This window comes from Cellvibrio sp. ATLC23 (genome assembly GCF_057196725.1).
This window is the reverse complement of sequence record NZ_JBXUOS010000008.1, coordinates 1-115,343: the sequence shown is the minus strand read 5'-3', so window position 1 is coordinate 115,343 and position 115,343 is coordinate 1. Positions and strand designations below refer to the sequence as shown.

General features: G+C 48.7%; 95 protein-coding genes (1 of these 95 running past the window's edge). 43 read left to right on the top strand and 52 right to left on the bottom strand.

Annotated features, from left to right (window positions below; genetic code table 11):
- A protein-coding gene (locus AC2CG4_RS13810; protein WP_484486819.1) for an alpha-amylase family protein crosses the window boundary here: on the bottom strand, positions 1-1,139 show its 5' portion. It extends 280 nt beyond the left edge of the window; only the first 1,139 of its 1,419 coding nucleotides appear in the window; the start codon lies at positions 1,137-1,139; its stop codon lies off the left edge, out of view.
- Positions 1,140-1,570: 431 nt separating this feature from the next.
- Here AC2CG4_RS13810 and AC2CG4_RS13805 point away from each other — a divergent pair, with 431 nt between their 5' ends.
- The 6 genes from AC2CG4_RS13805 to AC2CG4_RS13780 all read left to right on the top strand — a co-directional run bounded on the left by AC2CG4_RS13805 (position 1,571) and on the right by AC2CG4_RS13780 (position 7,969).
- Positions 1,571-2,251 carry a YkgJ family cysteine cluster protein gene (locus tag AC2CG4_RS13805; protein WP_484486818.1) on the top strand — a complete coding sequence of 227 codons (681 nt, stop codon included), beginning with the start codon at positions 1,571-1,573 and terminating at the stop codon, positions 2,249-2,251.
- 193 nt (positions 2,252-2,444) lie between these two features.
- Positions 2,445-2,936, top strand: a complete 492-nt coding sequence (locus tag AC2CG4_RS13800; RefSeq protein WP_484486817.1) for a hypothetical protein — start codon at positions 2,445-2,447, stop codon at positions 2,934-2,936.
- Between the two features lie 294 nt (positions 2,937-3,230).
- Entirely contained in the window at positions 3,231-4,631 is a 1,401-nt protein-coding gene (locus tag AC2CG4_RS13795; protein WP_484486816.1) for an MBOAT family O-acyltransferase, read from the top strand.
- Between the two features lie 21 nt (positions 4,632-4,652).
- Positions 4,653-5,975, top strand: a complete 1,323-nt coding sequence (locus AC2CG4_RS13790) for an SGNH/GDSL hydrolase family protein (protein ID WP_484486815.1) — start codon at positions 4,653-4,655, stop codon at positions 5,973-5,975.
- Positions 5,972-7,198: a GDSL-type esterase/lipase family protein gene (locus tag AC2CG4_RS13785; RefSeq protein ID WP_484486814.1), complete on the top strand. Its 1,227-nt coding sequence runs from the start codon at positions 5,972-5,974 to the stop codon at positions 7,196-7,198. Before AC2CG4_RS13790 ends, AC2CG4_RS13785 begins: the two co-directional genes overlap by 4 nt.
- A 24-nt stretch (positions 7,199-7,222) precedes the next feature.
- On the top strand, positions 7,223-7,969 hold the full coding sequence (locus tag AC2CG4_RS13780) for a glucose 1-dehydrogenase (RefSeq protein ID WP_484486813.1): 747 nt from the start codon (positions 7,223-7,225) through the stop codon (positions 7,967-7,969).
- Positions 7,970-8,038: 69 nt separating this feature from the next.
- On the opposite strand, the gene AC2CG4_RS13775 is transcribed toward AC2CG4_RS13780, so the two are convergent.
- Positions 8,039-10,447, bottom strand: coding sequence for a carbohydrate-binding protein (locus AC2CG4_RS13775; RefSeq protein ID WP_484486812.1), 2,409 nt, complete (start codon positions 10,445-10,447; stop codon positions 8,039-8,041).
- Positions 10,448-10,906: 459 nt separating this feature from the next.
- Between AC2CG4_RS13775 and AC2CG4_RS13770 the strand changes: the two genes are divergently transcribed.
- The gene (locus AC2CG4_RS13770) at positions 10,907-13,498 is read left to right on the top strand and encodes a glycoside hydrolase family 3 protein (protein WP_484486811.1); all 2,592 of its coding nucleotides are present in this window, start codon (positions 10,907-10,909) and stop codon (positions 13,496-13,498) included.
- A gap of 75 nt (positions 13,499-13,573) precedes the next feature.
- On the opposite strand, the gene AC2CG4_RS13765 is transcribed toward AC2CG4_RS13770, so the two are convergent.
- From AC2CG4_RS13765 to prlC, 7 genes are all read right to left on the bottom strand, one after another.
- Positions 13,574-15,061: a tryptophan halogenase family protein gene (locus AC2CG4_RS13765; protein ID WP_484486810.1), complete on the bottom strand. Its 1,488-nt coding sequence runs from the start codon at positions 15,059-15,061 to the stop codon at positions 13,574-13,576.
- A gap of 177 nt (positions 15,062-15,238) precedes the next feature.
- A complete protein-coding gene (locus AC2CG4_RS13760; protein WP_484486809.1) occupies positions 15,239-16,720 on the bottom strand; it encodes a tryptophan halogenase family protein in 1,482 nt (493 codons plus the stop codon).
- A gap of 11 nt (positions 16,721-16,731) precedes the next feature.
- The gene (locus tag AC2CG4_RS13755; RefSeq protein WP_484486808.1) at positions 16,732-17,760 is read right to left on the bottom strand and encodes a cupin-like domain-containing protein; all 1,029 of its coding nucleotides are present in this window, start codon (positions 17,758-17,760) and stop codon (positions 16,732-16,734) included.
- A 6-nt stretch (positions 17,761-17,766) separates the two neighbouring features.
- Positions 17,767-18,522: a SapC family protein gene (locus AC2CG4_RS13750; protein WP_484486807.1), complete on the bottom strand. Its 756-nt coding sequence runs from the start codon at positions 18,520-18,522 to the stop codon at positions 17,767-17,769.
- Between the two features lie 98 nt (positions 18,523-18,620).
- Entirely contained in the window at positions 18,621-21,665 is a 3,045-nt protein-coding gene (locus AC2CG4_RS13745) for a TonB-dependent receptor (RefSeq protein ID WP_484486806.1), read from the bottom strand.
- Between the two features lie 532 nt (positions 21,666-22,197).
- Entirely contained in the window at positions 22,198-22,449 is a 252-nt protein-coding gene (locus AC2CG4_RS13740) for a YheV family putative zinc ribbon protein (RefSeq protein WP_484486805.1), read from the bottom strand.
- A complete protein-coding gene (prlC, locus tag AC2CG4_RS13735; protein ID WP_484486804.1) occupies positions 22,449-24,521 on the bottom strand; it encodes an oligopeptidase A in 2,073 nt (690 codons plus the stop codon). The genes AC2CG4_RS13740 and prlC overlap by 1 nt, the downstream gene beginning before the upstream one ends.
- 83 nt (positions 24,522-24,604) lie before the next feature.
- On the opposite strand from prlC, the gene AC2CG4_RS13730 reads away from it, so the two are divergent.
- Together AC2CG4_RS13730 and AC2CG4_RS13725 are read left to right on the top strand one after the other, a co-directional pair.
- Positions 24,605-25,144: a gamma carbonic anhydrase family protein gene (locus AC2CG4_RS13730; protein ID WP_484486803.1), complete on the top strand. Its 540-nt coding sequence runs from the start codon at positions 24,605-24,607 to the stop codon at positions 25,142-25,144.
- 17 nt (positions 25,145-25,161) lie between these two features.
- On the top strand, positions 25,162-25,827 hold the full coding sequence (locus tag AC2CG4_RS13725; RefSeq protein WP_484486802.1) for a fumarylacetoacetate hydrolase family protein: 666 nt from the start codon (positions 25,162-25,164) through the stop codon (positions 25,825-25,827).
- 39 nt (positions 25,828-25,866) lie between these two features.
- On the opposite strand, the gene AC2CG4_RS13720 is transcribed toward AC2CG4_RS13725, so the two are convergent.
- Positions 25,867-26,298, bottom strand: a complete 432-nt coding sequence (locus AC2CG4_RS13720; RefSeq protein ID WP_484486801.1) for a hypothetical protein — start codon at positions 26,296-26,298, stop codon at positions 25,867-25,869.
- Here AC2CG4_RS13720 and AC2CG4_RS13715 point away from each other — a divergent pair.
- Positions 26,270-28,729, top strand: coding sequence for an NPCBM/NEW2 domain-containing protein (locus tag AC2CG4_RS13715; RefSeq protein ID WP_484486800.1), 2,460 nt, complete (start codon positions 26,270-26,272; stop codon positions 28,727-28,729). The genes AC2CG4_RS13720 and AC2CG4_RS13715 overlap by 29 nt on opposite strands.
- 69 nt (positions 28,730-28,798) lie before the next feature.
- On the opposite strand, the gene AC2CG4_RS13710 is transcribed toward AC2CG4_RS13715, so the two are convergent.
- Complete coding sequence (locus tag AC2CG4_RS13710; RefSeq protein WP_484486799.1) at positions 28,799-29,491, bottom strand: pirin family protein; 693 nt, start codon at positions 29,489-29,491, stop codon at positions 28,799-28,801.
- A gap of 74 nt (positions 29,492-29,565) precedes the next feature.
- Complete coding sequence (locus AC2CG4_RS13705) at positions 29,566-30,003, bottom strand: DoxX family protein (protein ID WP_484486798.1); 438 nt, start codon at positions 30,001-30,003, stop codon at positions 29,566-29,568.
- Between the two features lie 163 nt (positions 30,004-30,166).
- Between AC2CG4_RS13705 and AC2CG4_RS13700 the strand changes: the two genes are divergently transcribed.
- Positions 30,167-31,063: a LysR family transcriptional regulator gene (locus tag AC2CG4_RS13700; protein ID WP_484486797.1), complete on the top strand. Its 897-nt coding sequence runs from the start codon at positions 30,167-30,169 to the stop codon at positions 31,061-31,063.
- Positions 31,064-31,104: 41 nt separating this feature from the next.
- Here AC2CG4_RS13700 and AC2CG4_RS13695 read toward each other — a convergent pair whose 3' ends face one another.
- The 8 genes from AC2CG4_RS13695 to AC2CG4_RS13660 form a co-directional block, all read right to left on the bottom strand.
- Entirely contained in the window at positions 31,105-31,602 is a 498-nt protein-coding gene (locus tag AC2CG4_RS13695) for a hypothetical protein (RefSeq protein ID WP_484486796.1), read from the bottom strand.
- Between the two features lie 137 nt (positions 31,603-31,739).
- Positions 31,740-32,426, bottom strand: a complete 687-nt coding sequence (locus AC2CG4_RS13690; protein WP_484486795.1) for a hypothetical protein — start codon at positions 32,424-32,426, stop codon at positions 31,740-31,742.
- A 172-nt stretch (positions 32,427-32,598) separates the two neighbouring features.
- The gene (locus AC2CG4_RS13685) at positions 32,599-33,027 is read right to left on the bottom strand and encodes a YqaA family protein (RefSeq protein ID WP_484486794.1); all 429 of its coding nucleotides are present in this window, start codon (positions 33,025-33,027) and stop codon (positions 32,599-32,601) included.
- A gap of 66 nt (positions 33,028-33,093) precedes the next feature.
- Positions 33,094-33,924: a shikimate dehydrogenase gene (gene aroE, locus AC2CG4_RS13680; RefSeq protein ID WP_484486793.1), complete on the bottom strand. Its 831-nt coding sequence runs from the start codon at positions 33,922-33,924 to the stop codon at positions 33,094-33,096.
- A gap of 52 nt (positions 33,925-33,976) precedes the next feature.
- Positions 33,977-34,897 (bottom strand): oxygen-dependent coproporphyrinogen oxidase, encoded by a 921-nt coding sequence (hemF, locus tag AC2CG4_RS13675; protein ID WP_484486792.1) that lies wholly within the window; start codon positions 34,895-34,897, stop codon positions 33,977-33,979.
- A 139-nt stretch (positions 34,898-35,036) separates the two neighbouring features.
- Positions 35,037-35,558 (bottom strand): L-threonylcarbamoyladenylate synthase type 1 TsaC, encoded by a 522-nt coding sequence (gene tsaC / locus AC2CG4_RS13670; RefSeq protein WP_238582313.1) that lies wholly within the window; start codon positions 35,556-35,558, stop codon positions 35,037-35,039.
- A gap of 122 nt (positions 35,559-35,680) precedes the next feature.
- Positions 35,681-36,838, bottom strand: a complete 1,158-nt coding sequence (gene dprA / locus AC2CG4_RS13665) for a DNA-processing protein DprA (RefSeq protein WP_484486791.1) — start codon at positions 36,836-36,838, stop codon at positions 35,681-35,683.
- Between the two features lie 54 nt (positions 36,839-36,892).
- Entirely contained in the window at positions 36,893-37,945 is a 1,053-nt protein-coding gene (locus AC2CG4_RS13660; protein ID WP_484486790.1) for a LysM peptidoglycan-binding domain-containing protein, read from the bottom strand.
- Between the two features lie 155 nt (positions 37,946-38,100).
- Between AC2CG4_RS13660 and def the strand changes: the two genes are divergently transcribed.
- From def to lpdA, 5 genes are all read left to right on the top strand, one after another.
- On the top strand, positions 38,101-38,610 hold the full coding sequence (gene def / locus AC2CG4_RS13655; RefSeq protein WP_484486789.1) for a peptide deformylase: 510 nt from the start codon (positions 38,101-38,103) through the stop codon (positions 38,608-38,610).
- A gap of 88 nt (positions 38,611-38,698) precedes the next feature.
- Positions 38,699-39,670, top strand: a complete 972-nt coding sequence (fmt, locus tag AC2CG4_RS13650; RefSeq protein ID WP_484486788.1) for a methionyl-tRNA formyltransferase — start codon at positions 38,699-38,701, stop codon at positions 39,668-39,670.
- Entirely contained in the window at positions 39,664-40,962 is a 1,299-nt protein-coding gene (rsmB, locus tag AC2CG4_RS13645; RefSeq protein ID WP_484486787.1) for a 16S rRNA (cytosine(967)-C(5))-methyltransferase RsmB, read from the top strand. Before fmt ends, rsmB begins: the two co-directional genes overlap by 7 nt.
- A 96-nt stretch (positions 40,963-41,058) precedes the next feature.
- A complete protein-coding gene (gene trkA, locus AC2CG4_RS13640; RefSeq protein WP_062060136.1) occupies positions 41,059-42,444 on the top strand; it encodes a Trk system potassium transporter TrkA in 1,386 nt (461 codons plus the stop codon).
- An 88-nt stretch (positions 42,445-42,532) separates the two neighbouring features.
- Entirely contained in the window at positions 42,533-43,954 is a 1,422-nt protein-coding gene (gene lpdA / locus AC2CG4_RS13635; RefSeq protein ID WP_484486786.1) for a dihydrolipoyl dehydrogenase, read from the top strand.
- A gap of 437 nt (positions 43,955-44,391) precedes the next feature.
- Here lpdA and AC2CG4_RS13630 read toward each other — a convergent pair whose 3' ends face one another.
- Positions 44,392-44,652: an STAS domain-containing protein gene (locus AC2CG4_RS13630; RefSeq protein WP_484486785.1), complete on the bottom strand. Its 261-nt coding sequence runs from the start codon at positions 44,650-44,652 to the stop codon at positions 44,392-44,394.
- Positions 44,653-44,740: 88 nt separating this feature from the next.
- On the opposite strand from AC2CG4_RS13630, the gene AC2CG4_RS13625 reads away from it, so the two are divergent.
- Positions 44,741-45,883, top strand: coding sequence for a helix-turn-helix domain-containing protein (locus AC2CG4_RS13625; RefSeq protein ID WP_484486784.1), 1,143 nt, complete (start codon positions 44,741-44,743; stop codon positions 45,881-45,883).
- Positions 45,884-45,925: 42 nt separating this feature from the next.
- Here the strand turns inward: AC2CG4_RS13625 and AC2CG4_RS13620 are convergent, their stop codons facing one another.
- From AC2CG4_RS13620 to AC2CG4_RS13610, 3 genes are all read right to left on the bottom strand, one after another.
- Complete coding sequence (locus tag AC2CG4_RS13620; protein ID WP_484486783.1) at positions 45,926-46,933, bottom strand: glycoside hydrolase family 16 protein; 1,008 nt, start codon at positions 46,931-46,933, stop codon at positions 45,926-45,928.
- A 103-nt stretch (positions 46,934-47,036) separates the two neighbouring features.
- Entirely contained in the window at positions 47,037-48,227 is a 1,191-nt protein-coding gene (locus tag AC2CG4_RS13615) for a family 16 glycosylhydrolase (RefSeq protein ID WP_484486782.1), read from the bottom strand.
- 92 nt (positions 48,228-48,319) lie between these two features.
- Entirely contained in the window at positions 48,320-48,469 is a 150-nt protein-coding gene (locus AC2CG4_RS13610) for a hypothetical protein (protein ID WP_484486781.1), read from the bottom strand.
- A 127-nt stretch (positions 48,470-48,596) separates the two neighbouring features.
- Here AC2CG4_RS13610 and AC2CG4_RS13605 point away from each other — a divergent pair, with 127 nt between their 5' ends.
- From AC2CG4_RS13605 to AC2CG4_RS13595, 3 genes are all read left to right on the top strand, one after another.
- Positions 48,597-49,745, top strand: a complete 1,149-nt coding sequence (locus AC2CG4_RS13605) for a PA0069 family radical SAM protein (protein ID WP_484486780.1) — start codon at positions 48,597-48,599, stop codon at positions 49,743-49,745.
- Positions 49,746-49,826: 81 nt separating this feature from the next.
- Positions 49,827-50,786: an NAD(P)-dependent alcohol dehydrogenase gene (locus tag AC2CG4_RS13600; RefSeq protein ID WP_484486779.1), complete on the top strand. Its 960-nt coding sequence runs from the start codon at positions 49,827-49,829 to the stop codon at positions 50,784-50,786.
- A gap of 432 nt (positions 50,787-51,218) precedes the next feature.
- Positions 51,219-52,718, top strand: a complete 1,500-nt coding sequence (locus tag AC2CG4_RS13595; RefSeq protein WP_484486778.1) for a pectate lyase family protein — start codon at positions 51,219-51,221, stop codon at positions 52,716-52,718.
- Between the two features lie 61 nt (positions 52,719-52,779).
- On the opposite strand, the gene AC2CG4_RS13590 is transcribed toward AC2CG4_RS13595, so the two are convergent.
- Genes AC2CG4_RS13590 through AC2CG4_RS13580 form a run of 3 tightly spaced genes read right to left on the bottom strand, consistent with a single transcriptional unit; the run spans position 52,780 to position 56,689 of the window.
- Positions 52,780-53,481 carry a pseudouridine synthase gene (locus AC2CG4_RS13590; protein ID WP_484486777.1) on the bottom strand — a complete coding sequence of 234 codons (702 nt, stop codon included), beginning with the start codon at positions 53,479-53,481 and terminating at the stop codon, positions 52,780-52,782.
- 7 nt (positions 53,482-53,488) lie between these two features.
- Positions 53,489-54,568 (bottom strand): PepSY-associated TM helix domain-containing protein, encoded by a 1,080-nt coding sequence (locus tag AC2CG4_RS13585; RefSeq protein WP_484486776.1) that lies wholly within the window; start codon positions 54,566-54,568, stop codon positions 53,489-53,491.
- 18 nt (positions 54,569-54,586) lie between these two features.
- Positions 54,587-56,689, bottom strand: coding sequence for a TonB-dependent receptor (locus AC2CG4_RS13580; RefSeq protein ID WP_484486775.1), 2,103 nt, complete (start codon positions 56,687-56,689; stop codon positions 54,587-54,589).
- 313 nt (positions 56,690-57,002) lie between these two features.
- Between AC2CG4_RS13580 and AC2CG4_RS13575 the strand changes: the two genes are divergently transcribed.
- Positions 57,003-58,382: an OmpP1/FadL family transporter gene (locus AC2CG4_RS13575; protein ID WP_484486774.1), complete on the top strand. Its 1,380-nt coding sequence runs from the start codon at positions 57,003-57,005 to the stop codon at positions 58,380-58,382.
- Positions 58,383-58,463: 81 nt separating this feature from the next.
- Here the strand turns inward: AC2CG4_RS13575 and AC2CG4_RS13570 are convergent, their stop codons facing one another.
- From AC2CG4_RS13570 to AC2CG4_RS13550, 5 genes are all read right to left on the bottom strand, one after another.
- A complete protein-coding gene (locus AC2CG4_RS13570; RefSeq protein ID WP_484486773.1) occupies positions 58,464-59,141 on the bottom strand; it encodes an AbiU2 domain-containing protein in 678 nt (225 codons plus the stop codon).
- Positions 59,142-59,241: 100 nt separating this feature from the next.
- On the bottom strand, positions 59,242-64,932 hold the full coding sequence (locus AC2CG4_RS13565; RefSeq protein WP_484486772.1) for an alpha-2-macroglobulin family protein: 5,691 nt from the start codon (positions 64,930-64,932) through the stop codon (positions 59,242-59,244).
- Between the two features lie 114 nt (positions 64,933-65,046).
- Complete coding sequence (locus tag AC2CG4_RS13560; RefSeq protein WP_484486771.1) at positions 65,047-66,087, bottom strand: PDDEXK nuclease domain-containing protein; 1,041 nt, start codon at positions 66,085-66,087, stop codon at positions 65,047-65,049.
- Between the two features lie 170 nt (positions 66,088-66,257).
- The gene (locus AC2CG4_RS13555) at positions 66,258-68,510 is read right to left on the bottom strand and encodes an Orn/Lys/Arg family decarboxylase (RefSeq protein WP_484486770.1); all 2,253 of its coding nucleotides are present in this window, start codon (positions 68,508-68,510) and stop codon (positions 66,258-66,260) included.
- 309 nt (positions 68,511-68,819) lie between these two features.
- Entirely contained in the window at positions 68,820-69,284 is a 465-nt protein-coding gene (locus AC2CG4_RS13550) for a helicase (RefSeq protein ID WP_484486769.1), read from the bottom strand.
- Positions 69,285-69,489: 205 nt separating this feature from the next.
- Between AC2CG4_RS13550 and ubiE the strand changes: the two genes are divergently transcribed.
- The 5 genes from ubiE to AC2CG4_RS13525 all read left to right on the top strand — a co-directional run bounded on the left by ubiE (position 69,490) and on the right by AC2CG4_RS13525 (position 77,285).
- Positions 69,490-70,239 carry a bifunctional demethylmenaquinone methyltransferase/2-methoxy-6-polyprenyl-1,4-benzoquinol methylase UbiE gene (gene ubiE, locus AC2CG4_RS13545; RefSeq protein ID WP_484486768.1) on the top strand — a complete coding sequence of 250 codons (750 nt, stop codon included), beginning with the start codon at positions 69,490-69,492 and terminating at the stop codon, positions 70,237-70,239.
- Positions 70,239-70,862: a ubiquinone biosynthesis accessory factor UbiJ gene (locus tag AC2CG4_RS13540; RefSeq protein ID WP_484486767.1), complete on the top strand. Its 624-nt coding sequence runs from the start codon at positions 70,239-70,241 to the stop codon at positions 70,860-70,862. Before ubiE ends, AC2CG4_RS13540 begins: the two co-directional genes overlap by 1 nt.
- A 5-nt stretch (positions 70,863-70,867) precedes the next feature.
- A complete protein-coding gene (gene ubiB / locus AC2CG4_RS13535; RefSeq protein ID WP_484486766.1) occupies positions 70,868-72,526 on the top strand; it encodes a ubiquinone biosynthesis regulatory protein kinase UbiB in 1,659 nt (552 codons plus the stop codon).
- Positions 72,527-72,695: 169 nt separating this feature from the next.
- The gene (locus AC2CG4_RS13530) at positions 72,696-74,513 is read left to right on the top strand and encodes a putative bifunctional diguanylate cyclase/phosphodiesterase (RefSeq protein ID WP_484486765.1); all 1,818 of its coding nucleotides are present in this window, start codon (positions 72,696-72,698) and stop codon (positions 74,511-74,513) included.
- Positions 74,514-74,534: 21 nt separating this feature from the next.
- A complete protein-coding gene (locus AC2CG4_RS13525) occupies positions 74,535-77,285 on the top strand; it encodes a hybrid sensor histidine kinase/response regulator (protein ID WP_484486764.1) in 2,751 nt (916 codons plus the stop codon).
- On the opposite strand, the gene AC2CG4_RS13520 is transcribed toward AC2CG4_RS13525, so the two are convergent.
- The 4 genes from AC2CG4_RS13520 to pip form a co-directional block, all read right to left on the bottom strand.
- Positions 77,282-77,740, bottom strand: a complete 459-nt coding sequence (locus tag AC2CG4_RS13520) for an FxLYD domain-containing protein (RefSeq protein ID WP_484486763.1) — start codon at positions 77,738-77,740, stop codon at positions 77,282-77,284. The two genes, AC2CG4_RS13525 and AC2CG4_RS13520, sit on opposite strands and share 4 nt — an antisense overlap.
- Positions 77,741-77,783: 43 nt before the next feature.
- The gene (gene dtd / locus AC2CG4_RS13515) at positions 77,784-78,224 is read right to left on the bottom strand and encodes a D-aminoacyl-tRNA deacylase (protein WP_484486762.1); all 441 of its coding nucleotides are present in this window, start codon (positions 78,222-78,224) and stop codon (positions 77,784-77,786) included.
- Positions 78,225-78,245: 21 nt separating this feature from the next.
- Positions 78,246-79,439: a helix-turn-helix domain-containing protein gene (locus tag AC2CG4_RS13510; protein ID WP_484486761.1), complete on the bottom strand. Its 1,194-nt coding sequence runs from the start codon at positions 79,437-79,439 to the stop codon at positions 78,246-78,248.
- Positions 79,440-79,635: 196 nt separating this feature from the next.
- Positions 79,636-80,610, bottom strand: a complete 975-nt coding sequence (gene pip, locus AC2CG4_RS13505; RefSeq protein WP_484486760.1) for a prolyl aminopeptidase — start codon at positions 80,608-80,610, stop codon at positions 79,636-79,638.
- 263 nt (positions 80,611-80,873) lie between these two features.
- Here pip and AC2CG4_RS13500 point away from each other — a divergent pair, with 263 nt between their 5' ends.
- The 3 genes from AC2CG4_RS13500 to AC2CG4_RS13490 all read left to right on the top strand — a co-directional run bounded on the left by AC2CG4_RS13500 (position 80,874) and on the right by AC2CG4_RS13490 (position 83,227).
- Positions 80,874-81,590 carry a helix-turn-helix transcriptional regulator gene (locus AC2CG4_RS13500; RefSeq protein WP_484486759.1) on the top strand — a complete coding sequence of 239 codons (717 nt, stop codon included), beginning with the start codon at positions 80,874-80,876 and terminating at the stop codon, positions 81,588-81,590.
- Positions 81,591-81,672: 82 nt separating this feature from the next.
- Positions 81,673-82,797 (top strand): PQQ-dependent sugar dehydrogenase, encoded by a 1,125-nt coding sequence (locus tag AC2CG4_RS13495; protein WP_484486758.1) that lies wholly within the window; start codon positions 81,673-81,675, stop codon positions 82,795-82,797.
- Between the two features lie 40 nt (positions 82,798-82,837).
- Positions 82,838-83,227 (top strand): gamma-glutamylcyclotransferase family protein, encoded by a 390-nt coding sequence (locus tag AC2CG4_RS13490; protein ID WP_484486757.1) that lies wholly within the window; start codon positions 82,838-82,840, stop codon positions 83,225-83,227.
- Between the two features lie 6 nt (positions 83,228-83,233).
- Here the strand turns inward: AC2CG4_RS13490 and AC2CG4_RS13485 are convergent, their stop codons facing one another.
- Together AC2CG4_RS13485 and AC2CG4_RS13480 are read right to left on the bottom strand one after the other, a co-directional pair.
- On the bottom strand, positions 83,234-83,518 hold the full coding sequence (locus tag AC2CG4_RS13485; protein WP_484486756.1) for a DUF6482 family protein: 285 nt from the start codon (positions 83,516-83,518) through the stop codon (positions 83,234-83,236).
- Positions 83,518-83,895 (bottom strand): thiol-disulfide oxidoreductase DCC family protein, encoded by a 378-nt coding sequence (locus AC2CG4_RS13480; RefSeq protein ID WP_484486755.1) that lies wholly within the window; start codon positions 83,893-83,895, stop codon positions 83,518-83,520. Before AC2CG4_RS13480 ends, AC2CG4_RS13485 begins: the two co-directional genes overlap by 1 nt.
- A 155-nt stretch (positions 83,896-84,050) precedes the next feature.
- Between AC2CG4_RS13480 and hemH the strand changes: the two genes are divergently transcribed.
- A complete protein-coding gene (gene hemH / locus AC2CG4_RS13475; protein ID WP_484486754.1) occupies positions 84,051-85,091 on the top strand; it encodes a ferrochelatase in 1,041 nt (346 codons plus the stop codon).
- Between the two features lie 12 nt (positions 85,092-85,103).
- Here hemH and AC2CG4_RS13470 read toward each other — a convergent pair whose 3' ends face one another.
- The 3 genes from AC2CG4_RS13470 to typA all read right to left on the bottom strand — a co-directional run bounded on the left by AC2CG4_RS13470 (position 85,104) and on the right by typA (position 88,627).
- Positions 85,104-85,763: a hypothetical protein gene (locus AC2CG4_RS13470; RefSeq protein ID WP_484486753.1), complete on the bottom strand. Its 660-nt coding sequence runs from the start codon at positions 85,761-85,763 to the stop codon at positions 85,104-85,106.
- Positions 85,764-85,777: 14 nt separating this feature from the next.
- Positions 85,778-86,647: a sulfite exporter TauE/SafE family protein gene (locus tag AC2CG4_RS13465; RefSeq protein WP_484486752.1), complete on the bottom strand. Its 870-nt coding sequence runs from the start codon at positions 86,645-86,647 to the stop codon at positions 85,778-85,780.
- Positions 86,648-86,800: 153 nt separating this feature from the next.
- Entirely contained in the window at positions 86,801-88,627 is a 1,827-nt protein-coding gene (typA, locus tag AC2CG4_RS13460) for a translational GTPase TypA (protein ID WP_484486751.1), read from the bottom strand.
- Positions 88,628-88,811: 184 nt separating this feature from the next.
- On the opposite strand from typA, the gene AC2CG4_RS13455 reads away from it, so the two are divergent.
- Complete coding sequence (locus AC2CG4_RS13455) at positions 88,812-89,042, top strand: antitoxin (protein WP_484486750.1); 231 nt, start codon at positions 88,812-88,814, stop codon at positions 89,040-89,042.
- Between the two features lie 11 nt (positions 89,043-89,053).
- Positions 89,054-89,458 carry a type II toxin-antitoxin system tRNA(fMet)-specific endonuclease VapC gene (gene vapC / locus AC2CG4_RS13450; RefSeq protein WP_484486749.1) on the top strand — a complete coding sequence of 135 codons (405 nt, stop codon included), beginning with the start codon at positions 89,054-89,056 and terminating at the stop codon, positions 89,456-89,458.
- A gap of 4 nt (positions 89,459-89,462) precedes the next feature.
- Here vapC and AC2CG4_RS13445 read toward each other — a convergent pair whose 3' ends face one another.
- Together AC2CG4_RS13445 and thiI are read right to left on the bottom strand one after the other, a co-directional pair.
- Positions 89,463-90,524, bottom strand: coding sequence for an acyltransferase family protein (locus tag AC2CG4_RS13445; RefSeq protein ID WP_484486748.1), 1,062 nt, complete (start codon positions 90,522-90,524; stop codon positions 89,463-89,465).
- Positions 90,524-91,999 (bottom strand): tRNA uracil 4-sulfurtransferase ThiI, encoded by a 1,476-nt coding sequence (gene thiI / locus AC2CG4_RS13440; protein WP_484486747.1) that lies wholly within the window; start codon positions 91,997-91,999, stop codon positions 90,524-90,526. The genes AC2CG4_RS13445 and thiI overlap by 1 nt, the downstream gene beginning before the upstream one ends.
- Before the next feature lie 264 nt (positions 92,000-92,263).
- Between thiI and AC2CG4_RS13435 the strand changes: the two genes are divergently transcribed.
- Complete coding sequence (locus tag AC2CG4_RS13435; RefSeq protein WP_484486746.1) at positions 92,264-93,883, top strand: methyl-accepting chemotaxis protein; 1,620 nt, start codon at positions 92,264-92,266, stop codon at positions 93,881-93,883.
- A 76-nt stretch (positions 93,884-93,959) separates the two neighbouring features.
- Here AC2CG4_RS13435 and AC2CG4_RS13430 read toward each other — a convergent pair whose 3' ends face one another.
- On the bottom strand, positions 93,960-95,162 hold the full coding sequence (locus tag AC2CG4_RS13430; RefSeq protein ID WP_484486745.1) for a cation:proton antiporter: 1,203 nt from the start codon (positions 95,160-95,162) through the stop codon (positions 93,960-93,962).
- Between the two features lie 588 nt (positions 95,163-95,750).
- On the opposite strand from AC2CG4_RS13430, the gene glnA reads away from it, so the two are divergent.
- From glnA to AC2CG4_RS13405, 5 genes are all read left to right on the top strand, one after another.
- A complete protein-coding gene (glnA, locus tag AC2CG4_RS13425; RefSeq protein WP_484486744.1) occupies positions 95,751-97,151 on the top strand; it encodes a type I glutamate--ammonia ligase in 1,401 nt (466 codons plus the stop codon).
- A gap of 130 nt (positions 97,152-97,281) precedes the next feature.
- A complete protein-coding gene (locus AC2CG4_RS13420; RefSeq protein WP_484486743.1) occupies positions 97,282-97,821 on the top strand; it encodes a DUF4124 domain-containing protein in 540 nt (179 codons plus the stop codon).
- 153 nt (positions 97,822-97,974) lie between these two features.
- Entirely contained in the window at positions 97,975-99,048 is a 1,074-nt protein-coding gene (gene glnL, locus AC2CG4_RS13415) for a nitrogen regulation protein NR(II) (RefSeq protein ID WP_484486742.1), read from the top strand.
- Positions 99,035-100,465: a nitrogen regulation protein NR(I) gene (glnG, locus tag AC2CG4_RS13410; RefSeq protein WP_484486741.1), complete on the top strand. Its 1,431-nt coding sequence runs from the start codon at positions 99,035-99,037 to the stop codon at positions 100,463-100,465. Before glnL ends, glnG begins: the two co-directional genes overlap by 14 nt.
- A 332-nt stretch (positions 100,466-100,797) precedes the next feature.
- On the top strand, positions 100,798-102,288 hold the full coding sequence (locus AC2CG4_RS13405; RefSeq protein ID WP_484486740.1) for a methyl-accepting chemotaxis protein: 1,491 nt from the start codon (positions 100,798-100,800) through the stop codon (positions 102,286-102,288).
- A gap of 50 nt (positions 102,289-102,338) precedes the next feature.
- Here AC2CG4_RS13405 and AC2CG4_RS13400 read toward each other — a convergent pair whose 3' ends face one another.
- Entirely contained in the window at positions 102,339-103,499 is a 1,161-nt protein-coding gene (locus AC2CG4_RS13400; RefSeq protein WP_484486739.1) for a GNAT family N-acetyltransferase, read from the bottom strand.
- A gap of 381 nt (positions 103,500-103,880) precedes the next feature.
- On the opposite strand from AC2CG4_RS13400, the gene AC2CG4_RS13395 reads away from it, so the two are divergent.
- From AC2CG4_RS13395 to AC2CG4_RS13385, 3 genes are all read left to right on the top strand, one after another.
- On the top strand, positions 103,881-105,446 hold the full coding sequence (locus AC2CG4_RS13395) for a TerC family protein (protein WP_484486915.1): 1,566 nt from the start codon (positions 103,881-103,883) through the stop codon (positions 105,444-105,446).
- Between the two features lie 317 nt (positions 105,447-105,763).
- Positions 105,764-106,339: a hypothetical protein gene (locus tag AC2CG4_RS13390; RefSeq protein ID WP_484486738.1), complete on the top strand. Its 576-nt coding sequence runs from the start codon at positions 105,764-105,766 to the stop codon at positions 106,337-106,339.
- Positions 106,340-106,525: 186 nt separating this feature from the next.
- The gene (locus AC2CG4_RS13385; RefSeq protein WP_484486737.1) at positions 106,526-106,729 is read left to right on the top strand and encodes a twin-arginine translocase TatA/TatE family subunit; all 204 of its coding nucleotides are present in this window, start codon (positions 106,526-106,528) and stop codon (positions 106,727-106,729) included.
- 86 nt (positions 106,730-106,815) lie between these two features.
- On the opposite strand, the gene AC2CG4_RS13380 is transcribed toward AC2CG4_RS13385, so the two are convergent.
- The 5 genes from AC2CG4_RS13380 to AC2CG4_RS13360 form a co-directional block, all read right to left on the bottom strand.
- On the bottom strand, positions 106,816-107,382 hold the full coding sequence (locus tag AC2CG4_RS13380) for a PEP-CTERM sorting domain-containing protein (protein ID WP_484486736.1): 567 nt from the start codon (positions 107,380-107,382) through the stop codon (positions 106,816-106,818).
- 25 nt (positions 107,383-107,407) lie between these two features.
- The gene (locus AC2CG4_RS13375) at positions 107,408-108,805 is read right to left on the bottom strand and encodes an alkaline phosphatase PhoX (protein WP_484486735.1); all 1,398 of its coding nucleotides are present in this window, start codon (positions 108,803-108,805) and stop codon (positions 107,408-107,410) included.
- A 237-nt stretch (positions 108,806-109,042) separates the two neighbouring features.
- A complete protein-coding gene (gene tatC, locus AC2CG4_RS13370) occupies positions 109,043-109,834 on the bottom strand; it encodes a twin-arginine translocase subunit TatC (protein WP_484486734.1) in 792 nt (263 codons plus the stop codon).
- On the bottom strand, positions 109,831-110,232 hold the full coding sequence (locus AC2CG4_RS13365) for a Sec-independent protein translocase subunit TatA/TatB (protein WP_484486733.1): 402 nt from the start codon (positions 110,230-110,232) through the stop codon (positions 109,831-109,833). Before AC2CG4_RS13365 ends, tatC begins: the two co-directional genes overlap by 4 nt.
- 135 nt (positions 110,233-110,367) lie before the next feature.
- Entirely contained in the window at positions 110,368-112,290 is a 1,923-nt protein-coding gene (locus AC2CG4_RS13360; RefSeq protein WP_484486732.1) for an ATP-binding cassette domain-containing protein, read from the bottom strand.
- Positions 112,291-112,337: 47 nt separating this feature from the next.
- On the opposite strand from AC2CG4_RS13360, the gene AC2CG4_RS13355 reads away from it, so the two are divergent.
- Positions 112,338-112,847 carry a TIGR02444 family protein gene (locus AC2CG4_RS13355; protein ID WP_484486731.1) on the top strand — a complete coding sequence of 170 codons (510 nt, stop codon included), beginning with the start codon at positions 112,338-112,340 and terminating at the stop codon, positions 112,845-112,847.
- Here AC2CG4_RS13355 and AC2CG4_RS13350 read toward each other — a convergent pair.
- Both AC2CG4_RS13350 and AC2CG4_RS13345 read right to left on the bottom strand, forming a co-directional pair.
- Positions 112,836-113,066, bottom strand: a complete 231-nt coding sequence (locus AC2CG4_RS13350) for a DUF2789 domain-containing protein (RefSeq protein WP_484486730.1) — start codon at positions 113,064-113,066, stop codon at positions 112,836-112,838. The two genes, AC2CG4_RS13355 and AC2CG4_RS13350, sit on opposite strands and share 12 nt — an antisense overlap.
- Positions 113,067-113,207: 141 nt before the next feature.
- A complete protein-coding gene (locus tag AC2CG4_RS13345; protein ID WP_484486729.1) occupies positions 113,208-113,987 on the bottom strand; it encodes a hypothetical protein in 780 nt (259 codons plus the stop codon).
- 458 nt (positions 113,988-114,445) lie between these two features.
- Here AC2CG4_RS13345 and bamJ point away from each other — a divergent pair, with 458 nt between their 5' ends.
- A complete protein-coding gene (gene bamJ / locus AC2CG4_RS13340; RefSeq protein ID WP_484486728.1) occupies positions 114,446-115,186 on the top strand; it encodes a BamJ family beta-barrel-assembly machinery protein in 741 nt (246 codons plus the stop codon).
- Positions 115,187-115,343 lie beyond the last annotated feature (157 nt).

The window sequence follows — 115,343 nt, the reverse complement described above, 5'->3', positions numbered from 1 at the left end:
ATATGGGATGCTTTGTAAGCATTAACCCAACGATTGCTATCAGTGCCTGTCGTATCACTAAAAATCAATGGTTTACCACCGTCGCGCCCCATGATGTAAGCATAGGCTAATCGCTCATCGGTTGCATCCAATATCCAGCTGCGGAAACCCGCATTGAGTGGAATATCGTGGTTAACCGTAAAGGTCACTGCGCGAAATTTATCAATCGCCTGACCAACCGCTTGTGGGTCGACCAGTGAACTCATACTGCCGCCCATGCTGAACGCATTGCGAATACTTTGGAACAACGGAAAGTCATAGGCTTTGTGGTCGGTATCGCGTAAGTATGGGCTGAGAAAGCGATCGTTGTCTGTATTTCCCGCTCCACCACCAGTAATAATTTCGCCAAACACATACATGTTAGTTTTAATGGTGGACGTAAAAATTTGATTGATATGATAGGCGGTCATATGTTTGGCGGCATCGACGCGAAAACCTTTCACACCCATGCTTTTTAACGCGCTTAAATAATTGCGTTGCTGTGTTACCACCCAGGAATTAGGATTCAAATCTGGCAAGCCGGTATCGCCACTGCCACCACACAAGCGCCAATTTTGCACCTGCCAAACATCGTTGTAATCGCCAATGCAATTGGCCGGATTAAAATCGGAGCCGCCAAATAAGCCCTGGGTTAAATCGCCAAATAATTTCTGATTGTTCCAGTAAGTTGTGTTGGAAGCATAAGTGCTCAAGGCCGCAGCACCGGGAAAATCGGTCGCGCCATTGCGCTCATTGGCCATGTGATTCAATACAATATCGGCATATACTTCTACGCCCTGCGCGTTTAACGCATTGACCATAGTTTGAAAACTTTGTTTATTGCCGCGAGCATGGTCGATAACACGAATATCCTGCGGTTGATATCGCTGCCACCACTGGGCATTGGTGGCGTTGGATTTTAACGGCGGTGCAACCAATACCGCTTTGTAACCGAGATTTTTTATCTCCGTCGCTTTGGCCGAAACATCGCTATAGTTCCAATCAAACGCGTGTAAAATAGCGTCGGCACTGGCCTGTTGCACACTGACAATACTGGCGAAGGCCAATGTCAGTGTGAGTGTTGTTTTGGAAAAAAATTGTGATAATGCATTGGTTTTCATTCAGGATTCCCTCGCAAAAGCTCGCCGCTGCAATCGGAGTATTTTGCAGCACAAACCTCGGCTGATAGTGGTAAATTATGCTTATTGTGTTTTGGCAGGCAGCAAGGTGCCCTCGAGCCTTAGCCCGAAAAAATAGCGTTGGAAACGGATACATTTATCCCGACATGTCGGACTGCGCGGCGTGGATCGCACACCTGGCCAGTTGACAAAAATGGTTGTGAACCTAGCTCTATCCAGAGTTATTGTTATTTCATTAACAGAGTGCAGTAAAAGCACCACTAATGTGGCGCAATTCCAGCTAGCTATAGTTAAATCCATTTATTGCAATTTAACCAGCCTGCTGCATACGTATTCAATAATCACATTTATAACTGGCTGTGATGCTAAGAAAACATTATCGCCATCAACTACTTTTATTTTGCGATGCCCCCATGACAAACGATTTCCAACAAGCTGCGCTCAACGAATTTCAAAAATCTGCCAGCCAACTTGCAAAAGCAAAAGATGCAAACGCAGCATTAACCAAATCTTACGAGCGCTACGATAATTTAATCGCTAAAACGATTGATGTATCTTCAATCAAACCGGCTTGCAAAGCAGGCTGTGCATTTTGTTGTCATTACAAAGTAGAAGTGCGCGCCCATGAGATGCTGTTGATTAAAGATTATATGAGCAAAACATGTAGCGTGGAAAAAATCGCAGCGGTATTAGCAGAGGCAAAAAGCAATGCAGCAATCATTCGCACCCTCACCCCCGAACAACATTTAACGACCAATATTAAATGCCCAATGCTGCAGGACAACCAATGCAGCATTTACCCAGCGCGCCCGTTTCGCTGCCGCAACTTTCATTCAACCGATGCAAACGCCTGCGAACAATCCCACGGCGACCCCAGCAATATGGAAATCGCCACCGGCATGATTGAAGATGTCGCCATGTTTGCCGATGCACATACACAGGGCTTTGAAGCAGCTGCAGAACAAATAGGAAAAGATGCGCGGGTTTATGACTTTACGACGGCATTATTGGAAGTCTTTGCTGATGCAAGTGTATTAAAGCGTTATCAACGGGGAAAAAAAACCTTTCAGCAAGCGATAGAAATTAGCACCTAACCAGCGGTGTAATAATGCGTAATTTATGCTCGCGCCAAATGCGACTATGTTCTTTCATTAAATTTTATTTTTGCTGCTTGCCAAGGTATTGCTGCATCTAGTAATTTTTAAAGGGTAGGGTTAATCTGCCTGTAAAGATACGGCCTTGGCTGTTGAATAGGCTATTACACTCCAAATCAGGAAACATGCATAAATGAAAAAATTAGCCTTATTATTAATTTTCTTTTTAATTTCATGCGCTTCTTCTACAGGAAGGCAAGTAGACTCAATTATTTATACTCATAGTACGGATAGCCAGATTAAGGCTAAAAATAAAATAGACGTAACCGCCTATAGAAAAGGTACGAGTAAAGAAGGGCTTTATTTGGTAGTTAATCCAGGTGACGTTAAATATAAAGGAACAGTATATCTTTCAAGTCTTTCTGTCTGGCCCGAACAAATCAATGAGTTTATAAAAATTCTGAATAGCACACTGGACGAAACTATCGAAACAAAAGGTATTCGGTTTGTAGCCAACTTAGGAGAAAATAAATCGTTCATATACACCCAAATAATAAATTCAGAGGTGTATGTTACCATTGATTCAGCTGCTGGAATATTGAACTTTGGACGAGATGATGTTGTTGATTTAATTAGAATATTAAATAGTATCAAATCAGAAAACGAAAAAAGTATGCAAATGTAACAAGCGACGGTGGTAGAAACTCCCCCTTAATTGACACCTGAAGTTTTATTATGAAGGTCGGGGATTTCTTACTTAAACTTCCTCTCGCGGCCGAGACCAGCACCCACCAAATTGATCTGCAGAGCCATAGGCTGACTCCCGAATAAGACTTCTCCACCAATAAAATACGCGATGCTGCAAGATAACCAATGCAGTATTTACCCTGTGCGCGGATTTATGATTTTACGCGCAGGTTTGTTTATTATGGCTGCCTATTCAACCTATTCTTGTTTAACGTTTATATGGATGTTGTAGATGCATTACCTCTCACCGGAATTCGGACTCGTTTTTGTTGGTTTTTTGTGGTTTTACTGGTGGTTGGGTTCGGCGCGTGGGGTTGGGGCGCAGAACCTGTTGCTGTTGGTGGCGAGTTACCTTTTTTATTGCAGTTTTGATTGGCGTTTTGCGCTGTTGCTGCTGAATTTTTCGCTGGTGATTTTAGCGCTGGCGCAGGCGGTGCATGGGCACAATGGTGTGCGGCGGCGCTGGCCGATGATGCTTGGGGTGGTATTGGCGCTCGCTAACCTCGGCATATTTAAGTACTACAATTTTTTCCGCGAAGAATCTTTGGCGCTGTTGTCGCCATTATTTAACGGCGCGAGCTTGCCGGTGCTGGAGTTTGTGCTGCCGGTGGGGATTTCGTTTTACACCTTTCAAGGCTTGGCCTATTTGATCAGCGTGGGGCGCGGTGAATGTAAACCGGCGAAGTTGTTGGATGGTTTGTTGCACCTCTCGTTTTTCCCGACCTTATTAGCGGGGCCGATTTGTCGGCCAAATGAATTGCTTGTGCAAATCCAAGCACCGGACGAGCGTAAAATCGTCGCGCCGGAATTGGCGATTTTATTGATTATCTCCGCGTTGATAAAAAAGGTATGGCTCTCGGCTTGGCTGGCAGAGGCTTGGGTGAATCCGGTGTTTGCCGACCCGGAGAGCTACCACGCGCTGGAATTGGCCTGCGGTTTAATGGCCTATGCCTGGCAATTATTTTTCGATTTTTCCGGCTATACCGATGTGGTCACAGCGCTCGCGCTGTTGCTCGGTTTTAGTTTGCCGGTGAATTTCCGCCAGCCTTATCTCGCCACTAGCTTGAGCGATTTTTGGCGGCGCTGGCATATCACCCTGTCGCGCTGGATTCGCGATTATGTGTACATCAGCCTCGGCGGCAACCGCGCGAGTTGGGCGCGCACGCAAGTGAATTTATTGATCGCCATGGTGCTCTCGGGCTTTTGGCACGGCGCCAGCGCCACTTTTGTGGTCTGGGGTTTGTGGCATGGGCTGGGGTTGATTGCGCAAAATAGCTGGCAAAAAATCACATCATTAAAGCTACCCGATGCCATCACCCAATGGCTGACCTTTGCCTTTGTGTGTTTTGGCTGGCTGTTATTTCGCGCGGAGGACTGGCACGCGGTGACAACTTATACCGCCGGTTTTAGCCGTTGGGATAGCTTGCCCAGCCTGAACTGGATTGGTTTACTGGCCGCTATGGTAGTGTTCTTTATGCTCGCGCGCCGCGCTGAACCTATGATGGAAAAATCGGCCGCTGCCTTGCGCCTTTTGCCTTGGTGGGGCCAGGGTTTAACCCTAGTCGCGATCGCTTTGTTGATTATGGAATTGGCACCGGCGGGTATGCCGGGTTTTATCTATTTTGGTTTTTAACGTTGCCAGGATTAAGACGTTATGAGTGCAGTACAGGATACGGAATCGCAACACCTTAAAGCTTTACTCGGCATCACCTTCGCCAGCCTGTTGCTGGTGGCGGTGAAGGGCAGCGCTTTGCTGCAATATTGGCAACAGACCCACCATATATTGCTGGAGTTTGGCAGCCTGCCTAAAACTAGCAGCTACTTGCCCGACACTCCCTTGATCAATGAGTGGAAGCGGCAGTGGCAGAATACCAGCGATTATTGGGCTGGGGTTATGGCGCAAAGCGAGAGCCGTATGCTGCTCGCTGGCCAACTGTTATTGGTTGGCGATAAGGCAATCCCCGCGCCGATATTGCCGGTGGTAGCCGCGCCAGTTTGCCCGAAACAGGAAGTCATCACCCAAGCCTGCCCTGAACCAAAACCTATCGCGCAACAGACAGAGGTAAAACCGGCGGTTAACGAGAACCCGGTGGTGTACGCAACACCTGCTGCGGCGATGACCGCTAGTGTGACGATTAACAGCCCAACCGATACTGCCGCGCCCGAGCATCGGGATGAGCCAGATGCCCTTCAACCGGATTCCCTAGAACCAACGCTTCTTGAGCCACTGCCCGAGGCCACACCCGAAGCCATCGCCGCCGCGCAGCGGCCGATCACACTCACGGCCAATGACCGCATTTTGCTGGTGGGCGATTCATTGATGCAGGGCTTGGCGCCACACCTTATTACCGGCCTCAAGCGCAAGTACAAAGTCGAAACCATGGACTTGAGTAAACACAGCACCGGCCTGACTTACCCAGCATTTTTCGATTGGCCTGCAACCGTGGAAGATGCGTTTGAGCTGGAAGATTACTCGGTGGTAATCGTGTTTCTCGGCGCCAATGACCCTTGGGATATGACCATTCACGGGCGCTATATTCGCTTTGGCTCCGAGCCTTGGGCGGAGGTTTATCGCGAGCGGGTGGCGCGAATTATCAACACCGCAGCGGCTCATCGCGCGCGCTTGATCTGGCTCGGTGTACCACCGCTGGGGCGTGAAGATCTGGTTGGTAAAGCGCCGATACTCAATGCGATTTACGCCGAAGAAGCCAGCAAGATGCCGCTATTTGCCCGCTTTGTCGCCACCGACCCCAGCCTCACTACCGATGGCAGCAGCTTTACCAAGTTTATCGAACTGCCCGATCGTGGCAGTGTTATGGTGCGCACCGACGATGGCGTGCACTTCACCACCCAAGGCCATCGCCTGCTGGCGAGCCTGACGCTCACTCAATTTGGCGCCGCTAGCACAAACGAAGCTCCCGCTGATTCCACCAATGCTGCTAATACAGCAACCGATAACAAGATCACCCAACGATGAAGTATGCAATTCTCGGCCTGTGGCTACTGGCGTTCAGCAGCGCAATTCCGGCGCTGGCGACCAATAAAACCACGCCCCTGCTGGATTACGGCGACCGCAAAGCACCTGCACTCTGGCAAAACCTGCGCGCGCTGGACAACAACCAACGACAGGAACCAATTCGAATCATGCAATTGGGCGATTCCCACACCGCGGGCGATTACTTCAGCGGTCAACTGCGCCTGCGCCTGCAGAACCAATTCGGCAATGCCGGTATCGGCTGGTTAACACCGGGTTACATCAGCAACCAGCGCTCCCAACAAGCCTTGTTGCGCAATATCGGCAACTGGAAACTGAGCGATGCCAAACAGCGCAAACACTCCGGCGCCTTTCCGGTCGGTGGGTTTATCAACACCTCGGCGGGCAATTCGATCCTCGAAATCAAAATCAAAGAAGCGCCAGCCGCTGGCCCATGGCGTCTGAGCATTTGGCAACACTCTGGCCAAACACCCTGGAGCCTCGCTCTGCCCGGCGGCAAGCTACACAAATTGCCCGGTCAAGGTGACGCCAAAGCGCCTTGGCGCTTGAGCACCCAAGAGTTGGACGCCAACACAATAAGCGGGCTGAAACTGCTTGCACCCTCTGGCGGCAAATTGGGCGGAGTTATTCTCGACCGCATGGCGCCGGGCATTACGCTGGATGCACTGGGCAACAACGGTTCAGTCGCCAATGTGATCAACCGCTGGGATTCATCCACGCTGCGCAGCCAACTGCAATGGCGCAACCCGCAATTAATCATCCTCGCCTACGGCACCAACGAAGCTTTTGGCCCGGATTTGGTGCCGGAAACCTACGAAGCCGAACTGCGCCAAGCGATTCGCTCACTGCGCGGTGCCGCGCCAGAAGCGGCGATTCTATTAATCGGCGCGCCCAGCTCGGCCAAATCCCGCCCGCCCCATATCAATGGTGGCTGCCGCGTGCCGCTACCGCCCAGTTTGATCAAAGTACAAAACAGCCAGCGGCGCATCGCCCGCCAAGAGCGCACTCTGTATTGGGATTGGAGTGCAATGATGGGCGGCAATTGCGGCGCGCAATTTTGGCTCAAACAAAAAACACCCTTTATGCGCCCGGATTTGGTTCACATGAGCCCGGAAGGGTATGTCGCCAGTGCCGATGCCCTGTATATCGCCATTTTGGATGAAATGGCTATAGCGGAAAAACGGCAGGCTGCAACTAAACGTTAATTGTTTTTTGCCAAAGGAGTAGACATGTCTAATCCCGTTATGCTCATCACCGGCGCCAGCAGTGGCATTGGCGCCGCCACCGCACTACTCGCCGCTGAACGCGGTTATGATCTGGTTATCACCTATTTAAACAATCGCGCGCAAGCTGAAACGGTTGCACAAAAAATTATTGCCCTTGGACGCAACGCATTGTGTGTACAAGCGGATGTAAGTATCGAAAGTGATGTCATTAATCTTTTCGCACAGCTCGATAAAACCTTTGGCCGCTTGGATGTACTGGTCAACAACGCTGCAATTTTGCGCCAGAAATTGTTTCGCGAAACACAGGTTGCCGAGCTGGAAAAAACTTTCGCAGTTAATGTGATCGGCAGTTTTATCTGCGCGCGCGAAGCAATTAAACGCATGAGTAAAATTGAGGGCGAAAACGGAGGTGCGATTGTAAATGTCTCGTCTATCGCATCGCGTTTTGGCGCCCCTTTTGAATATATCGACTATGCCGCAAGCAAAGGTGCAATTGACACCTTTACCATGGGGCTTGCCAAAGAATTAGTTGCCGATGGCATTCGTGTCAATTGTGTGCGCCCCGGTATTATCAATACAGATTTGCATGCAAAAGGCGGCGAACCTGAGCGCATTGAACGTATCGCACCAACAATCCCGATGCAGCGCGCGGGCGAGGCCGATGAAATTGCCAACGCAATTTTATGGCTCGCATCAGATGAAGCCTCTTATGTCACTGGCACATTGCTGGATGTGAGCGGCGGGCGTTAAGCACTAAAAATCTAATTCAAAAAAAACGGCAGACGATTAAGTCTGCCGTTTTTGTTTCAGCCTATTTGTTTACTGCCGCAAAATATCGACAAACGGGCTGTAAACGCCGTTTTTATCGAATGCTGCAATTTGAAAAATATAGTCTCCTTCCAACCAGGGAAAGTTGTAACTGTTAGTCCATGCGTCATTAATGCTGATGTAAGTGAATTTAGCGTCACTTGTTTTTTTATAGCGAATTTCATAACCACCTAAATCAGTGACATCAAGATAATCGCCATTTTCTCGCTTGTTGGGCGCCGTCCAGCTAATGCCAACAGAACCAGCAACATGTTGAGTGTTAGATGCGGATGATGACGACGACCAACTCGATGAACTCACCGCAGGTTTTGATGAACTGGAAGAGCTGATTGCCGCAGTGGAAGATGAACTTGATGAACTAGTGGTAGCAGGCGGCACAACAACATTATTCGCCTGATCAACCGGTTCGAATTTAATCCAATTTACATTAAACCCGCCCAATAGAGCTTTCACACCAAAATAATGCTTTCCAGCAGGCAAGGTCACTATGCGTTCAACACTGGTCCATTTTTGCCAACCGCCGGTTACAGGAACAGGCACCGTATCAAAAACTGCTGAGCCACCCGCTTCATGCAAGGTGAAACTTCCTCCTGCACTCAAGCTGGCGAGGCGGTAAGTAATTTTATAATTGGCAGTTGCAGGAATAAACACTTCAACATTTTTGTAGTCCATCCAATCACCAGTGTTGATATTGCCAGTGTTTTTCCCGCCCCCTACATCCTGTGTTGGTTCATTCCAAACACCACTCATTGCCGAATAATCTTCAGCTTGAATGGTGAGCGGCATAGGTGTTCCTATAGGCTCAATCCTAAACCAGTTAACGTTAAAGCCACCAACCTTGCCGAAGATGATGAAATAATGGTCGCCTTCAGTCATATCTACTATCGCCGACACATCCACCCAATTTTGCCAGCCTCCGGTTTTGGGCACACTGACCGTATGGTGTGTGGCATTAGTGCCCACTTCATTCAGAGCCAAACTCCCGCCGCCATTTAAACTCGCAACCCGGTAAGTAATTTTGTATTTTCCGGTATAAGGTAATTTAACTTTGGTATTGGAGTAATTCATCCAATCACCAGTGTTGATATTGCCAGTGTTCTGGCCGCCACCGACATCCGTCGTCGGCTCATTCCAAACACCACTCATGGTTGCATAATTTTCTGCCTGAATTACCACGGCACCCGGCGCGAGCGAATTCGCCGCACTGCTTGCAGCAGAGGATGAAACGGAAGACACAACGGAAGAGGCACTGGACGATGAAACAGTCGTGCTAAGGTTTTCGATTTTAAACCAGTTGACATTAAATCCACCGGCGGTAGCCAACAAAGTCAAGTTAGTACTACCCGCAGGCAAAGTGACCGTGCGTTCAACGTCTACCCATTTTTGCCAGCCACCAGTGACAGGTACGGATACAGTATCGATCACCGCACCAGTTCCAGATTTAAGCTGAAAGGTTCCACCTGAACTAAGGCTCGCGACACGATAAGTAATTTTATAAGTACCAGACACTGGCATCACAATACCGTTATAGGTCATCCAATCACCGGTATTGATGTTGCCAGTATTTTGCCCACCGCCGACATCTTGTGTCGGCTCGTTCCAAACACCACTCATCGTTGAGTAATTTTCCGCTTCCACAACAATGGCGGGATGCGAAGCTGCACTAGATGTAATACTAGAAGCTGCGCTTGATGATGAAGCAGCAACACTCAAATTTTCAATTCTGAACCAGTTGACGTTAAATCCGCCTGCTGTAGCCAACAAGGTCAGGTTATTACTGCCTGCTGACAAAGTAACCGTGCGTTCAACGTCTACCCATTTTTGCCAGCCACCAGTTACAGGTACGGATACAGTATCGATCACCGCACCAGTTCCAGATTTAAGCTGGAAGGTTCCGCCCGCGCTAAGGCTCGCAACCCGATAAATAATTTTATACGTGCCGGTTACTGGTATTTGGATGTTGTTATAGGTCATCCAATCGCCCGTATTGATGTTGCCAGTGTTTTGTCCACCACCAACATCTTGGGTTGGCTCGTTCCAAACACCACTCATAGCCGAATAATTTTCGGCCTCCACTGTAATAGGCGCTGGGCGAACAACGTTCGCTGCCGCACTGGGGCTAAAAATCATAAACGGAGCGCAAAGCGCCATAGCGATAGAAGCATTGCGCAAGCGCTGCTGCCAATTTAAGCCGCGCTTTAATTGCAGCTCATCGATGAAACCCAGCTCAATTAATATTTCACCAATGGGAGTAACAACGGCGGAAGGGTCAGATGGGTCGAGTAATCGCTTGCGGCGCGACTGCTCTTTTATAGCGTGTTCAAGCTGTATCTTTGTGATCAGTCCCTTACTGACGAGAATGTCACCTAAGCGCGTGAGTTCTTTTTTTTTGAAAAACATAACCCCTCCAAAACTACAACAGCATGATTCTGTCGAGCCGTTTGATAAAAAATCCTGAAAAATAACCTGAGACTGAACCCGCTTTTTTAGTGTAGAAGATGAACCAGAATTTGTGATCTATTACGCAGGAAGTTCATTGCAATCTTTTCGCATATGAGTGAGTGCGGATATACACATTTAAAAATGTATACATCTTTTATGGATAAAAAACCTTGCTGATTATTCAGTTTTTTGACCGTTTTTCGGCGCAAAACAAGGGATATTCATCATAAAAGGTAAAGTTTGTTCGCAGTATGCTGGCGAACTGCTACCTTTCATAAGCGAATGTTTACGCAGGTATCATTGTGACTACTGCATAAATCAATATCGATTACATCTGCGCCCCTCTAAAGGCGGTTGCGTTAATTGATGCAAATGATTGAATTGTCATCTCTTTGTTTAAATAACAGGTCATCCACTATGAACAATAAAACACAGCTTCGGTCGCTGGTGTCCGGCGCCGTTTTACTCTCACTGCTTGCGGGGTGTGACGCGCAAAAAACTGAACGGCCGCCAGCCGTCACTGCGTCACCCGAGACAACGAGCAGCGCCACCCAAGTGGAGTGGCCTGCCATTAGCAGTGCTGTCAAAAAAGATCCGGCGGTTGAAGCGCGGATCGATACACTCATAGCCCAAATGACACTGGAAGAAAAAATCGGCCAGCTAATCCAACCAGAGATAAAGGATCTAACCCCGGAAGATGTTAAGCAATATCACGTCGGCTCTGTATTAAATGGCGGCGGCAGCACTCCCGGCGGCAATAAATACGCACCACTGCAAGATTGGATAACCATGGCGGACAGTTTTTATAACGCCTCAGTAGACAAATCCAATGGCCGTATTGGCATCCCGATTATGTGGGGAACAGACGCGGTACACGGATTGGGCAATGTGGTTGGAGCCACCCTTTTTCCCCATAACATTGCGCTGGGCGCAACCAATAACCCAGAGCTCCTGAAAGAAATCGGCCGAGTCACTGCCGTTGAGATTGCTGTTACCGGTCTGGATTGGGATTTCTCCCCCACCGTTGCGGTTGCGCGCGATGACCGTTGGGGCCGCGCTTATGAAAGCTGGTCAGAAGATCCACAAATCGTCGGCGCTTTCGCCGGAGAGATGGTAGAAGGCCTGCAAGGTAAGGGTGGTTCAGAAGCCTTTTTATCCAACGATCATGTGATCGCCACTGCCAAGCATTTTATTGGCGATGGCGGCACGCTCAATGGTGTCGATCGCGGCCCTACTCAGGGCGATGAAAAACATCTGCGCGATATCCACGGCGCTGGTTATTTCAGTGCTTTGGAATCCGGCGTGCAGGCGGTGATGGCCTCTTTCACCAGCTGGGACGGCACCCGCATGCACGGCCACAAATATTTACTTACCGATGTGCTTAAAGGCCAAATGGGCTTTGATGGTCTAGTCGTCGGCGACTGGAGCGGTCACAGCTTTATTCCCGGCTGCACTGCGGTGGACTGCCCGGAATCGCTCATGGCCGGTTTGGACATTTACATGGTGCCCGAATCCAACTGGAAAGACCTGTACAACAATTTGTTAGCGCAGGCTAAATCCGGTGAAGTTACTGCTGAGCGTTTGGATGATGCCGTGCGCAGAATCCTGCGCGTAAAAATTCGTGCAGGCTTATTTGAAAAAGGCGCACCCTCGACTCGCCCACTCGCGGGCAAAAAAGAATTGTTGGGCGCACCTGAGCATCGCGCAGTCGCACGCCAGGCAGTGCGTGAATCGCTGGTATTGCTGAAAAATAAAAACAATTTACTGCCGCTGGCGCGCAACCAAAAAGTTCTGGTGGCAGGCGATGGCGCCGACAATATTGGTAAACAAGCCGGCGGCTGGTCAGTCACTTGGCAGGGCACTGGCAATGTGAATTCCGATTTCCCCGGCGGAACCTCCATTTATGCAGGCATCAATGAAGTAGTAAGCGCAGCCGGTGGTAAAGCGACACTCAGCGTTGATGGTTCATTCACTGAAAAGCCCGATGTCGCCATAGTTGTTTTCGGTGAAGATCCCTACGCGGAAATGCAAGGCGATGTCGGCATGCTCGCCTACAAACCTCGCAACCCAAGCGATTTGGAATTGCTGAAAAAATTGCGCGCGCAAAATATTCCGGTGGTGGCTTTATTTATCACTGGTCGCCCACTTTGGGTGAATCGCGAACTCAATGCGTCTGATGCGTTTGTCGCCATTTGGCAACCGGGCACTGAAGGTGGTGGTGTAGCCGATGTGATTTTCAAAAATGCGGCAGGTGAAATTAATTACGATATGAAAGGCCGCTTGAGTTTCTCTTGGCCGAAACATCCTGACCAAACGCCACTGAATCGCGGCGACAAAAATTACGACCCACTCTTTGCCTATGGCTTCGGTTTGAGTTACGCCGATAAAGATACGCTCGTCGACAATTTACCGGAAGACGGATTAAAAGCCGCTGAAGCATTAGACGTATTGGAAATTTTCAACCGCCGCCCAATCGATCCATGGCAATTGGAAATTATCGGTTACCAAAACGATATAGTGCCGATGAACAGCAAAATGGTGAAAGCCTCATCGCTAATGATTCAAGCTGTTGACCGCGAAGTGCAAGAAGATGCTCGCCGCGTGCAATGGAATGGTTCAGGCAGCGGGCAAGTTGCCATGTCCATCGCCAACCGTCAGGATTTTACCAATTACTACACCAGCGACTCGGCACTGGTATTTGATATCAAAGTCGATGCGGCCCCAAGTGCTGTTGCCTACCTGCGTTTAGGCTGCGGCTCTTACTGCGCATCGGATATCGACATGAGTGAAAAACTGAAAAGCTTCGTTGGTCAAGGTTGGCAAACCGTTACCGTGCCTTTTAGCTGCTATCCAAATTCCGGCGCTAACTTCGGCATCAACCAACCACCAGAAGAGTACTGGACACAAATCCTGCAACCTTTCTCGCTAATCACCAGCGGCACTTTGGATATTACTTTCGCCAAAGTGAGTGTGATCAAAGGAGCAGGTAAAGACGTGGCTTGTCCGTAAGAAAATAATTGTTGCGGTAAAATAAAAATCCCCGTCAGTGAAAGCTGCCGGGGATTTTTTATTGCATTAACAAACCTACACAGACGCTTTGCAATACTGTTGCACAAAGTCCTCATGCAGGGGTAACTTCTCTGCTTCACTGCGAATAACGGTTTTCATTTTAGTGAAAAATTGTCGCAGCTCGTTTTCACTCATCAGGTGAGCAATGTGATGATATTGCTCAGGCATAATGCGCTGGCCAAGCATCACTTGAGTCCAGGAATCGATACGGAATAGTTCACCCGGCGCCTGATATGCGTGGCCGGTTTTTTTGAATAACTCAATGCGATGCGCCAAGGTTTCCGGCACTTCCATATTTTTACAATAGCGCCAAAAAGCGCTGTCATCCCGCTCTGTTGCTTTGTAATGCAGAATCACGAAATCGCGGATAGGTTCAATTTCAGCGTGTGTCTCGCGGTTATATTCATTGACCAGTGCAGGCTCGACTCCGCGAAAGGGAAAGAGGCGCATCAGGCGTGTAATCGCCATAATAAATAAATGAATACTGGTTGATTCCAGTGGCTCAATAAATCCGCTTGCCAAACCCAAAGCCACACAATTTTTATTCCAACTTTTATGTCTGCGCCCAGCGCGGAATTTAATCGGACGCGGTTCAGTGACAGTGTTGCCTTCTACACTTTGCAAGAGAGTGGTGCGCGCTTCGTCATCGCTCATAAAACCGTTGCAATAAACTAACCCATTGCCAACCCTGTGTTGCAAGGGAATTTGCCAACGCCACCCCGCGTGATGTGCAACAGAGCGAGTGTAGGGCACTGCGGGGCGCACCGATTCAGTTTGCACCGCGAGTGCAGAATCGCATGGCAGCCAATGTGTCCAATCTTCATAACCGGTACGCAGTGTTTGTTCAATTAACAAACCGCGAAAGCCGGAGCAATCGATAAAAAAATCACCTTCAATTGTTTCTCCGGATGCGAGAGTCAAGCCGGTAATAAAACCAGTGTCGTGATCTTGTTTTACTTCAACAATTTTTCCTTCTACACGCTTACCGCCATTTTTTTCGTAGAGTTCACGCAAAAATTTTGCGTAACGAGTGGCGTCCAGATGATAGGCGTAATTAATATCGGCATTGGGGCCGGTATAAAATTTGTTAGTGAGCGATGCCTGAACTTCCAAACAGAAATCGCCAAACTCAAAGTCCATTCCCAACTCGCGACTGCGCAGCCAAAAATGATGAAAATCTCCGAGCCAGGTTTCTTTGCCGGTTTTACCAAAGGAGTGGATATATCTATCGCCCTTCTGCCCCCAATTCTCAAACGAGATACCTACCTTAAAGGTAGCCAGCGTCGCTCGCATAAATTCCTGTTCATCAATACCCAGCAATTTATGAAATACGCGGATTGGAGGAATCGTCGCTTCACCCACCCCAACAGTGCCAATGTCGTCAGATTCTATAAGCGTTATATCCAGCAACTCGCCGAATTTTCTGGAAATAGCTGCCGCCGCCATCCAGCCAGCGGTGCCGCCACCGGCGATGACTAATTTTTTTACAGGTGATAACTGCACAGGAAACCCCGTTTTGCTCTTTTATTGTGTATTTATGACCGGTGATCAAACCAGTAGTGGTGAGCGAATATTCGCTATTCAGGCGCAGTATCGCAAGCTTGGGAGGACTTATATTTTCTATAACCTCTTGATACCCGCTATTGAACAACAGATTCTGTATTTTCTACACAGCAAGAATCAAGATCTTCCGCAAAACATATGAATAAAATCCTGATGTGAAGGAAGCCGCTCAATTTGCCTGTTAACATCAGCAGCAACGCTGCTGAGGAAGTGACGCAACTGCTGCTCTGGCATTAAATTGACAATCGGATGATAAGACTCAGGGGTGATACCTTGGCCAAGCATCACTTGTGTCCAAGAATCCAGACGAAAAAGTTCGCCCTCAACCTGATTCGCCTTGCCGTTTTCTTCAAATAGTTTAATTCGATGCTGCAGATCTTCGGGTACTGTCATAGATTTACAGTAACGCCAAAAGGCACTATCTTCTCGCTCGGTGGCCTTGTAGTGCAAGATAATAAAATCCCTAATTCGTGAAAATTCACTCTCTGCCTGAGCGTTGTATTCATCGACGCTGGACTGATTGATTTCTCCATGTGGAAAAAGCTGTAGTAAGCGAGTTACCGCAGTCATGATCATATGTATGCTAGTCGACTCAAGCGGCTCTAAAAAGCCCGCAGAAAGCCCTATTGCAACACAATTTTTATTCCAAGCTTTTTTACGTCTACCAGTGTTAAATTTTATAATTTTGGGTTCAGTGAGCACCTTGCCCTCTACACTATTTAGAAGCATATGAGTTGCTTCATCATCTGACAGGTAGGGACTGGAAAAAACAATGCCATTGCCAACACGATGCTGCAGCGGTATTTTCCACCGCCAACCAGCGTGATGCGCTATAGAGCGAGTATAGGGAGGCGCAGCAACCGTAGACTCAGTTTGAACAGCTATGGCGCTGTCGCAAGGTAACCAATGCCGCCATTCTTCGTAGCCGGTCTGCAGCGATTGCTCAATCAATAGAGCGCGCATACCAGTGCAATCGATAAATAAATCACCTGGTATGTGCTGCTGTGAGTCCATAATAATAGTGCTGATAAAGCCAGTATCGGGGTGTGTTTTCACTTCGGCGATTTTTCCCTCCACGCGCTTTACTCCGCCAGCCTCTGCACGTACACGTAGAAAACTAGCGTACCTGCCCGCATCCAAATGAAAAGCATAATTCATTTTAATCTGATCGCTTATTGCAAACCGATTCTCTAATGCCGCTTTATATTCAAGACAGTAATTACCAAATGGCTCCGCAACACCCAAGCGCAGGCCCCTGAGCCAGAAATGTATAAAATCAGTGATGAGCGTTTGCTTTCCAGTAACACCAAAAGAATGGAAATAGCTTTCCCCGATTTGTTTCCAGTTTTCAAATTGAATGCCGAGCTTGAATGTGGCATTGGTAGCCCGCATAAAGTCTTGCTCGTTAATACCGATTAACCGATGAAATGTGCGCATAGGTGGAATAGTGGCTTCGCCAACACCGATGGTGCCTATTTCCTCTGACTCAATCAGGGTGATGTCCAGTAATTCCCCCATTTGATGAGCAAGAGCCGCTGCAGTTATCCAGCCCGCAGTGCCACCACCAGCAATAACTAGCTTCATTTTTTTTTCTGACATTTTTATTCTCATCAACGATTCAATTTATTAATCAGTAGGGCTCTTAATTTTCTAGCGTCAATGCGCTCAAGTGGTTGTAAAAAGCCTCGCGCCTCTTTAGGAATATAGTTATTCGCCGCCTCTGCACCGTTAAAGATGTAATGATTAAAAATATGTTTCCAGCCCTCTCGCTCATGATCTGACTTATCCCTAATACCCAACATAGCTGCATACAACGCATTCATACCGGACATCAAAAAAGCGGGTGAGTTATCCCACCAGTAATTCACCAAAATATTGTAGGGCGCAAGACTTTCCACATGATGCCACCACATGTTGGGTATATATAAGGCGTCCCCTGGTTCTAGTTCAGCGACTTGCGCATTTGCCAAAGCGGCTTGAAATCCTGGAAATTTTTCAAAGTCCGGATTCTTAAAATCTACCAAGCTAATTACTTGCCCTCCTGGGGTTGGCTCCAGCGGTCCCGGATAAAGATTACTGATTTGATCTGGAGGGAAGACGATAAAGCGACGCTTACCTGCTACACAGCAGGCGATGTTATCCAGTGCATCAAAATGACAAGTAGCTGTGGTGGCTGCACCAATCCAGATACTTACACGTTCTGCCATTGCTTCTGGATGCATGGCGCGCGGGATAGTCAGTTGATTAGCTTCCCGGAGGCCAGGCAAATGGGTGTCAATAACGTTCGAGGCAATATAAAGAACTGGTTCACCCGCTTTTCCAGCGCTGACTAGAATTGTTTCAAGCGTCTCATCAATACGCCCCTTGAAGCTTTCGTAATCAAGAGTAGTGCAGTTATCGCTGTAAAACATTCTGCCATTATTTTCCGAAGGAATTTTACAAACAATGGAGGTGTTGCCATTATAGAAATGTTTTAAATAGTCTACCGATGCTCGATCAGAAATTCGCCCTGCCATAACGAGAGGCCAATCACTCACCAATTGCTTCAGAATCACCGGTTCTGCAGCAGCAATAACATCAGCAGGTATATTGTCGGGTGTAATACCCTGCAATATTTTTATTGTTTTATAAGTATTCAATTTTTCTCAGCCGTGTAAAATCTTGGTATTTTTCCAATCAATAAGCTTTCTGAAATTAGACAGTGAAGCTGCTATAAAATATGCGGCCTGAAGAAAGCCATTTCGATTTAAATCCTCTAATTCGGCGCCATTTAAATTCCCTAGTTTTTTTAGATTAATGGTCTCATAACCAGTAATTTTTAATTTTTCTTGATTCTGAAATTCTATATCCAGAGCGACCGGCTCTAGCAAATCATATTTGATGAAAAAATCGAACATTAACTTTGTTAAAGGAATCCCATCATTAATAATCTCCAACATCCTGGAAATATGGCTTAGGCAAGGGGCATTTCCGCCATTCTCCAAAAATAACTTTTGCCCGGTTCCGCAAGTTACTTTTGGGTGGCTCAAGTCCACTTGTACCAAGGGGTTTTGTGTTTCAACGCCATTAACCATTTCACGCTTTATGCCAATTGAAAATGGACCCCTCGCCATAACGGCCGGTACGTACTCAGCATTCCAACCTGAATTCTTCTGCCTTTCCAGATCTTTATCCACTAAAAATAAGTTCTCGTTCTTCTCGAAACCAAAAAATACAGTAGCTTGGTATTCTCCGGTCTCTGGATTCTTGCGACACAAAATTGGATATTCTTTTTGTACATCGGCAATCTCGGTGACATAAGTGGATGTTCCAGTTATGTTGTCGCCCAACTCCGCTGAAAAATCCAGACTCACTCTTAATTCTTCATGCGTAACATTATTCAATACTTCAGCTTTTTGCATATTGATCACCATCAACCTCTTTTTTATATTGACTTCAGTAAAACAAAAAAGAGCCGCCTAAGCGACTCTTTTCTTGTCACACACTTTTTAGATACGACTTAGAAGCTGTAACGGGCTCCCAGTTGATAACGGGCTCCCAAATCATCGTAACCCCACAACATGTTTTTGTTGCGAGCATGTTCACGGCGATCTTCACCAGTCAGATTAATAGCCTCAAGCGATACCGCCAAATTCTCAGTCACGTGGTAAGTCACGTTCGCATCAATTTGTGAGTAAGCTTCAATATAACCTGGGTTGTTAGCACCAGCACCAGTTCTTCTAAGGAAAGTATCACGCCAGTTGTAAGCAACGCGCGCTTCAATATCATGGTTGTCATAGATCAATACCAAGTTTGCAGTATCACTAAGACCTAGCAACGCAAATTGGGTGGTTGACATATCCAAGTTATCGAATTTCACATCACCGCGAACAATGGTGTAGTTAGCCTGCAAGCCGAAACCAGTATCACCAAAGAAGTATTGACCAGCAAACTCAGCACCATGAACCTTTGCTTCACGATTGTTCACTGGTGCTCTGTACTGATACACCATCAGGGGGTCATCGGAGTTAGGAGTGATGAACGGGTAACCAGCCTGATCGTTGTAGTCATCCGCCAGTGCCACGGTGTACTCTGCTGCACCATTGGGGTGAGCTGATGGATTTGCCAAAATTTGCATCATGGCGTAAAGGCTGGCGTTATCAACGTTTACTCCTATACCCTGAAGCGCTGCTCTCGCCGCTCTTGCTCGTGGACCAGCAGTCTGATCCTGAACATCAAAGCTGCGCGAGGTAACTTCGGTACCTATGAAGTTGCTAACGCGCTTCTCGAAGACCCCAGCGGAGACATAACTGGCATCATCGAAATACCATTCCACTGAGATGTCGAAGTTAGTAGATTCAAATGGCTTCAATTGTGGGTTTTGTCCATCTGCTTGAACACTGGTACCGGCATTCAGAGTTGAGCCATTCGGATTTCTGTAGTTTACCGCTGAGCCCAAACTTCCCAGAGGAGGGCGGGTTATACTTTTGCTAAATGAGAATCTGGTGATGATGTCGTCGGTTACGTTAACTGACACATCCAGATTTGGCAAAAGCGCGTCATAACTATTTTTAGCGATAGACTTGGCTCCTGCAGGCTTACTTACTGGCGTGAAATCGTTATCTGAAGACCAGATATAAAAATCAACCGGTGGAGTATCAGACGATGATATCTGCTTGGTTGTTTCGTAACGTAAGCCAGCCAGTACGTTAACTTCTAAGCCAGACAGAGCACCGGTAGTGGCGACCTGGAAGTAGACAGCATCGGTCTCTTCTTGAACATCGTTGTTGCTCTTACTGTTACGAACCTGACCAGGAATCTGGGTATCCTCAACACCGATGTAGGCCTTTTCAGCGCCGTTATACTTGCTCACCAAGAACTCGGCCAGCTGAATGGCATCGGCACGGAAGCCTATGCCAGGTGAATTGCCGGTATCCACGTCATCGAACTCGCCTGCAACGTTGAAAGGCGTGAACAAGCCCGCAGGGAATTCACCAGGTGCAGATGCACCCCAACCACCCAATACTTGATTATTATTACCATTGTAGCTAATTGTGTTGGAACCCAACTCACTGCGCTCAATACCGAAGTCAAAACGACCATCATCAAACTTCCATTCTGCGTCGAGTTTTACTTGAGTTACATCAGATAGTTGTTCAACAGAAAATACACGCATGACTGAAGAGCTGATGTCGCTTTCACGCAGAATTCCGTCTCCGGCAATACTGTTAGTAAAGGTTGGCACTTTCACACCGCTAAACTGCCAACTTGCAGCAGTCTTGACCGGCGCTCCAAGTCCAACGTCCAACTCACCCGAATGACCAGGACCTGTTGGCAAACTTTCGGAAGTAGAGTCGTGTGCGTCTAATTTAATGGTCAACTGATCGTCGATATCCCACGCCAAATTAACGCCAAAAGACTCTAAAGTATCTTCTTGAGAACGGTATTGCTGGGCAAGGCCAATATCTCTGTTGCTTGAGTAACTTTCTACAACAAACTTAGGTGTTTTGATTGCAGAGTTATCGAATTCAACTTCGGTTAAGGTGCCACCGTTTTGCATCCACGTAGTCACTTCACCACGACGTTCAGTTTGGTCGTTTTGCGCGAAGGTATAATCCACAGTGGCGGTCAGGTTTTCAATCGGGCGATATTGGAATGTAAGCTGAGCATTGGTCCGCTCACGTTGACGATCAGAGAAGGTGTAGCGAATATCGTTGGGGCGAGAATAAAGCTGACCAATCTCCGGTGCATTTTTGAAAATGCTACTGTTGGCTGGATTATCATAAATGGTTTGCGTGCCACCACCACCCCACTCAGCAACACTCCAATCATTGACAGTTGCACCAGTGAAACCCGAGTCACGCTCTTGGTAACTTGCGCTTAACGAAACCCCAAATACACCAGAGTCATCTGCCCAACCCACCAAACCGGACAACTCCGGTGTTACATCATCACCAGTGCGGTTAGTCGTATCTGCTACTGCTTTGGCACCAACAGTAGCCTTGAAACCATCGTATTCCAATGGGCGAGCGGTCTTGATATTCACGGTAGCACCGATACCACCCCCAGTAATATTTGCCTTACTCGTCTTGTAAACTTCTACCCCTGAAACTGACTCAGAAGCCAGATTAGCAAAATCGAAGGCGCGGGAGTTACCACCACGGGTAGATGCATCAGCACCTGAACTACCACCATAGGCACTGCCGCCAGGCAAGGTTCTTCCGTTGAGGGTTACCATATTGTAATCAGGCCCAAAACCACGAACAGTGATTTGCGAACCCTCACCATTGCTACGATCAATGGACACACCGGTTATACGCTGCAGAGACTCAGCCAAGTTAGTATCAGGGAACTTACCGATATCTTCTGAGCTGATGGCATCAACCACACCCGATGCGTTGCGCTTGGTGTCCATCGCACGCTCTAAAGAAGCGCGGATACCTGTTACAACCACTTCTTCAACGCCTTGATCTTGCGCTACTGCATAACCGCTCATCCCGGTTACAGCTGAAGATGCAATAACTGTTGCTATTAGTTTCTTCTTGAATTGTGCTCTTGTGTTCATGGAGCTCTCCTAGTTGGATTAATTATGGTCACGATTTTTATCGGTACTGCACATCAGGATTGATCACACACATGGGAGCAATCCATCCTGACTCATCTTGTAGCAAGATGATCTGGTCACACCGAGCGCTGTAGCTCGTCTCCGCTTTTACCATTGCCGTGTTGTATTTATGGGTTGAGATTAGTGCACTAAAGAAATTACACTATTTGAGATATCAGCATGGTTGGATACAAGTATCATATGTTCATATTGACTACAAGATATTGAAACGAAGAAGGTTATAAAAAGTTAAGGACTGTTACGTCAGACCACACATTGGCGCGACGCTCCACATATCGGTAGCACTTTAAAAATTATTTTTAATTAGTAAAAATTTGATCTGCGTAGAGAACAGTCCAAAGCCTAGACAGTAAACGCCAAAGAATCGATGGGATTGTCATAATTTTTGCTAATAAAAATAGCTTCATTAGCAACTTTTCAGCAATTCAAAAGTAATCGAGCATGGAGGCGATAAATATAGAAGAGACCCGATCTACTGATCGGGCTTTTCAAAAGGCAGGATATTGATGACCTGAATAGCATCTTTTTTATCTTCTTCGGTCTGATTAACGCGGGTCTCTAACTCCCGTGCGACCGGTTTAAAGTGCATCTCCTCTTTGTAACCGCAGGCGACACACTCGCGATAATCTTTCCCTTCGTCATTATATACAACGAGTTTGTCCATTTCTGAACAGCGTGGGCAGACGGCACCCGCGACAAACCGGCGTGTGGTGCTGTAGGCCATTAGGCTGCCTCCCCTGAAGTATCGATAAGAGTAATTCCTGAATGACGCAATAGCGCGTCGATATTCGGTTCGCGGCCACGGAAATTCTTAAACAATTCCATGGGCGCCTGACTGCCACCCTGTTGCAAAATTTCGGTTAAGAAACTGTCGCCAGTTTGCTGATTAAAAATGCCTTCCTCTTCAAAACGCGAATAGGCATCGGCCGATAATACTTCCGCCCATTTGTAACTGTAATAACCCGCCGCGTAACCGCCAGCAAAAATATGACTAAAGCTATTTTCAAAACGATTGAAGGCCGGTGGTTTGATTACCGCAACCTGGTCGCGCACTTGATTCAATACTTCCTGGGCAGTTTTCGGCGCGGCCGGATCGTATTCGGCGTGCAGGCGGAAATCGAACAATGAAAATTCGATCTGGCGAATCATTTGCAAACCGGATTGGAAATTTTTTGCGGCGAGCATTTTATCCAACAAGTTTTGCGGCAGCGGTTCACCGGTTTGGTTGTGGCCGGAAATTAATGGAATCGCCTCTGGCTCCCAGCACCAGTTCTCCATAAATTGGCTGGGTAATTCCACTGCATCCCACGCCACGCCATTAATACCACTCACTGCTGCTACATCAATTTGAGTGAGCATGTGGTGCAGGCCGTGACCAAATTCGTGAAACAGGGTGGTAACTTCATCGTGGGTGAGCAGCGAAGGAGTAGCGCCAACCGGTGGAGTGAAATTACAGGTTAAAAAGGCGACGGGTAATTGCACACCGGTTGCCGTTTTACGGCGCACGCGGCAGTCAGCCATCCAGGCGCCGCCTTTCTTTTTATCGCGCGCAAACATATCCAGATAAAAACTCGCGACCTGCGCACCATTTTTTTCGATGTGATAAAAACGCACGTCGGGGTGATAGGTATCAAAATCGGTGATTTGTTTTACCTGAATGCCAAACAAGCGCTGCACTACCTCAAACATACCGGCGATAACTTTTTCTGCGGGAAAATAAGGGCGCAACTCTTCTTGCGAAACAGAATATTTTTCTACGCGCAATTTTTCGCTGTAGTAGGTTGAATCCCAGGCTTGTAAATCGGCGCAGCCATTGCGCGCGGCAAACTCACGCAGCTCAGCGTAATCGCGCTCGGCGTAGGGTTTGGATTTTTGTGCCAGCTCGGTTAAAAATTGCAGCACTTGCTCGGTGGATTCCGCCATCTTGCTCGCCAGTGAACGCTCTGCATAATTGGCAAAACCTAACAGTTGTGCCAGTTCATGACGCAGCGTCAATGTCTCTGCAATTAACGCGCTGTTATCAAATTCTGCTGCCGAACTACCGTCGGCCTTTTTACCCAACGCCGAAGCACGAGTGACGTAGGCGGTGTAAATTTCTTCGCGCAGGGCGCGATTGTCGGCATACATAATGACCGCGTAGTAGGACGGGAAATCGAGAGTAATCACATAACCGGATAACTCTTTTTGCGCGGCTGCTTGTGCGGCTTGCGCCAATGCCGATTCGGGCAAACCAGCCAAGGCGTCAGCGCTATCAAATTGTTTGTACCAGGCTTGGGTTGCATCTAATACATTATTGGAGAATTGGGTGGAGAGTTCGGACAAGCGTTTTTGAATAGCACCAAACCGTTGTTTGTCTTGCGCATTTAACGCAACACCGCCTAAACGAAAATCGCGCAACGCGTTATTAATCGTCTGCTGTTGCGCTTGTGTTAACTGCGTAAATTCATTGCTGTCGGCGAGCTGTTGGTAGGCTTTGTAGAGCGCTTCGTTTTGGCTGAACTCGGTTGAATAATCGGTTAGCAGCGCAACACTTTCGGTGTAGGCTTTGCGCATCTCATCGCTATTGGCGACGGAATTTAAATGGCTCACCGGCGCCCAGGCTTGGTCCAATTTATCGCCCTGTGCTTCCAGGGGCATAACAAGTGTTTCCCAACTGGGGTTGGGTAAATCGGCGAGTATTTGTGCAAGTTGCGCGCGCCCCTGCTCGATCAGTTCGCTAATCGCAGGGGTTACCTGGGCGGCGGTGATAGCAGAAAAAGGCGGCAAAGTGTGGCTGGCTAACAGCGGGTTGCTCATGCAGTGGCTCCGTGTGGCGAAAATCGGGCGGGGTTTGGCGTATCATACACCCACAATTAGATTTGGATTTGAGGAGTATATCTATGGGCGCAATTCGAAATTACCAAGGCCACTGCCCACAATTAGGCGCGCGGGTGCTTGTCGATGAATCAGCGGTGGTGATTGGCGATGTAGTCTTGGGTGATGACGCGTCCGTCTGGCCCTGTGTAGTCATTCGCGGCGATATGCACCGCATTCGCATAGGCGCGCGCACCAGCGTGCAAGATGGCTCGGTACTGCACATCACCCACGCCAGCGATTACAACCCCGCCGGCCACCCGCTCATCATTGGCGACGATGTAACTGTGGGTCACTCAGTGTGTTTACACGGCTGCACCATTGGCAACCGCGTATTGGTGGGAATTGGTTCTACTATTCTCGATGGCGCCATAGTAGAAGATGAAGTAGTAATTGGTGCAGGTTCGCTGGTGCCACCGGGCAAGCGGCTTGAGTCGGGTTTTATGTATATGGGCACGCCGGTAAAACAAATCCGCCCGCTCAAAGAATCTGAGCGCAGCTTCTTTCTTTACTCGGCCAATAATTACGTCAAACTTAAAGATACTTACATCAAAGAAAATCAATAAATTATTCGGAAACAGCCATGAATTATTCACTGCCTATTGTTAACACTGGCGATCGTTTTTCGGTTAACAAAATTATTTGTATTGGCCGCAACTACGCCGAACACGCACGCGAAATGGGCCACGACCCTGAACGCGAGCCGCCGTTTTTCTTTTTTAAACCGCAAAGTGCACTGGCGCAAAATGGCGACGATTTTATTTACCCGCATTTTTCGCAACAAGTTGAATATGAAATTGAATTGGTAATTGCAATTGGCAAATCCGGCGCGCAGATTCCCGCCGCACAGGCTGCCGAATATGTATGTGGTTATGCCGTCGGTTTGGATATGACCTGCCGCGATATCCAAAAAGAAGCGAAAAAAGCCGGTCGCCCTTGGGAGCTAGCAAAGGGATTTGACGGTTCTGCACCTTGCACCGCCATTCAACGCGGCACGCTTGATGACTTACAACAATTCGGCGATTTGGTGTTAACGCGCAATGGCGAAGAAGTGCAACGCGGCAACTGGCGCGATATGGTCTGGGCAATTCCCGATTTAATCGCCGAAGTATCGCGCTATATAAAATTGGAAGCGGGCGATTTGATTTTTACGGGCACACCGGCCGGTGTCGGGCCAGTACAGCGGGGCGATGAATTGGTGGGGAACTTGGAAAGCTGGCCACTAAGTTTGTCAATTAAAATCGCTTAGAGAATTTAAATCATAACTTTTACCAATGGACCACTTGCGTCACTTAGGAAGCGACATGGAAAATTTATTTATCAGCAGCAAAAAACTTATTTGCTCAACAAAAGCTTTAATGTGTACCAGTATTTTACTTGGACTTACCGCATGTGGAGGAGGTGGTTCAACTACATCACCAAATCCCAGCCCATCTTCTTCCCCACTTAGCAATACGATATCCAGTACGGCACTGTCTAGTACAGATGCGTCCAATGCCGCCAGTTCCTTATCATTAGCTACAAGCTCTGATTTTTCATCATCAACACATTCATTCGAACCCAGTTCGCGTTCATCCTCCAACGAAGACTCCGTCAGTGCAGCTAAATCTTCCACTGTCGAGTCCTCATCGAGCAATATATCCAGCTCTTCGCACAGTAGCTCTTCGTCCGCTGTAGTAAGCTCCTTAGCAATGAGCAGTTTTAATGGAACATTGACCATTACCGGTGCGGCACAACATGCTTTTATCAATGAACCCGTTTATTTGTGGGCAAGCATAAGTGAAGGGTCCGATTGGAAGTATCAGTGGCGCCTAATTGAAGACGGTAATTATCAACGTCGAGATGCGTTCGGGTTTATCTGGGATTCGTCCACTATCAGCGCGGAATGCCATCCATCATTTTTTGGCTCACGATTGAGCGGAAAAATTTATCCCCCGCGCAGCGGCTTATACCGTTTCTTGGTTGCCGCCGATACCAGTCACGAATTCTATTTAAATAAAAACGGGGTGAATGAAAAACTCACGCATTCAAATAACAAAGTGGATAAAGCCGGATATTTCAACGTTCCACAACAACAAAGTGAATGGATTGAATTGCAAGCAGGGCAAGCTTATCCGATTGAGTTTTTTTATATCAAATCCAACTCGCAAGGCCATTACAGTTTACTCTGGCAACAGCCAGGTAGCAGTAGCTGGGAAGAAATTCCCGATACGGTATATTCGAAGCCCGACGAGCTAACAGCATCTGGTAGGTTACAGCGGGAAACCATTAATGGGTCATGGAATAATCTTGATCAAGTACGCGAACAACTTGCGCAGGTAAATAACCCCAGCGAAAACAGTTATCGTATTTACCAAAGTGCAAATATAGGTGTTGCTGCCAACAGTTACGCACGCCATACCCTGGAAGTGACCGCTACATCGGGCAATTTAATCGCACGCAAGCAAATTTCATTTGTTCCGCGCGACAGATTTGTTAGCGAAGATAATTCGGGGGCAACCAACCACTGGTTAAAAAAAACGGATGGCAACGCTCAACTCACGCTGACCACTGTAGATGATGACAGTGCCCAAGGCTTAGTGTTGCAAATTGAAACCAGCAGCAGCGCGCGCTTTGCTGAGTGGTATACCAATATTCATCTTATTCCTTACAAAGCCTATGAAGTTCGCGCGCGTGTTCGACTGCTAAATCCACCCAATAACCTGCCTATGGCATCGGGAAAGGGGGATAGTAGATCCTGGAAATTGCCACGACTACGAGTTGGTGTGCATGGCGATGCTTCTGAGCAGGGAATTGATCCACGCGACCCAACGCAATGGCGCGAGGTAGCGGTAGATTTTATTGTTCCATTTCACGGTATTGTCGATATCCATGCGCACATGGGTGAATACACAGGTAAATTCCAAATCGACAATTTACGTTTGATAGAGCTCAATGACCACACAGTTACACAGTTTGAATTCCCCAATCTGAGCGCAAATATTTACAACGATGTTGTAGAGCGCACAGGTGGTTATGCAGCAACTCATCAATATTTTTCGCGTGTTGCACAAGCTGCTGCTGACATGCGCGTGCTTTCAGGGAAGTACGCCTACGCAGAATGCCAAAAAGAAAATATTTTTATCCCTCGCAATTGGAGTGTGTTTGCGATGGGCACCAACTATAACGGTATGATTTTAAAAACACCTGATTTATTGACCACCGATTTTTTAAAGAGTGTGTGGGCGTCAAATAATATCGTCGGCGGAGTAATGGTGCATGAGCTGGAACACAGTTTCGATTTCCCCGGCTCCAGTTTTGATGCGCATTTACCTGTGTTGCTACAAGCCTATGCAATGGATAAGCGCAATTTATTACGTACTGCAGACTCAAATTTTGTCACAGTTGACCAATGGATGGAAAATGAACGCAACCGTTTCCGTGGGTGCTTTTCAGATCCTGGCGCACTAGTGCCAAAATTATTTGAATTCCAAAAATTATTGCCCGCCGATCAAAAATGGGCGCCTTTTAAACAAATAATGCATGACCGGTGGTCGCCCTACAAAAATGAAATTGAAGGTAGAAGCTGGCCAACTAACTGGGGAAGTGAATACGAACAGTATCGCGCTTGGTGGCGGGAATTAAAATCCTATACCGGTTTGGATGGCTGGGAGCTGCTGCACACCTACACAGAACGCCAGCAGATAGAATCCATGTTTCAACGCAGAAGTACAATGTTCACTTTCAAAGACCCCTCTGGCATGCCAGCTACAAAATCTGAACTATTTCTTTGGGAGGCGACACGCAAAAGTGCCAGCGTAGGTTGGGGAGAGTTGGATACCAATATTGTGAAAATCGAAAATACCTGTAATGACAAAAGCATTTATGCACATGCGCCATCCAAAATCACTTATCAGCTCAATAAAAAATGGCAGGCCTTCAATACTAATGCGTTTATTAAAGACGATAGCCAGTGGGGATTAGTAGCCGCTCGCATTATGGGAGATGGTATTGAATTGTATCGATCTGCTGCATTCGGTGCACGCGATGGCCTACAGAAATTACCATCCATCAATGTGTCGAATGTTGACCAGCTGACATTGGAGTTTCTTGATATGGGTAGCACTAACAGTGATTGGAGTGTTTGGGTAGAACCCAGATTATCGCGCTAACCATAATTTTCTCACTAAATGTTAAAAAAGGTCATCATCAAATGATGGCCCTTTTAACAACTCATTATTTTATGGCAAATCACAAACCAGTGCTTTTACTGCTTTTCTCTGTGCAACCATCACCAAACTATTAACGTTTTCGATTTTTGCACCATCACCTGGTCTTACAATTTCTCCGTCAATTTCTAACTCGCCGTTAATCACATGTACGTAATAATTACGTTTTGTGGATACCGGTAGTTCTGCGCTGGTATTTGCATCGAGTAGTAACTGATACAACCGTGCATCCTGCTTGATTACCAAACTACCCGCTTCACCATCGGGACTTATGGCCAGCGTTAAGCCTTTTTTACTGCCAAAATCTTTTTGCTGATAACCGGGAGTTTGACCGTACACATTCGGTTGAATCCAAATCTGCAAAAAGTGTAATGCTTTTGTCGGCGATGGATTAAATTCGCTGTGACGAATACCGCTGCCTGCCGACATTAATTGGAATTCACCAGGTGGCAAAGTCGCTACATTACCTGCGCTATCTTTATGGGCAATTTCTCCCTCAAGTACATAGCTGATAATTTCCATATCACGATGACCGTGAGTATCAAATCCGGAATCCGCGGCAACATGGTCATCGTTAATCACCCGCAGTGCCGAAAATCCCATTTGCTGTTCATCGTAATAACTACCGAATGAAAAGGTATGCTTGCTATTGAGCCAGCCGAAGTTGGCACTGCCACGCTGGTTGCTGCGTCTGATACTGATCATAGGTCACCTCATTTTTTGCGGCGCTTTTATTAAAGCGCCATGTGTCAGTTTGTTAGCTTGCATTCAATTCCGGTTTAAATTTTATTTGCGATCAAATTGTCGGCACTTGCACGACCACCACCAGAGATGAATAGCGACACTGCACCGGCCAACAACGCCAAACCAAATTCATAGCCGTTGTTGCTCATAAATAGGCCGTTATTGATATGCACCGAAAAGATAGCCACTACCATGGTCACGGCTAATACCAATGCGCTTGGGCGAGTCAGCAATCCGAGAATCAGAAATAATCCACCAAAAAATTCCGCCGAACCTGACAGCGCCGCCAGTAATACACCCGGCTCAAGGCCGATTGATGCCATCCATTGACCTGTACCTTCCAAACCATAACCGCCGAACCAACCAAACAATTTTTGTGCGCCGTGGGCCGCAAAGATAATGCCTAACGGTAAACGCAGAGCTAAGGCTGAGAAACTGTTGTTGGTAGTGATGATATTTTTGATTGCGCTCATGATGTACTCCAGAAAAATTGATGTTGGGTTAGTTGGTTAGGCGCCGCGCTAATTGCGTGTTCGCCTCACTTGTTGCTAGATTAGGCTTGTACTCAGCAACAAAAAAGCGGAAGATTTTGAGTTGTTAGTTCAAATTTTTTGAACATCGATTGGAGACAGATAAATGCATCACGCCATCACTTTGGAAGCCTTGCGAGTCCTCGATGCCATCGACCGCAAAGGCAGTTTTGGCGCGGCGGCAGAAGCACTATTCAAAGTACCGTCAGCCTTATCTTATACAGTGCAGAAGCTGGAATCCGACCTAGGCATCAATCTTTTTGATCGCAGTAAACAGCGCGCGCAACTGACTACCGCAGGGCGCTTGTTGCTAGAACAGGGGCGCCAATTACTGCAGGCGGCCAGCGCGATAGAAGAGGCAGTGCAACAGTTGGAATCAGGCTGGGAGACACAATTGCGTATCGCGATGGACGCGATATTGCCTCTGGCGCCACTGCTACAACAGATCAAGGTGTTCAATCAACTCGATAAACGTGTCGCCATCACCATCAGCGAAGAAGTGTTGGGCGGAACTTGGGATGCATTAATTGCAGGGCGCTGTGATTTGGCGCTGGGCGCCAGCGGGGATATACCCAAGGGGATTTTTGAGCATCAGCTAATGGGTGAGGTAGAGTTTGTCTTTGCTGTTGCACGCGAACATCCACTACTTCTACATGCAGGTGCGGTTGATGCCGCTGCCATCAGCGCCTTTCCTACAATCGTTATGGCCGATTCATCGCTCAGCTCACCCGCCCGCTCTTCGGGTTTACTGGAGAGCCGACAAATCATTCGCGTCGCCAATGCCGCTGCAAAAATTCAAGCGCAAGTGATGGGTGTCGGAGTGGGATTTTTGCCCGCTCATCTTATTCAAAACGAAATCCAGCAGGGCGATTTAGTGGTGCTGGACTGTACTGTACCGCGCCCGAATATTCCGCTGTATATGGCGTGGAGGAAAAACAACTCAGGCAAAGCGTTGGAATGGTTTATCGATACATGCCAAAAAACAAACTGGCTACATACATAATATTGAACCCGTTATCGCAATGCGATAACGGGTTTTTAGATTTACTTGCAATAGGCTTTTAAGAAAGGGCTTTCTCTGTAGCACCCGTTTATAGCGCCTAAATTTTGGTATGTTACGCAGCTAGCAGCGCCACAAAGTCGAACAACTTCTGCACCAAATCCAGCACTGGAAGTCATAGAGTTAGCGCAACCTGAGGCGATATAGGTGCCAGAGTTTTTGCAGGGACTGACAATGATTTCCTTACGATACAAGCTCTCATTTTGACAAGTGCCAGAATTGAACACATCGGAAGCCAAAGAGATAGTGCATTGAGTTACTTGCCATGATGGAGCTGAATAAGTCAGCCTACGAGTAGCTGCCACATTGCCATTCGATTCTTTGCACTGAAAAGTAATGGTTGCTGCTGATTGCCCAGCTTGAGAACCAGTTTGCACCCAATTACAAGACACAGGTACATTTTGTGTCTGTGCGCTTACATTAAAGGTTACTAACGCCATGCAGCTCAACAGAACCACATCTAACATTTTTATTACTCTCATAACGTCTCCAAATTTTATTTATTAAATAACTATCCTTTTGCAATTCATTCAAGCGCCCTATTCAGTTTGCTTTTACGAATCACAGATGAAATCTGATTTTTCAACCAGATACTTGAGCTAACTGAAAAATATTTCCATCAATTAAACTCAAATCCTTTCTCGCTACGTGAAACGTACAAAATGGATTCGCCCTGCTGCACTTGGCTATCGATAACAATTTGTGAGAAGTTTTCACTGTTTAATACCTTGGTGATTGTCATGGCCGTTTCATTGGCATGATCTTGATCCATCACGCTAATAGTGATTTGGCATTGGGTAGACTTACAGGTGGTAGATTTAAGGGCGATGCCCGCTAAAGCTGGCTCTTGCGTGAAGAGCAATAGCAGGCTGCTCTCTTCAGCACTTGCCCAGTTATAGTCACGATCCTCGGCTTCAAAGCGCCCACGCATCTCCATACCGAGATCAAACCAGGCTTTCTCTTTTTGATTTTTAATCAGCCAATCTGTGAACTTTTCTGAACGCTGCTTAAGTTCGTAGTCCGCTTTAATTGCGTCAATTTTTTGCTGCGCGGATTGATTTATGGCTTCCGGAGATGAGGAGTTAGATGACTTTTGAATATCAACTGAGGCATCGACATCAGCCTGGTGAAAATTGTTTTCAGGTTTTGTGAGTGCGTCTTTCGCAATAATTGGAGTTTTTGTTTGGTCATACTCAACCAAAATCGGTACAGATGAATTAATGCCAACAGAATTGTTGTTTTTGCCGACAAAAAAACCTATGCCTGCTGAAATAGTAATCGACAATGTAAATATTATTTTATTCATACTGAAATTGCCCCCTTGCAAACAAGGAATAAAGAATAACAGCATGAAAATAATTTACAGCAGACTTATGCGACAAAAATGTTTTTGATAGGTTTAGAGCGGTGAGCCAGTGCGCTTAACAATAAGAAATATTAAGGTGAAGTATTTAATTGGATATTTAAGCGACAGACTTTTAAGCATTGAAAAGATTAAGCGCAAGCAAAATTACAATGGCGTAACGAAGTGATTTGCCCAATGCCACCAATAGAATAAATACCCAAAATGGAATGCGCATAACCCCCGCTACGAATGTCAACGGATCGCCAACTACCGGCACCCAGGCAAACAATAACGACCATAAGCCATAGCGCTGAAATTGTTTTTGAGCGCGTACTAATTGTGTGGGCTGCACTGGAAACCATTTTTTATCCTGCCAGCGCAGACACTCTTTGCCCAAATACCAGTTAATACAGGAACCCAAGGTATTGCCGCTGGTAGCAACCAGCCACAGCAATATTGGAGAATATTGTTGATAGAGAAGTGCGGCGAGCAGTGCTTCGGACGAAAGTGGGAAAAGTGTGGCGGCAATCAGTGCAGTAAAAAACAGCGAAAGATAAACCATAGCGCCACAACTAAAGAGGTGTTAACAGAAGGTTGCTCCCACTACAAAATGGGAGCTGTGATGAAGTTATTTTTTATCGGCGATTTGACGACGCATTGCGCTAATAACCGGCACTACTTCCGGGCGAATTTGTCGCCACAAGTAGAATGCTTCCGCAGCTTGGCCGATTAACATGCCCAAACCATCGGCAACTTGGACAGCGCCGTGCTCTTGCGCCCAGCGCAAAAAAATCGTTGGCTCGGCACCGTACATCATGTCGTAACAATTGGCGTTAGCGGACAACAGGTTATCTGGCAGCGGTGGCAACTCACCTTGCATACTTGCTGAAGTGCCATTGATTACCAAATCAAAAGTTTCGCCGGCCAATTGTTCAAACGTTTTTGCTTGTACATCACCCATATCATGGAAATTTTTGGCGAGCTCTTCGGCTTTGCTGAAGGTGCGGTTAGCAATCACAATTTGTGCCGGACTTGCTTCTAGCAGCGGCTGCAAAATACCGCGCACAGCACCACCTGCGCCCAAAATCAATACACGTTTGCCTTCCAATTCCCAACCGAGATTGTGCATGTCGTGAATCATACCAATGCCATCCGTATTATCGCCAAGGATGCTGCCATCACTTAACACCGCAAGCGTGTTCACGGCACCGGCACGCTCTGCACGCGCAGTGCGTTTTTGCGCAAATTCAAATGCGTTTAATTTAAATGGCACGGTGATATTTAATCCTTTGCCACCTTGATCAAAAAAATCCTGTGCTGCCTGTTCAAACTCCCCGATAGCCACTAGTTGTTTGGTGTAATGCATATCCTGCCCGGTTTGCTCGGCAAATTGGCGATGAATATGGGGCGATTTGCTTTGAACAATCGGGTTGCCGAACAAGGCGTATAAATCAGTCATGGGTTATCCAACAAATAAAACGAAAAACAATAATGAAATACTAACTACCTATTTATTTCAGCCAGTCGCGGTGCGGCAAAAACTTTTCGTACAGCTGTGCTTCAGCGGTGCCGGCGTCTGGTTGCCAGTTATATTCCCAGCGCACTAATGGCGGCAACGACATTAGGATCGATTCAGTGCGGCCACCGGTTTGCAAACCAAATAAAGTGCCGCGGTCATAAACCAAATTAAATTCCACATAGCGGCCGCGGCGATAGAGTTGGAAATCGCGCTCGCGTTCCGTAAATGCCATGCCTTTACGCGCGTTGACAATCGGCTGATAGGCGGGCACATAGCTATCGCCTACGGCGCGCATCAGAGCAAAACTGTGGTCAAAACTTTCGGCGTTGTAGTCATCAAAAAATAATCCGCCCACACCGCGCGCTTCATCGCGATGTTTTAAATAAAAATACTCGTCGCACCATTTTTTAAATCTGGGATAGAGGTGCTCGCCAAGTGGATCGCAGGCATTTTTTGCGGTCTGATGCCAGTGCACCACATCGGCTTCATTGCCGTAATAGGGCGTTAAATCGTAACCGCCGCCGAACCACCAGACCGGCGCTGCACCTTTTTTCTCGGCGATAAAAAAACGCACATTGGCATGACTGGTAGGCACATAAGGATTGTGCGGATGAATCACCAGCGACACCCCCATGGCTTCAAACGCGCGCCCTGCTAACTCGGGGCGATGCGCAGTCGCCGAAGCGGGCATTTGAGTGCCGTACACATGGGAAAAATTAACGCCGCCTTTTTCGATCACCGCGCCGTTAGTTAATACCCGCGAACGACCACCGCCACCTTCGGCGCGCGTCCAGGAGTCTTCCATAAACTCGGCACCGCCATCTTCAGCGGCCAGTGCTTGGCAGATGCGATCTTGTAAGTCGAGCAGGTAAGCTTTGACGGCGGCCTTATCGGGCCCATGTGAAGCAGTCATAAAAGTTCCTCAAAGTGCGGCATCCGCGTGTTGCAGCAATAGATGAGTGAAGGATGAAATCAGAAAGGCCGCCATTCTACGCGGCCAGAAGTGAAAGGGGAAAACTAGTTCACAGGATTTGACCTGGGTTAAGTACCAATCAACCGGGGCGAATGATCTCACCGGTGAGCAGATCGCGGATTTCAGAGGGGGCGGTGCGCTTGCCGACTTGGCCGGAGGTGATCGCATCCAATTCTCCGCTAAAATAGCGGCGCACCTGATGGATACTGGTGGCGGGCGCTAAACCCTGAGGATTGCAAGAGGTGGAGACCAAAGGCCCGCCAAATGCGCGCGATAGCCCCGCTGCCACCGGGTGATCAGTTACCCGCAGCGCGACACTGCTAAAACTGCCGCTAATCCAATAGGGCACTAAACCATTGTTGGGCACCAGCCAGGTATGGGGGCCGGGCCAGGAGTTTTTTAATCGCTGGCGCTGCAAATCATCCAACTCATCAAGAAAGGGGGCAAACATCTTGATATCGGCGGCGATCAGAATAAGGCCTTTTTCTATTGGGCGGCTCTTCAAGGCCAACAGCTCCAATACCGCCCCTTCGTCAAAGGGGTTACAGCCTAAACCCCACACTGCCTCGGTGGGGTAGGCAATCACTCCGCCTAGTTTCATTTGTCTTGCTGCGAATTGTATGCGGGGATTACGCGACCAATCGATCATGAGCCATACCTATTATCAAGTTACAGCCAATCTACCCCAGCAATAGCACAAGCTCAAGAATTCATCCGCCTTCACTACACCCGCTGATAGCAGGCGCCAACCTGTTGAATCAAACCTTTGATTTCCAAGCCGATGAGCTGCGCCGATAAATTGCCCACATCCAAGCCGGTGCGCTCCGCCAGTAAATCCACCGGCAGCGGATCGTAACCCAGCGCTTGTAATAATTTCTGTTCGTCAGCGCCGAGTTCAGGCTCCTCTGCGACATCAGCCACAGACTTATCAAACAATTCCGGCTGCACTGTTTTGGCGGATCTCACCTCTTGACGTTTATAGCTGAGCAATCCGGCCAGTTGGTCGACTATATCCTGCGCAGTTTCCACCAAAGTCGCGCCTTGGCGAATCAATTGGTGACAACCCCGCGCCAGCGGATTGTGGATAGAACCGGGAATCGCAAACACTTCGCGGTCATGCTGCAGCGCGTAGGAAGCGGTGATTAATGAGCCACTTTGTACCGCCGCCTCCACCACCAAGGTACCACCGCTCAAACCGCTAATAATACGATTGCGCTGGGGGAAGTTGCTGGCCTGTGAACTTGTTCCCAACGGAAACTCACTAACTAGAGCGCCGCCACTGGCAATAATTTCCTGCGCCAACGGGCGATGGCGGGATGGGTAGATCAAATCGATACCCGTGCCCATCACCGCGATGGTTTTCCCACCCGCCCGCAGCGCACCGCGATGCGCCGCCGCGTCTATCCCCAGCGCCAAACCACTGGTGATAGCAAAACCGCGCTCGGCAAGATAGTGCGCAAAACGCTCCGCATTTTCACTGCCACCGCCGCTAGGGTTGCGGCTGCCGACAATTGCCAACTGCGGAAAACTGAGGCAGGCAGGTTCACCGCGCACAAACAGCAGCGGTGGCGGGCGCGGAATTTCACGCAGCAACCGTGGGTAGAGAGGGTCATCATAGGTGAGGCAATGCAGGTCAGGCTGGGATTCGATGTAGGCCAAATCGGCGGTCAACTTGCGGCCTATTTCACTGGTTTCGGGATCTGCACGAAACTGGCTGAGCATATCAGCGGCAGCCGGGTTAAGCATGGAGCGCAAAGACTGCGTGGGCTGGGCGAGAAATTGCAGCGGGCTTTCAAATAACTCAAGCAGCTGCCAATAGCCAGCAACACCAATTGCCGGAAGACGTAACACTAATAGAGTAGCAGCGAGGGGGGAGAGCATAACAATCATCCTTGAATCGGACTGCCCGCATAGGGGCAGCCACTAAAATAACACTTAAGGGTTGCGCAGCTTATCGTTGACCGCCAGCGCACGATCCGTTTCAAGTACCAATGCAAAACTCATTTTTTCAAAGGTACGGAAAATCATCAACAAACCTGCACGCTCATCCGGCAATACAACTTTGCCACCTCTAACACGGTCGGTAACCACTTCACCGGCCTTATAAATCGCCAGTACATTGCCGATTTGCAGGCCTTCACGCTCACCGCGATTGAGCATAACCACGTTGAACTTGCCAACTTGCGTCACACCACCTTCCACGGCGATGATCTGCGCTTCTATGTCGACATCAGGCGCACTAGGGAAAAACACCGAATCCACCGAACGATCTTCACTTGGCAACAAGTTATCGCCAGGGCGAACTTCTTCGTAGGTACGGATAATATCGACGGTTGCAATATCATCAGTCTTTTTGGTAATCGCGACAGTACCTATGCCTTGCGCATAAACACCCAACAGCTCTTTGGTAAGCGGATCTTTAAATGCTTGGCCTTTGCGATAAACGCCGTAGTTGGAATACTGGTCGTCAAAATTACCGCGCGCATAAGCGCGATCACCTGCACCAACAATCAAATGTTGCTGTTGGCCAGCAAGCATATACGGGCTTGCCTCCAACTCTCCTGGATTGACAATTCGGCTGCGCGATAAAAACGCCTCGATTTTATCCAGCGGAATGGCGCTGATTGCATCTTCAGTGTGTTGCACCCGAATACTAGGGCTCAATTTTGTTGCCCCATTGATGCCGCCCGCGCCCGGCACCATCTTCAGGGTGCGCTCAAGTGTGAGGCGAGGCTGCCCATCTAGATATACCAGCTTGATTAAATCGCCCGGGAAAATCAGGTGTGGGTTTTCGATTTGAGGGTTAACATGCCAAATCTCTGGCCAAAGCCAAGGACTATTCAAAAAGGTACCGGAGATATCCCAGAGGGTATCGCCCTTTTTGACGGTGTATTCATCGGGGTGACCCGTTTTAAGAAGTGCATCATCAGCCCAAGAAAAGAAGCTAATGAGTGACGCAGCCGCAACGGCCAGTAATATTTTTTTCATAGAAACCGATCCTGTTTTATTCGGTCCTGAGGCAGATAGACGTATAATAGTTAATTAAAAGCCCATGCTGTTTCCGTTTGCACCGCATAAATCCTGTGCGATCATCATGTTAGCAGCGGTTATTACCTTTTTACTAGAAGTTTGTCACAAACACTATGGCCTTATTACCTATCCTTGAATTTCCAGACCCACGGCTACGCACTGTCGCCAAACCCGTCACAGAAGTGGACAATAAAATCCGCCAGCTGATAGACGACATGTTCGATACTATGTACGACGCTCCTGGCATTGGCCTTGCAGCATCGCAAGTGAATGTGCACAAGCGCGTAGTAGTTATAGACGTGAGTGAAGATAAATCCCAGGCGCTGGTGTTTATTAATCCCGAAATAGAGGTGCTCGACACCGAAGTTAGCGAATATGACGAGGGCTGCCTGTCAGTGCCCGGCTTTTATGAGACGGTGGTGCGCCCGGAGCATATCAGGGTAAAAGCGCTGGATCGCGATGGAAAACCGTTTGAAATTGAACCCCAAGGATTGCTGGCGGTGTGCATCCAGCATGAGCTGGACCATTTAAACGGCAAATTGTTTGTGGATCATATCTCGCCCTTTAAGCGCACCCGCATTCGCGCCAAACTAGAGAAAAAACACAAGGCTGAAGCGCGCTAGAGGTGCGCAGCAGATAAAGGCGCTACTGGCGCCTTTTTTATTTTCTATCGCCAACGATTTAAACACTTTGCAATTCGACAGGTCATTCATGAGCCAAGGTTTACGCATTATTTTTGCCGGTACCCCCGATTTTGCTGCGGAGCATCTAAAAGCGCTGCTTACTAGCCGCCATCAAGTGATTGCCGTTTATTCCCAGCCTGATCGCCCAGCCGGACGCGGCAAAAAGCTCACCGCCAGCCCAGTGAAAGAGGTTGCGCTCGCACACAATATTCCGGTTTACCAGCCGCTCAATTTTAAAGCGCCCGAAGCAGTGGCCGAATTGGCCGCGCTTAATGCGGATTTGATGGTCGTAGTCGCCTATGGCTTAATTCTTCCGAAAGTGGTGCTCGATGCCCCGCGTCTTGGCTGCATCAACGTGCACGCTTCCATCCTGCCGCGCTGGCGCGGTGCGGCGCCCATCCAGCGCGCGATAGAAGCAGGCGACAGCGAAACCGGCGTGACGATTATGCAAATGGATGTAGGTCTGGATACCGGCGACATGCTACTCAAGGTATTTTGCTCGATATTAGCCGAAGATACCGGCGGAAGCCTGCACGATAAGCTCATCAGTATCGGCACACCCGCACTTATCGCGGCGCTCGATTTGATTCAAGCGGGCACCATCAAACCGGAAAAACAGGATGACACTCTAAGCAACTACGCACCCAAACTCAGCAAAGAAGAAGCGGCGCTCAACTGGCAATTGCCCGCAGTGGAGCTGGAGCGCAAAGTGCGTGCATTCAACCCGTTTCCGGTCGCACACACCAAACCTGCAGGCGCGGGCGACGACCAACGCATCCGCATCTGGGCGGCTAAAACGGTCGACAACACAACCAATGCCGCACCCGGCAGCATCACCCAAATTGACCACCAAGGCCTATGGATCGCCTGTAAACAGGGGCAACTTATCCTCGAACAGCTGCAATTATCCGGCAAAAAACCGATGAACATCGGCGATATACTGCGCGGCCACCCGGAGTTATTTAAGGTCGGCGCGCAACTGGAGCAACCAGCATGTTAAGTGTGCGTGCCGCAGCCGCGCAGGTCATGGCTCAGATACTGGCCGCAAAAGGTTCTCTATCAAGCTTATTACCACCCATTTCGGCGAAAGTAGCCGAAAATGATCGCCCTTTACTGCAAGAACTGTGTTTTGGTACCTGCCGTTTTTATCCGAAGCTGCAAGCCTATACCGAATGCCTGCTGGATAAACCCCTACGCGCCAAAGATGGCGATGTGCAGGCGCTGCTGCTGCTCGGCCTCTATCAACTGCTGCATACACGTATTCCCGATCACGCCGCCATTGGCGAAACCGTTGAGGTGACGCGCCAGATCAAAAAGCCCTGGGCTACTAATCTGGTTAATGGTGTTTTGCGCAGTTTTCAGCGGGATAAGAGCAAAATCGACGATCTTTTGGCTGAAAACCGAGCCTTTAACAGCAATCATCCAGCCTGGATGGAGGCCATGTTGAGCAAGTGCTGGCCGACGCAATTCGATGAATTGATCGCTGCCAACAATCAACACCCACCGTTTAGCTTGCGTTTGAACACCCAAAAAATCAGCCGCGACAACTACCTGCAACTGCTGCGCGAACTCGACATTAGCGCCAAAGCCACCCAGCACAGCCCTTATGGCATCACTCTGGAACAGGCTTGTGACCCGCGCAAACTGCCGCATTTCACGGAAGGCTGGCTGAGCGTGCAGGATGAAGCAGCGCAATTGAGCGGCGATCTGCTCGAATTGTCACCCAACTTGCGGGTATTGGATGCCTGTAGCGCCCCCGGCGGAAAAACCGGCCATCTGCTGGAATTAGAGCCCAACCTAGAGGTGACCGCACTGGATGCCGACGAGCGCCGCCTCACCCGCGTGCGCGAAAACCTGACTCGCCTTGGTGTTACCGCTGAGGTGTTATGCGGCGATGGCACCAAACCCAACAGCTGGTGGGATGGCGAACTTTACGACCGCATTTTGCTCGATGCGCCCTGTTCCGCCACCGGCATTATTCGTCGCCATCCGGATATTAAAGTGCTGCGCACCCCCGAAGAGCTGGATAAACTCGGCGAACTACAACAGCAACTGCTGAAAAACCTCTGGCCTTTGCTTAAACCGGGCGGCATTTTGCTTTATGCCACTTGCTCGATTATGCCCAAGGAAAACACCCGCATTATCGAAGCCTTTTTGGCGCGCAATAAGGATGCAACCTGTGACCAACTTGATGCCGATTGGGGTTTGACGCAACCCTGCGGCAGGCAATTACTGCCGCAATTGGATGGTCACGACGGCTTTTACTACGCACGCTTGCGCAAAACAAATTGATACAATTTCTTCACATTAGCCGACGATAGCGGCAATTTGCCGTACTTAGCACTAGACTTGGCGATGGATTAGACAGCGACTCACAACGGGTAGACTATGAAAATTATTATCCTCGGTGCCGGACAAGTCGGCGGCAGCCTCGCGGAACATCTGGCGAGCGAATCCAATGACATCACCGTGATCGATACCGATGAAGCGCGCCTGCGCGAGCTGCGCGACCGGCTGGATATCAGTGTGGTCACGGGCGAGGCCTCGCACCCGGATGTGCTCGAGCAAGCGGGAGCGGAAGACGCCGATATGCTGGTCGCGGTAACCAGCAACGACGAGATCAATATGATCGCCTGCACCATTGCCGAGAACCTGTTTCACACCCCCACCAAGATTGCGCGGGTGCGCGCCACCTCTTACCTCACGCACCAGCAGCTGTTTGAAAACGGTGCCATCCCGATTGATGTACTTATCAGCCCCGAGCAATTGGTATCGGAATATATCTTCCGCCTGATTGAACAGCCCGGCGCCCTGCAGGTACTGGACTTTGCCGATGGCAAGGTGCAATTGGTCGCGGTTAAGGCCTATCACGGCGGGCCGCTGGTCGGCCAGGAGCTGCGTTTTTTACGCGAGCATATGCCCTCGGTCGATACCCGTGTTGCCGCCATTTACCGGCGCAATCGCGCCATTATGCCGACCGGTAATACGGTGATCGAAGCCGATGACGAAGTCTTCTTCATCGCCGCCAAGGCCGATATCCGCGCGGTCATGAGCGAATTGCGCCGCCTCGAAGTGGCCTACAAACGCATCACCATCGCCGGTGGCGGCAATATCGGCCTGCGCCTCGCCAAGATGCTCGAAGGCCGCTACAACGTGCGCGTGATTGAATACAACAAAGCGCGCGCCATCCGCCTATCAGAACAGCTGGATCGAGCGATTGTGATTCAGGGCAGCGCGTCCGACAAAGACCTGCTGATGGAGGAGAGCATTGAGGATACTGATGTATTCCTCGCGCTTACCAACGACGACGAAGCCAATATCATGTCCTCCATGCTTGCCAAACGTTTGGGCGCGCGTAAAGTGATGACCCTGATCAATAACCCCGCCTACGTGGATGTAGTACAGGGCGGCGATATCGACATCGCTATCTCCCCCCAGACTACCACCATCGGCAGCCTGCTCACCCACGTGCGCCGTGGCGACATAGTGAACGTTCACTCACTGCGCCGGGGTGCGGCCGAGGCGATTGAAATTATCGCCCACGGCGATGCCAAATCCTCCAAGGTGGTCGGCAAAGCGCTGGAAGACATAGACCTGCCCGAGGGCGCCAATATCGGCGCAATTGTGCGCGAGGGGCCCGATGGCGATGAAGTGGTGATCGCCCATGACGATGTAGTAGTGCAGTCCGGCGACCATGTGATTGTGTTTTTGCTGCAGAAGAAACATATCCGCGATCTGGAAAAACTTTTCCAAGTCGGTTTCAGTTTCTTTTGATAGCATCCCTCCAGTAGCTTTTGATTCCCTTCCCCAGTCAATGCCGGGCGCTCGCGTCTGGCGCTCAACCTGTTAAGGAGCAAGCAAGATGGCAACAATCAAAACCCAAGTGGTAGTTCTCGGCAGTGGCCCCGGCGGCTATTCCGCCGCCTTTCGCGCCGCTGACCTCGGCCTTGATGTGACGTTAGTTGAGCGCTACTCCAGCCTCGGCGGCGTCTGCCTCAATGTGGGCTGCATTCCCTCCAAGGCGCTGCTACATGTGGCGGAAGTGATTAATGAATCCCACCATGCTGGCAACCTCGGTCTCAGTTTTGGCCCGGTTACCCACGACCTCGACAAGGTGCGCGGCTATAAAGACTCCGTGGTTAGCAAACTGGTTTCCGGCGTTCATGCCATGGCCAAAGCGCGTAAAGTCAACGTGGTGAAAGGCTATGGCAAGTTTGTTAGCGATCACCAACTGGCGGTGGAATCAGGTACCGAAACTACCCTGATCGACTTTGAACACGCGATTATCGCCGCCGGTTCACGCAGCGTAAAACTGCCCTTTATTCCTGAAGATCCGCGCATTTTTGATTCTACCGGCGCGCTTGAACTGCGCGATGTACCAGCGCGGTTATTGGTGATTGGCGGCGGCATTATCGGCCTGGAAATGGCAACCGTGTACGAAGCCTTGGGTAGCAAAGTCACTGTAGTTGAATTTGCCGATCAACTGGTGCCAGCCGCCGATAAAGATCTGGTCGCCGTTTACAGCAAATACAACAAAGACAAATTTGAAGTACTGCTATCCACCAAAGTGGAAGCCGTAAGCGCCAAACCCGAGGCGATCGAAGTAGCCTTTAGCGGCGCCAATGCCCCCGCCGAACCACGCCAATTCGACGCCGTATTGGTGGCAGTCGGACGGGTACCCAACGGTAAGTTGATCGATGCGGAAAAAGCCGGTGTCGAGGTGGATGAGCGCGGTTTTATCAAGGTCAATACCTTCTTACAAACCAATGTGCCGCACATTTACGCCATTGGCGATATCATCGGCCAGCCCATGCTCGCCCACAAAGCCACCCATGAAGGCCACGCGGCCGCCGAAGGTGTGGCCGGCCATCCACATGCCTTTGAGCCAATGGCAATTCCCTCCATCGCCTACACCAACCCCGAGCTCGCTTGGGTCGGCCTGACCGAAAAAGAAGCAAAACAACAGGGGCTGGATTTCAAAACCGCCGTATTCCCCTGGGCCGCCAGCGGCCGCGCTATCGCCGCCGACCGCAGCGAAGGCAAAACCAAACTTATCTATGACGCCAAAACCGATCGCCTGCTCGGCGCAGGATTAGTCGGCGTACACGCGGGTGAATTGCTCGGCGAACTGACTCTAGCGCTCGAATTTGGTGCCAGCGTAGAAGATATAGCCCTCACCATCCACGCCCACCCAACCCTGCATGAATCAGTTGGTTTGGCAGCTGAATTAGGTGCGGGAACGATTACCGATTTGCCCAATCCAAAAGCGATACTGAAAAAATAATGTAGGTATCATGAAAAACAAAAAAAGCCAGAGCAGATGATTCTGTTTGGGCTTTTTTGTTAATCCGTCGCCCGTTAAAAACCCATTTACAGATCTCCATCCTTGTCTCGTAGCGAATGTGCAGATAACACATTCGCTATTTTTCGACAGTAGCGCCGACAACCATCTCCAAATAGCGGGACAAAAAAATCGCAGCCACTTCAGCAGCAGCCGAAAGTTGTAACCAATGCCTGCCAACAATGCATTAATCTTGTCGCCATCAATACCTTTTAAGAAATTACGCCCCAAGGCATGATCTTATTTCATTTGAGCCAACACGAAATAACTTTCTTTTACCCCAATACCACAATCTACTATGGCAATCAGTGTCTTGTCAGATGGTGGATAGGGTTGAGCGACCACAAAACCTATAGCGTTTGCGTGCTGCTGAGATGTGTTCAAAAAAAATTGATGCGACTCAGATAACGACAAGCATCACTATTGTAATTAGCATCAATAGTGACATTGATTTCACGCGCTTTCCAACTGGTGATTAAGCCAAGCAACAAGGCGACTGAACCAATTTCAATAAAACGTAACCGATGAAAATCAATTACAATCTGATTTACAGATTCAGATATCCAGCATTGCCTCATAAGAAGCTCTATTCCAGAACCGCCTTCGTATTGGTGACTCAGCGTAATTTTTTGTTGATCCATCGTTGTATTCCGTTAATTTGTATTTTTTTGATTAAAGCATAGTGAAAGACCTAAAGAAAATTTTACAGAGATAATTCAGTAAAAAATTATGAAAACACCCATCTTCAATATTCACGATTTAATCCTTGTGCTTACCCTCGCCGTTTGTGTCCTGCTGGTGATTTTTCAGTGGGTGCTGTCCAAACAAAAAGCGATTGCCTCGCAATTGTTGTCGGGATTTTTTGTTTGTGTAGGGGCGAGTTCGCTGGGTAATTTGTTGTTATGGAATAACTATATTGGCTTGCACAGTGATGTGGCGAAAATGACATTGTCACTAAGTTTGGTGGCGGCGGTTGTGGGTAAAAGTGTTTGCCTGTATTTGTATGTTGTGGCGATTACACGGGCGAATTTTTCACTGCGTGCAAAAGACGGATTGCATCTTCTAAATTTATTGGCCGTTATTGGTTGGGTGCTCTGGGGCGATTTGGATAGTGACCGGTTGCGCTTTCAATCTGCGACCCATACTGAAAACTCAGTAATGCTCACCAATTATCTATGGCACTACTTGAAGTTTGTACCGGTAATTTATGCGTTTGCGGCAGCGTTAGAAATCTATCGTTATAAACAACAATTAAAACAATTTTATTCGAGTTTGAGTTTGCAGGGGCCTTATTGGTTATTATTGCTGACGCTGGGTTTTGCACTCAATTGGTTGTGGTCTCTGGTTGTACATCTACTTGGGCAGTCGGTAAGTTTTGCGGTTGCCGATGGCTTTGGTATTTTTGATAATTACATTACGTTTCTATTGGTTAACGCGCTCTTCATCTACAGCTTGTTGTATGCCCATCAGCTACTGGAAACTAAAGCTAAATCGAAAGAAAAAGAAGTCTTTGTCACGGCTGAAGTATCGCCCGATGTAATTGCGCGTATCCGTAACACTATGGAAAAGCAGCAGTTGTATTTAACCCAGAATTTGAATATTGAAGATTTTGCGCGGCAGGTGGGGATTCACTATCGCGAAGTGTCGAGCATTATTAACAAAGAATTTAATACGAATTTTTTTGAATTTGTAAATGAGTATCGGGTCAATCGCGCCAAGCAAATGCTGCTTGACCCGCAGTATGCACAGATGACAATTCTGGATATTTTGCTGGAGTCTGGCTTTAACAGTAAGTCGTCATTCCACCGTTTTTTTAAGCGCTATACGGGGATGTCGGCGGCGGAGTTTAGAAAGACGAACCCCTCCCCCTAGCCCCCCTTGATAAGGGGGGGATGGGGGGGTAATTTCAGCAGATTATTTAACGCTGCGACCTGCAACGGCCAATCCACCTAATAATACTAACCACACAAAATTCATTGCACCGCCACCACCTGAACCACCGCTTGCCACTTTGGATGTTGCGGTTGATGAAGTCGCTACTGCAGCAGAACTTGCCGCTTCGCTCGCTGCAATACTGCTCGCCGCAACTGAACTTGCTGCAGAACTTGAAACGGTTATTGAACTTGCGCTTGAGCTACTGGTGGGTTCATCGGTAGGAGGTGTACCGCTAAAACCGGTGGCGTTTTCTTTGGTGAGCGCAAGCACCAAAATGCCGTTTTTTACCACTACATTTTCCGGTGCAAAATCCACGCGGTTCATGTCAAAGGTCCAATTGGCTTTGCCCCAGCGCGCGCTATCAAAACTGTTGAAATCATCGCGCCAACCGCCTTCAAATGTTTTGGTGGTGGCGTTGTAAGGTTTGTATTCGATGTAATTTATAAATTGATAAACCGGCAGTACAGCATCATCCCATGCACCTACCCACGGCACTGACTCATGGGACCAAAGATTAAAACGCAAACTTTGTGGATTAGTGAGGCTAGTGACTGTGCTGGTGCCAGTAATGCGGCGCACTTCTACGCCGTCCAAATACCAGGCGACATAATCCGGCGTCCATTCCAATACATAAGTGTGATACGCGTCGGCGAGTGATGTATTGGCGGTATGAACCTGTTCCGTGTGAATAGTGGGGCGCGAGCTGCCGAGAATAATATTGCTCTGCCATTGTGTTGCATTATTTTTACCGAATACTTCTATATCGATTTCTTCCCAAAACGTATTGCCCACTTCGGAACCATTTTTGTAAGTGAAAAAAGTGGATAACACTCCGCTGGCCTTGGCGACGCGCATGCGCATTTCATAGCGGCCGTATAAGTAGCTATCGCTGGAATAAATTTCTGCGCCTTTGTAAGGCTTGGCAATAGCAAGATGGCTCAGCAATCCCATACTGATCGCTAACAACATACCTAAAATTCGACGCATCAGATTTACCTCATTTACAAAAAACATTGTTAAAAAACAGCAGCAAAAAATAAAAACGGGGGTGCAGGCATTGGGCCCGCAACCCCCAAAGGCTGAAACCCTATTAGATTTTAGTCAGCTTAAGCCAATCAATATTAAAGCCGCCGCTGTTGGCATAAATCGCCAAACTCTGCACCCCGGCGTTCAGATAAATATTGTGGCTGATCGTTTGGTAGTTACCCCAGCCGCCGGTATTGGGTACGCTGATAGTGCCCAGACCTACGCCGTTGCGATCCAAGGTGAACTGCGCGGTGGTAAGCGCCGAGGCAACGCGATACTCCACTTTGTAAGTGCCCGTTTGCGGGATATTCACATTGTTATATTTGAACCACTCCCCGGCATCGATATAACCCACGGTGCCGCCGGAGACAGTCACGTTGCCGCCTACTTCGTTAAAACTTTCGGCCTGAATGGTGATAGATGCGGCGGGCGCACTGCTACTGTTGCCACCGCTGGTACCGCCATCGACGGGTGGTGTACCGCTATAACCGGTTTGACCTTCGCGGGTAAGCGCCAGCACCAGAGTGCCGTTTTTTACCACTACATTATTCGGATCAAAGTCGGCGAGGTTTTCGCCAAAAGTCCAATTGGCTTTGCTCCAGCGGTTGGTATCAAAACTGTTGAAATCATCGCGCCAGCCAGTGCCGAAACTATTGGTTGCGGCGACATAAGGCTTGTACTCAATGTAGTTCACAAATTGGTATACCGGCAGGATGTTGTCATTCCAGGGGCCGACCCACTCGGCGATATTCGCCGCCCAGAGGTTAAAACGCAGATCTTGCGCACTGGTCAGGCTGGTGACAAATTGCCCCCCGGTAATCCGGCGCGTCTGGGTGCCATCCACATACCAAGCGATGTAATTTGGGGTCCATTCCAGCACATAGGTGTGGTAGCCATCGCCCATAGAAAATGGCGTTGTGTGCACACCTTCGGTTTTGGTGGTGGGGCGATTGGTACCGATAATCACATTACTCTGCCATTGAGTGGCGTTGTTTTTGCCAAAAATCTCTATGTCGATCTCCTCCCAAAAAGTGCCCGGTTGCTCGGAGCCATTTTTGTAAGTGAAGAAAGTGGATAACACCCCGCTACCTTTGGCGACCCGCATACGGATTTCATAGCGGCCATATTTATAGGTTTGTTTGGAGTAGATTTCTGCGGCCTTATAAGGCTTGGCAGTGGCGGGGCTGGTGGCGGTAAAACCGACCAGAGCGGCGAGCGCAAAGAGCACGCCGGTACAGCGATTGAGCTTAAACATAGCGAATACCTTTATCGTTATTAGAGGCAATTAAAAACGCTTTATGTCTGAAGTAGACGTTTAGGGTGCGGCGACTACGGCCTGCCACAAAACTATATTCCGCCAATTGCCAAATCCGGTCGCACCAGTTTGCGCAGCAAACCTGAAGTGGTGCGCAGCAAACCTGAAATGGTGCGCAACAAACCTGAAATGGTGCGCAACAAACCTGAAATGGTACTCAGTAAACCTAAAATGGTACGCACGCAGCACAAACTGATGTTTCCAGATGCCTTATCTGGCGCGCTCGCCCCGAGCGAAATAGCAGTTGCGCATCTGTTGGATCAAGCCCAAAATACTGTTTTTATATACAGCATTTAAGGGTGCGAGACTATGACCATTGATGATGACTTTATCGACCCCGCCCCCTGGATCAATGCCGTACCCCAAGCACACAAAGGGCGCGGAGCGATCAGTAATATCGCCGGTCGCTACGAAACCCAGCTTATTGAAACTGTGGACGATGGTTGGACTCCTTTTGTCGATGACACCGACATCAACCCGGCATTAAAAACTCACATTACCCCCGAGCTGGCCAAAACAATACTCAGCCGCAACCAATCGCCAGACTTGCCGTTTAGCGTGTCGCTCAACCCTTATCGCGGCTGCGAACACGGCTGTATTTACTGTTTTGCCCGTCCTACCCACTCTTATTTGGGGTTATCGCCCGGGTTGGATTTTGAAACCCGGCTTTACGCCAAAACCAACGCAGCGGAATTATTGCGCCGCGAGCTGGCGCATAAAAGCTACCAGCCCAGCCCTATCGCTTTTGGTATGAATACCGATGCCTATCAACCCTGCGAGCGCGACTTGAACATCACCCGCCAGTGTTTGGCAGTGCTGCACGAGTGCGACCATCCGCTCGGCATGATTACCAAGTCGGCCTTAATCGAGCGGGACATAGATTTGTTACGAGACATGACCGCGAAAAATCTGGTCACTGTGGCGATCACCATTACCACCCTCGATCACAGTATTGCGCGGACGCTGGAGCCGCGCGCCGCATCGCCTACCCGCCGTTTACAGACGATTGAAAAACTCGCGCAGGCGGGTATTCCAGTGCTGGTGAGTGTGGCGCCAGTGATTCCGTTTGTGACGGAACAGGAGTTGGAAAATGTGATGCGCGCCGCCGCCGATGCCGGTGCAACCGCTGCGGGTTACACAGTATTGCGTCTACCCTGGGAGGTGAATCCGCTATTTCAACAGTGGCTGCAGACCCATTTCCCCGAGCGCGCCGAGCGGGTGATGAACCGTATCCGCGATATGCGTGGCGGCAAAGATTACGATGCTAACTTCGCCACCCGCATGCGCGGTGAAGGCCTCTGGGCCGATATGATCCGCCAGCGTTTTGCGAAAGGGTTGAAGCGATATGGTCTGGGGAAAAGCGGCCGCTTTGCCCAGTTGGATTGCAGTTTATTCCGCAAGCCCCTGAGCATCCCGGTGGCCGAACGAACCGATGGTCAGTTGGATATTTTTGGCTAATCCTCGCCTACAGTTCATAACATCTTGCCTCAGCAGTGCCCTCTATACTTGCAGTTCACTTCTGCTGGGAGTAAGTATTCGATGAAAGCTGCTGTTTACACCCGTTATGGCGCTCCGAATGTGGTGCAGGTTGTAGAGCATCCACAGCCAGTGCCCAAAGCCCATCAACTGCTGGTGAAAGTGCACGCCAGTTGCCTTAATTCCGCTGATGTACGTTTGCGCAGCCTGCGCATGCCGCTTGGGTTCGGCCTACTCTCGCGCTTGATTTTTGGGATCAATACCCCTCGTCGCCCCATTCTGGGGGTGGATCTGGCAGGTACTGTGGTTGCTGTGGGGGATGCTGTTACTCGCTTCAAGCCAGGGGACGCGATTATCGCGCTCACGGGTATCGCCATGGGTGCTCATGCGCAATATGTCTGCCTTAATGAGGGTGGCGCCATCGCCCATAAACCAGCGCGGCTAGACTTTCATCAGGCAGCGGCTCTGGTGTTTGGCGGCACTACCGCGTTGGATTTTTTGCGCCGTGGCAAGTTAATGGCAGGTGAGACCATCCTCATAAATGGCGCGGGCGGTGCTGTGGGCTGCGCCGCGTTACAGCTCGCTAGTCATTACGGCGCCCACATCACGGCTGTGTGTAGTGCGGACAAGCGCGATTTGGTTGTCTCTTTAGGTGCTCAGGAGGTGGTGAATTATCGGCAAACGGATTTTACCCGCAGCGGCCAGCGTTATGATCTGATTATGGATGTCTACGGCAATGCCCCCTGGGCGAAGTCCCACAACGCTTTAGCGCCCGGCGGACGCCTGCTTGCGGTCTGCGCCACACTGCCGCAAATGCTTCAGGCGCTATGGCTCGGAGACCGGTTGATTGCAGGCCCCTGTGCCGAGCGAGCGGAGGATTTGGCGGAGTTAGCCCGCTTGGCTGATGCAGGAATTCTGGTGCCGGTGATTGATCGCAGCTACCCGCTGGCGCAGATAGCAGAAGCGCATGAATATGTGGATCGTGGCCATAAGCAGGGCAGCCTAGTTATCGACTGTAGTTGATTCCTTTTAATTTACGGTCTTCCTTAACTTGAATTTTTTGTAAGTGATGTTGGTTTTTGTGTATAAAAATACTATTTCAGAAAGCCTATAAAAAGAACACAAATGCGGGGTAGTTGTTCATTTCCCTGAATAAAGCCTAAGCCGATGACGCATTGGCCGCTTGTGTGTTTGATCATACAAATGTGAGAATTCTCTCCTGACCTGGTTTCATTCCGGTGTTAGCTCGGCTGGTATGTGTTCAGATTGGGGGTGATGTAACGCTAATCTGGTGCAGTCCTTCTAGCAATATAAAAATAAATGTGCGTTATCGGACAATGTTTTACCCCCCTTGTTTCCTACCTGGGGCCGGTCAATCCATCACACTAATAATTTAATAATTTTGATGAGATTGTCGCTATGTTTACTACAAACTCAACTTGCGCTCGGAAATCCGTGCGTTTTTCTCCTGCAATGTTGGCTGCAGCAGTGGCCATGTGTGCGAGCAGCTCAGTATTTGCTGCTACAACAGGTGGTTTTGCAACAACTGACGGTGGCAATGTCAGCGGTGCAAAATCCTTTACTGCGTCAACCTACGAGCAAATCAACACCATCATCGCCAACGCCAGGCTCGATGCCAACGGCAACAAAGTGACTGGCGGTGCTTATCCGCTCATCATTACCTACACCGGTAACGAAGATTCATTAATCAACCAGATCGTTAAAGATCACACAGCTGATTCATCGGGCAATTGCCCTAAAGCGCACTGGAACGATGCCTACCGCGAAGTGCAAATCAAAGAGTTCACCAAGGGTATTACTATCACTGGTGCCAATGGTTCATCGGCAAACTTTGGTATTACACTGATCAAAAGCAGCAACGTTATTATTCGCAATATGAAAATAGGCGCGCTCGGTGGTGCCAATAACGATGCAGACATGCTGCGCATCGATAACACCTCAAACGTATGGATTGATCACAACGAATTGTTTGCGGTGAATAATGAATGTAATGGTTCACCCGATGGCGACCTGACTTTTGAAAGTGCGCTGGATATTAAAAAAGATTCAAAAAACATCACGGTTTCGTACAACTATATCCACGACAGCAAAAAAGTGGGCTTAGATGGTCATACCTCCGTTGATTTCCAACGCAATATTACTTTCCATCACAACATCTACAAAAACGTTAATGCGCGTTTGCCATTGCAGCGCGGTGGTTGGACGCATATGTACAACAATCACTACAACGGCATTACTGGTTCCGGTATCAATGTGCGTCAGGGTGGATATGCGCTGATCGAAAACAACTATTTTGAAAATGCACTTAACCCGGTAACTTGCCGTTACGACAGCAGCAATTGCGGTTTCTGGGATTTGCGCAACAACAACATCAAAACTCCGGGCGATTTTGCTACCTATAACATTACCTGGTCTAGCGGTGGCACCATCGATGCGACCAATTGGACAACCACGGCTCCTTTCCCAATCAGCCTGCCCTACAGCTATTCACCCGTGTCTGCTGACTGTGTAAAAAGCAAATTGGCCAGCTATGCAGGTGTAGGTAAAAACAATGCGCAGTTAACCGCTTCTGCCTGTGGTGCAGCGAGCAGTTCAGTCGCAGTTTCTTCTGCAAGCAAGTCATCGAGTTCTGTTGCTGTTTCATCAAGCAAATCATCCAGCTCAGTGGCTGTTGTGTCGTCGAGTAAATCATCAAGTTCGGCTAGCGGTGCACCGGTATTGAGTGGTACTGGCGACTACCCAACTGGTTTTTCCAAATGCGCTGATCTCGGCGGCACCTGTTCCGTTGATTCGGGTGATGGCTGGGTCGCCTTCGGTCGCAAAGGCAGCTGGGTTACCAAAAAAGTATCAGTCGGTGGTTCAATCGCCTGTACTGTTGCAGCATTCGGTTCTGATCCGCAAGGCAACCCAAACAAGTGCTCTTATAAAAAATAACGGCATTTTTCTGTGATACAAAACCCGGCATTTATGTCGGGTTTTTTTATAGGTAGAAAAATCAAAAGGGGCAGGGACTTGTTGTGCAGATTCTTTCACCCGTTATCGGATGCGTAAATTCAATCGTCGTAGCATGTAACAATAAACGCGGTGCCATTGCCTGGGATTCATTATTTTTATACAAATCGCAACCTAAAATTGGGTGGCCAAATTCGCGGCTGTGAATGCGCAATTGATGTGTGCGGCCAGAAATGGGCGTAAACAAAACTCGCGTGCGTGGGGGTGATGGACTCCGCTCGACCACCGTGTATCGCGTCAGTGCATGTTTCCCCGTTACAAAACAAATTTTTTGCAACGGAAAATTCGGCGGGTCTTTGGCGATGGGAAATTCAATAACACCGCTGTCTTGTACCACACAGCCGTGCAAAATAGCGCTGTAAGTTTTAGTAATAGTGCCTGCCTGAAATTGTTTGGTTAGCTCTGCATTCACCTGTTTATTCAGTACCACCAGCATAATCCCCGATGTAGCGAAATCGAGCCTATGAACCAGTGTCGCCGTAGGAAAATCCTGCACCAAACGAAAATGCACCGAATCTTTATTGAGTGGATTTTTGCCCGATAAACTTAACAAGCCGCTGGGTTTGTCGATCAATAAAATATGCTCGTCCTGAAATATAATGTGTATATCATCGGTGCACACAGGGGCGATAAAATCGTCGGGTTTGGTGTTTGCGATTTCGGTTACGTTTGTAAATGTGGTCATATGAGTATCACTGCAATGCGCGCCGCAGATAACTCCAACCGCCGGTAAGGCTTAACCAAAAGAGCGCAATGCCACCGCAGAGGATGAAAAAACGGTAAACCGGATTCATACCATAACCGGAATGCAGTGGATAATTTTGATTAATGAGTTGATGTTGCCAAGGCGCCTGATCGGAGCGGACACTGAGATTTAAATCGCCAGTGATGAAATCTATTTTTACCGATGTGCGCCCGTTGCTATGCCACTCACCGGGCAAACGAAAGCGAAAATTGGCAGCAGGATTAGCAGGCGTGGCCAAGCGAATATAGGTTGGCCAGGCATCGGGAAATTGTTGCTGAGCCCGCAATAATAATTGTGCGGGTGTGGCATTAATCGGCGTAGCAAGCGCGTTGGAAAGTTGTGTAGTTGGCAGCGCAGTAAGAATCGGCCCAGTTAATTTTTGCCACAGCATAATGCTGCCGGTTAATAAAATAATCAGCAGTATCGGCGTGGTTAAAGTTCCCGCGTGACGATGATAATGCATCAAGTAGGATAATTTTATTCTGCGCGGCACTACCCAGTGCCAGCGAAAACTGCGTTTGGTCGGCCACCATAAAATCACGCCAGTAATGCAAAGCGCTAAACCCAATACTCCGCTGAACAATAAAATCGCTTCACCGAAAACACCAGTAAATAATTCGGTGTGCAATTCTCTAAAAAATGACAGTACCTGCAATAGCCCCAAATTGTGTTGATAAGGCTCTAGCGAATCCAGAGCTAATAATTGCACCTGACGATCCGCATCGCGTGTGAGCGTCCAATAAGGTTCGTCGGGATTAGGCGCTTTAATTAAATAACCGCTCGCATCCGTTTCAATGCGCTGCGCAATCTGATCAAGTTGCGCAGCCATCTGCGCAATTTTATAGTCATCAGAAAATTGCGCATGGGGGGTAATGATAAGTTTAATCAGCGCTTGCTTATAAACTAGCAGGCTGCCGCTCAACGCCGCCACCAATAAAAAAACAAGTGCGACTAACCCGCACCACCTGTGCCAGCTGAGCAGCAGGTTAGCGCGGGGTGGGTGACGGCGTTTTTTGGTGTTTGGCATAAATCGTAGGTGCGCTGCTTAAAAGCGGCGATTGTAACCCAGATTAAAGCTGCGCCCCATGCCGGTGAAATTGCGGATATCGTTCGGGCTGCTCTGCGAGTAGTAAGTGAAATAATATTCGTCGGTGATGTTTTGCACCGCGAAACTTATGGTGCCATCAAACGCGGCTAGAGTCGCACTCAAATCAAAAGTGGTGTAACCGTTGAAACGATTGGTAATTGCGCCGCTGCTGTTTTTCACTTCGCGATCAAACAAATAATTCGCTTGCAGGCGTGTATCCAACGTATTTGACCAAGTGCGATCCCAGCTCAAATTAATACGGTCGGGTGAAATATTGGTGCCGCCCAAATCTGAATCGACGCGACCATCTTTATTGGAATCGTAACGGCCAGTAGCCTCGGCGTAACGCAGGCCGAATAAATCCACATCGGTCGCTGCCCATGAACTGCTGAATTCGATTCCATCAATCTCGGTTTTTTCGCGTTGTACGCTGTAAATACCATCGGCATTGCGTTGCAAACGCTCGCCAAAATCGGAAGCGGATGTGTAGTAACTTAACTGCGCAGTGACATCACTGGTTTTAAATTCCACACCAAACTCAGTGCTCTCGGTGAGGATGGGCGTTACATCCAAAAAGCTATCCACGCTTTGGTTGGGTTGGTTGATGCCGCGCAATACGCGCCCTACATCGGGCATAGAAAAGGCTTCGGCGTAATTGGCAAATACTCGCCAAGCGCTGGTGATTTGATAGGTGCCGCCGTAGTTGTACAGAGTTTCAGAAAACTCCGGCGAACCGCCTTCAACAAAGCGGCTGCCATACGAGGCCAGCGTGGTGAAGTCATCTACGTTGAGTTTGGATTTTTCGTAGCGCACACCGGTGGTCAGGGTGAGTTTATCGATGCCGGTAAATTCGGCTTGCATATAAGGAGCAGTATTTTGGTATTCACTGGGCGGAACCCAGGCGCGACCGGTCTGGATTAATTCTTGCCAGGTTTCGTCTTGAATCAAATCGATTCCGTAAACCAGATTGACGGGCAAATTACCCAGCTGATTTTTTACCAGTGTAATTTTTGCGCCGAGCTTTTCAGAATTGTTTTGCGATTGATCGATCAGGTTGGGGCCGTAGGCGGGATCTTGAAAGGTCGCAAGTGGCACAGCTTCAGCGCCGTAAGTGCCCGCAAAATCCTGGCTGAAACCCTGCACGCGCAATTTGTGGCCGAGGAAATCGTCATTGGTATAGTTGAGGCTGATTGCGGTGACTTTGTTGCTCGCGCCCTCGCCAGTAATATCGCCTTTCACTGCACTGCTCGGAATGCCTTCCGAGGCATCGCCGCGCACCGATACCCAATTGTTTTTGTTTTCAACTTCGTAACGGTTAACCATTAACTCGATGCGCTGATCATCCCAGTCATAACCGGTTTTCACAAAACCATTCCAGGATTGTGAATCCATCGTATCGCCCTGAGTATTGTCGGCACCGATGATTTGGCCTTTGCCATCGTAGGCGACGCCGCTATCGCGCAAGCTGATACTGGCGATCACATCAGCATTGCCAATGCGATTAGAAAGGCTGTAGGTCAGCCCGTAATCCGCGCTCTCGCCCACGTCTTCCGTTTGGAAACCGGTAGACAACCTAAGGCTCTGCTCCAGTTTGGCCGCCGGTTTTTTGGTGATCAGGTTAATAACCCCACCCGACGCCCCCAAACCGTGAATCGCATTGGCACCGTGCAATACTTCTACCCGCTCCAATACGGCCGGGTCGATGGTATTGCCTTCGCGCCCGCCGTCGCGCAGCGGGTTGGATTGCGGCACACCATCGATCATATACAGCGGCTTGCGCCCGCGCAGCGTCTCACCGGCATTGGTCATCTTCTGGCGACTGGGGGAAAAACCGGGAATCAAATTACCCAGCACCGTAGACAAATCGTCCTGAATCGACAGCTGCTGCTCCAGCTCGGCGGTATTAATTACCGTCACCGTATTGGGAATCGTACTCAGCGGACGCTCGGTCCGGCTGGCGCTGACATAAACTTCTTCAACGGGGTTTGCAGCAAATCCAAAGCTTGGCAAGAGAGCGCTGCAGGTCAATAGCAGACTGGCGGGGCGAGTAAAGCAATACATGGACTATTCCTATAGCGGAGGTATTTGAATGCGATGCGGTGGTGGATATGATAAGTTGCGAATAGTAGCAATAATGAGAAGCGTTATCAATGGCGTCTGAATCGTCACCTTAAAGGGGTGAGAATGAGAGCGGTTGTGATTAGGGGGCGCGCAAAGTTGGGCTGAGGGTGAATGGGTGGCTAGTTTTGCTCTATGTTTGCAGCATCCTGCCTGATTTCCTCACAATTTTGGGTTTTAGCGTACATACCCTATCTTTATCCCACCCTAAAATCTGAAAATAATCGAAAACCAGCGTAAATTAAGGAGGGGATTTATGGCCAGTAATAAAAAATTAATAAAGTCGCTTGTCGCTCGCCTTGTCCGATCGTCGGGCAAATTCATATGGTCTGCTGCATTATTTGGTTCCATTTCTCTACTGTCTGCAAATACATTTGCCTCTTCGTTTTTTATACTTGAACAAAGTCCTGCGCATCTTGGTAAAGCATTTTCCGGTACTGCTTCAGAAGTGGTTGACGCGAGTAATGTTTTTTTCAATCCGGCGAGCATTATCGAATTAGATAATCCGACGCTGACATTAGGTGGAAATAGTATTTTCACTCAAGCTACGTTCAACAATAAAAATTCCAATACCAATGGTGTCGCCGGTAAAACTGATGAGATTGGTTACATACCTAATATTTATTATGTGCATCCAGTTTCTGAGCGTCTTTCATTGGGTTTTGGTGTCAATGCGCCTTTTGGTTTAGCCAGTAAATATGATGATGAATGGAGTGGCCGGTATTTAGCGACACACAGTGAATTGCAGGTGGTAAATATCAACGCGGTGGCTGCCTATGCACTTACCGATACTTTGTCGTTGGGATTGGGCATTAATTATCAGCGCGCTGAAGTCACACTTGAAAGCCAATTCGATTCAACCCTCGGCGTCAATCCATCGCCTGCTACGGATAGCAGTGCGAAAATTACCGGCGACGATGATAGTTTTGCGGCAGATGTTAGTGTCTATTATGCGCCCACAAATCAAACCCATTTTGGTTTGGTTTGGCGGCAAGGGGGCGAATTTGATTTAACCGGTGATGCAACATTTTCCTTGAATTCATTGTGTAGTCCCGGCGCAGGTCTTCCTACCGGCGCTCCATCCGCACCAACTACCGGCACAGTTTGCGCTGCATCCTTAGATGCAGTGGCCGGTGATGCACAAGCACATTTGCATCTGCCGGATACAGTTACGCTGAGTGGTTCCCATCAATTAAATGATGCGTGGTGGATTCATGGTGATATCGCATGGACCGAATGGAGCAATATTCAAAATGTTGATGTGATCAACCGCAATAATAATCTTACGATCAACACCTTGGAACTGCAGTACGATGACACCATGCGTTATGCCCTTGGTTTTACGCATCAATCAAATTTGCCATGGACATGGCGTTTCGGCATTGCAATAGATGAAGCACCGCAGAAAGATCCGATGCTAACCAACCCGCGCATTCCCGATCAGGATCGCATCTGGTTTAGTGCCGGTTTCAATTATGAGTTTTCACCCAATACATCAATTGACCTTGCCTACAGTCACATCAAAGTAGATGAAGCAACTATCAATAATATTGATGCACAAACCGGACATCGAGTTGAAGGAAGTTTTGATGCAGATGTGAATATCGTCGGCGTACAAGCAAACTTTAGATTTTAATTTATTGTTTTCATGTTTGTAATTTCACCAGCAACCTACAGAGTGCATCGTAGGTTGCTGGTGAGGAATGAACCGCAACACCTAGGTTTTTCTTGCCTCATTTGCGATTTTTAATTTTCTCGTAAATGATGAACCATCTTTTTCATATGGAAGAACAATGTTGATATCAGTCTGAGTTTGAGGATCACCAATAGCATCAAAAATTTCTTGGACTAACTCAATAATATGCTCTATATCATCGCTTCCGAAATTGAGTTCTAAGGGGCTATCTCCCATTAATGTGCTCAAATCATTATGTGCCAAAACTTTATTCCGCCACATCATAATACCTGTTTCTGTATATATCTTTCGAAGCGCTACTAATTTTTCAATTAACTCATTACATTGGCTTTGATTAATTATCTGTTCAAGGGATAGGTTTCTATTTCTACGTTCAACTTTACCTTTACCTGTTTCAGCAGGGTCTAATAAGCAAGCGATGCCCAAGCATATTTTTTCCACATAAGCTTTTTGGATACGTGAAAATATTAAAGAGTTAAATTCGTTCAAAATTACTGCCGATTCAGTGTTAGTAAAAAGGTCTTTATAAATCGTAAGGTCCAAGCAGAGATTGGTGAAGTAGTTTTTCAATACATCGAGTTGGGTTCGGTCTATTTTTGTTCGATCAAATTCAACTCTATGTGGTTTAGGTAGTCCATATTCCGCACAAAAATCATCATAAGATGCATATGTATTTACCTTGACGTCATCTCGATTCATTTCTAACCCACATAAATAATAAGTTATTAGAGAGCGATTCTGTAATCAACTGGCTGCGAAAAGCTCTCTAGCATCATGTAGCTAGAGCGCTAAAGCCAAATTACTTCGCCCCAACCTCTACCCAATACCCCTTGGTCTTCGCATGTATTTTTTCATTGTACATAGCACTGGTGTGCCAGCCGGGCAGATAAAATTTTCCGGCATAACTCGCGTTTAAAATTATGCGTAGCGTGACGCTGGTTTGGTTGCGGTCTTGGTAGCGATAGTTCCAGTAGTAGTCGCGCCATAAGCTGAAGTAGGCGAGTACGCGGTCGTCGCGGATGTCCATGTAGTCTATGCCTTTGGGCATTTGTGCGCCTTCGAGGCGTTCGTTGCGGATTTGCCAACCGCTCGGCACTACGGCGGTGAGGGCGATGTTTTCAATATTGCGGGTGAGCAATTTATCGAACTCGCCGGTGATGGTGACTTCTGCAACAAAATCTTGCCCTTGGGGTAATTGTTCAACGCTGATTCGTTTGTTATCCAGCGTTAAAAAATCCACTGTCATCGCTAAGCCATCGTTACTCGGTTCTTCCAGTAAATTGGCAGGAATGCCGCGATTGCTTACTAATACGCGGATAGGTTTGTCGTGATCGTTACGCACACTCACTTGCGGATTATTAATGGCAGTGCGGAAAAATGCATTATTACTGGCCTGTGTAAGCCAACTACTTTCCCCCGCTTGTCCGCCTGATTGCGAGTAGGCAAATTTCACTCCGTTGCTGCTCACATTCGCCGCCGAAAATTCACTCATGGCCAATAGCGCCCACGCGATACTTTGGGTGGAATACCAACCTTCGCCGGATAAATCTTTGGCAACTTGTTCCGCTACTTGCCAGGTCAAATCTTTATCGGCATTGACACTGACTAATGTTGCCAACAACAAACCGCGGTCGCGCATATCCGAGCCGTAGGTATAACCGGCATCGGCATAAACCGGCACGCTGTTGGAGATTTCGCCCAGCACATCTTGCGCGGCATCTTTTAAACCCACATGTTGATAGGCCATAGCGAGTAACCAGCGCGCGGGCATGCGGTAATCTTGCCGTTTGTTATTGGCATTATTTTTCATGGTTTCGCGCAAACGGTTCATCGCAGGCAATTCAGCTTTATCTGCCAGTGCAAGTGTATAGAGACGATAAGCCAATACCACTTCGTCGTAATAATTGCCGTTAATTTGCGGATTACGCGCTGCGCTTGCCTGATACTTGATCCAATTGTTGAGCAAGGTTTTTGGCACGGAATAACCAGCGCGTTTTGCTTCCAATAAAAAATGCCCCGCGTAACTCGATGCCCATTCATTCACATAACCATCACCCGGCCAGTAAGAAAAACCACCGCTGGCGTGTTGGAAACTGCTGAGGCGTTTAATGCCGGCTTTAATATTGTTTTCAATTTCCACCTGCTGTGATTCAGTTAAATTCACCAGTTTTGCCAAACGCAATTGCGGGAAAACAGCGGAAGTTGTTTGCTCAATACAACCATGTGGATAACCGATTAAATATTCCAAACGCTGTTCAAGGTTGAGCGGCGGTAACGTGCTCACTTCAAGGCTCGCTTGGTTGGTGCCGATCATGCCGTTTTGTTGCAGCGTTGATTTCCAGGTCTCGCTCGGTTGCAATAATTTGGATTCCCAAACCGTAGTTGGTGAATTTGCGGCGCGTGAGTCGATGTAAATTTCTTGCGTGGCAGACTCATCACCCGAGCGCGCAGTAATTTTTACATGGCCTTTTCCGATGCGATCATTCACTTTGAGTTGTAAACTCGCGATGGCATCACCCGGTTCATTAAAACTGAGTGTGGCACTGCCTTTTTCTACGGTGAAAATTTCATTGGCTTCAACAGAAATTTCCACATCGCGAATATTGGCTTCGCTGACAAATACATTCACCGGCAAATTCACTGATTCACCCGGGCCGAGTACACGGGGCAAGGTGGCAAAGAGAGTGACCGGTTGCGTGACTGTGACAGTTTTTTCAATGCTGCCGTAGGCACTAATCGCTTCGGTTTTCTTTTTACCCGCTTGCTGTTGCGAAAGGGAGGCGGTATCGCCACTTACCAACATTACCCGCACTGCACCCATATAGGGTGGCAAGGTAATTTTATGTTCGCGGATTTCACCGGCTTTTAATTCAAAGGCACCGAGGAATTTTACTACCGGTGGAAAACGGCGCTCGCGGCGTTTGCGTTCCGCTTCCAGCGCAGCATCGGAACCACCGATGGCCAATACGCGTTCGAGTGATGCACCGTAACCACCAACTACTTGATCAAATAAATCCCAGGTGCGCACACCGAGTGCTTCGCGTTTGTAAAAATAATCGTGGGCATCCGGCGCGTGGAAATTGGTGAGGCCGAGCAGACCTTCATCCACCATCGCCAGGGTGTACGTCATTGCACGTTGATTTTGTTCGCTGACTTTAATTACAAATTCAGATTCGGGGCGCACTTTTTCCGGCACATCTAATTGTGGAATTAAACGTGTGGCAGGGTCTTCTACCAGCAGTGGCACTATGCCGTACAAACGCATCGGTGCATCGGCAACACGCTCTTGATGCGGTAATAACAAGGCGACGTTTGCATAAACATTAGGTGCCATGGCTTGGGTGATTGGAATATCTATTTCAGTTTGACCCGGTTGCAAATCCAACCAGCGCGATTCCAATACCTGGCTGCCATTTTCAATGCTCAATAAAATGCGACCTTCACGCGCCTTGGGTAAACGTACTTTGGCAATATCGCCAACGCTGTATTTTTCTTTGTCGGTGGAGAGCATTAATTGGGTGGCGGAATCGGCATTGGCCGATGAGTTATAACTCCAGCCTAAATAAACCACTTCGCCAGCGCAGTGCCCCTCTTCACCCGCATCCAGATCACACACACGAATAATATGGCGACCCCAATCGTATTGATTTTTTTCCAGTTTCCAATTGATGCGGCCATTGTTATCGCTCACCAGAATTTCGGTTGTTACTGCGCGATGCGATGAGTTACTAAAATATTCCGCGAGGTTTTCACTCTCTTCATCCCACCACCAGCGCCAGCCGATTGCATACACACTCACTTCAACGCTGCGTTGCGCTTCGGCTTTGCCTTGGCTATTTAGAGTTTGAATAAGTACCGGGTGATCTTCGTCGCGGCTAATCGCATCCATATAGCCACTGCCCTTGGGAATATTAATGCCGACCCAACTGTCAAACGGCAGCAATTCGTATGGGCGCAAAATTGTGCTGAAGTTGCCGCTCTCTTCAAACACGCGGGTCATGAAAGATGCAGTCAGTTTGCCCGGCGGGGGCGATGACAAACTCACATTGACGGGAAAACTGGCGTTGCCGGTTTCATCTAATTTTCCATCAAATACTTTTTGTGTGCTGCCAGAAAAACTGCGCACCGGGTCATCAAAATTAAATTGCTCAAAACCGGCAAACACGGATTTGCGTGAACTCAATTTTAATTCGGAATCGGCTTTTAAATTTTTGGCCGTTGCGCCCTGCAACCATTGTGCAAAGAGCGTGACTTGCGTTGGCATATTGCCAATGCGCAGCGGTGTTTCGGCGGGAGTTAAATCTACCTTGATGCGATTGGGCACCACCATTTCGATTTTTAATAGTTGATCGAAGTAACGATTGCCCACATGTACCACGGCGCGATAATTTCCGGTCGGCGCGGTTTCTTCGGTTTTTAAGTTAAACGTATAAAAATCATTAACCGGCTGCACATTGGTTTGGCTGACAACTTTTTTGCCGCTCGGGTCAAACAAATCCAAAGTGACCGGGTGATTCGCCGGTAGTTGTTGGGTTTTATCTTCCAGGATAAAGGTGAGAAAAATATCGTCGCCCGGGCGCCACACATCGCGCTCGCCGTAAAGAAAACCTTTTAAGCCGCCTTTGATATGTTCACCGCTCACATCAAATTGATTAGTAGGCAAGGCTTCGCTGGTACGCACACGCAAGTAACCAATTTGTTTGCGCTTGCGCGCTTCCAAATAAAACGGCACGCCGTCGGTAGTGATTTGCACCATGCCGTAATTATCGGTGGTGCCTTGGCCAATCGGTTGGCGTTGATAATTGTACGCGGTGATCTCAGCTCCGCTCATGGGTTGGGCGCTGCTGAGTTCGGTGCTGATCACATGCAGCTGATTGCCATCGCCACGTTTGGCCATTAAACCAATATTGGACACCAGAAAATTGCGCGCAGAGGCAACTTCATCGCCGTAGTAATAATAGGTATCGTCGCAGGGATTATTGCGCTCGCTGTAATTGTAATAACCGCGCGATTGATAATATTGTTGATACCAAGCCGGTGCTTCAACACGGTCGTAATAATTTTCGCCGTCGGAACTTTCGGGCATTTTTGCGACAGGTTCAGTGGGGCGCGGCTGCTCACAAGTGTAAATAGAATTGCTGCGGTCGATACGCAATTCCAAACGAATCAATCCGTCGGGATGCTGCGCCATCAATTCCGATAAATCCAAATTAAAACGCTCAACACCGCCGCGAGGAATTTCCGGCAGACGATAGGTTTTACGCCACAAATAACGCCCGGTATCTTCTGCTGCGGTTGCGGCGGTGAGTTGATAATCCTGTAAATATTGGCCGACATTATTGGCAAATACTTTAAAGGCGATGACTTGTACTGAATCCACCCCTGCTGCTTCAAAGGGCACAGAAATTTGGCTGGCCGGTGGCAGAATTGATGTGTTGCCGACAAAACGCACCAATGGTTTTACTAAATTCAGCACAATCTTTTGTTGGTAATCATTGCCGAGGCTTTTGTATTTTTTGCTGTTGACACTGCCGCTGACCACTAATTCCAATTCGCCGGAATCCAATTCTTCCGGGGTGTAGCGCAGCACGCTGCCGTCTACCACCGCATTGACGGTTTTACCGGCGAGGGTCACCAAGCCGCTGAGATTTTGGGTGCTGTCGAGTTCATCGGAAAATTGAATTTCAATCGCGGTATTGGGTTTGCGAATGACTTGCACACCGGTAATTTGAAACGCTTTTTGCGCGGGAATTTCCAAATCCCGCGCGCCCTTATCGGTTGAACCTAGCGCAGCGCCATCCCACTGCAAATGAATATTGCCGGTTGCATCACCGCGCTGAATATCGGTAACTAAAAATGAATGGGTTTTGCCGTCCAGCTCTTGTGTCCAAACTGCATTGGTGGCATCGCCATTGACTTGAATACTTAACACTTTTTTTATTGCATCCAAATTGGCGGTGTCAGCTGTTGTGATGGCGCCGCTGAGTTGCATCAGGTCTTCATCCTCTTCCTGCACGCTCAAGCTATTCACGCGTAAATCAAAATCCTGTTTGATGGTGCGCACCGTAAATTCAAAATCGTCGAGTGAGTCTTCAATTCCCTCCAGACCTTTGGCGCGCAGACGAATACGAATTTTTGTATCGTTAGGCAGCCGCTCAATCGGCGCGATGCGCAATTCAGTGGTGGAGGTAAAGGTGAGATTGACTGGGGTTTTGGTATCGAGTGAAATCTGTTTGGGGTCAAACGCGGTATTCACTTCGGCAGCGCTAATGACCGGGTGGGTAAAACGAATGTACATAGGTGCTTCAGCGGCAATCCAGCGCTTGGGGTAATCCGCAATATGCGCTTCCCAACTCGGCGTAATCACCTCCGCTTTTTCTGCAGCTTCGTTGGCTGGTTTGGAATCTTGCCCGGGGGTTGGTTTGTCGCAAGCGCCGAGCAGTAAACTCAACAATGCAATGGCACACCATGAAGACCAATGAACACGCATAATATTTCCCTGTTTGGTTGTGATTGGTTTTGAAATTGTTTCAGCCGGAGTGGCTTTAATGAGTTTCTTTGTCGCCAGGTGCTTCAAATGCTGGTCGATAGCGAACAGCTTTACTCATAATTCGATACCACCTAGTTCGTTTTCGATCTGTTCAATACTGGGCAGGCTGGTTTGTAATTCGGCGGGCAGTGATTCAAGCAATTTGTACTCGGCAATGCCCATGGGCTGGGTTTTATCGCCCAATGCATATTCAGCCACAACTTTGTTTTTGCTTTTGCATAACAAAAGGCCAATCGTAGGGTTGTCTTGTTCATTTTTAATTTGGCGATCCACTGCGGTGAGGTAAAACCCAAGCTGGCCCAAATGCTTGGGTTTGAATTTGCCAGCCTTGAGTTCAATCACCACATAGCAGCGCAGCTTGAGGTGATAAAACAGCAAGTCGATGAAAAACTCATCGCCGCCCACATCCAACAGCACTTGTCGCCCGACAAACGCAAAACCCGCTCCCAGTTCCAGTAAAAACTCGGTGACGTGTTTCACCAGTGTCTGCTCGACATCCCGTTCTTGCGCTTCCTCGGTCAGCCCCAAAAAATCGAAGCGATAAGGGTCTTTTAGGGATTCAAGCGCGAGATCGGACTGTGGCTTGGGTAAGCTTGCCTTGAAGTTGGTAACTGCTGCGCCACTGCGTTCATGCAAGCGGGTTTCGATTTGCATGACTAACACATTGCGCGACCAGTTGTGTTCTATGGCTTTAGCGGCATACCAACCCCGCTCAGTTGAGCTGGATAATTTGTCCAGCAGAGCCAACTGGTGGTACCAAGGCAATTGTGCAAGCACCGCTTGCACAAATTCAGCTTCCGGCCAAGCTTCAGCAAAGGCACGCATGTATTTGAGATTGCGCGGCGAAAACCCTTTCATCTCTGGAAAGGCCGCGCGTAAATCATGCGCCAAACGCTCAATCACCTTGGCTCCCCAGCCCTGTTCGGCCTGTCGCGCCAAAATATCACGCCCGATCTGCCAGTACAGTAAAACCAATTCGCGATTGACTGCCAGCGCAGCGCCCTGCTGGGCGCTGTGGATACGGGATTTCAGCTCAATTAGCCAATCGGTGTAGCCGGTAGGTGTGGGTGTTAGGGAGATGGGTTGGTCAGTCATTTCACTGCATCTTTGAGCGCTTGGCGATAGTGTTTTTTCTCACGATTATCATCCAGCCTTCCTCTTAATCTGTGTGTGCTTGTGCCTTGCTAGAGTTTGGCGCTTTTATGAAAAAATGGCGAAGGTGTTTTTCACACATTCGCCATCGGGTCAGCAAGAAATTTGCGGTTTTATTGCTTTACACAGTCAACGTAATAATCTCGTTTGCCGTTTACTTCGCGTTTCACCAAGCCGTGTACGTCGGTTTCGAAGCCGGGGAACTTCTCGTTGAAGTCGCGCGCGAATTTCAAATAATCGACGATGGTTTTGTTAAAACGCTCACCTGGAATTAACAGCGGAATACCCGGCGGATAAGGCGTTAACAAAATCGAGGTGATGCGGCCTTCGAGTTGATCGATAGGTACACGCTCGATTTCGCGGTGCGCCATTTTGGCAAAGGCATCGGAAGGTTTCATCGCCGGTTGCATATCCGACAAATACATTTCCGTGGTCAAACGCGCTACGTCATAAGCCTTGTAGAAATCGTGAATCTGCTGGCACAAATCGCGCAGGCCCATGCGCTCGTAGCGTGGGTTCGCTTGTGCAAACTCGGGCATGATGCGCCACATCGGCTGGTTTTTGTCGTAGTCATCTTTAAATTGTTGCAGCGCGGCTACCAATGTATTCCAGCGGCCTTTGGTGATGCCGATGGTGAACATGATAAAGAACGAATAAAGGCCGCACTTCTCGATGATGACGCCGTTTTCGGCGAGGTATTTGGTCACAATCGACGCCGGAATACCGGTTTCATCAAATTGACCATTCACGCGCAGGCCGGGGTTGACGATGGTGGCTTTGATCGGGTCGAGCATGTTGAAGTTCGGCGCCAATTTGCCGAAGCCGTGCCAGTTGTCGTCGCTGCGCAGAATCCAATCTTCACGGGTGCCAATGCCTTCTTCGGCAAACTCATCTGGCCCCCAAACCTGGAACCACCAATCCTGACCCCACTCCTCGTCCACTTTTTTCATCGCGCGGCGGAAATCCAGTGCTTCAAAAATGGATTCTTCTACCAGTGCATGACCGCCGGGTGCTTCCATCATCGCCGCGGCAATATCGCAGGAGGCGATAATCGAATACTGCGGCGAAGTGGAGGTGTGCATCAAATAGGCTTCGTTGAACGCATCCTGATCCAGTTTTACTTTTTCCGATTCGCGCACCAGCACTTGCGATGCCTGCGATAAGCCCGCGAGCAATTTGTGCGTGGATTGGGTAGAGAAAATCATCGACTCTTTCGCGCGCGGGCGGTCTTTGCCAATCGCGTGCATGTCTTTGTAGAACTGGTGGAAAGTCGCGTGGGGCAGCCAGGCTTCATCGAAATGGAGCGTATCGATTTTGCCGTCGAGCATATTTTTCAAGGTTTCAACGTTGTACACCACACCATCGTAAGTCGATTGGGTAATGGTGAGGATGCGCGGTTTTTTGTTGACCGCTTCGCGCGCGAAGGGGTTAGCTTCGATTTTGCGCGCGATGCTCTCCGGGGTGAACTCTTCCAGCGGAATCGGGCCGATAATGCCGAGGTTGTTGCGCGTTGGCATGAGGAACACGGGAATCGCGCCGGTCATGATGATCGAGTGCAGAATCGATTTATGGCAGTTGCGGTCAACTACCACAATATCGCCCGGCGCCACGGTGGAGTGCCACACCATTTTGTTGGAGGTTGAGGTGCCGTTGGTGACGAAGTAGCAGTGATCGGCGTTAAAAATACGTGCGGCATTGCGTTCAGACGCGGCGATAGGGCCGGTGTGGTCGAGCAACTGGCCGAGTTCTTCCACTGCGTTACACACGTCGGCGCGCAGCATATTTTCACCAAAGAATTGGTGGAACATCTGTCCGATAGGTGATTTCAAAAACGCTACGCCGCCGGAGTGACCGGGGCAGTGCCAGGAGTAGGAGCCGTCTTGCGCGTAGTGCACCAGCGCGCGGAAAAACGGTGGCGCCAAGCCATCGAGGTAAGATTTGGCTTCGCGGATAATATGGCGCGCCACAAATTCCGGCGTATCTTCGAACATATGAATAAAGCCGTGCAGCTCGCGCAGGATATTGTTGGGAATATGGCGCGAGGTGCGGGTTTCGCCGTACAAATAAATCGGGATGTCGGCGTTTTTATAGCGAATCTCTTCCACGAAGGCGCGCAGGGATTTGAGTGCGTGGTCGGTCTCTTCAAGCGAGCCGCTGCCGAACTCTTCATCGTCGATTGACAAAATAAACGCCGAGGCGCGCGATTGCTGCTGCGCGAATTGCGACAGGTCACCGTAGCTGGTAACACCAACTACCTCCCAGCTTTCTTTTTCGATAGCGTCCGCAAGGGCGCGTATGCCTAAACCCGAGGTGTTCTCGGAGCGAAAGTCTTCGTCGATGATGACGATGGGAAAGCGAAATTTCATGGGGTCTCCAATAAATAAGTTGGCTGGAGTTAACACTTGCCGACGTGACCGCCTCTGGGTGGTATGAATCGTCTGGTTGGCCCACCGGGAGGGTAGACCAAGAATACCAGTCGCTGTTACAAATCCAAACTGCTCCCAGGTAAACAACTGGGAGCGCGATTGTAATCTAGTTAGCGGTTTTCAAACATATTTTTATCGCGAAGCGCGGCATCCAGACTCTGTCTATTCAAGCACTCTGATGGTTTAAATATGGTGCGCTAGGGCACTGTAACAAGGGTAATTAGACGGGCTGTTTGCGTTAGGTATCAATTAGTTAACCTTGGTAGGATGTTGAATCGCATCCTCCGCTATCACCTTGAGTGCGGCGGGCATGGCTTTATCGATTAACTGTTGCTCTTCCGCTGTGGGTACTTTATAGCCGCGCGGCCAAACACCATCGAAATAATCCCAACCATAACCCCAGCGGTAATTGTTCATCCAATAAGGGCTGCCGCCCCAGCGCACATTGCTATAAATGTAATTGGCCATACCGGAACCTTGTGCTTCTTTGACACAGGCTTGAATGCGCTCATCGGACGCTTTGCGCTCCGCTTCGCTGCCGCCTTTCCAATAGTCCAGATCGTGGGCAACACAACAGTGGCGCCAGAGATTGGGCTGTTCCGGTGTGCCGTCAATCCACAGCGAACAGCCGTCGGTGGTAAAAGGTTTAAGGCTGTTTGCTTGGCAGGCAGTTGTTAAAAAAAGGCACGCGATAATAAAACCAATGCTGCGCATAAGTGTGTTCTTCCTTCCGCACAGTTGAAAATGAGGGTTAACTGTAGCGGTGGGGATTTTACGCAATGAGGTTCGAAAAACTACCAAAATTTTCCGTTGGCCTGCAGACAGGCTTTCTGTGTCGGTGCGGCGGTGCAATAGCCGCACAATGTCAGTACAATGCGGCCACCCTGCCCGCTTGGGTTGCCAGCCTTTGGATTCCACTATGAACGATAAAAAAACCACCCACTTTGGCTTTCAGGAAGTTCCGGTTGAAGAAAAAGCCGAACGTGTCGCCGAGGTCTTTCACTCAGTCGCCGCCAAATACGATGTGATGAATGATTTGATGTCGGGGGGCGTACATCGCCTATGGAAGCGTTTCACCATTGAAGCCTCGGGCGTGCGCGCCGGGCACAAAGTACTGGATATCGCCGGCGGCACCGGCGACTTAAGTTATCAGTTCGCCAAGCTGGTCGGCGCCAACGGACAAGTGGTGTTGGCCGATATCAACGCTTCCATGCTCGGTGTAGGTCGCGACCGCCTGACTGATCGCGGCATTGCCGGCAATATCAACTTCGCCCAGTGCGATGCGCAATACTTACCCTTCCCCGATAACACCTTCGATTGCATCACCATCGCCTTTGGCCTGCGCAACGTGACCGACAAAGACCTGGCACTGCGCTCCATGCAGCGTGTGCTTAAACCGGGCGGCCGTCTATTGGTGCTGGAGTTCTCCAAACCACAGAGCGAAATTCTCAGCAAAATTTACGACACCTATTCCTTTAAAGTGCTGCCGTTTATGGGCAAGCTGGTGACTAACGATGCCGAGAGCTACCGCTACCTCGCCGAATCGATTCGTATGCACCCCGATCAGCAAACTCTGAAAGACATGATGGACAACGCCGGTTTTGTGCGCACCGAATTCCACAATATGACCGGCGGCATAGTCGCGCTGCACAAAGGCATCAAACCTTAATGGCCAATACCTTTTCCATTGCCGCCCTCGCCAGCGCGGAAAAAATGCTCAACACCGCGCTGCGTTATGACCCAGCCACGCGCATCGGTCTTGCGCAGTTGGAAGGCAAAATTCTCGCGCTGCAGATCACTGCGCCCGCCATCACTGTATTTGTGATGCCGATGGACGATGAGCTGCGTTTGATGGGTAATTGGGAGGGTGATGTGGATACCCGCATCACCGGCTCGCTGTTGGCCTTGGCGCAGCTTGGGCAAAAAGAAGTGCATAACTTAAAAGACAGCGGTGTAACGGTGATGGGCGATTTAACTCTGCTCGCCGATTTGCAGCGGTTGATGAAAAATCTCGATATCGACTGGGAAGAAATGCTCAGCCAATTCACCGGCGATATTATCGGCCACCAAGCGGCACAAGTGATTCGCGCCAAATTCGGCTGGGTGAAAGATCGCGCCCAAAGCGCCCAGCGGCTCACCAGCGAATTCCTGACCGAAGAATTAAAAACCCTGCCGGGCAAACCCGAGTTGGAAGATTTTTATCGTCAGGTGGATGACGTGCGTTTGGCAGTAGATCGCGCCGCCGCGCGTGTTGAAGCGATCATTAATAGCAAAACCATTAAAGAGAAATAAAATCTGTGATCGTTTTTTTCCGTTTATTAAAAATCCTGCGCGTCTTTGCCCGCTATCGTTTGGATCAATTGCTGCCTGCCAATATTCCTTTTGCGGCGTGCGCATTGGTGTTTTTCTTTAAGTTGTTTCCGCAGCCCCGTACAGCCACTGGTGAAAAAATGTCGCGCGGTGAATGTCTGCGTCGTGCCTGTGAAGATCTCGGCCCCATCTTTGTAAAGTTTGGCCAACTGCTGTCCACGCGCCCGGATTTAATCCCCGACGATATAGTGCAGGAATTAAATCATCTGCAAGATAACGTCGCACCGTTTGCCAACGATGAATTTCGGCGCATTGTGGAAACCTCACTGGGTGCAAAAGTCGGCGATATTTTTGCGAGCTATGAGCATGCCCCCTTGGCATCGGCCTCGGTCGCGCAAGTTCACACCGCCGTATTAAAAAATGGCCGCGATGTAGTCATTAAAGTCATTCGCCCCGGCATTGAAAAAATTATCGCCCAGGATGTGGAATTGCTGCTGCTGGTGGCGCGCTGGGTAGAAAACAGTACGGTCGATGGCAAGCGCTTGCATCCGGTCGAAATTGTTGAAGATTACCGCACGACGATTTTTGATGAGTTAGATCTGCAGCGCGAAGCGGCCAACGCATCACAATTGCGCCGCAACTTCTTAAATTCGTCACTGCTCTATGTGCCGGAAATTTACTGGGACTACACCCGCAGCAATGTATTAGTGATGGAGCGTATCTACGGTATTCCCGTCACCAATATGGCCGCACTTAATGCGCAAAATACCGATTTGAAAAAACTAGCCGAGCGCGGGGTAGAGATTTTTTTCACCCAAGTGTTTGAGCACAATTTTTTCCACGCAGATATGCACCCGGGCAATATTTTTGTCGCGACTAAAAATCCGCAAATGCCCCAGTACATTGCGGTGGATATGGCGATTGTTGGTTCACTCACCCGCGAAGACCAATACTATTTAGCGCGCAACCTGCTCGCTATGTTCCGCCGCGATTATCGCCAAGTGGCCGAGTTGCATGTGCAAAGTGGTTGGGTGCCCAACACTGTGCGGGTAGAAGAGTTAGAAGCGGCGATTCGCACCGTATGTGAACCGATTTTTGAAAAGCCGTTAAAAGAAATTTCCTTCGCCAATGTGCTCTTAAGTTTATTCCGCACCGCGCGCCGGTTTGATATGGAAGTGCAGCCACAATTAGTATTGCTGCAAAAAACATTACTTAATATTGAAGGCCTTGGCCGCCAGTTGTACCCCGACTTGGATTTGTGGGCGACTGCTCACCCGTTTTTGGAGCGCTGGCTGAAAAATCGTTTCCACCCCAAATCCTTGTGGGGTGAACTCAAACGCTACGCGCCCGAGTGGATGGAAAAATTCCCGCAGGTGCCGGATTTGATTTTTAACAGCTTGCAACAATTACCGCTGATTGCACAAAAACTCGATGCGCTGGAATCCGATATGGCACAGCGCAATCTGCAGCAACATCGCGGTCGGCGTAAATTGATCGCCCTGGTTGCCTTCGCGGCGGCCGGATACTTCTTCTATCAAGACACCCAAGGCTCAGCGGTACTGCGCGATTGGATTGTCACAGATGTATCACCTTCAACCATTGTATTGGCGGCGATTGGTCTATTGGCCTTGTGGTTTAGGCGCTAATTTGTCGATTTGCTTGCAACCTGGGGTTTGTTAGGTCAAACCCTGCGGTGCTTATGTCCTCGCTTTAAATATTCCCCTCTGCCCCTAACAAATCTTCATAAAGGGCGCGTAGCTATTCTTTTCTGGTCTGCTATTATCCGATGACACAATAGTTAAGGACTTTATTGTTATGTCGAGTTCGACGCGTATCCTGCTAGTTGATGATACCCCGGAAAATCTGGATGTTCTTAGTGGCATTCTGGAAGATTTGGACTGCCAATTGATTGTCGCTACTTCGGGTGAGCGCGCGCTGGAGCTGGCGGCACGGCGCTTGCCGGATTTAATCTTGCTTGATGTGATGATGCCGGATATGAACGGCTTTGAAGTCTGTACCCGCCTCAAGGCCGAACTGGCCACCACTGAAATTCCGATTGTTTTTGTCACTGCCCGCGCCGACGATATCAGTCAGGGCTTTCGTGTCGGCGGCGCCGACTACATCACCAAGCCGATTAATGCCGACGAGGTGCGCTCCCGGGTGCGCCACCAGCTCGAGCGGCAAATGATGATGACAGAGCTGAAATCATTTAACCGCGAACTGGAAGGTAAGGTGCGCGAACGCACTGCCGAGTTGACCATCGCCAACCGCCAATTGCGCGAGGAAATTAACGAGCGGCGTTATATGCAAGACCGCCTCAACTACCTCGCTACCCACGATTTTGTTACCCGTCTGCACAACCGCAACGCCCTTGAGGCTCACGTCTCTGAATTACTGGCACGTATTCAAATGCAGGATATCAACGCCTCATTTTTATTAATTGATATCGACCGTTTCCGTTTGATTAATGAAAGCTGTGGCTGTATCGCCGGCGATGAACTCTTGCGCCAGTTTGCCGATAGCATCGCCGGGTTATTAGCACGCAATGATTTTTTTGCGCGGCTCGGCGGCGACCGTTTTGCGGTAGTCACATTTTGTGATGAGGGCGATAAAGGCTTGGCGTTGGCGAACAATATTTTGAAACACCTGGAGCAATTTAATTTCCAATGGGAAGATCGCCAATTCAAACTGGCAGCATCGATTGCCACTGTGCCACTCACCCGCGTCATGGTGAGTTACGATCAGGTGATGCTCGCCGCCGATGAGGTAATTTTTGTTGCCAAGCGCGAGGCGCGCGGCGGTATTTTCAGTTACGAAGATGCGGCCAAACGCAGTGATCTGCACAAAGACAATATCAACTGGGCTTCACGCTTGGTGGATGCAATACACAGTCAGTTGTTCCGCGCTTATTTCCAGATGATTGAGTTCCTACCGGCGAGTATCGGTGTCGCCCAGCCGCAGTATCGTCTGGAAGTGTTGATTCGATTGTGGGATGCACCCAATCAGCGAATGATTTCGCCCGGTGAATTTATCGGTCCAGCCGAACGGTTGCATTTAATTCCTGAGTTGGACAAGTGGATTATTGGTCACACGCTGAATTTATTTGCCCAGCATCCTGCCTTGTTAGAGCGTTTGGATTTGGTCTCGATTAATTTATCGGCTATTTCGATTCGCGAATCGCAGTTCGCACAATTTATTATCAATACCTTTAATAATTTGAATTTGCCCGCGCATAAATTCTGTTTCGAAATCACAGAAACTCAAGCCATTGTCAATGTCGATTCGGCGCGGCAGTTTATGCAAACACTGCGCGAGTTGGGCTGCCATTTTGCGTTAGATGATTTTGGTAGCGGTTTTGCTTCTTACGCTTATTTGCATCAGCTGGCATTCGACAAAATAAAAATCGACGGAATTTTTGTGCGCGATATGGATACGGATCCGGCGCATTATGCGATGGTGAAGTCGATTGCCGAGATGGCGACCTCACTGGACAAAGAAGTCATTGCCGAGTTTGTCGAAACCGAGGAGGTTGCCACTCAATTGCACAAGCTGGGCGTCAGTTGGGGGCAGGGTTATTACCATCATCGCCCGGAAGAAATGAATTATCAGGCGCTGGAAAAATGCCTGAGCTAATCTGCACAAGGTAAATTATCCGTGCCGCTACTCTCTCGTAAATCTCTGCATCTTTTTATTAAATTGCCACTGCTGAACCTGAGTTTTGCAGTGGCTTATTTTTTATTAGTCAAATTCGGTATGGACTGGAGTTCGCTGACCTCGCAAGTGTCATTGGTTTGGCCAGCGGCGGGTTTAGCATTATTTGGTTTTTTATCATTTGGTTTGCGCGTTTTGCCGGGCGTATTTATTGGCGCGCTACTGGCCACCCAATGGTTGCATTTTGATGAGGCGATCGGGCGCAGTTACACCTCATGGTGTGCTGCTGCGATCATCGGCGCCGCTGCGGTATTACAGGCACTGTTAATCACACGTATTAATCGCGGGGTATTGAGTAGCAATTTATTGGTGAACTTGCGCCGCACATTAATTTTTATCGCCAGCATTTTTTGTTGCGCAGTGATTTCCTCCGGTGTTGGTATTTATACGCTGCATTATGTGGGCATAGTATCTGGTGCGGAATTGGGAAAAACCTGGGCCTTTTGGTGGATGGGCGACAGTATTGGCATGTTGGTATTTACCGCACTGTTTGCGTGGCTACTGATTCCTCGGGTTCGTCAAAATACCGATACACAAGCGTTTATTTTGTTAAGTGCCGGTGTTGGGTTGGTTTTTTTTCTGGTATCGGCCTTGGGTTACATCGAACACAATGAGGCGCAACGGCTAGCTAAAGCAGCTCATGAAATGACGCTCGGCGCGCAACTCGATCCACGCCTGTGGTATCAACCCAGTTGGCTGCAAGTATCGGCCTTGGCATTGGGCCTGAGCTTAATTGGTTTGTTAACGGCCTATATTCGCACGCGCCAGCAGCACGATGAATTGCTGCGCGAAAATCAAAAACGTTTGGAAGATGAGGTTTTATCGCATACCCAAGCACTGCGCAAAGCGAATGACTGGCTGCTCAATGAGGTGGTGCAGCGCCAGCAAACGCAAGAGCAATTGCAGTCGTCACAAATAACTTTGCGGGCACGCGAACAGCATTTGCGCAGTTTGCTCGACAATATTCCCGATCCGATTTGGTTTAAAAATCTTGACGGTGTGTATATCAGTTGCAACAAAGCGTTCGCCAATATGCTGGGGCAGACAGAAGACAACATTATTGGCAAAACTGAAGATCAGTTAGTGACGCGAGAGCTGGCGGATTTTTTCCGCCACAATGATCAACAGGCATTAAAAACAAACGAGTTACACCGCTACGAACAATTAATCAGTGTCAATAATCAAGCGCAATATTTGCTCGACACCTTAAAAGTTGCCGTGCGTGATGAGCAGGGCGATGCGGTGGGAATTCTTGGAATCGGGCGCGATATTTCGGCACAAAAAGATGCTGAAAAACAATTGTCGCTGGCAAAAGAAGCGGCTGAAGAAGCAACCCGTGCCAAAAGCCGCTTTCTCGCCAATATGAGCCATGAGATCCGCACCCCACTTAATGCAGTATTGGGTTATACCCAATTGCTGATGCGCGACGAAAAATTTACCGGCAATCAGCGCGAGCGTTTGCAATTAATTTTAAGTGCAAGCCAGCGTTTGTTAGGTTTGATTAACGATGTATTGGATCTGTCAAAAATTGAATCGGGTGTGCTCAATCTGCGCAAAGAGTACTTTGATTTGCATCAGGAAGTTGCTGATATTCAAGCGATAATGGCGGAGCGCGCGCAGAATAAAGGGTTAAATTTAATTACCCAAGTCGATATGCCTGACCCCTATATCGTGAAAGGCGACCGCCAAAAAATCGGCCAGATTTTATTAAACCTATTGGGCAACGCGATTAAATTTACTCCGCAAGGCAGTGTGAGTTTGTATGTGGCGTATCTTGCCGGTGAAGTGGAATTTGTGATTGGCGATACTGGCCCGGGTATTTCCGAAGAAGAGCTGGCGCAACTATTTGCCGCGTTTAAACAGGGGCAAGCAGGTGAAGATGCCGGCGGAACCGGTCTTGGCCTCACGCTTTCCCGTCACTTGGCGGAAGGCATGGGTGGCAGTTTGCAACTCTCCAGTATTCTCGGCCAGGGAACTCTCGCACATTTGCGTTTGCCCTTGGTCAGTGAAAATGTCATCTTGGATTCGCGCGATACACAATACCAAAATCAGCGCTTACAACTGGGTACCCAGTGCAAAGTATTAGTAGTAGAAGACGATCAAGCGAGCTGCGAAATTTTAGTCGATCTATTACAACAAATTGGCTGCGAAACTTACGCCGCACACGATGGCCGCGAAGGGCTCGCTATGTGCCAAGCGCAACAGTTCGATATAGTGTTTACCGATATTCGCATGCCCTATTTAAATGGCTTGGAAATGTTTCGCCGCTTGCGCGCGCTGCCTAATTACAACAATACGCCGATAGTAGCGGTATCTGCGTCCAGTCTGGAGCATGAGCGTAGTTATTATCTTGCGCAGGGATTTCAGGAATTTATCGGCAAACCCTATGCTTTCGATGATGTTTTCAAAGCCCTGCAGCAGTATGCGCAGGTGAGTTTTGATGGAGAAAGGGAGGCGGTGGTGGAAGTTAACGAGACTAATGATGCCGATGTCGATTTAAATTCTATCAAGCCGGTGTTGCAGGAATTAGCTGCTGTGGCTGCAAGTGGCAATATGACACTCAGTAAAAAAATCATCAGTGACTTAAGTGCCGAACAACTGGGGCGGCAGCGGCATCAACACTTAATTAATGCGCTGCGCATGTATGATTTGGAAAGGGTGGAGGCTTTGAGTAAAGGCTGGTTGGTCGATTAATAGCTGCTAGCGCTGACCACACGAACAACTACATCGCTATATTCAGGAAATTTTCTATTGGCGCATCCGCATTTAATTGCAAAATTTTCAGTTTCGTTTGGGGAAATCTTTTTGCTGATATATACGGCTTCCTCGTAGACGAAATCCCCATCGCTATTAAAGAACTCTGCCTCGATCTTTACTGAACTTACTTTTTTCGTTCCAGTATTTTTTATGCTTCCCAGAACCATGACAAAATTTTCGTCCTTTACATCTTTGAAGCTCAGGATTTCAATAGTTTTAATTAGATCTTCTTCCATTGATGAATATGAGTAGCTTTCTGGCTCGGTATATTCACGGTTTGCTAACACAAATGTTAATATGTTGTAGCCAATGAAAAGAAGACTTAAAGGAATTATCAATCCAAAGCCAAACACAATGCCTTGGCGGAATACACTTCTATTTGATTCTTGCATATTTTCTCCAGAGAGATTTTTTCGCTATATGTGAGAATTAATATTACTCCATCTCCAACATAAACGTCACCGGTCCATCATTAATTAAGCTCACTTGCATATCCGCTGCAAAAATTCCGGTTGCGATCTGAGGGTGTTTGCTGCGCATCTGCGCCACAAAATAATTGTATAGAGCTTCGGCTTGGGCGGGTGGTGCGGCGGAAGAGAAGCTGGGGCGTAGGCCTTTTTTGGTGTCGGCGGCGAGGGTGAATTGGGATACGACTAGAACACCACCGTCGATCTGTTGCACATTGCAATTCATCTTGTTGTGTTCATCCGAAAAGATCCGATAAGCGAGGATTTTGTCGATCAGTTTGTTGGCGGTTTCTTCGCTGTCATTTTTTTGAATGCCGAGCAGTAATAAAATGCCTTGCTCTATCTCTCCGGTAACTTTTCCCTCGACCTTAACGGATGCCTGTTTGACGCGCTGAATTAAACCCAACATAAATAAGCCTGATATTAGTAGTTAGTTAACCGGTTTGACTGATTTGCGGTATTCGCTCGGGGTCATGCCTGCTTTTTTCTTGAATAAGGTGTTGAACGTAGCTTTGCTGTTAAAACCGACATCGAGCATTATATCGAGCATATTTTTATCGGCGTATTGTTGGTCCGCGAGCATGCGCTTGGCTTCTTCAACACGATAAGAATTAATAAATTCGAAAAAATTACATTCAAAATGGCGGTTGATAATGTTGGAGAGCAGGCGCGGTTGCAAGCGCAGTTGGCTGGCAAGTTTATCCAGAGTTAAGGCTGGTGTTAGATAAGGTTTTTCTGTCTCCATATGGCGCGAGAGTTGCTCGATCATTTCCGGTTTTATCTTATCTTTTTGTTCTTCAGGTTCCTGCTCATCTTTGGAGGGCTCGGGTTCTTGTGGTGAACGCAACTCTAACCCTTCAAAAACACTGGAGTGCCCTAAACCAAAAAAGATAAGAATGCTCACCAATAAAAAGGTAATGTAATTGCCCGCTAGGCCCATAATTTCAAAATTAGTGCTTATGCCAAAACTGATGGACAATATAATCATCACCGCAACTAATACGGCCCAAAAGCGAATTGCCAAGAATCCAAGTACCAGAATTTTTAACCAGGTTAAATCGATTTTGTCGATATCAGAAAAATTGGTGCGTATATGTTGGGTGTAACGTTTGATTTCGATCAGGCAAATAACACCTAAGGCCACGCGAAACAATTCGCGGAACAGGGTGACATAATTCATGATTTGCGGCGCAACAGCTAAATCGTATTGTTCCTGAATTGTTTTTTTGTCGCCCACATCGAGGCTGTAATAAAAAATCAGCTGATAGCCTGCATAGGCAATAAACGGCAGTAAATAAATAATGTCTTTTATCCGCAGGTGATAATCTTTGTAAATCAGCGAGCGGGTATACCAAAGTAATAATGGCCCTTCCAGCCAATAGCCAAAACCAAATACGTAAAATAAATCAGGCGACCATTCAATAGCGATATGACGAAATGCGGCACCGAAGCTGATTAAAATATCGAGCGGGATGGCCGCGTGTTGCAGCAAGAAAAAGGCGAGAAACACATTGCGAATATATTTGTCGCGTTTAATGGTGAGCAACAGAAGTGCAAACAGGATGCACTGATAGGCAGTCATTAATAAGACTACATCGTGAGTGTTAAAAATAACGTCATACATAGTTCACTGCTCCGCTGCGGCTGTACGGCATTCTATTAATTGTTGTGATCAGCCTGATCGTCAGTAATGTGGTTATTCTCGCTGGTTTACACAGCGGCAGATCTTGCGCCTGCGAGTTGAATCATAGCATCGAACTCTTTACTGCAAAATAAAACGGAGCCATTTGGCTCCGTTATTGACTGCTTATTCGCTGGCATCAGGCTAATTGATCGCCACTGGTATGCAGTAATTTTTGCGCTAACTCGTCGGTTGCGCGGATCAGCGCATCCACTATGCCTGGCTCGCGAGAGGCGTGACCCGCCTCGCGGATAATCTGCAATTTGGAGCCCGGCCAAGCTTTGTGCAGCGCGTAGGCGTTATCGAGCGGGCAGATCACATCGTAACGGCCATGCACTATGGTGCCGGGAATATCGGCAAGTTTATGGGCGTCGCGCAAAATTTGGTTGGGTTCCAAAAATGCATTATTCATAAAATAGTGCGCTTCAATACGCGCTAATGACAGGGCGCGGTGCGGTTCGGTGAAAGAATCGACGACATCCTGACAATGCTTGAGCGTTGCGGTGCGCCCTTCCCAGCCCGACCATGTTTTAGCGGCAGTCATTTGTTGAATTTGGTTTTCGCCGGTGAGCTGGCGATAGTAGGCTGCGATCATGTCGCCGCGTTCTGCTTCGGGAATCTGCGCTTTAAAGTCATCCCAGTAGTCGGGAAACAAGCGGCTGGCACCTTCCTGATAAAACCACAGCAAGTCTTCGCGACGACATAAAAAGATGCCGCGCAAAATCAAACCCATAACTCGCTCTGGATAGGTTTGCGCGTATACGAGGCTGAGAGTCGAACCCCAAGAGCCGCCAAATAGTACCCATTTATCGATACCAAGGCTGGTGCGGATAACTTCTATATCTTCCACCAATTTTTGCGTACTGTTGTTTTGCAATTCTGCGTGGGGGCGCGAGCGACCGGCACCGCGTTGATCGAACAGGACGATGCGATAGACTTCCGGGTCGAAAAAACGGCGATCATATTTACCGCAACCCGCGCCGGGGCCGCCGTGTACAAACAATACGGGGATGCCATCGGGGTTGCCGGATTCATCGACATACAATTCGTGGGGAGGCTCTACGGCAATTTGGTGACGCTGATAGGGTTTTATCTCGGGATAAAAGATCTGCATAAACTCGCCTTGTTCGGGTCAATCACTGAAAGATATGTGCGGGGGTCGCGCCCACTAAAGGTAGCACAGCAACTTGTGGGTGCGGTCGAAATTAGCGGGTAAAACCGAATCTGCGGCACAAATTAGCGTTGCGATTGCACCCTAATAAGGCTTTCAACTGGATCCCGGTTAACATCTGCACACTTGCTGACATAAACTGTCAGTTGCGCCGGCTAGCATAGCGCATCCTTTTTGTAAGCCAATAGCCCATCCCGAGACTTTATATGCATCGCGCCGAACGCCTTTTTCAGCTCACCACCCTGTTGCGCAATCGCCGCACTGTGCTTACCGCAAAACAAATGAGCGAGCACCTGCGTGTCTCTGAGCGCACCATCTACCGCGATATCCAATCACTCAGTTTGTCTGGTGTGCCGATTGAAGGTGAAGCGGGTGTGGGTTATCGCCTCTCCCACCGCTATCAGTTGCCGCCGCTGATGTTTGACCGCGAAGAGGTGGAGGCCTTGTTGCTGGGCGCGCGTATGGTCAGCAGCTGGGGCGATACGGATATGGCGATTCACGCCAATCAGGCGATCCAAAAAATTCTTGCTGTGCTGCCCGACCATTTGCGCCACAGCGATGAAAGCCTGCCGCTGCTAGTGCCTAACATGGAAGAGGTACAAAAGTACTACACCGCACACAGCCAGCCGATGCGCGAGGCAATACGTTTGCGCCAGCGGGTGGCGATCGATTATGTGCGCGCCGATGAACAGCACAGCTCGCGCACCATTGAACCGCTCGGCATGATTTTTTGGGGCAAGGTGTGGACGCTGGTCGCCTGGTGTCATCTACGCGATGACTATCGCACCTTCAGGTTGGATCGCATTCAAGCGATTGTTGTGACCGATGAAAAATTCGAAACCGGTGAGACTAAAAGTCTTAAACATTTTTTGCAGTTGATGAAAGAAAAATGTGCGCAGGAACCCGATGCAACCGAGCAATAACAATGTTAATTCGCTTAACAAACCTTAAATTGCCCTTGCCCCACCGCCTTGTTAATCTGAGTGCACTTCTTAGGAGAATTTTATGAAACTTCGCACGCTCAGTCTCGTTCTGTGTATTGTCGCAATCGCCCCTATCGTGAGCGCCAAAACGCTTTCAGTAACAACGGAAACGGGAAAAATTCAGGTAAAAACCATCGCCGAAGGCTTGGAAAATATTTGGGGTATGGCCTTTTTGCCCGATGGCAGCATGCTGGTTACCGAGCGCCGTGGCCGTATGCGTATAGTACGTGCAGACGGAAAAGTGGGAAAACCACTTACCGGCTTGCCCGATATCTATGCGCAGGGTCAGGGGGGCTTGCTTGATGTAGTGCTCGCGCCGGATTTTGCATCAAGCAAAAAAATCTATTTCAGTTACTCTGAGCCGGGTAAAGGCGGCAATAGTACGGCAGTCAGTTTTGCCACTCTCAATGGCAACCAGCTGGAAAATGTAACCCGTGTATTTAGTCAGCAACCGAAAATAAATTCGAGCGCGCATTTTGGTTCGCGTTTGGTATGGGCGCCAGACGGCACGCTGTTTATTACATTGGGTGATCGCTATAGCGAAAAAGACAAGGCGCAAACGCTCGATAACCATCAAGGTAAAGTGGTGCGCATTAATGCCGATAGTTCAATTCCTAAGGATAACCCTTTCGTAAAAACACCGGGCGCGCTGCCAGAGATTTGGTCGTATGGGCACCGCAATATGCAAGGCGCTGCGATTAATCCGATCACTAAAGAATTGTGGACCGGTGAGCACGGGCCGCAGGGCGGCGATGAATTAAATATTGATCGCGCGGCAAAAAACTATGGCTGGCCAGTAATTACCTATGGCGAAAATTATGGCGGCGGAAAAATTGGTGAAGGTATACACAAAGAAGGTATGGAACAACCCAATTACAAATGGGTACCATCGATTGCCACAGCCGGATTTATTTTTTATACCGGTGATAAATTTCCGCAGTGGAAAAATAATATTCTGCTCACCAGCTTGAAAGATAAAACATTTGTGCGCTTGGTTGTGGACGGTGAAAAAATTACCGCAGAAGAACGCTTACTGAGCAAAGAGCTGGGTCAGCGTTTGCGCCATGTGGTGCAGGGGCCGGATGGTTTGGTCTATTTAGTGACCGACGAAAGCAAAGCCAAAATTTATCAATTATCACCGCAATAAAAATGTCAGGGGGGGGACCGTTTACTACCCCCAACAATTTATGCAGAACGATTATGTTTTTGTCTACGGCACTTTGCGCCGCGCCTGTGCGACGGGCGCGCATCAAACTTATTTGGCGGGAGCTGAATTTATTGGTAATGCAAAAGTAAGGGGCAATTTGTATCGCGTTAGCTATTATCCCGCATTAGTGCTGGACAACGCAGCCGGTACAGTGGTGGGTGAAATATACCGGGTATCAGCAGGGCAGCTGGTGAATCTGGATATTTATGAAGAGTGTACTTACCCATCATTACCTATGCAGGAATACCAACGCAAAAACATAAACCTAAGCACGGATGCTGGCGCGGTCATGTCGGTTTGGGTTTATGTTTATCAGCACCCAGTTCAAGGATTTGAATTAATTACCAGTGGCGATTTTTTAAAAGCATAGCGAGTATCAATCAAGTGCAGCTAGCGGCATGGGCAGTTCGGTTTTTTGCGCTGTATCACCGCCGATCATTTCATCATAAGGTGACTGCATTACCAGCCAGCATTGATTAAACCCAATTTCTTTTAATGCAAGTTGGGCGCGATAGAGGCTCGGAAACTTACGCAGTTTTCCTGCAGAATCTTTAAGCAGCTGTGCAAGATCGCTCTGTCCCTCCGGCTCATGAGTAATTCCAGCCAGATAATGCACACAATCGCTGTAACTGAAAATCAGTGCGCGGCTATTTACATTCATTATTTAACTCCTTGCAACAAATGGGAGGCGTAAGTACGACAATAGCGGCGCTCTGCCCAGCGTTGGTAGATGCGATCAACAAAGCTAGACCAAATCTTCCAGCGCAGCGGCTTCCATAAAAAACCTATGGGCGTAAACGACCAAGCCATTACGTTAGCGTCAACGCCAAGGTGCCAACTCCCGTCTGGCATTTGAAGGTGCAGGTTGCGCAGCATTTGCGCTGGCTCTGCGTCACTTAGCTGCAGTAACTGATGAATATCAACCAGCGTTAATCCTGCATTTTTATATCGGCGTAAAAAAGCCATCTCCCGACTGCAGAGTGGGCAGCGGCCATCGTAATAGAGCTGAGCGCGATGCGTGGGTTGGGGCAATGCCATGGTGCTATTCTCAATTTACGGGATAACCTGATTCGAGCAATATTTACGCTGGCGATCCTGATTGCGATCATTTTTTTCCGCTGCTGGATTTTCATCGCTTGAGCGAGTATGTTGTGCCCGCTTACCACTGATTGTATTTCCCCCGGAGCCATTAGATGAATCAATTTCGCGCGCTTAATTATGATGTTGATCCGGTGTTTCATTCTGCTAACAGGCCCGCTGCAAAAGTCGGTGTGTTGCTCACTAATCTCGGTACTCCGGACGCACCTAATGCATCGGCACTGCGTCGTTACCTGCGGGAATTTTTATCCGATCCGCGCGTGATTGAAATTCCGCGCTTGGCGTGGATGTTTATTTTGCACGGCATTATTTTACGGGTGCGCCCGAAGAAATCGGCCAAACTTTATCAGTCGGTGTGGACTAGCGAAGGTTCGCCGTTACTGGTGATCAGTAAACAACAGCAGCAGGCTATACAGGCGCAGTTGGGCGATGGTTTTAGCGTAAAACTCGGGATGCGTTACGGCAATCCGTCTATTGCGAGTGCGTTGCGCGAATTGCAAAGTGAAGGTGTGCGTAAAATTATTGTACTGCCGCTCTATCCCCAGTACGCAGCTTCAACTACCGGCTCCAGTTTTGATGCTGTGGCAAAAGAATTATCGATATGGCGTTGGGTCCCAGAATTACATTTTATCAATAACTATTGCGATCAACCTTTGTATATCGATGCGCTCGCCAATTCAGTGCGCGAACATATTGAAAAAAATGGCAAACCACAAAAAATTATTTTCTCTTATCACGGCACGCCAAAACGCAATCTTGAATTGGGTGATCCCTACTACTGCCTGTGCATTAAAACTACACGTTTGGTCGCTGAAAAATTGGGTTTGAATAAAGACGATTACATGGCGTGCTTTCAATCGCGTTTTGGTTATGCGGAATGGTTAAAACCTTATACCGATGAAACGCTAAAAAGTTTACCCGCAGAGGGCATTAAAAATATTGCGATTTTATCACCTGCATTTAGCGCAGATTGTTTGGAGACTCTGGAGGAGTTGGCGGTGGAAAATCGCCATACATTTATTGAGGCGGGCGGTGAAAAGTACGATTATATTCCCGCACTGAATGATCGTGCCGATCATATCGAGGCGCTAGTGCAATTGGTGAAGAGTAAAGTCTGCTCCCAAGCTTCTGTATAAGAGGTTTGGTCGTTAGCGTTTGTTTAGTACCGCCAACAACAACACCCAAAAACACAATACTAAATTAAATAGCGGTATCTGCAATTCTGCTGGCATTGCATACACCACAGATACCGCTGGAATCCAAACCAGCCAGTTAGATAACACAACGGTTGGAATTTTTACGCAGAAAAATCTTTTGTCCATCGCCCTTCTGCATTCAGCAATATTCCAGTTGGACTCCATCCATAGATAAATAATGGTGATGCCCGGTGCAGCCCAGAGTGCGCTGTAAATAAATTGATCGGCTGCCATTTTGGTGATGATGGTTTTTGCATCGTTACCAGTGCCAAACCAGTCTGCTTGCAGGCGATAGAATAAATCGACCTCCATGCCCTTTAATCCCCAAAAGAGAATATAAAAAATCAGCAGGCCTGGCATATTGCGGTGGGGCGCAAGACTATTGCTTAGCCACAAATATAAAAAGGGTATAAGTCCACCAAACAAAGCGGTGGCGATAAATGAGTAGGCAAAGCCATAGTGTTTTTTTAATAAACCAAACCAACTAAATACAGGTTTGGCGGCAGGCACAAAAAAATAAATAACAAAAATACTCAGGGCAAATAATTGCAGTACCAAACCGGGCACAAGATTTTTTTTGAGTGCTGCAACTATGGACTGGGTGATGCTCATGCAAGTTTATCCAATTAGTTGCCAAATACGGTTACAAGCATGTGCACGGAAAGCCCAATTAACAGCAGCGCAAATATTTTTTTCAGCAGTGCGATGGGTAAACGGTGCGCTAGTTTTGCGCCTAGCGGCGCAGTGATAAAACTCATTGCCGCCATTGCCAAAACTGCTGGCCAGAAAATATAACCGAGTGTGTAATTGGGCAAATTGCTAATACCCCAACCATTCACGGCATAACCCGCTGCGCCAGCGAGGGCGATAGGTAAACCCACCGCTGCCGATGTGCCAATCGCAATTGGTAAACGAATATTGCACCAGACCAAAAAGGGCACCGTTAATGTCCCGCCACCAATCGCTACCAGTGCCGATATACCCCCTATTCCGGTGCCAACCGAGCTCATACCCAGAGCGCCGGGCAATTGGTGTGATGGCTTCGGTTTGCGGTTGAGTGCCATTTGCAGTGCAACCAGCGCCATAAAACAGGAGAAGAAAATCGCCAGCGGTTTGGCCGATAAATAGCTCGCCAAAAAAGTACCGGCAAAGGTGCCGAGCAAAATACCCGGCGCAATTTTTATCACTACCGGCCAAATCACGGCCTGATGTTGGTGGTGAGCGCGCAAGCTTGCAATCGCTGTAGGCACAATCGCCGTCATCGAGGTTGCTAATGCCATATGCACAATATGCTCAGCGGGAAATTGCTGCTGCACAAATAACATGGTGAGTGCGGGCACCATAATGCCGCCGCCGCCAATGCCCAATAGCCCGGCAAAGAATCCGGTAAAGGCGCCGAGTGTTAGTAGAGCAACAATAAAATAGATATCCATGGCAAAACTACTTTGTTGCATGGGTGTTTCAGCGGAAGCTTTCACGACACGCCGTGAATCCATCCATGGAGGCTTACCTTCGACATCCATGTCTCAGACAGTCGTGAAAACTTCCACCGAAACACCTTGAGCGTGAATACACCAGTCGAAAAAAATCCCCATCGTTTTCACTTTGGGGATTTTGGCTTAACGATTGCACCTTGCGGTTAATGATCGTTAGGCTTTTTTGCCGCGCTTACGCTCGTTTTCGGTGAGCAGTTTTTTACGCACGCGGATGCTGAGAGGCGTTACTTCTACCAACTCGTCATCTTCAATAAATTCCAGCGCCTGCTCCAGAGTGTGACGGATTGGCGGTGACAGGGTCAGCGCATCGTCGGTACCGGAAGCACGCACGTTGGTTAATTGTTTGGCTTTGGTTGGGTTTACTACCAAGTCATTATTGCGTGAGTGAATACCCACCACTTGACCTTCATAAATTTCAACACCAGCGCCGTAGAACAAACGGCCACGCTCTTGTAAAGGATGCAGACCATATGCGAGAGTTTTGCCTTTCACCATAGAGATCAATACGCCGTTTTGACGCTTGGCTACTTCGCCTTCTTTTACCGGGCCGTAGTGATCAAAAATACTGGTCATGATGCCGGAACCTGAGGTCATAGTCAGGAACTGACCACGGAAACCGATCAAGCCGCGTGATGGACACAAGAACTCAAGCTTGATACGGCCTTTGCCATCCGGCTCCATGTTGTTCAGCTCACCTTTGCGCAGGCCGAGCTCTTCCATCACTTTACCTTGATGCGCTTCTTCAACATCGATCACCACTTGCTCGAACGGCTCGTGGATTACGCCATCAACGATTTTTTGTACTACTTCAGGGCGTGAAACACCCAGCTCGTATCCTTCGCGGCGCATATTTTCGATCAGTACTGACAAGTGCAATTCACCGCGACCGGAAACGATAAATTTATCCGGTGTTTCACCTTGCTGTACACGCAGTGCCACGTTGGCAATCAGCTCTTGATCCAAGCGGTCTTTGATATTGCGGCTGGTCACGTACTTGCCTTCTTTTCCGGCAAACGGTGAATCGTTTACCTGGAAGGTCATGCTTACGGTTGGCTCGTCAATAGAAAGCGCTGGCAATGCCTCGACACATTCCGGTGAGCATAGGGTGTCAGAAATACCGAGTTTATCGACACCGGTGATACACACGATGTCACCGGCATAGGCAATGTCGGTCTCAATACGTTGCAAACCGTGGTAACCCATCACCTGCAGTACTTTGGCCTTACGGGTGTTGCCCTGATGGTCAACAACGATGACTTGTTGATTGGGTGACAGGCTGCCGCGAGTGATACGGCCAATCCCGATAACACCCACATAGCTGCTGTAATCCAGTGCGGAAATTTGCATCTGGAAGGGGCCATTGAGATCAACTTGTGGCGGTTTTACTTTATCCACAATCATCTGGAACAGCGGCGTCATGTCTTCGGCGATGTCGTCTGCAGCCAGACCGGCAACACCGTTTAACGCAGAGGCATAAATAATTGGGAAGTCGAGTTGCTCTTCAGTTGCGCCCAAACGGTCAAACAAATCAAATACTTGATCAACAACCCACTCAGGGCGCGCGCCTGGGCGGTCAATTTTGTTGATAACCACAATCGGGTTCAAACCTTGTTCAAACGCCTTGGATGTTACAAAACGGGTTTGTGGCATGGGGCCACCAACGGCGTCAACGATCAGCAATACTGAGTCAACCATCGACAACACACGCTCTACTTCACCGCCGAAATCGGCGTGTCCAGGGGTGTCTACGATGTTGATGCGGTAATCGTTCCATTTAATCGCGGTATTTTTGGCCAGAATAGTAATGCCGCGCTCGCGCTCTTGGTCATTGCTATCCATGATCAGGTCGGCGCTTTCATCGCGACGGTCGAGGGTGCCGGATTGACGCAACAACTGGTCAACCATAGAGGTTTTACCGTGGTCAACGTGGGCGATAATGGCGATATTGCGCAGTTTTTCGATTGCTGATTGATCTGTCACTGTGGGATTTCTCTTGGGTGTGTGCCTAGCTAAGGCAAATGGGGAAGCGTAAAAAGGCGCGCATTATACCTATGAAGGCGTGACACGGATATGCTTGTGGCGATTCAATTGGCGAAAATTTAAGCTGTTAGTGTAAATACTTCACGTATATACTTAATGTAGCTACGCTATGGAGGATATAGCTATGACGCTTGCTCGTGTTTTTCAATCCGGTAATAGCCAGGCCGTAAGGTTGCCTAAAGAATATCGTTTTGATGTAGATCAGGTTGAAATCTTTCGCCGTGGCGACGAAATTATCCTGCGTGCGGTTACCCCCAATGCCGGGGCGATTTTTGATGCGCTTACCCGCCTGCCAGGCGATGTTATGGGGCAAGAGCGGGAAGATCTGCCGCCTCAGGAACGGGAAGGCTTTTAACAGGATTTTTTATGGCTACACGTTATCTGCTTGATACCAATATCTGTATTTACATCGCCAAATATAACCCCCTTCCGGTACGCGAGCGCTTCGCACAACATGCTGCCAATGAATTGGCTATGTCGGTGATTACTCTGGGTGAGCTGCGTTTCGGCGCCGAGAAAAGTCAGTCGAAAGCGCGAGCCATGGCAGTAATCGATGAGCTGGCCAGCTTGATGAATATCGAGGTGCTATCAGATGGCGTCGCCGAACATTACGGGGAAATTCGCGCGAGTTTACAAAAATCAGGGCAGATGATTGGCAACAATGATTTATGGCTTGCCGCCCATGCCCGCGCCCGCGATTGGATTTTGGTCACCAATAACGAAAACGAGTTTGTCAGGGTGGAGGGGTTGCGAGTGGAAAACTGGGTATAGCGCCCTACCCAATCACCCAGCGACTTTTCTCGCCCCAGTAGCGGCGCAGGAGCAAAACCACCAGCAGGCTGCCGTAGAGTTGGAAGACAAAGATCAGACTGCTGATCCATAAAGCGGGCCAAGCACCCTGTGGAATCGACCAGCCCGACTGCACCGAAATACGAATAACATTTTCCACCAGAATCGATAGCAGCGGATGGACAAAAAAGATGGGGAAGCTGTTGTCTGCCAGCAGGCGCAAATGCTGTGAGCCTCGCCCTGGCGGTAAATAGCGGCACACTACTAATAACCACAAACAAAAACCTAGGGTTTGCAGCAGCTGCCAATCAATTCCCGCCCAGACAAATGCGTGCTTGTGGTAGTTGCCCACATGCACATCCACATAGGTTTGGATGAATGCAGCCGCGAGCCATAGCAATAAGCCCAGTATCAATACAGGCATCTGCCAGGTTAAAAGACACTGGCTGTAACGCGAACAGAGAATGCCTAATAAATAGTAAGGCGTGAAATACACCAGTGATTGCAGTTGGTTAATATTGGAATCGGGGCGGTGGATAAGCAGTGCGATCAGCGTAAATAGCAGCAACCAAAAGATTTGCCACGCGAAGCCAGCGCGTATATAGCGCAGGTGCAACGGCGAGCAGGCAAAGGTCAGCAGGATAAACGGCACATACCAGTGGGGATAGAGCACAAATCCGTTGCGCAGCGTGTACCAGCTGTTGAGCAATAATATGTCTATGCCGTGGCCGTCCTGCGCCCAGCCGACAATACGAAACCCCAAGCCAATCAATGAAATAGCAAGAAACGGCACCAATACCAAGCGCAGTTTTTTGTCCATGAAGTGGCGGTACTCAAAGCCTTGATAAAACACGCGATGAAAGAAAAAACCGGAGATAAACACAAACAGACCGGTGCCGCCGCGCAACACATTCTCTAGCAGTAAAGGAAAACCTTTTTCCGACAAAAAAATAGAATGCCCCAGCACGATCAGGGCAATTGCCAGACCGCGCAGGTAATCAAATTCAACCAGCCTTTCCTTTTTTGAATCCAGTAGCGAACCGCTCATTAAATAGCGCAGGCGCTTTTGGGCTCTGGGCGATAAACGCCGACATTCAGCTTACCCGCATCTTTCAAATTGGCCGCATGCAATTGGCTCATCACCCCTTTTTGGCAGTAGAGATAATACTGGCGGCTCATATCCAGATTGGCGAAGTTGTGGTTGAGCGAGTAGAACGGAATGGTGCGCACTTCCACGCCGCTCACTTTTAGCGGATTGGCTTCCTGCTCATCCGGGTGGCGAATATCGATAATCACATCGGGCGCATTGACTTCGCCCACCACCGGCACGGATAAATCCGCATCCAGTTCATCGACAATTTCATCGATATTTTGCGCGCGGCGCTCGGCAATCGCGCGCTCTAATATCGCCATATCGAATTTGCTTTCTTCGTGTTCCACCTTGTGCATTTTTGCGCGGGTGGTCGGGTTCACCGAGATTACGCCGCAGTATTCCGGCATGCTCGCAGCAAAACTCTCGGTGCCGATTTTGCGCGAAAGGTCGATGATATCGCCCTTGTCCATAGTGGCGAGCGGGCGCAGCACCAGCATGTCGATGGCGCGATCGATGGCATTTAAGTTGACGAGGGTCTGGCTGGATACCTGGGCGACACTTTCACCGGTGACCAGTGCAGGAATCTCTAGCGACTCCGCCACTTTTTCCGCAGCGCGCAGCATCATGCGTTTGAGCGTAACGCCCATGTAGGGGTTATCCACCTTTTCTAAAATTTCGCGCACTACATCTTCAAACGGCACTGTGACAAATTTAACGCGGTGGGATGCGCCGTATTTATTCCACAAGTAATAGGCGACTTCTTTTACGCCGATTTCATGGGCGCGCCCGCCCAGATTAAAAAAGCAGTAGTGCGCGCGCAGGCCGCGTTTGATACACAAGTAGGTGGAGACAGTGGAGTCAAAACCGCCCGAAATTAACGACAGTACCGGATCTTGTGCACCCAGTGGATAGCCGCACATGCCCTGGGTTTTACTGGTAAGCACCCACAGACGCTCATCTTTAATCTCGAGGTACACGGTGACATCGGGTTTATGCAGGTCGACACCTTTGGCCGCTGAGTGTTGCAGTAAACCACCGCCGACGTATCGCTCTACCTCAACTGAACTGTAGGGGTGTTTACCCACACGTTTAACACGCACGCAAAACGTTTTACCGGCAAGGGCGTCGCGCCAATGGGTTAAGGTTTGCTGAAAAATCGCGTCGAGGTCACCTAGTGGGTAGTCATGCAGCACCGAAAAGTTGGCGATGCCGGGAGTGTGTGCCAGAACTTCCGCAATTTGTGCGGCGGTGCTGGTATCGACATTGGGGCAGCGAATTTCGATTTTTTCCCAATCGCGTTGCACATCGATATCCACGCCCACATTGCGCAACAGCAGGCGCAAATTATCGCGCAATTGTTTGATAAAACGCTTCCGTACGGGGGGGCTTTTAATGATGATTTCGGAAAATACTTTAACAACAATATGCATGGGGAATTGCGCCTGACAGGATGCAGCGAGTGCTGACTGGATAAAAAGGCGGCGATTATAAAGCAAGATTCAAGAAAAAGCGGCCAATCTACGTGATTGGCTTGCATCTGGATCAATAACACCAAAAAAATTTAAATCTTTACCTTTGGACATCTTGAACAATACTCAACAACCATCCCCCATTTTTCAACAGTGCATTGTTTCAATATAAATAATGTTGGCCGCCTAACTGGATGGGCATTTTTCGGTAATTGAGAGGTAACAATGAGAGAGTTCAAGATAGGGCTGCGACTGACACTTGGTTTTGGCGTACTGGCGCTGATTTTGTTAATGCAAGGTATGTTTGGTTTGGGTGGCATGTCGAACATGAATAACCAGACCAAGGAAATTAACAATATCTGGATTCCAACTTTAAACGCGATAGGGGATTTAAATTCAGCGCTACTCTACTACAGGATCAGCGCTATACGTTTGGTGGTTGACCCCAGCGCTGCCGGTGTCGCTAGAGGCGAAGCTAATTTACAGGCTCGTGAGCAAGCTCTTGATCAGGCAACCCTCGCTTTCGAGCAGGAAATAACGGAGCCAGAGGAGCGCCCCATTTTCGCGGAGTTTGTGCAAGCTAAGCAGCTCTATCGAAAAAGTGCCTCGCAAGTGTTGGTTGCAATGAAAGCTGGTGATACGGCAGCTGCAATTGCAATTGTGGATGTTGAGCTGAAATCTATCGCTGATCGGATGAGTGAGATGCTCAACAAATTGGAAAAGATCAGTCGCGACCACGCTGAGCGGGCGGCTCTGGAGTCGGCTAAAGCATACAGTGGTGCTCAAACATTAGTCATTAGCAGTATTGTCATTGCCTTATTAGTTACTGCCATTCTGGCAGTTGCGATTACGCGCAGCATCGTTACCCCGTTACAAGAAGCGGTAATTGCTACCGAAACGATTGCGGGTGGCAATTTGACGCAGAAAATATATTTTGCAGGTAAGGACGAGCCCGCGCAGTTGCTCGCCTCTCTCGCATTGATGCAGGATAATTTGCGCACTACCATCGCTCACATTGGTAACTCATCTGTACAGCTGGCCTCTGCAGGCGAGGAGTTGAGTTCGGTGGCTGAGGACTCGTCACGCAACCTGCAGCGGCAGAACGATGAAATTCAACAGGCCGCCTCGGCCGTGACACAAATGAGTGCTGCGGTAGATGATGTGGCGCGCAATGCGGTTAGCACGGCGGAAGAATCGAGCGAATCATCGCGCCTGGCACATGAAGGGCGCGATAAGGTAAAACACACTGTTACCGCCTTGAGATCAATGACCGACGAGTTTAACCGTACGTCGGCATTGATCGGCGGTTTAGCGGATCAATCAAAAGATATTGGTAAGGTCTTGGATGTTATTCGCGCTATTGCCGAACAAACCAACCTGCTTGCATTGAACGCGGCGATTGAAGCGGCGCGAGCGGGGGAAGCTGGGCGAGGTTTTGCCGTAGTGGCAGACGAGGTGCGCGCTTTGGCGCATCGCACTCAGGTATCTACCCAAGAAATTGAACAAATGATTAGCACCGTTCAGGGTGGAACCGCAGCCGCAGTGCACTCAATGAAGAACAGTGTGGAGCACGCGAGTAAAACCTTAACTGTGGCCGAAGAGGCCGGTGGGGCGTTGGAGCAGATTTACCAAAAGGCCGGGCAGATTGGCGAGCGCAACCTGTTAATCGCCAGTGCCTCTGAGGAGCAGGCTGCCGTAGCGCGGGAAGTGGATCGCAATATCGTGAATATTAGCGATCTCTCCACCCAGTCGGCTGCTGGAGCCAATCAAACCAGCGCGGCGACATATGAATTGGCACGTCTGGCTACTGACCTTAATACCTTGGTGTCGCGTTTTGTTATCTAATTATTAGGCCGCATCAAAAGCCCCGCCGCTCACCAGCCGGGGCTTTTTGATTTTTGTCGATTCAATCCAGCGCTGGTTATTTCGCGCGGGAAATAAGTTCTTTCATCATCTTTAGCTTGGGCGTCACCACCGGTATGGTCAACATAGTGCTGGCGATAGCCATTACCAGTAGTGCGGTAAATGTTTCACTGGTGATGATCTGTTTATCGAGCAGCACATTGGCGAAGATGATCATAATCAACGCCTTGGTTTGCAGTAGCCAGCCGATGATTGAGGCTTCGCCCTTTTGCCAATTGAGAATCTTACCGGCGGCGTGAATGCCCACCAATTTCCCTGCGACTGAGGCAATCAACAGGATAGCGGCAGCGATAAATACGGTTGTGCCACCCACCTCCCAATTGGTGCGCAGGCCGGTGCTGAGGAAGAATACCGGCATAATGATCATCAGTACAAAATGGCGCAGCTTGTCCATATCTTCCTGATTAAACCATTCGGCATCCATCACTGCGCCTGCTAAAAATGCACCCACCATATAGTGCAACCCGGCCCAATCTGCAGCCAAGCCACAGATAGCGAGCCAGATAAAACCGGAATACCAGCGGTCTTTCTCTTCAATCGCCACCATCAGTTTGCGAAACAAATAAGCGGCGAGGGCAAAGCCGATTAGGAACATGCCTTGGCGACCGACGCGCTCCCAATCCAGCAGGATCAGGGCGAGCACGCCCCAAATGGCGATGTCATCAAGGCTGGCGTAACGCAAAATCCGCTGGCCGATGGGCTGGCGCAGGATTTCCATCTTTTCCATAAACAGAATCAGAATGGGTAGTGCGGTTACCGCGCAAGCCATGCCGACACCGAGAATAAACTGCCAGGTCAGACCATTTGGACCAACCCAGCCATCGCTAAAACTCATCATTAGGATTGCTGCGCCGCAGCCAAATAGCAGCGGTGTGCCCAGTGCGAGACCGGCGGTGATGCCACTTTCGCGCTTGTATTGCCAAGCTTTTTTCAGATCTAGCTCAATACCGGCGATCCAGACAAAAATCATTACCGCCCACCAGGCAATGCCATTGAGCGATTTGATAACGTCTGGATTAAAGACAAAGCTGTAATACTCGGGGAACGCCTTACCCAGTACCCCGGGACCAAGCACTATGCCCATAATGATCTGCACTACAACTAGCGGCGCCCAGTAGTCGGTTCTGCCGAGGCGCCAAATCAGGAAGGGGACAGTAAAAATAATCACCATCGCGATCAGGAATATTTCGGTTGTGGTCATATGCATCTTGCTAAGCCCTTACTTCTTATTAGGATTTGTAAATTTGCCTTATCGTCCGTTTGACGAATGGCGCACGCTACAGGGATTTTTTGCGCCATTCGATAGTCAGCTTATAGATAATTACTATGGGTTGCTTAGTTAAAAGCTAATCAACTGTAAAACTATTTTCTTGATTGGATTTTGTCGTTTGCTTGCCATAAAAGTGATGCAATTTGGCGCATGCTGCTGGCACACTAGCATGGGTGTTGCTGTGGGGTAAAACGGGCTGCCAAGATTTAACCTTTGCTGCTTTATTCTGGTGCAATAAGGAGTTTTTGCGCTCTATTTTGGTGCTTTGGTGTATTCTGTAGCGTTGCCTTATCGCCGGGAAGCCTTATTTTTAAACGCTTATTGCTATTTTCCTTAAATGGCATATATTTTGCCCCTTTTCTGACACCCTAGTCTTGCCCCGCTCACCGAAATGAGTCGCGAGCCCGGATGAAGTGGGAAAATTTTCAGGTAAGCCACCCTCTTTAGGGTTGTTTATTGGCCGTAATAACAACTTTCACAATCCGTAGCCTTCGGGCTATTACAACTTGGAGGCATTCAATGTCTAAGACTTTAGACCTGATCAAAGAACACGAAGCTCGCTGGATCGACCTGCGCTTCACCGACTTTAAAGGCAAAGAGCAGCACGTTACTTTCCCTTCACACGTTGTAAACGACAGTTTCTTCGTTGATGGCAAAATGTTTGACGGTTCTTCTATTGCTGGTTGGAAAGGTATTAACGACTCAGACATGATCCTGATGCCGGACGATTCAACTGCGGTATTGGATCCATTCTACGATGAAGCGACTATCAACATTCGCTGTAACATCGTTGAGCCAGCCACCATGCAAGGCTACGATCGCGACCCACGCTCTATCGGTCTGCGCGCTGAAGAGTATCTGAAGTCTACTGGTTTGGGTGATGTTGCCCTGTTTGGTCCAGAGCCAGAATTCTTTATCTTCGACAGCGTTCACTTCCACAGCTCAATGGGCGGCGCTTTCTACAAAATCAAATCTGAAGAAGCAGCTTGGTCGTCAGGTGATGATATTGAAGGTAAGCACGGCCACGCTCCACGCGTAAAAGGCGGTTACTTCCCAGTTGCTCCGGTTGACTCACTGCACGACATCCGCGGCGCTATGTGTAATGCGATGGAAGCAATGGGCCTGGAAATTGAGATTCACCACCACGAAGTTGCTAACGCTGGCCAATGTGAAATCGGTGTAGGCGCTAACACTCTGGTTAAGAAAGCGGACGAAGTACAGATCCTCAAGTACTGCGTACACAACGTTGCGCACCAATACGGTAAAACCGCAACCTTTATGCCGAAGCCTTTGATCGGTGATAACGGTTCAGGTATGCACGTTCACCAGTCTTTCTCCAAGAACGGCAAAAACCAATTCGCAGGCGATTCCTATGCTGGTTTGAGCGAAACTGCTCTGTACTACGTGGGCGGTATCATCAAGCACGCTAAAGCATTGAACGCTTTCTGTAACGCGTCTACCAACTCGTACAAGCGTTTGGTTCCAGGTTTTGAAGCGCCTGTAATGTTGGCTTACTCTGCTCGTAACCGTTCTGCTTCTATCCGTATTCCTTACACCGTTGGTGAAAAAGCCAAGCGTATCGAAACTCGTTTCCCTGATCCAACTGCTAACCCATACCTGTGCTTCGCGTCATTGCTGATGGCGGGTATTGACGGTGTTCTGAACAAGATTCATCCGGGCGAAGCAGCGACTAAAGATCTGTACGATCTGGAGCCGGAAGAAGAAGCAGCAATCCCACAAGTGTGTTCATCTTTGGAAGAAGCTTTGGCTTCGCTTGAAGCTGACCATGAGTTCTTGTTGGCGGGTGGTGTATTCTCTAAAGACTTCATCGATGCTTACATCGACCTGAAGAAACAAGAAATCCAACGCATCAACATGACTCCGCACCCAGTAGAATTTGAACTCTATTACAGTGTGTAAGTCTTGCTGCCAGGCTAATCGGGCTTAAGCTCGGTTAATCTGTGAAAAAGCCCGCACCGGAAACGGTGCGGGCTTTTTCTTTATAAGGCGCGGGAGTACTCTAGGGAAAACGATTGGCTAGCAGGGGTAAATGATGCGTAGTTTATTGATGGTGATGTTCTTTCTGGCGCAGTTGAGCGCAGCGGATGTGTATAAGACGGTCGATAAGGATGGCAAGATCAAATACACCGATAAGCCGAGCACAGAAAATGCCGAAAAACTGAAGTTGCGAGAGATTAATACAGTGCCAGGGGCGCAGCCCTTGCCGCAGTCAACACCGGTAGCTTCTTATGAGTCACGCACTGCCGAGCTGCAGTACCAAATTGGCATTATCAGCCCCCGCTCGGACGTCACTATTCCAGTGGGGCAGCGGGACTTGGCGATAGCTATCAATCTCAATCCAGGGCTCCAACAGGGACATTTACTGGTGTATTTTATGAATGGTGAGCTGCTGGAGGAGACGACTATGAATAATATTATCGTCAAGGATGTTCCGCGTGGCACTCATACATTGGTGGTAGAGGCGATTGATGCGAATGGTCAATCATTGGGCACGTCACCTCCGGTTATCGTGAACGTTATTCGCCCAAACATTCACACTAATGCCCTTTCAAAGCCCACGCCAAAATGATTGCACCTTTTTGGTGCTATCATTCTCTTTAAAATCCCCATTATGGACAAATTCAGCGGCTAAACTTGCTGAATAACGCCTTTTTCTTACTTGGTTTGGTTTTTGCAGTAGCCTCCATGCCCATTGTCGAGGCGTTCAGGAGAGCAGTAGCTGGTGAGTCCGCGCGATATCTACAAACCTATATTGGATAGCTTAAGTACCGCCATTATTTTGGTGGATACCGATCTGCTGCTGTGCCATATGAATCCTGCTGCTGAAGCTCTACTGGCGATGAGCTGCGAGAGCAATACTGGTGAGCCAATCACCTACTTTTTTTATGAGTCAGATGAAACCGATCGCCAGCTAAAGTTGGCGGCAGCACAGGCCAATCATTACACCAAGCGCCATGCGGAGTGGCGTTTGCTCAGCGGCGGTTCTATCACCGTCGATTACACCGTAACTCCCTTTGGTGATCACGATGGCTTGATCATAGAAATCCAGCCGATTGATCGCCTACTGCGTATCAGCCGTGAAGAGATGTTGACCAGCTCGCACGAGACCACGCGCAATCTGGTGCGCGGTATGGCGCACGAGATCAAAAACCCGCTTGGTGGTATTCGCGGTGCCGCGCAATTGTTGGCGCGCGAGTTGCCCGATACCAGCCTGACCGAATACACCAATATCATCATTGATGAGGCGGATCGCCTGCGCAATCTGGTTGATCGTATGCTCGGGCCTAATCAGCTGCCGAAGTGGCAATCGCTCAATATCCACGAGGCAATCGAACGCGTCGCCAATATCATCAAAGCGGAAAGTAGCGACGCAATCAAAATTGTGCGCGATTACGACCCGAGTATCCCCGCCATGCAGGGTGATAAGGAGATGCTAATTCAAGCGTTGCTCAACATAGTTCGCAATGCTATGCAGGCGTTGGTAGAGGCCAATGTGCTCAACGGTGTGATCCAGCTGCGCTCCCGTATCCAGCGCCAGTACACCATTGGCCGCAAGCATCATCCATTGATCTGTCGCATCGACATTATTGATAACGGCCCCGGCATTCCCACTGAGATGGTTGAAAACATTTTTTACCCGATGATCTCCGGTCGCGCCGAAGGTACGGGGCTTGGCTTGACCATTTCGCAACATCTTATCCATCAACATCATGGCCTTATCGAGTGCCAAAGTGAGCCGGGCAAAACCCGTTTCTCACTCTACTTACCAATGGAAGCGCAACATGCAGAAGTCTAACAAAGTCTGGATTATTGATGATGATCGCTCGATCCGCTGGGTGCTGGAAAAGGCCCTGCAGGGGGCGAACATTGAAACCCGTGTGTTTGATTCGGGTGATAGCGCCATGAGTCAGCTCAATCGCGATATTCCCGATGCGATTATCAGTGATATCCGCATGCCGGGTACCGACGGCCTGACCCTGCTGGGCAATCTGCACAATACCCATCCGCAGATTCCGATTATCATCATGACCGCCCATTCGGATCTGGACAGCGCCGTAGCTGCCTATCAAGGCGGTGCATTTGAGTATCTGCCCAAACCTTTTGATGTGGATGATGCGGTCGCCGTTACCCAGCGTGCCCTCGCTCACGCGCAGGAGCAAAAAACCGAACACGGCACCGAGACGGCGCTGGAAACCAATACTGAAATCATCGGTGAGGCGCCGGCGATGCAGGAAGTGTTTCGCGCGATCGGTCGTCTATCGCAATCCAATATTACCGTGCTGATCAATGGGCAGTCGGGAACCGGTAAAGAGCTGGTGGCGCGTGCCCTGCACCGTCACAGTCCGCGCCGCAACGAACCCTTTATCGCGCTGAACATGGCTGCCATTCCCAAAGATTTGATGGAGTCAGAGTTATTTGGCCACGAAAAAGGTGCCTTCACCGGCGCTGCCGCCCAGCGTCAGGGGCGTTTTGAGCAGGCTAACGGCGGCTCCCTGTTCCTCGATGAAATCGGCGATATGCCTGCCGAGACCCAAACCCGTCTATTGCGTGTCTTGGCTGATGGCGAGTTTTATCGCGTTGGAGGTCACACCCCGGTTAAGGTGGATGTGCGTATCATCGCCGCGACTCACCAGAATCTTGAAACTCTGGTGGCCGATAACCGTTTCCGCGAAGATTTGTTTCATCGCCTGAACGTCATCCGTATTCATATCCCTAAATTGGCCAACCGCCGTGAGGATATTCCCAAGTTGGCGCGGTTCTTCCTGCACAAAGCGGCGACTGAGTTAAATGTTGATCCGAAAGTATTGCTGCCAGAGACAGAGGAGTATTTTTGCTCTCTGCAGTGGCCGGGCAATGTTCGCCAGTTGGAGAACACCTGTCGCTGGATCACAGTTATGGCGTCTGGGCGCGAGGTGCATATAGAAGATTTGCCGCCTGAGCTGCTGGAAAACAAAGAGACCAGTACCCCGGCCGACGATTGGGAGAAAGCCCTGCGCCACTGGGCGGACCAAGCACTGACCCGCGGGCAGCATCAACTGTTGAGTGAAGCGGTGCCCACCTTTGAGCGGGCATTGATTGAAACTGCATTGAAATACACCGCTGGTCGCAAGCGTGATGCCGCTAATTTACTGGGCTGGGGGCGCAACACCCTCACTCGCAAGCTCAAGGAATTGGGTATGGCGGGCGGTAATGACCCAGATGGTGATGATTAATTTTTGAGTGTTTTGCGATGAGCCGATCCGAGCAGGTAAGCCGGCTCATCGCCCTATTGTTTCCCCGTCTCTACCCTGCCTTTAAAAACATCTTTTCAGTTCTTCTTTTGTTCATCGCGCAGCATTGCAAAGCTGTGTCTATACTTCTCTAACTGGTATGCAACAGCCGTTGTCATTTGACTCACCACTACAGCTCGCTAATAAGTTCTGTATACCGATTAAAAGCAATTGCTCAAGTTGATTGAAGTTAGCACTCAAGATTGGTGCGTTCTTGCCGTCAATAATACTGGGTAACTTAATAAGTCTAATAGCCGAATAGTTTCGGGGGAAACATGGTAAAAAAATCCTTACTCACCAAATTGATGATGGTGCTGACAATTGCCATGCTGGCGATTGCAGTTATAGTCGCTCTGGTCAACGATCAAATTGCCTCCGACAACCTGGAGAAAAAATTGGAGGCAGAAACGTCGGCGATGATCGAGCTGACCAATAGCTCCATTCTTGAGGCCGTGTTTGCCTACGACTTCCAGCAAATAGAGGCGATTGCCAAATCGCTGGTTAATACTTCGCTGGTGACTTCGGTGAGTGTGGTAGATCATCGCGGTCAGTCTTTAGCAAAAGCGGCCGATGGTGACGAAAGCAAAAACCAACTTTCCCGGGATGCGATTCCAATTGTCTACAACGGTAGCACTATAGGCAGCTATAACATCAGTTTCTCTACCCAAGAACTGCAAGAAACCTTGAGTAATCAGAGACAGACGACGATTTTTACTGTGCTTGCCTTGCTTGCTGCGAGTTTGATTACGGTATACATCTTAATTCGCAGCTTGGTTCTGGGGCCGGTTGATGAGGTGACTCGCTCGCTGGCCACGATTGCCGGTGGGGGTGGTGATCTAACTCGCCGTTTGCCAACCGATAGCCAAAACGAAATCGCTGCACTTGCCCATAACTTTAATCTGGTAATGGAGCATATCGCTGCCATTATTCGCAATGTGGTGCAGGTTAATGAAAAAGTGCGTGTCAATGTCAATAAAATGAGTGGCGCCACTGAAAACACGGTTAATTCCACTTCACAACAATTGCGTGAAATTGAGTTGGTGGCGACGGCAGTAGAAGAGTTGTCCGCATCGGCCAATGAAATTGCTCGTCACGCGGGCGACACTGCCGAACGCACAACAGCTACCAGCGTGCTTGCGGAAGAAGGCAACACCATTGTTAATCTCTCACTGGAAAACGTTAATCGTCTCACTAGTCAGATTGAATCTACCGCGCAAAAAATTCAGGTGTTGAAAAATAATTCCGTCAATATAGGTTCGGTGATGGAAGTTATCCGCACCATTGCCGAACAGACCAACTTACTCGCCTTGAATGCCGCAATTGAAGCGGCTCGCGCGGGCGAACAAGGGCGCGGTTTCGCCGTGGTGGCCGATGAAGTGCGCTCACTGGCGCAAAAGACTCGTTCTTCTACAGAAGAAATTGAATCGATCATTGTGCAGTTACAGCGCGCTGCCGATGAGGCGCATCAGGCGATGAGCACCAGTACCGCTTCCGCGCGCGAAACTATCGATACTGCCTCAAAAGTTGGCGGTGCACTCGATAAAATCCGTGCAAATATTGGTGTCATTAACGATATGAATCATCAAATTGCCACCGCTTCACATCAACAAAGCTCTGTTGCAAATGAAGTGAGTAAAAACATCACCGCGATTCATAGCTTGTCGGAAAACGTGGTTGAAAATGCGCAGGTGGTTAACCAAAGCGGTAGCCAATTGATCAATGAAACCAGCGAGCTGAAAAAGCAAATTGATACGTTTAAGGTGTAAATATATTTTTACGGTGATTTTAAAAAATGGCGCATCGAATGCGCCATTTTTTATTCTGTTTCACCTTGTTTAAAAGGTAGGTGGTTCTTTAATTCCTCAGCGTAAGCCCGAATAGCTTCGGCCTCCTCTGTTACAAACTGTGCAATTGCAGTGCGAAATCCCGGCTCCCTAATCCAGTGATTGGAATGGGTGATAACAGGTTCAAAGCCACGTGCAACTTTATGTTCGCCTTGTGCGCCGCCATCAAAACGGGATAATTGGTTTGCGATAGCGTAATCAATACCTTGATAGTAACAAGTTTCAAAATGCAGAAATTGATACTCCTCGAAACAGCCCCAATAGCGCCCATAAAGAGTAGTGCTATCGCGCAGAAAGAGTGATGCAGCGATAACACTTTTCGCGCCGAACTCCGCTGTTTTTACTGCATTGATCAGCACCAAATTATTGCTCATGGTGGCGCCGAGTTGTTGAAAAAAACCGGCGTTCAAATAGCCGCTGTGGCCGCTGCGTTTTAAATAGGTGTTGCGATAAAGTGAATAAAATATGTCCCAGTCTGCTGGGGTTAGCTCATTTCCTGTTTTTACTTCAAATTCAAATCCCTGTGCTACTACTTGCTTTCGCTCTTTAGTAATATTTTTGCGTTTGCGCGATGTCATCTGCGCGAGAAAATCATCAAAATTTTTATAGTTGCGATTAAACCAATGAAATTGGCAGCCCAAGCGTTGCGGAATATTGTGCTGGTGTAATTGTTTGCTAGCATCGGCATCTGGAAACAGGCAGTGCCAGCCGGAAAAGTCTTCTGTAGAGCACTCGCTGACCAGAGCCTGCAATAATGTATCCATTAATTCTGGTGTCGGTGCAGTGGGGTTGGCGAGTAAACGCGGGCCAACACAAGGAGTGAAAGGAATGGCATTAATCCATTTGGGGTAGTAATTAAATCCATGGCGACGGTAAGCATCCGCCCAGCCCCAATCGAAAACATATTCACCATAGGAGTGCGTTTTAATATAGCCAGGTAGGGCGGCGATTAATTGTTCACCTGCCCACACCAAGAGATGGTGTGCGATCCAGCCGGTGGTAGCGTTAGTGCACTGATTATCCTCTAGGGAGGCAAGAAATTCGTGGCGTACAAAGGGGTAGTCGGGTGGGCAAAGTCGATTCCAATGTGCAACCTCAATCTGATGAATCGAATTGATAAAGCGAATTTGCACAGTGTTGCCTCTTGGTTGTTGCTAAAAAAATCAGATGGATAGAGTAATGCTTATGCTTGGATTTCGCCTGTTTTTGTGTTTTATCAGCGTAAAGTTTCGCAACCGGAAAATCCTGCGCTAGGCATTGTCACCTGGACTACAGTAGAATCTCGTCATCTTGATAACTTTTGGTTTCTCAATGCCATCCTCTGAACCCGACCCAAGGCCAATTGCTTTGGATCACCCCCGTATCAGTTTGCCCCCTTTGCTGTTGGCTTTTGCCCAACCCAGTTTACCGGTGCCGCCAAGTTGGCCTCGGCTGCCCGCTCTAAATGTTCTATTGATCGCTCCTGCTGTGGATCGATTGCCTGATTTAACCCTGAGGAAATAATTGTGGAATGGATGGCTGATCCCAGTGCTTGGCTGGGTCTGTTAACCCTGATCGTGCTTGAAATAGTGTTGGGGATCGACAACCTAATCTTCATCGCAATTCTGGCCAATAAACTACCGCCCCATCAACGAGATAAGGCGCGTATTTTAGGTTTAAGTCTCGCGCTGCTGATGCGCTTGCTGCTTTTGGCGGGCATTTCCTGGTTGGTAACCCTTACCGAGCCGCTCTTTAGTGTATTTGATAAAAGCCTGTCGGGGCGCGATCTGATTCTGTTGCTAGGCGGGCTGTTCCTGCTGTTTAAAGCTACCGTTGAAATTCATGAGCGCCTTGAAGGTAAGCTGGAAGTGCCGCGTAATACCCAGGTTCACGCCGCTTTCTGGGGTGTGGTTGCGCAGATTATTGTGCTCGATGCAGTCTTTTCATTAGATGCGGTGATCACTGCAGTGGGCATGGTTGATCATCTGGAAGTGATGATGATTGCGGTGGTCATTGCGATGATTGTGATGATTGTCGCCAGTAAAGCGCTGACCGACTTTGTCAATCGTCACCCCACGGTAGTCATGCTCTGCCTTGGCTTTTTGCTCATGATTGGTTTTAGTCTGGTGGCCGAGGGCGCCGGTTTTGAAATCCCCAAGGGCTATCTCTACGGCGCGATTGCTTTCTCGGTGCTGATTGAAATATTTAATCAATTGGCTCGCTCAAACCGCACCCGTCACCTCATTGGCGAGCGCCCATTGCGCGATCGCACCGCAGAGGCGGTTTTGAAACTTCTCGGGGGACGCAGCAATGCGGATGAAGTGGGGGCTGATATTGCCGGTATGACTTCATCGCCTGAAGATGAAGAGATGGCATTTGAGCACAGTGAGCGCCACATGATTCGCAGTGTGCTACAGCTGTCAAATCGTCCCATTCAATCCCTTATGACCCCGCGTCCGGATATTATTTGGGTAAATGCCAACGCCACCCCTGAGCGGCTGTTGGAAATTCTCAAGGCTACGCCGCAAACTCGTTTGCTAGTCGCTCGGGATGAGTTGGATAACCTGCTCGGCGTAGTGCAAAGCCGCGACCTGCTCACTGCCGCACTCGATAATCAACCGCTGGATCTGGCCAAATTGGCGCTCTCGCCACTCGCCGTGCCCGAGGGTACTAGCGCACTTAAAGTGCTGGAAATGTTGCGTCAGGAAACCCTGCCGCTGGCGATAGTCATCGATGAATACGGCAGCATTAAAGGTGTGGTGACAACCGGCGATCTGCTCGCTGCTATTGCAGGTGAATTGGCCGATACCTATGACGAGCCGCTCGCAACACAAACCGATGAAGGGTGGCTGCTTGATGGCAGTATTTCATTGGAGCAAGTCGAAGAGCTATTGCAGATCAAGTTGATGCGTGGTGACGGCGATTATTTTACCCTTGCAGGACTGCTGCTCGAGCAACTGCAACATGTTCCCGTTGTGGGTGAAGAAATTACCTTGGCGGGTTATCAATTCCAAATTATCGATATGGAAGGCCGCCGTATTTTACAGGTGCGAGCTACGCCTTTGCCTGAAGACCCCGGCATTACCCAAATTGGTTACTAACTTGTCAGTTTGGTTGTTTTGTGGCTGGAAATTTATTGGTCAAGTGTTTTCTGTTCATATACGCGTAATGTTGCATTCTTATGTGCCCTGTCGCACATCCTCGTATGCGCTTCCTATGAGACATTCTCATTGCAAAAAATCAGTGCAAGAATTTATTCAAATATGGAGTTGAGCGCAGGTAATAGAGAACTGCGCCACTTTTCTTATCGCAACTTCATCAGATAATGCGCGCAAAAAATGGGTGGTAATGTAGTGTTCAGGATTCATTCATCCTCGACAACTAGTATCACCTTGGACGATTTACTGGAGATTAACAAATGAAGAGTAAAATGAAAAATCAAATGAAAAAAATGAGTTTTGTTGTTGCAGCGGTTAGCCTTGCAGCAAGTGCTAGTGTAATGGCTCGTCCTGCTATTAGTTATAACTACGCTGGCGTACAGTATGTTGATCAGGATGTCGATGATTACGATTGCAGTCAGGATGGTTTGCGAGTGTACGGTAGTGTTGAACTGAATCGTGATTTTTTTGCACTGGGTTCATTCAGTGATGTGAGTGGCGGTGGCTGTGGTTCGCAAGCATTCAGCGCCGGCCTTGGTTATCAGACCGTATTCGGTGCCGATTCCAGCATGTACGGCACTGTAAGTTTTGAAAATATATCACCAGATCATGGTTCAAGCGATTCCGGTGTTGTGGTAGCAGGTGGGTTGCGCGGATTTATTAATAATAATCTTGAAGCAAAAATTGAGCTGTCACACCACACTGTTTATGATGGTAATACTGTATTGGGCGGTGGCGTTGCCTATTGGTTCTTGCCAACCGTTTCAGTAACTGGCGATTTAGGCCTGGGTACTGAGGCTTCAGAAATTGCCTTGGGTATGCGCGTAAATTTCTAACGCGAAAAATAGAAAAAGCCAGCGTTTATAGCGCTGGCTTTTTTTTGCCTGAAATTTTTATAAGTTGCCTGTCATTGGTGTAAATGCGTCATCATAACGTCATTAGTAGCTGTCATATTTTTGTAGTTAACAGTGCCCTGTAGTTTTTAGGCGCTGAACAATTTTCTTCATTATGAGGGCTAGGTTATGTCACTGGGGATTTGGCAAATATTGTTGTTGGTGGTGTTATTGGTATTGTTCTTCGGTCGTGGAAAAATTCCCCAACTGATGGGAGATGTGGCAGAAGGCATTAAAAGTTTTAAAAAGGGAATAAGTGATTCGGGGGTTGATGACAAAAAAAATACTGCGAGCGATAAAATCGAGCCAGCAGCAGTAGAGAAAAAAGTGTAGCTGTTGCTAAAGTACATAAAAACGATGGTAAAAAAACGGGAGCAAATGAACGCTCCCATTTTTTATGCCTATCTTTTTTCTGAAGCCTATTGAGTAAAATGGCGGCGGCGCAATCCGGCAAGGCCGAGCAGGCCAGCCACTAACAATAAAAAGGCTGAAGGTTCAGGAACGGATGCCTGCGTAATATTCAGGTTATAGGTGTAACCTGAATAGCCGCCAAAATCCTTTCCGCCGACAACCAGAGTGTAAAAACCGCTTTGATCTAGCACAAAATCCTGCAGACTTTGTACGCTGCTCCAGAGCGAAGCTCCGGTTAAATAGCCTGCGCTACCGACATTGCCGCTGTTATTAAATAAGCCTGCCAACAAATCCGCTGTGCTTATCTCGCCGAAATACAGGCTGAAGCCAAGCGCCAACTCATCGCTGCTTAAGGCAAGTGATAGCTTGTCGCCGGCTTTGCCATCAATGGCCCATAGGTCAATGTCATCGCCCCAACTATTCAAGGCAAACGGTGGATTCGCCCAGCCGAAGTTAATATCCAGACTGCCAGCGTAATTTCCTGAGCCATTAATGTCGCCAGTGTAGTGAATCGGCGCTGCCAGTGCGGCGCCTGAAAAAAACAAACATAAACATAAACTCGCTAAATATTTCATTGCCAAATCCTCTCTTGCAAAAAAATTAAAGAACACCATCATTCCATGGGCCGGTAATGGCAAAAGTAACGCCGGGAGTTTGAATGTTTACAAATAGCCAGCGGTCATAAAAACACGCACCACAGGTTTCTGCACCTATGTAGTTACCGGCACTAATACGCCCTGCTGTACCGGGAAATTGGCTGTGAACAACTGCGGCATCGGCTGGGCTCAAATTCATATTGTTGCGGCCAAACTCAAATACCTCACCGCTTTGGGTTAATCCCATTAAGCGTGAAATTCCTCCGCGATCTTCACACAACAAAATACCGCCGCGTGGACTAACGCTCATGTTGTCAGGGGATACTGGATGAGAGGTGTTGTTGCGGCTTTCAAAAACCAGCGTAAGTTTTTCGCGGCGCGGATCAAAATGAAATACCTGGCCACCGCCAATACCGCCACCACTGGTTGAGGTGAAGTACACTAAGCCCGTGTCGTACCATGCGCCTTCCAAGCGAGCAAAACGCGCTGCACCTTTGTTATAACCTTGAGTGTAGTTGCGTGGATTGATTACTTCTGGTTGATCGATAACAACCCATTCAACGTCCCAACTGGTGCCGTCAGGATAAGAATTTAATAAACCGGCTTGCGGAATATCTTTTACTTTAAGCATTTCCAATACGCCACCGGCTAGCAAGTTGCCGTAGCTGTTTGGACGATAGCGGTAAAAACCGGAAGAGGTGCCAGCATCTTCAGTCATATAAACATAACCGGTTACCGGATCAGTTGCCGTAGCTTCGTGAGCGCGGCGCCCCATGGCTTTAATCGGCAGAGGTTTGGCGTTGCCAAAACCGGGCACTTCAAAAATCCAACCGTGAGTCATGCCGCCGTAAGATGAAGTTGTTTCTTCACAAGTCAGCCAAGTACCCCAAGGCGTAATGCCACCGGCACAGTTAGTTGAGGTGCCGCTGATGCTCATATAAGACGCTAACCAGCGGCCGTTAAACGCATCAAAAATTAAATTGGAGCAACCGCCGCCCGCCGCAGGGTTATAAACAGCGGGGGATTTTACCGCAGTACCGCTGCCGCGAACTTCGTGGTTACGCACCAGCGCGATAGTATTACCTTGCGCTGCTACAACACCCATTCCATCGTGTGAGCTTGGTGTAGCAGTGCCGTCTTTCATGGTCATGCCGGTCCAACCATAAGACCAATATTTAAAACCGGCGGGTAATTGCAACAGCGGTAAACCAGTTACTTCATCGGCTACTGGCATGACTGGGCCGTAGTCGCTACTGAAGTTAGCATTGGCAGTGCTGCTGACAGCAGCCAATGAAATCGCAGCGGCGCCTGCAACGCCACCTTTCATAAAATCGCGACGATTAACAATGGGTTCGACAGATAAATTTTCGGTTGCAACAAGATTTTCTGAACTATAATTCATGACGTAATCTCCGGTGTGAGGTGTTGTTCATTTGGCGATGAGCGCAATGTCTCGCACTGGAGATTACCCCGCCTCTATGAAATTGCTGCGTCACTTTTATGACATCTTCTTTTAAATTTTTAAAATTATTTTTTGCGCAACAAAATAATGACGGATTTTTTTACAGTTTTAGAATCGTAAAAAATAGTTAGCCTACACCTGTCACGGTGAGCAAAAGCGATGGGAGTTGACGAGTAATTATTGTGCGGGGCTCGCTACCGAATTTGCAGTGCGATTTTTTTCGATTAAACGAATCATCCAGATAGAAATTTCATACAAGAGCAGAATCGGTGTACCGAGTGCGAGCTGTGAAATTAAATCGGGCGGAGTAATAAAGGCGGCTGCTGCATAAATTCCCACTATGGCATAACGCCGTCCGTTCGCCAGTGTTGTGGATTTCACCATGCCTGCATAAGCCATTAATAAGAGTACCACCGGCAATTCAAAACTCAGGCCGAAGGCCAGCACCAGTTGCATCACTAAACCTAAGTATTCGCTGACACGCGCTTCCAGTTGCACCGGTAAACTGGAAGTGCCTGCATCGCTTTCAAAGCTGATAAAAAATCCCCAAGCCATAGGGAATACCACGTAGTAAGCGAGTGCAGCGCCGAGTAAAAACAATAAAGGTGTAAGCGAAAATAAAATGGAGGCGGCGCGTTTTTCGTGTTGGTAGAGACCGGGTGTCATAAACCGCCATAACTGAATTAATAAAAAAGGCAGAGTAAAAAACAGCGCGGCAAAAAATGATAATTTTAAATAGGTAAGAAACGCTTCATGCAATCCGGTATAAATCATGCGCCGCCCAGAATGTTCGCCAAAGGCATCCACTAATGGTTGCATGAGAAAATGGTAAATCGTTTCAGCGTTGAGATAACAGATAATAAAGAGCACGCTAAATATGCCCAGGCACTGTAACAGTCGGCGGCGCAATTCCAGCAGGTGCGATAATAAGGGGGCGCGGCTGAGGTCGATAGTATCAGTGTTATTCATGATGCACTCGTTGTGTTCAGGCTGTGCTCGGTTGTATTGGGTGTTGGCTGCGCTGCCGAATGTTTCGCTTTGATATCCGCCATGGCCTGTTCATACAGCGTTTGATTTTGTTGATATTGCTCAGCATCGCGGATGGGCTCTGCTTGTTCCATCGCTTGACGCACGTGTTCAGGAAGTAGATCGTAATAAGAAGGTTGCTTGCGTGGATCAGCTTGGGAGGCGAGGTCCATTTCGGTTTCGAGTTTATGAATACTTTGCAGTGATTCGCGGTAAAAGCGTTGTAGTTTGCCCCAGAGTTTGCCGATGGTGTGCGCCAGTTTGGGTAAATCTTGTGGGCCCACAACAACCAGTGCCAGCACAAATAAAAAAGCGAGTTCAGCCCAACCGAGATCCAACATGGCAATGCCCCTGCAAAATAATGACTAGAGCATGGCAGCTAAAAGTGACCAAACAGTGACAGGGGAAAAGTGAAATGCGGTGGGATAAACGAGGTAATTATGACAGTGAGATGAAAACTCTACGGCAAGCCAGTATTACTGGCTTGCCGCTTCCAACTCTTCACTGACCATCAACCAGTTTTCTTCTGTCTCGTCTAATTGATTTTGCAATTTCACTTGCTCTTGCAGCAGTGGTTGCAAAATGGTTTTATTTTTTTCATCGTAAATAGCGGGGTCGCCCAACTGGGTTTCAATTTCACTCAGCCGCGTCTGCAGTTTTTCCATCTGTGTTTCGAGGGATTTTAATTTGTTGGTGAGCGGCTTGAGTTGTGCGCGCGCCGCTGCCGATTGTTGGCGCTGGGCCTTTTTATCAACTTTGGTATCGCTCTCGCTGCTAACCGCCGTTTCTTTTTCGGCGACAGCTGTATTGGTTTTTTGCTGTTGCATCCATTTGTAATAATCTTCCAGATCGCCGTCAAACTCTTCTACCTTGCCGTCGGCGACAAGCAAAAATTCATTCACTGTATTGCGCAGTAAATGGCGATCATGCGACACCACAATCACTGCGCCTTCAAATTCTTGCAGCGCCATGGTGAGCGCGTGGCGCATTTCCAAATCCAAATGGTTAGTGGGTTCGTCGAGCAATAGCACGTTGGGTTTTTCCCAGGCGATAATCGCCAGCGCCAGTCGCGCTTTTTCTCCACCGGAAAAGTGAGTGATAGGTTCAAAGGCGCGGTCGCCGTGGAAATCAAAACTGCCGAGAAAGTCGCGAATTTCCTGCTCGCGCGCTTGCGGTGATAAACGCTGGATGTGCAGCGCTGCAGAGGCATTGATATCCAAGGCTTCTAATTGATGTTGGGCAAAATAACCGAGTTTAAAATGTTCGCCGTTAGTGCGATCACCGGCCAGCAGCGGCAGTGAACCAGCGAGGGTTTTTACCAAGCTGGATTTACCCGCGCCATTGGGGCCGAGTAAACCAATACGGGTTTCGGCGCGAATCGCCAGTTCCACTTTATTCAGAATAATTTTGTTGCTGGCGCCAGTGTTATAGCCAATATCGGCGCGCGCTATGTGCACCAGCGGTACCGACATTTTGTCGTTGCATTTAAAAGTAAAGGTAAACGGCGAATCTATATGGGCGGGCGCAATTTTTTCCATGCGCTCCAATTCTTTAATGCGGCTCTGTGCCTGACGCGCTTTGGTCGCTTGCGCGCGGAAGCGGCGAATATAGTTTTCGACGTGGGCAATACGCTCTTGCTGCTTCTCAAAACTCGCCTGTTGCTGCGCCAATTTTTCTGCGCGCTGACGTTCAAACGCTGAATAGTTACCGCTGTAGTTATCGAGTTTTTGTTTTTCGATATTCACAATGCGATCGACAATGTTGTCGAGAAAGTCGCGGTCGTGCGAAATAATAATCAAGGTGCCGGGGTAGCGTTTGAGCCATTCTTCCAGCCACAGGGTTGCATCCAAATCCAAGTGGTTGGTCGGTTCATCGAGCAGCAATAAATCCGACGGGCACATTAATGCCTGCGCAAGGTTCAGGCGAATCCGCCAGCCGCCGGAAAAATCCGACACCGGGCGCTGGTCATCCCCCGGCGCAAAGCCCAAACCGTTTAACAATTGTTGCGCGCGCGATGGTGCGGTATAGGCGTGGATATTTTCCATATCGCTATACAGGTGTGCGAGTTGTTCACCGTTGTGTTCCGGGTCTTGCAAAGCGGTGGCGATGGCCTGCTCCAGGCGGCGCAATTCGCTATCGCCATCGAGCACATAGTCCAGTGCGCTGCGGCTGGTATGGCCAACCTCTTGCGCCATATGTGCGATGCGCCACTGCTTGGGAATATCAAGCGTGCCGGTGTCGCTGTGCAATTTGCCCAGCAACAATTGGAACAGGGTTGATTTGCCGGTGCCATTGGCGCCGATCAAACCGACTTTTTGGCCCGGATAAATAGTAAGGTCGGCAGCATCCAATAAAAATTTGGTGCCGCGCTGTACGGAGATGTTTTGTAATTGAATCATGGCGCGCATTCTAGCAGACTTGCCCCAACCCTCTGCTAGCGGATTTTATGATGCCTTCTGCCTCCTTCGATGATCGCTCCAGCCTCTGGAATTTTTCCCTCGACTACTACGCGCGCCCCGGTGTGGCCGATGCCTGTTTGCAGTTGCAGGATGGCCATGGCGTCAACGTCAATCTGTTGCTCTGGTGTGTCTGGCTGGAGCGACGCGGTCTGGCATTGGATAAGGTGCGCCTGCGCAAGGCGCAAAAACGCATTCACGCCTGGGATGAGCATTACGTGATTCCACTGCGCCACTTACGGCGGCGCATGAAGGTGGAATTTGGCAGCGCCGATGCAGGTATCGAACAGCTGCGCAGCCAAATTAAACAAGCGGAATTACTGGCGGAAAAACAATTACAAATCTGGCTGGAAGCGGAAGTGCAAACATGGAATGAGGGAGCTGCAGATAGTGCATCGCCACCGGTTGCGGGTGACAATCTGCGTCTTTATTTACTGCAACTCAATGTAACCGAGGCGGCAATTGCGCGGTTATTACAATTGTTCGCATCAGTGGTGTAACAGTGCATCTAACTGATCGACTACTTCGGCCCAATCAGAATCCTGCTGCAAACTATCGTTAATAAATTGGCGCTGGGACGGGTTCCAAAATGCTGCCGATTGCAGCGTAACATTTTCCGCTAAAGGGTGATGTTTGATAAAGCGCGCTATCGCCAAGTTGCTGGATTTTAAACCCAATTGTTCAAATAGCTGGGGCATGGCAGTGGTAGATGTATACATGATAATGGTCTCCTCTGGTATTGCATTGGTGTTCTCTAACTTAAGTATGAAGGAGATTGTGTGGGTGTGATTGATCCTTTTGTTATTAAAAAAGGGCGCCGATGCGCCCTTTATTTGTAATTGCGACAGCCTATTCACTCTTTAATTTAACGCGCCGTTGTCATCATCGAATGGCAGCGCGGTTGTTGCTGGTGATGACTCTACGCTTGTCTCAATAACAGGTGCCACTTCTGTTACTGAAGGTGCAGCAACAATCGCTGGTTCAGTTGTAGGTATATCTGTCACAGGTGTTTCTACTGCGGGTGCTGGTTCGGCGGGCACTATCGCAGCTGGTGCAACTGCTACTTTTTTTGCCGGGGCTTTTTTAACTGCCGCAGTTTTAGTAGCGTTTTTTTTGCCTGTTACCTTTTTTGCTGCGGGTTGCTCGGCAGTAGCGGCAGGCTTGGTTTCTTCTGTGTTCGCGGCAGCTTTAGTTTTGACAACTTTTGGTTTGGCGGTTTTGGCGCCTGGGGTTTTAGCTGCAACAGATGTGGTGGCTTTTACTTTTTTGGTTTTGCCTTTTAATTGTTTTGCTAGCTCTTTGGCCACTTCTTTGTTTGATGCCTGCGCTGATTTTAAAACCGTCAAAACGGTTTGCGCACTGGCGACAACTTTCGATTGCTCAGCCATATCTTTTTTTGCTTGGCTTAGACGCGCTTTTGCTGCGGGCGTTTTGCTCTCTTTTGCGGTGAGATCAGCAACTTTTTTCTTTGCGTTCTGTAATGCTTTTTTTCCTGCAGCGACTGCCTTTTCTGCAGCAGCGAGTTCTTGCGTGCGCGCTTTATCCAGTGCGGCACTGAGTTTGGCAACTTCTTGTTCCAGTTGCCTAATTGCATCTTGGGAAGCAGCAATAGAATTTTTTGGAGTTTTAGGGGCGGCCATAAAAAATACCTGTATGAAAAAAGCGTTGGGAAAGTGTAGTTAAACAAAATGATAGTTTGCTAGTGCAATTCGGGCGAATTGTAGCCCTGCGCCAGTAAAAAGGGTATGCCTTCAATGCGATAGCCGCGTATCTTTTGCAATGGCTTATTGTTCGCTTATGTAATCTCACGGAGCAGTGGTGTGTGATCGCCGTGAACTTTGTCAAAAGCCGGGAGTCAGACACGGTTCTATATCGATCGCTAGATCCGGGCACCTTGTGCTAAATGGGGCGCAGCACACATTTGCTTGACTGTTTAACTTGTGTGGGTGGTAAAAACGCGCACATTTGGCTGGAGTTGGTATACCATTGCCGCCTGCTTTGGCGCCGCAGTATAAGGTGTCGGCTGGAATCAGGTGAGCGACAGGCTTGCTTCACACAGACAATGATTACAAATCAATGATTACTAATAAGGTGCATTATGTTTAACAAACGTTTATTGGTTGTTGGCCTGATGGCTGCTACTGCGGGCTTGATTGGCTGCAACAAAGAAGAAGCAAAACCAGTTGATGACAGCGCCAAGCTGACGACTCTGGAGCAAAAAGCAAACTACATCATTGGTCAAAATCTGGGCAAAAACCTGCAAAATGGTGGCTTGGCGATTGAGCCTGATTCATTGGCTTTAGCGCTGACCGATGTGCGTGACGGTAAAGAGTCGCGTATCAGTGAAGAAGATATGCAGAAGATCATGCAAGAAGTTCAGCAAAAAGCGATGGCTAAACAAGAAGAAGAGCAAAAGAAGCTGAGCGAAACCAATATTGCTGAAGGCAAAAAATTCCTTGAAGAAAACAAGGCTAAAGAAGGTGTAATGACCACTGAGAGCGGCCTGCAATACAAAGTGATTACCGAAGGTAAAGGCGCGAAGCCAAAAGCGACTGACACTGTGACTGTTAACTATGTAGGTAAGTTGATCGACGGTACTGAATTCGACAGCTCTATCAAAAGCGGTCAGCCAGCTACGTTCCCACTGGACGGCGTAATCCCAGGTTGGACTGAAGCTCTGCAATTGATGCCACAAGGTTCCAAGTGGGAAATCGTAATCCCATCAGAATTGGCATACGGCGCTGGCGGTCAGGGTCCAATCCCTCCTTCATCTACCCTGATTTTCGAAGTTGAATTATTGGAAATCAAAGCGGCTGAAGCAGCAGCTGAAGCGAAATAAGCGTTAATACCCGCTTAGGCGCGCATAAAAAAACCCGCTTGCGAGCGGGTTTAATGAGATGGTTCCCCTCCCTCCGAAGTCTAAACTTGGGAGGTAATCTTCAAGAGGAGCCATCTCATGTCCAACATCACCTTACTCGGTATCGATTTAGGCAAGT

Coding starts and splice junctions, on each gene's coding strand:
- AC2CG4_RS13805 (WP_484486818.1), top strand. CDS start 1,571: ATGACAAACGATTTCCAACAAGCTGCGCTCAACGAATTTCAAAAATCT.
- AC2CG4_RS13800 (WP_484486817.1), top strand. CDS start 2,445: ATGAAAAAATTAGCCTTATTATTAATTTTCTTTTTAATTTCATGCGCT.
- AC2CG4_RS13795 (WP_484486816.1), top strand. CDS start 3,231: ATGCATTACCTCTCACCGGAATTCGGACTCGTTTTTGTTGGTTTTTTG.
- AC2CG4_RS13790 (WP_484486815.1), top strand. CDS start 4,653: ATGAGTGCAGTACAGGATACGGAATCGCAACACCTTAAAGCTTTACTC.
- AC2CG4_RS13785 (WP_484486814.1), top strand. CDS start 5,972: ATGAAGTATGCAATTCTCGGCCTGTGGCTACTGGCGTTCAGCAGCGCA.
- AC2CG4_RS13780 (WP_484486813.1), top strand. CDS start 7,223: ATGTCTAATCCCGTTATGCTCATCACCGGCGCCAGCAGTGGCATTGGC.
- AC2CG4_RS13775 (WP_484486812.1), bottom strand. CDS start 10,447: ATGTTTTTCAAAAAAAAAGAACTCACGCGCTTAGGTGACATTCTCGTC.
- AC2CG4_RS13770 (WP_484486811.1), top strand. CDS start 10,907: ATGAACAATAAAACACAGCTTCGGTCGCTGGTGTCCGGCGCCGTTTTA.
- AC2CG4_RS13760 (WP_484486809.1), bottom strand. CDS start 16,720: ATGTCAGAAAAAAAAATGAAGCTAGTTATTGCTGGTGGTGGCACTGCG.
- AC2CG4_RS13750 (WP_484486807.1), bottom strand. CDS start 18,522: ATGCAAAAAGCTGAAGTATTGAATAATGTTACGCATGAAGAATTAAGA.
- AC2CG4_RS13745 (WP_484486806.1), bottom strand. CDS start 21,665: ATGAACACAAGAGCACAATTCAAGAAGAAACTAATAGCAACAGTTATT.
- AC2CG4_RS13740 (WP_484486805.1), bottom strand. CDS start 22,449: ATGGCCTACAGCACCACACGCCGGTTTGTCGCGGGTGCCGTCTGCCCA.
- prlC (WP_484486804.1), bottom strand. CDS start 24,521: ATGAGCAACCCGCTGTTAGCCAGCCACACTTTGCCGCCTTTTTCTGCT.
- AC2CG4_RS13730 (WP_484486803.1), top strand. CDS start 24,605: ATGGGCGCAATTCGAAATTACCAAGGCCACTGCCCACAATTAGGCGCG.
- AC2CG4_RS13725 (WP_484486802.1), top strand. CDS start 25,162: ATGAATTATTCACTGCCTATTGTTAACACTGGCGATCGTTTTTCGGTT.
- AC2CG4_RS13715 (WP_484486800.1), top strand. CDS start 26,270: ATGAGCAGTTTTAATGGAACATTGACCATTACCGGTGCGGCACAACAT.
- AC2CG4_RS13720 (WP_484486801.1), bottom strand. CDS start 26,298: ATGGTCAATGTTCCATTAAAACTGCTCATTGCTAAGGAGCTTACTACA.
- AC2CG4_RS13710 (WP_484486799.1), bottom strand. CDS start 29,491: ATGATCAGTATCAGACGCAGCAACCAGCGTGGCAGTGCCAACTTCGGC.
- AC2CG4_RS13705 (WP_484486798.1), bottom strand. CDS start 30,003: ATGAGCGCAATCAAAAATATCATCACTACCAACAACAGTTTCTCAGCC.
- AC2CG4_RS13700 (WP_484486797.1), top strand. CDS start 30,167: ATGCATCACGCCATCACTTTGGAAGCCTTGCGAGTCCTCGATGCCATC.
- AC2CG4_RS13695 (WP_484486796.1), bottom strand. CDS start 31,602: ATGAGAGTAATAAAAATGTTAGATGTGGTTCTGTTGAGCTGCATGGCG.
- AC2CG4_RS13690 (WP_484486795.1), bottom strand. CDS start 32,426: ATGAATAAAATAATATTTACATTGTCGATTACTATTTCAGCAGGCATA.
- AC2CG4_RS13685 (WP_484486794.1), bottom strand. CDS start 33,027: ATGGTTTATCTTTCGCTGTTTTTTACTGCACTGATTGCCGCCACACTT.
- aroE (WP_484486793.1), bottom strand. CDS start 33,924: ATGACTGATTTATACGCCTTGTTCGGCAACCCGATTGTTCAAAGCAAA.
- hemF (WP_484486792.1), bottom strand. CDS start 34,897: ATGACTGCTTCACATGGGCCCGATAAGGCCGCCGTCAAAGCTTACCTG.
- tsaC (WP_238582313.1), bottom strand. CDS start 35,558: ATGAAACTAGGCGGAGTGATTGCCTACCCCACCGAGGCAGTGTGGGGT.
- dprA (WP_484486791.1), bottom strand. CDS start 36,838: ATGCTCTCCCCCCTCGCTGCTACTCTATTAGTGTTACGTCTTCCGGCA.
- AC2CG4_RS13660 (WP_484486790.1), bottom strand. CDS start 37,945: ATGAAAAAAATATTACTGGCCGTTGCGGCTGCGTCACTCATTAGCTTC.
- def (WP_484486789.1), top strand. CDS start 38,101: ATGGCCTTATTACCTATCCTTGAATTTCCAGACCCACGGCTACGCACT.
- fmt (WP_484486788.1), top strand. CDS start 38,699: ATGAGCCAAGGTTTACGCATTATTTTTGCCGGTACCCCCGATTTTGCT.
- rsmB (WP_484486787.1), top strand. CDS start 39,664: ATGTTAAGTGTGCGTGCCGCAGCCGCGCAGGTCATGGCTCAGATACTG.
- trkA (WP_062060136.1), top strand. CDS start 41,059: ATGAAAATTATTATCCTCGGTGCCGGACAAGTCGGCGGCAGCCTCGCG.
- lpdA (WP_484486786.1), top strand. CDS start 42,533: ATGGCAACAATCAAAACCCAAGTGGTAGTTCTCGGCAGTGGCCCCGGC.
- AC2CG4_RS13630 (WP_484486785.1), bottom strand. CDS start 44,652: ATGGATCAACAAAAAATTACGCTGAGTCACCAATACGAAGGCGGTTCT.
- AC2CG4_RS13625 (WP_484486784.1), top strand. CDS start 44,741: ATGAAAACACCCATCTTCAATATTCACGATTTAATCCTTGTGCTTACC.
- AC2CG4_RS13620 (WP_484486783.1), bottom strand. CDS start 46,933: ATGCGTCGAATTTTAGGTATGTTGTTAGCGATCAGTATGGGATTGCTG.
- AC2CG4_RS13615 (WP_484486782.1), bottom strand. CDS start 48,227: ATGTTTAAGCTCAATCGCTGTACCGGCGTGCTCTTTGCGCTCGCCGCT.
- AC2CG4_RS13605 (WP_484486780.1), top strand. CDS start 48,597: ATGACCATTGATGATGACTTTATCGACCCCGCCCCCTGGATCAATGCC.
- AC2CG4_RS13600 (WP_484486779.1), top strand. CDS start 49,827: ATGAAAGCTGCTGTTTACACCCGTTATGGCGCTCCGAATGTGGTGCAG.
- AC2CG4_RS13590 (WP_484486777.1), bottom strand. CDS start 53,481: ATGACCACATTTACAAACGTAACCGAAATCGCAAACACCAAACCCGAC.
- AC2CG4_RS13585 (WP_484486776.1), bottom strand. CDS start 54,568: ATGCCAAACACCAAAAAACGCCGTCACCCACCCCGCGCTAACCTGCTG.
- AC2CG4_RS13580 (WP_484486775.1), bottom strand. CDS start 56,689: ATGTATTGCTTTACTCGCCCCGCCAGTCTGCTATTGACCTGCAGCGCT.
- AC2CG4_RS13575 (WP_484486774.1), top strand. CDS start 57,003: ATGGCCAGTAATAAAAAATTAATAAAGTCGCTTGTCGCTCGCCTTGTC.
- AC2CG4_RS13570 (WP_484486773.1), bottom strand. CDS start 59,141: ATGAATCGAGATGACGTCAAGGTAAATACATATGCATCTTATGATGAT.
- AC2CG4_RS13565 (WP_484486772.1), bottom strand. CDS start 64,932: ATGCGTGTTCATTGGTCTTCATGGTGTGCCATTGCATTGTTGAGTTTA.
- AC2CG4_RS13560 (WP_484486771.1), bottom strand. CDS start 66,087: ATGACTGACCAACCCATCTCCCTAACACCCACACCTACCGGCTACACC.
- AC2CG4_RS13555 (WP_484486770.1), bottom strand. CDS start 68,510: ATGAAATTTCGCTTTCCCATCGTCATCATCGACGAAGACTTTCGCTCC.
- AC2CG4_RS13550 (WP_484486769.1), bottom strand. CDS start 69,284: ATGCGCAGCATTGGTTTTATTATCGCGTGCCTTTTTTTAACAACTGCC.
- ubiE (WP_484486768.1), top strand. CDS start 69,490: ATGAACGATAAAAAAACCACCCACTTTGGCTTTCAGGAAGTTCCGGTT.
- AC2CG4_RS13540 (WP_484486767.1), top strand. CDS start 70,239: ATGGCCAATACCTTTTCCATTGCCGCCCTCGCCAGCGCGGAAAAAATG.
- AC2CG4_RS13530 (WP_484486765.1), top strand. CDS start 72,696: ATGTCGAGTTCGACGCGTATCCTGCTAGTTGATGATACCCCGGAAAAT.
- AC2CG4_RS13520 (WP_484486763.1), bottom strand. CDS start 77,740: ATGCAAGAATCAAATAGAAGTGTATTCCGCCAAGGCATTGTGTTTGGC.
- dtd (WP_484486762.1), bottom strand. CDS start 78,224: ATGTTGGGTTTAATTCAGCGCGTCAAACAGGCATCCGTTAAGGTCGAG.
- AC2CG4_RS13510 (WP_484486761.1), bottom strand. CDS start 79,439: ATGTATGACGTTATTTTTAACACTCACGATGTAGTCTTATTAATGACT.
- pip (WP_484486760.1), bottom strand. CDS start 80,610: ATGCAGATCTTTTATCCCGAGATAAAACCCTATCAGCGTCACCAAATT.
- AC2CG4_RS13500 (WP_484486759.1), top strand. CDS start 80,874: ATGCATCGCGCCGAACGCCTTTTTCAGCTCACCACCCTGTTGCGCAAT.
- AC2CG4_RS13495 (WP_484486758.1), top strand. CDS start 81,673: ATGAAACTTCGCACGCTCAGTCTCGTTCTGTGTATTGTCGCAATCGCC.
- AC2CG4_RS13490 (WP_484486757.1), top strand. CDS start 82,838: ATGCAGAACGATTATGTTTTTGTCTACGGCACTTTGCGCCGCGCCTGT.
- AC2CG4_RS13485 (WP_484486756.1), bottom strand. CDS start 83,518: ATGAATGTAAATAGCCGCGCACTGATTTTCAGTTACAGCGATTGTGTG.
- AC2CG4_RS13480 (WP_484486755.1), bottom strand. CDS start 83,895: ATGGCATTGCCCCAACCCACGCATCGCGCTCAGCTCTATTACGATGGC.
- hemH (WP_484486754.1), top strand. CDS start 84,051: ATGAATCAATTTCGCGCGCTTAATTATGATGTTGATCCGGTGTTTCAT.
- AC2CG4_RS13470 (WP_484486753.1), bottom strand. CDS start 85,763: ATGAGCATCACCCAGTCCATAGTTGCAGCACTCAAAAAAAATCTTGTG.
- AC2CG4_RS13465 (WP_484486752.1), bottom strand. CDS start 86,647: ATGGATTCACGGCGTGTCGTGAAAGCTTCCGCTGAAACACCCATGCAA.
- AC2CG4_RS13455 (WP_484486750.1), top strand. CDS start 88,812: ATGACGCTTGCTCGTGTTTTTCAATCCGGTAATAGCCAGGCCGTAAGG.
- vapC (WP_484486749.1), top strand. CDS start 89,054: ATGGCTACACGTTATCTGCTTGATACCAATATCTGTATTTACATCGCC.
- AC2CG4_RS13445 (WP_484486748.1), bottom strand. CDS start 90,524: ATGAGCGGTTCGCTACTGGATTCAAAAAAGGAAAGGCTGGTTGAATTT.
- thiI (WP_484486747.1), bottom strand. CDS start 91,999: ATGCATATTGTTGTTAAAGTATTTTCCGAAATCATCATTAAAAGCCCC.
- AC2CG4_RS13435 (WP_484486746.1), top strand. CDS start 92,264: ATGAGAGAGTTCAAGATAGGGCTGCGACTGACACTTGGTTTTGGCGTA.
- AC2CG4_RS13430 (WP_484486745.1), bottom strand. CDS start 95,162: ATGACCACAACCGAAATATTCCTGATCGCGATGGTGATTATTTTTACT.
- glnA (WP_484486744.1), top strand. CDS start 95,751: ATGTCTAAGACTTTAGACCTGATCAAAGAACACGAAGCTCGCTGGATC.
- AC2CG4_RS13420 (WP_484486743.1), top strand. CDS start 97,282: ATGATGCGTAGTTTATTGATGGTGATGTTCTTTCTGGCGCAGTTGAGC.
- glnG (WP_484486741.1), top strand. CDS start 99,035: ATGCAGAAGTCTAACAAAGTCTGGATTATTGATGATGATCGCTCGATC.
- AC2CG4_RS13405 (WP_484486740.1), top strand. CDS start 100,798: ATGGTAAAAAAATCCTTACTCACCAAATTGATGATGGTGCTGACAATT.
- AC2CG4_RS13395 (WP_484486915.1), top strand. CDS start 103,881: ATGGCTGATCCCAGTGCTTGGCTGGGTCTGTTAACCCTGATCGTGCTT.
- AC2CG4_RS13390 (WP_484486738.1), top strand. CDS start 105,764: ATGAAGAGTAAAATGAAAAATCAAATGAAAAAAATGAGTTTTGTTGTT.
- AC2CG4_RS13385 (WP_484486737.1), top strand. CDS start 106,526: ATGTCACTGGGGATTTGGCAAATATTGTTGTTGGTGGTGTTATTGGTA.
- AC2CG4_RS13380 (WP_484486736.1), bottom strand. CDS start 107,382: ATGAAATATTTAGCGAGTTTATGTTTATGTTTGTTTTTTTCAGGCGCC.
- AC2CG4_RS13375 (WP_484486735.1), bottom strand. CDS start 108,805: ATGAATTATAGTTCAGAAAATCTTGTTGCAACCGAAAATTTATCTGTC.
- tatC (WP_484486734.1), bottom strand. CDS start 109,834: ATGAATAACACTGATACTATCGACCTCAGCCGCGCCCCCTTATTATCG.
- AC2CG4_RS13365 (WP_484486733.1), bottom strand. CDS start 110,232: ATGTTGGATCTCGGTTGGGCTGAACTCGCTTTTTTATTTGTGCTGGCA.
- AC2CG4_RS13360 (WP_484486732.1), bottom strand. CDS start 112,290: ATGATTCAATTACAAAACATCTCCGTACAGCGCGGCACCAAATTTTTA.
- AC2CG4_RS13355 (WP_484486731.1), top strand. CDS start 112,338: ATGATGCCTTCTGCCTCCTTCGATGATCGCTCCAGCCTCTGGAATTTT.
- AC2CG4_RS13350 (WP_484486730.1), bottom strand. CDS start 113,066: ATGTATACATCTACCACTGCCATGCCCCAGCTATTTGAACAATTGGGT.
- AC2CG4_RS13345 (WP_484486729.1), bottom strand. CDS start 113,987: ATGGCCGCCCCTAAAACTCCAAAAAATTCTATTGCTGCTTCCCAAGAT.
- bamJ (WP_484486728.1), top strand. CDS start 114,446: ATGTTTAACAAACGTTTATTGGTTGTTGGCCTGATGGCTGCTACTGCG.